Here is a 115,343-nt window from a genome sequence, read left to right as displayed (position 1 = left end):
GCCGCTCGTCGCGATCGGCGCGTCGGCCGGCGGCCCGACCGCGCTCGCGACGATCCTCGGCGGCCTGCCCGCCGATTTCGGCGCGCCGATCGTGATCGTGCAGCACGTCGACCAGGCGTTCGCGGACGGCATGGCGCAGTGGCTCGACGGCCAGACGCCGCTCACGGTGCGCATCGCGTGCGAAGGCGACCGGCCGCAGCCGTCGGTCGCGCTGCTCGCCGCGACCAACGACCACCTGCGCATCGCGCGCGACGGCACCCTCGAATACACGCGCGAGCCGATCGCCACGCCCTACCGGCCGTCGGTCGACGTATTCTTCGGCAGCGTCACCGAGCATTGGCCCGGCGACGTGATCGGCGTGCTGCTGACCGGCATGGGCCGCGACGGCGCGATCGGCCTGAAGGCGATGCGCATGAAGGGCTACCATACGATCGCTCAGGACGAAGCGACCAGCGCGGTGTACGGCATGCCGAAGGCGGCCGCGACGCTCGGCGCGGCGCGCGCGATCCTGCCGCTCGACCGCATCGCGGGCGAGCTGGCGGCGCTCGTCCGGGCCTGAACCCCATCGACACGCGCGACAAGACAAGCCAATGCAGAAACAGGTATCCCCATGACCAGTGACACCACGCGACGCCCGCGCGACGACGGCGGGCTGCCCGCCCCCGACGCCGCGGACGCCGCGCTCGAAGCCGCGCGCAAGGCGCTGCAGACCCCGCCGGCCACCGACGTGCCGGTGATGGTGCTGCTCGTCGACGACCAGACGATCGTCGCCGAAGCCGTGCGCCGCGCGCTCGCCGACGAAGACGACATCGACTTCCACTACTGCACGCATTCGGACGACGCGATGATCGCGGCCGTCCAGACGCGGCCGACCGTGATCCTGCAGGACCTCGTGATGCCCGGCACCGACGGGCTGAGCCTCGTGAAGGCGTACCGCGCGAATCCGGCGACCCGCGACGTGCCGATCATCGTGCTGTCGACGAAGGACGAACCGGAGATCAAGAGCGCGGCGTTCACCGCCGGCGCGAACGACTATCTCGTGAAGCTGCCGGACCGCATCGAGCTGGTCGCGCGCATCCGCTACCACTCGCGCTCCTACGTCAACCAGCTGCAGCGCGACGAAGCCTACCGCGCGCTGCGGCAGTCGCAGCAGCAGCTCCTGCAGGCCAACCTCGAACTGCGCCGCCTCACGCACTCCGACGGCCTGACCGGCCTGTCGAACCGGCGCTATCTCGACGAGCACCTGAGCGCCGAATGGCGGCGCGCCGCGCGCGAGCACGCGGTGCTGTCGCTGCTGATGATCGACGTCGACAACTTCAAGCTGTACAACGACACCTACGGCCACGTGTCCGGCGACGACGTGCTCAAGCAGATCGCGGCGACCGTCGAGCGCTGTCTCGGCCGCGCGGGCGATCTCGCGGCGCGCTTCGGCGGCGAGGAGTTCGCGGTCGTGCTGCCCGGCACGTCGCCGGGCAGCCTGCGCCTGCTCGCCGAGAAGATCCGCCTCTCGATCGAGGCGCTGAAGCTGCTGCACGAGCAGTCGTCGACCGGCCGCTACGTGACGATCAGCATCGGCGGCGCGAGCGTCGTGCCGGCGGCCGACACGCCGGCCACGTCGCTGCTCGAGGCCGCGGACCGCGCGCTGTACCGCGCGAAGCGCGACGGCAAGAACCGCGTCGCGATCGACGTGGCTGCGCCGGCGGAGCAAGGCGGCGCGCCGCCGCCCGCCTGACGGCGACGCGTTGCGCTGCGTGCGGCTTACGATGCGACGAGCCGGCGCGCGTATTCCGCCGGTTCGAGCGGCCGGCTGAACAGATAGCCCTGCTGCTTGTCGCAGCCGATCTGCCGCAGGAACGACGACTGCGCCTCGGTCTCGACGCCTTCGGCCGTGACCTTCATCCCGAGCGAGTGCGCCATCGCGACCACGGCCTGCGTGATCGCGACCGCATCCCGGTGTTCCGGCACGCCCGACACGAACGAGCGGTCGACCTTCAGGTTGTGCAGCGGAAAGCGCTTCAGGTACGACAGCGACGAATAGCCGGTGCCGAAGTCGTCGACCGAGATCCGCACGTTCATGTCCGTGAGCGCCCGGAGCATCGGCAGCACCGTGTCGGTGTCGTACATCAGCAGCCCTTCGGTGATCTCCAGCTCCAGCGCGGACGGGTCGAGCCCCGCCTGCGCGAGGCAGCGGTCGACCGATTCGACCAGCCCTTCGTGGAACTGCCGCGGCGACAGGTTGACCGCCATCATCAGGTCCGGCGCGATCGTGCGGCGCCATTCGGCCGCCTGGCGGCACGCGGTTTCGAGCACCCACTGCCCGATCGCGACGATCAGGCCCGTGTCCTCGGCGACCGGGATGAACTCCGCCGGCGACAGCGGCCCGAGCTCCGCGCTGGTCCAGCGCAGCAGCGCCTCCGCGCCGACCGTGCGCCCGCTGCGGCCGTCGACGACGGGCTGGTACGCGAGCCGCAACGCGTTCGACGCGAGCGCGCGGCGCAGCGACTGCTCGATCGCGAAACGGCGCTGCAGCCGCAGGTTCAGATGCGCGGTGAAGAACGTGAAGTTGTTGCGCCCGCGCTGCTTCGCGTCGTACATCGCGGAATCGGCGTTGCGCATCAGCGTCGCCGCGTCTTGGCCGTCGCGCGGCGCGAGGCTGATGCCGACCGACACGCCGAGGTAGTACTCGTTGTTCGCGACCTCGAACGGCCGTGCGATTGCGTCGATCACCTGTCGCGCGAGCGCGGCGAGATCGTCCGGCGCGTCGTAGTCGTCGACCAGGATCACGAACTCGTCGCCGCCGACGCGCGTGAGCGCGTGCCGTTCCCCGACGCAGTCCGCGAGCCGCGACGCGACGCTGCGCAGCAGCGCATCGCCCGCATCGTGGCCCGCCGTGTCGTTGACCTTCTTGAAGCCGTCGAGATCGATGAACAGGATCGCGATGCGCGCGGCTTCGGCCGCGCCGCCGCGCGCGCCGAACAGCGCGCGCATCCGGTCCGCGAGCCAGCGGCGGTTGTAGAGGCCCGTCAGCGCGTCGTGCGACGCGAGGTAGCGCAGCTTCCGCTGCGCTTCGCGCACCGGGCCCACGTCGTTGAACGAGATCAGCACCGAGTCGGCTTGCGCGTCGCCCGGCCTGGCGATCGGCACCGCGTTGCCGCTGACCCAGATCATGTCGCCGTCGGCGAGACCGAGGCCGACCGTATAGCCGAGCTGCGGCACGCCGGTGGCGAGCGCGCGCCGGCTCGGCCAGTCGTCCGGCGGGATCGGCGTGTCGTCCTCGCGGGTTGCGCTCGTTACCAGGCTCGACAGCTGGCGGCCGACGATGCCGCCCTGTGATCGCAGCATCCGTTGCGCGCTCGGGTTGCTCGCGGTCACGGTGCCGTCGCGCGACACGACGAGGATGCCCTCGTTCAGGCTGTTGACGACGAGCCGGTGATGTTCCTCGCTGCGCGCGAGCTGCCGGGCCATCCGGTCCTGGTGCACCGCGAGCCCGACGCTGTTGCTGATGTCGCGCAGCAGCGACGTTTCCTCGTCGGTCGGCCGGCGCGGCGCGCGATGGTAGACCGCGAACGCGCCCAGCACCGCGCCCGCCTCGTCCTGGAACGGCACCGACCAGCATGCGCGCAGGCCGAGCGGCAGCGCGAGGCACTTGTAGGCGTCCCACAGGGGATCCGTTGCGATGTCCTCGACCGCGACCATCCGGCGTTCATACATCGCGGTGCCGCACGAGCCCGCGACGGGCCCGATCGCGGCGCCGTCGATCGCCGCGCCGTAATGGCCGGGCAGCGACGGCGCGGCGCCGACGCGGATGTGCACGCCGTCGTCGTCGAGCAGCATGATCGTGCAGGACGAGCCGGTGCCGAGCAGCGCCTCGGCGCGGCGGCAGACTTCGGCCAGCAGTTCGGGCAGCGGCGTGTTGCGCGTGATCAGCCGCAGCACGCTCTGCTCGGACGCCAGCACTTCGGCCGCGAGACCGAGGCTGTAGCGAGGGCTTTGCGGTTCGGTATCCAAGATGAAAACCTGGCCTGTGGTTTCGAGCGCGTCGAGCGCGTCTGATTCGCTATATCGTGACGTCGCGCGGGGTTCCGTATCCGGGTTTACGCCGGTGGGTGGCGTAGCCGGGCGGAGACCGGGCAGGCGTCGTGACGCAGTACATTTAAGCACCAATCCGTGACAGGCAGCGCATTCATCTGCATAGGGAGTTGCACGGGATGGGCTGGGTTTGGGGGCTTGGGCTTGCGTGATTTCCCTAAACCCAACCGGTTCGATAGTTGCACATTTCGAAACGACGGTGCTGCAAGCAATGTGTTGGCTTTGCGACGTCGGTCAACACTGCAATCGATGCGTTCGCGGGCATAAAGTGTGTAAGTCGGGACCTCCTGATCTCTCACTCATCGTCAGTTCAGGTCTGAGGCCGCAACGTCCGCTTCCAACTGTCTAACGGCCCTTCGCACATGCGGGGCAACGCACTTTGTTGAACTGCCGAAATGGGAAAGGCGATGCACTATGCATAGGTCCGCCGAAGGGCCGAAAAGGACGACAAACAGGTCGCCCGACGGTGTTAGACTCATAAATAACTACGTGTTGATCCGCGTAATTCCTCGGCCGATGACGGTCTAAGCAGCAAGAAAGCTAAAAAAGGTTCTTTCAAGATGGATAAATCTTGGCGGTCGCTTGAACACTATGTTCGAAGCCTAGCCCAAATTCTTTGGCAAAGACCGGTAGTAGCCGACAGAATCGACGGGGTGAATTTTGACGGCGTCGCAAGGATTGGAGACGACGAGATTGTGCTCTTAGAGATCACCGAAGAACATAGCCTCGATAAGATACGAACGGACGTGGCCAAGATCGCGCCGGTGAAGCTCAGCCAAGCGGCGCAATCTGTCGTTGCCCGTGGCTATATTATTCTCGCGTCTGAACCGACGCCAGGCATGGTCGACGTAGGCAAACCCCACAAAATTCAGGTTATGTCTGCGAAGACGTTTGCTCAACAGGCGTTTGACTTTCCCGCCTACGAGTCGGCCCGTTTGAATAGTACCTTTGGCAGTGCCATCGATCCAATTACTGGGCAGCCAGACTCCAACGAATACATCCCAGTGACGTATTCCATGGCGGGGGAATCGAAGCCTCTCACTGTTCAAGACATTTGTGAAAAACTCTCTAGGAAGAACCGCCTCGTTCTGTTGGGGGAGTATGGAACTGGGAAAAGCCGCTGCGTGCGGGAGTCGTTTCGGATACTTGCACAAGATTTCCGAAGCGCTTCCGCCTACCCACTGGCAATCAATCTGCGAGAACATTGGGGCGCGCTTTCTGGCGTCGAAATAATTGCGGGGCACTTCCAACGGCTGGGCCTCTCAAGTTCTGTCGATCGCGTAATGCAGTTATTGCGTGCCGGCGGAATACTACTGCTTCTTGACGGCTTTGACGAAGTCGGCACACAGACCTTTGGAAATAGCGAGGATCGACGGGCTTCGATTCGAAAACATGCACTTAGTGGCGTGCGCGACTTGCTCTCTCTTTCTGCGGGCGGAGCAATCATTACTGGGCGGCCACATTATTTCAACGACGATGCGGAACTCTTGGACGCGCTTGGACTGACTCTGCGCAATAATGCCCATTCCATAGTTCGATGCCCAGAGGAGTTCGGGGAGTCGGAAGCAGACGCTTACCTGAAGGCGCTCGGATTGAACGCCAAAGCACCGAAGTGGCTTCCGAAAAAGCCGCTAATGTTTCAGATTCTTGCGACGGTTGAGCGAAACGATGCTGAAGAAATACTGAATTCAGAGGCAGGCGAAATTGGTTTTTGGGGGCAATTTATCGATACGGTTTGCGTCCGCGAAGCGAGGATGCATACTTCGATAGAAGCTTCCACCGTCCGTGCCGTTCTCGGTAACCTCGCCCGACTCACTAGGAAAAGTAGCCGAAATCTCGGACGCCTTACTCCCAAAGATGTTGACCATGCATATGAATTGGCCACGGGATACGCACCTGACGAGTCCGGGCAATTAATGCTTTCGCGTCTCTGTACGCTAGGACGGATAGAACCAGAATCTCCGGATAGGCAGTTCGTTGATCCCTACATTGTGCAGCTGCTGTTTGCAGAATGCATCGTGGAAGACGTTCTAAATAAAAATCACGAAGTACTTGATGAATCTTACATTCAAGTGCTTGAGCCGTTGGGGCTATATTTTCTCGCTCAATGGATCGAAACCTACGACTTTGAATCGGAAGTCCTCGCGTTCGTTCACCGACAAGGAGACGCCCGGAATTCACAACTCCTAGGTGAGCTCGCAGCGGCTCTGCTGCTATTGGGAGGTGCCCCGCTGGATTTCTCTGGAACTCATATTGTAGGTGCTGAGATATGCCTTTTAGCACTCGGGTTTAGGGTATTCTCAAACGTCGCATTTTCCGACTGCATTATCGAATTGGCATCATTCGATAACTGCGTCGTGGACGCCAGTTCTTCGGTAACCATCAGCAAAACAGAGATCGTTCGAGCGACCGGCCTTTCGTCGGCGTCAGCGCTACCCAACTGGGTCCAAGGCTGCAAATTATACGCTGCAGATAATATTTCAAACGCGTCGAGAATTAAGGGCAGCCGGTTGCCGCCTGCGCAGAAGTTATTTCTTGCAATTATCCATAAGATTTTCTTTCAACGAGGCGGTGGCCGGAAAGAGAATTCGTTATATAAAGGCGGTTTCGGCCAAAACTTCGATAAGAAGCTGATCGATAAAATATTATCAATGCTTGTCTCGAAGGGATTGGTGGAGAAAAGCAAAGACGTGTCCGGGTTTATTTACAATCCAAAACGTGAGTACACGTCCCGCATGAAAGCGATCCGAGATCAGCTCGCGTTGAGCAAGGATCCACTTTGGATTGAACTCGAGACACTTGATTGAGTGACTATAGGCTGGTGCGGTCGATTGATGCAGAAAAATCAGCCGGCGAGCAGATGTTGGATGCGATCGGGCGCCTTGTTAGAAAGCGTCCTCTGCGTCCAACTACGTGAATGACCGAAACGCGTGGAATTCAGGCCGTACCTTTCGGTCGAGCGAGTGACTCCTCGTGGCCGAACTGAGGCAGACGGTCTGACGCTGTCTGTTTGATCTAGTCCAGCCTTATACACATAAAGCATTGAAATACCGCTCGCCTCGGGAATTCCGGCAGGCCACTGCATCTTCAACTTGACGGTGCCCGAGTGTCCTGATTTACAGGGGCAACACCGTCGGTGCACACCTCACTGCTAAACTCAAGACAACCTCAGCCAATTTATTACCTTCGTGAGCAACTTTGAACAGCGACTTCCCGACTTCGATCCGCACGCATTTGTCGTCTCGTTGCTCAGCCGCTATGAAGAGGACCCGGACCAGTTCCATATTTCGCAGGAGTGTATGGCGCAATGCACAGGCCCGCTCGGAGAGGTGAAACCGGAGAGATTCGATGCGCTCGCTCTCGCGCTTGCCCGTGGGTATCACGATGGGAAACTATCCTTCGCCTTTTGTGACTCAATCGTGAATATCTTGGTCGAAAAAGTGTACTCGGACGCGGTAGCTCAACGCGATACGTGGCCACCTCTGTTCTGGGACGTCTTTCTCGCTTTCGATGCAGGGGAGTTCTTCCGACCTGGTGAGCGCCACATCGACCCGGCTGAGAAATACACAAGGCCACTGATTGCGGCAATCGTCGCCGAAAAACCTGATTGAGGCAGTGGCGAACGAAGCTTGCCATTGCCTATTGGGAGGAAGCTGTAGACACTTGCGGCAAGGCACGACCGGTCAGCACCCGACAGCCGTCATCGTGCGAAGCGTGTGATTAAGGAAAACTTCCTGAACCCGGCATCGATCGCGCGGGATTCACTGGCGCATTCCGAACATGCTGTGCCACAGCACGCTAAAAAAATCCGTATGCACCGCGCGTTCGTCGCTCTTTCGGGCGTCATCCTTCGGCGCGTGCTCCGGCGCCGGTGCGTCTCGAGGCGACACAGTCTGCGCCGCGCCCTCATCGTGTTGTGGAACCGACTCGTCACTCTGCGCATCCCGTAACGCCCCCGCCTGCCGCGACGCATGCAACTCAACCACACTGCCGGCAATGCGTTCCGCAAGCGCCTCTTCACAATCACGTCCGAGCAACACACCGAACACGACATCGCGGTTGTGCCCCTGCTCGGCAAAACGCATCGCCAGCGTCACAAATCGCGCGTATTCCGCATCGCGCTCCGCCTGCAACCGCTCCTCTTCTTCGCGCAGCCGAGCGTGACGAAGCATCTCCTCCGCATAGACGGTGTCATAGACGCGGCGCTGCGCGGGGTCCGAGAGAATCGCGTAAGCCTCCTTGATCTCCTGAAACCGCGCATGCGCAGTCGCTTCACCCCCGACGTTGCGGTCGGGATGCGCTTTCATCGCGGCCTTTCGGTAGCCGCGCTTGATTTCCTCGTCGGAGGCGTCCTCGCGCACACCAAGCAATTCATACAGCGTCGTCATTGCGCACCGGGTGGAAGTCGGATCGCGTCGATCGTAGCACGCCACTGCGGCGCCAACGTGCAGCTGCCGGCAACCTCGGCCATCGCGGCAATCCGCACGACACTGCAACGCGCCACGCAACTACCGTTGCGTCCGGCATTTCGCGACATCCCGATGCGATCGGATCAACGTGTCTGCCGGGAGAACCGACCGTCCATGAGCGGCACACCCGGATGCAGGTAAGGTGCCCCGCTCATGCCCCCACAACAGTTGCGAGCGAACACAACGATTCGCCCCTGTCCACCGAATGCGTTACGCGATTACCAGTGCCAGACCTGATCGAAGCGATCGAACAAGGCGGGAATCTCGGCACGCGCGAGCGGCGTGAGGCCGCCGACGACATCGTCCTGCGACAGTCCACAGTCGCGCATGTCCTCGCTGATCGCATACACGGCAACGCCGGCGCCGATCATCTTCTCAAGATCCTTGTCGAGCGCCGGCGGGTGGGCCTGCCGGCGCGCGCCGAAAACAAGACCGGTGGCATCCTGCCCGCGAACCGCGTAATTCACTGCGCTCCTGCACAGCAGCAGGCTGATGTCCGCGCCTGCGTTTTTCAGCACATGGTTCAGCCACAGGATGGTGTCATCCTGTTCTTCCAGGGTAGCCCGGTACGCTGTCTCAACAATGCTCAGGACTTTCATGGCGCGGCTCCTATTTCGTCGGGATGACCAGCACGGCGTCGCTCTGCGTCGCCGATTCGAGAAAATCCTTCGGACTGCCTCGACGGGGCCCTTCTATCCAGTCGCCTGCGCCGCGTTCGTCCACGCACAGGCCGCAGTTGATCCAATCGAGCTTGGCACCCTGCTGGCCCGCGAGTTGAAACAGGGCTGCCACCCAGTCCCGGGTCGTGGGGTGATCCTCCTCCTCCACGGATGTGCCCTTGACCGGATTGGCATGCGGAGCTTGCGCCTTCATGGTCAGGTTGACCGCGCCTTCATAGGCGAACACCGTGACGTCGTGCCCCCGACGCAGCGCCGCATCGACGATGCGCAGCGCCGTGGTGCTCGCTGCCTTCTCATACGGGGGATCCATCAGCGCCAGGGTCAATTTCTTACCGGTAGCCATTACGTTCTCCTTGCTGGCTTCAATGCCAAATGGCCTTGGTCCCAGCCACAAACAGAAGATCCACGAGTTGGCCGATGTCCGCCTTCTGGACACCTTCCGCCAGCCGTTCGATCGCCCGTTCGCGCAGGGAGAATTCATCGGCAAGGATCGTGATGCCGCTGCGCGTCAGATCCGCATAGCGTTCACTGAATTTCGCACCCGGGCGAGTGGAAAGCACGCCGTTCTGAACCAGGAACAGCGTGACCGTGTTGCCCCTCTGGCATACGCCCCGGACCAGTTCATCGACGTACCGGGTATCCCCGCCACCATATGGATCGCGCGATTCTACGAACAAGTAATTTGCCATGTCAGTCTCCACCCCGAAGAAGCGGTTCCCACCGATGTTTTGCCCTGGGGTCGCTCCCGTCGCAACGGGCGCCGACTCGCCGTGTAGCGCGTGGGCCGCGCACAGCTCATGCATTGGGTATAGCAGAATGGAAAAACACTCCAAAGATCCACGAGCCAAAAGGAGGCAGTTTCCCCGGCGCATTGGCGGGTACGGGCCAACGAGCGGCCATTCCACGGCACGACGCGCGTGTGATCGATTCATCGGCTGATTGGGTACGGCGGACGGCGCGAATCGAATGACATGTCGCCGAAACCCGAGCGACGAAAATCACCCTTACGGATGCCTGTCTCCCTGGCAGTGGGTGAATCCGGTTGCCTAAAATGAATTCAGCCAATTCGCTCCGCCGGGAGGTAAGCCATGAAATTCATGCTGACGTTCACATGGGCCCCGGACACGCTATCCCGGGCGGAAGCCATCGAGCGATTCCAGAAGACCGGCGGACTTCCGCCAGCGGGCGTCAAGCTGCTCGGCCGGTGGACGCGGGCGGATCTGAGCGGCGGGTTCGATTTGCTCGAGACCGACGATGCGAAGACGCTGACCGAATTCGCGTACATGTGGAGCGACCTGATGGAGCTCGATATCGCGCCGGTGGTCGAAGATGCCGAACTGGGCGAGGTCTTCGGGCGCTTCATGAAGTAAACCACCCCATACACGTTCGACTTCGGCACGATTCGGGATGAAGCCGACCGGACGCATCCATCACGGCGCGCGACATCACCGGGAAACATTCGCCGCCACGTCGACGCACTGGCGTCGCATGGCGCTCGTGTTCGTTGTCGTTCTGGCAGGTTACGTCGCCGCCGATCTTTTCTGGCCGCTGCATCGAGACCTGAGCCGGTTCGATCCGATCGCGACCGGAACGCTCGAGACGCAGATATGGCGTTCCTACTATGACCGTCGACCCATCGCGCTCTTTCTTCAGCTGGCCGAGTCGCTGCGCACGCAATATCACTTTCCGTGGCTGAGGTCGTATGCCGGCGCCTATTACGGCGCCTCGGCAGCATTCACGTTCAAGGAAGGCAACGCGCGCAGCGATTACGTGAAAGCGCTGCCGGCGCTGAAGACTTACTTCACGCTGATCCGCAACACGGGGAATCGCAGTTTCGCCGTCGCTCCCGCGGCGACGCTCGAGCTGGAATGGTGGATCGTGCACCGTCAGCGCGACCGTTATCCGCCCGGCGCATTGTCAGATGCATGCGCGGCAGCGGCGGCCGCGCTATACATGGTGCCGCCGCGCGAGACGTCCGAGTTTGGCCGGCTGCGTGCGCAGGCGATGCTGTTGCGCGATGCCCGAGCGGAGGCAGGCAGCGTCACCGAAAACGATTGGGCGACGATCGAGTCGCTATTGCACCAGGGCTACGTGTCGCTGGGTCATGCCGTTTCGTCGGCGACGAGCGTGCCATGACGGCGACCGGGATCGCCGGCTTCAGCCCATCCCCGGCCGCAAATATGGCTTCGCTTTCTTTTGGCAGATCCACATCCGATCCGATCAAGCGAATCCCGACAGCTAATCTGGCGCCCCAACAAAGCGCATCTCCCCCGACTCCCCCGCCAGCAGCCCCCGATTTGCATCAGCCGCCGCCCGCAGGTAATCCCACAGCGCAGTCACCCGCCGCAACTTCCGCAAATCCTCTCGGCAAGTCAGCCAGAAGCACCGCGTCACGACGACCTCATCCGCCAACACCGGCACGAGCGCCGGCTGCTGCGCGGCGATGAAGCACGGCAGGATCGCCAGCCCCCCGCCCTGCAGCGCCGCGAAATACTGCGCGATCACGCTCGTCGTGCGCAGCCCGGCCGTCGCGCCGGGCACCGCGCGTTCCAGATACAGCAGCTCGCTGCTGAACGCGAGATCGTCGACGTAGCTGATGAACGTATGCGAGGCAAGATCGCTCACGTCCGCAATCGGCGCATGACTCGCCAGATACTCGCGCGTCGCATAAAGCCGCAACTGGTAGTCGCACAGCTTCGTGCACACATAAGGCCCCCGGTCAGGCCGCTCGAGCGTGATCGCAAGATCGGCCTCGCGCTTCGTCAGGCTGACGAAGTGCGGCACCGGCAGCAGGTCGACCGTCACGTGCGGATGCGCGGCGCGAAACTGCGCAAGCTGCGGCGCGAGAAAAAAGCACCCGAAGCCTTCCGTCGAGCCGATCCGCACGTGGCCGGACAACGCATGCCCGGTATTGGCGACCTGGTCGCAGGCCGACTGCACGGTCGTCTCCATCGCGTCCGCATACGCGACGAGCCGCTGCCCTTCGGCGGTCAGCACGAAGCCGCCGGAGCGCGACTTGTCGAACAGCAGCGTGCCCATCGCCTCCTCCAGCGCGCGGATGCGCCGGGCGACGGTCGTGTAGTCGACGCCGAGGCGCTTCGCGGCGCCGCTCGCGCGCTGCGTGCGCGCCACTTCCAGGAAAAACCGCAGGTCGTCCCAGTTCAGGTTGCCGGATACCGGCTCGGGGTGGTGTCGCATCGGCAGGCGAGGTTCGGGTGGCAGGGTCTCCGGGCCGGCCGTCGATATGCAAATTTGCACATCCAACCGGTTTCTTTGTCGGTACTACAGGATTCTGCGCATAACTATACTCGACCGTGACCTGCGGACCACGAGCCGCGGGCAAATAACGATGGAGACGCCATGCAGACCCGATCCACCCTTGACGAGCACGCGGAGCTTGCCGCGCCCGCTCCCGCCCGAACCGCGAAGGACCACCTGCTGGCCGGCTGGGCCAGCATGACCGGCACGACAGTCGAGTGGTACGACTTCTTCCTGTACGGCACGGCCGCCGCGCTGGTCTTCAACCGCATCTTCTTCCCGTCGCTCGATCCCGTCGTCGGCACGCTGGCCGCCTTCGGCACGTTCGCGGTCGGCTTCATCGGCCGGCCGATGGGCGGCATCGTGTTCGGCCACTTCGGCGACCGCATCGGCCGCAAGTCGATGCTGATGGTCACGCTGCTGCTGATGGGCGTGCCGAGCATGGTCATCGGGCTGATCCCGTCGTACGACAGCATCGGCTACTGGGCGGCCGCCCTCCTGATCGCGATGCGCTTCCTGCAGGGGATGGCGGTCGGCGGCGAATGGGGCGGCGCGGTGCTGATGGCGGTCGAGCATGCGCCCGCGGGCCGCAAGGGGCTGTTCGGCAGCCTGCCGCAGACGGGCGTCGGGCTCGGCCTGATCCTGTCGTCGCTCGCGATGACGGCGGTGGCCGCACTGCCCGAGGCGGACATGCTGTCGTGGGGCTGGCGCATCCCGTTCCTCGCGAGCATCGCGCTGGTCGGTCTCGGCGCGTTCATCCGCGCGAAGGTGCCCGAATCGCCGGACTTCGAGAAGATGAAGCACCAGGGCAAGGCGGTGAAGTCGCCGGTGCTCGAGGCGATCCGCCGGCATCCGCGCGAAGTGCTGACGATCGTCGGCGCGCGCGCCGCCGAGAACACGTGGTTCTACATGGTCGTCACGTTCGCGCTCGCGTATGCGACCCAGCAGCTGCACCTGCCGAAGGCCGCCATGCTGGAGGCGATCACGGCGGGCGCCGCGCTGTCGCTCGTGACGATGCCGCTGTGCGGCCACCTGAGCGACCGCATCGGCCAGCGCCGGATGTTCGCGATCGGCCTCGTGCTGATGTGCGCGTTCGTCGCGCCGTTCTTCATGATGCTCGGCACGCGGCAGACGTCGCTCGCGTGGTGGGCGATCGTGCTGGGCCTCGGCGTCGTGTTCCCGATCCTGTACGCGCCGGAGTCGCTGCTGTTCGCGAAGCAGTTCCCGGCGGAGATCCGCTACAGCGGCATCTCGCTGTCGGTGCAGCTCGCCGGCGTGCTCGGCGGCGGCTTCGCGCCGATGATCGCGACGTCGCTGCTGAAGACGGGCGGCGGCCAGCCGCATTACGTGATCGCCTACCTGGTCGGGCTCGGCGTGTTCGCGCTGATCTGCACGGGGCTGATGCGCAGCGCGCGCGACTGACCGCGCACCCCACATCCTGTTTGTCTGCCGGCCGCCCTGCACGCGCGGCGGCCGCGGGCGCCTCCTTTCATCGCCTTACCGCTACTTTCGGAGAGTGTTCATGAACGCCGCCGTACCTCAAGCCACCGTCGCGCTGCCCACCGCCAAACTGCTGATCGACGGCCAGTTCGTCGAATCGCAGACCCGCGAATGGGGCGACATCGTCAACCCCGCGACGCAGGAAACGATCGGCCGCGTGCCGTATGCGACCGTCGACGAGGTCGACGCCGCGATCGCGTCCGCGCAGCGCGCGTTCCAGACCTGGAAGACCACGCCGATCGGTGCGCGCATGCGCATCATGCTGAAGTTCCAGGACCTGGTGCGGCGCAACCTCGAACGCATCGCGAAGACGCTGACCGCCGAACAGGGCAAGACGCTGCCCGACGCGCAGGGCGACATCTTCCGCGGCCTCGAAGTGGTCGAGCACGCGTGCTCGATCGGCACGCTGCAGCTCGGCGAATTCGCGGAGAACGTCGCGGGCGGCGTCGACACCTACACGCTGCGCCAGCCGATCGGCGTGTGCGCGGGCATCACGCCGTTCAACTTCCCCGGGATGATCCCGCTGTGGATGTTCCCGATGGCGATCGTGTGCGGCAACACGTTCGTGCTGAAGCCGTCGGAGCAGGATCCGCTGTCGACGATGCAGCTCGTCGAGCTCGCGATCGAGGCCGGCGTGCCGCCGGGCGTGCTGAACGTGGTGCACGGCGGCAAGGTCGCGGTCGACCGGCTGTGCACGCATCCGGACGTGAAGGCGATCTCGTTCGTCGGCTCGACGCGCGTCGGCACGCACGTGTACAACCTCGGCAGCGAGCACGGCAAGCGCGTGCAGTCGATGATGGGCGCGAAGAACCACGCGGTCGTGCTGCCGGACGCGCATCGCGAGCAGACGCTGAACGCGCTCGCCGGCGCGGGCTTCGGCGCGGCGGGCCAGCGCTGCATGGCGACGTCGGTGGTCGTGCTGGTGGGCGCGGCGCGCGACTGGCTGCCGGAGCTCGTCGAGAAGGCGAAGCAGCTGAAGGTCAACGCGGGGCACGAGGCCGGCACCGACGTCGGCCCGGTCGTGTCGAAGGCCGCGCACGCGCGCATCACGGGGCTGATCGACGAAGGCGTGAAGGCCGGCGCGACGCTGCTGCTCGACGGCCGCGACGTGAAGGTGCCGGGCTACGAGCAGGGCAATTTCGTCGGCCCGACGATCTTCTCGGACGTGACGACCGAGATGTCGATCTACAAGGAAGAGATTTTCGGGCCGGTGGTGGTCGTGCTCGAAGCCGACACGCTCGACGACGCGATCGCGCTCGTCAACCGCAACCCGATGGGCAACGGCGTAGGTCTCTTCACGCAGAGCGGCGCGGCCGCGCGCAAGTTCCAGAGCGAAATCGACGTGGGCCAGGTCGGCATCAACATCCCGATCCCGGTGCCGGTGCCCTACTTCAGCTTCACCGGTTCGCGCGGCTCGAAGCTCGGCGATCTCGGCCCGTACGGCAAGCAGGTCGTGCAGTTCTATACGCAGACGAAGACGGTCACCGCGCGCTGGTTCGACGACGACGCGACGTCGGGCGGCGTCAACACCACGATCGCGCTGCGCTGACGCCAGGAGCCGGAACATGGAAATCGCATTCATCGGGCTCGGCAACATGGGCGGCCCCATGGCCGCCAACCTGCTCAAGGCCGGTCACGCGCTGACGGTGTTCGACCTCGACGCGAACGCGGTCGACGCCGCGGTGCGCGCGGGCGCGACGGCCGCCGGCTCGCCGCGCGACGCGGCGGCGCGCGCCACGCTCGTGATCACGATGCTGCCGGCAGCTCCACACGTACAGAAGGTCTATCTCGGCGACGACGGCGTGCTCGCGGGCGCCCGCGCCGGCGCGACGCTGATCGACTGCAGCACGATCGACCCCGGCACGGTGCGCGCGATCGCCGACGCGGCCGCGCGGCAGGACCATCCGCTTGCGGACGCGCCGGTGTCCGGCGGCACCGCGGGCGCGCAGGCCGGCACGCTGACCTTCATGGTCGGCGCGGACACCGCGCTGTTCGAGCGGATCCGCCCGGTGCTGCTCGACATGGGGAAGAACGTCGTGCACTGCGGCGGCACCGGCACCGGCCAGATCGCGAAGATCTGCAACAACCTGCTGCTCGGCATCTCGATGATGGGCGTGTCGGAGGCGATGGCGCTCGGCGCGGCGCTCGGCATCGAGCCCGCGGTGCTGGCCGGCATCATCAACACGTCGACCGGCCGCTGCTGGAGCTCGGACAGCTGCAACCCGTATCCGGGCGTGCTGCCCGCGGCGCCCGCCGCGCGCGGCTACAGCGGCGGCTTCGCCGCGAACCTGATGCTGAAGGACCTCGGGCTCGCGACCGAAGCCGCGCGGCAGGCGCGCCAGCCGGTGTGGATGGGCGCGCTCGCGCAGCAGCTCTATCAGTCGATGAACCAGCAGGGGTTGGGCGGCCTCGACTTCTCCGCGTGCGTGAAGCTGTACGAGGCGCAGGCGCCGGCCGCGTGACGGCGGGACGTCGCCGGCGAGGCGGCGTCAAAGCCTGACGGCGGCGCGGCGTCACGCGCCGCCCCGCCGCCGCGGGTCACCGGAATCGCTCAGCTGCGCGGGTTCGCCGCGGTCTCGAAGGTCGGATGGCACTCGAACGCGAGTTCGGAGCGGCCGCTCACGCCGCGGCCGGCGTTCAGCGACTCCTGTTTCATGCTGGCGCGCATCCCGCGCTGCGAGCAGAAGTTCATCGCCTCGTTGACCGCCTTTTCGTGCGCGGTCGCCCAGTTGGTCGACATGCCGACCGTGTGCGCCGACACGGTAAACACGTTCGGATTCGACGTCGACGCGACGTCGGACGTGGTCGAGCAGGCGGCGAGCAGCCATGCGGCGGCCACGAGCGGCAGCCAGCGCAGCGATCGGAATGGGACAGGATTCGTCATGGGAAGCGGTGATGCGCCGGATCGGCGGCGTTTCAAATCATTTCCGCAAGTATGCCTGCCCATTCGCCGAAGATCATGCCCCGTAAAGTGAACAGATTGTTTCCATTCGTTAAACGATGGCCGATCGGAACCGCCGTGCCCGCCGGCCGTTGTTCCAGATTGCGAAATAATCAAACTTTTTTTGATTTAAATTAAAAATGTTTGACGCAAGCATTTCAATCAGCTAATTTCTGCGCAAGCTTCCGGAAAGAAACGGCGCGGTGCAGCGTGAACAAAGATCGCCGTTTCACCCAGCTCCCATGACGCAAATCCGGCGGACGACGCAGCGCCCGGCCCGAGCGGCCGCGGACGATTCGATCGGCCGCAGCCGGTTTATCGGCAACACGTCGTCCGGTCGAGCCCTGTCGTTCTCATCGGCGCGTTCGTGCCTGCCGGCAGCGCAGCGAAGCAAGCAGCTACGACACCGCAGCATCGATTCATTCCGTTCAATCCTGTCGGGGAGAGTATCGGCATGTCCAGATTGATTCGCACTGCTTCGCTTAAAGTGACCGTCCTCGGTGCCGCGCTGGCCGGCCTCGCGTCCGCCGCACACGCGGAAACCGCGACTGCGCCCGTCCCCGGGCCGGCCGATGCGGTCAACCAGCTGATCGTCAAGGTGCGCGCCGCCAAGACGCTGTCGGCCGCATCCGCGGCATCGTCCGCGACCGCCGCGCACGCGGACGTCCAGGCGGTCATCGATCGCGTGCTCGCGGCCCGCCGCACACGCGCCGCGGGCCGGGCGTTCGGCGCGGCCGCCGCCTCGGCGCCCGGCAACCCGGCCGACCCGGCCGCCGGCATCCGCATCAAGCGCGACATGTCGGGCGGCGCGACGGTGCTGTCGCTGCAGCGTCACGTGTCGCTCGCCGAGGCCGAAGGGCTCGCCCGCGACTTCGCGGCGGACGGGGCGATCGAATACGCGGAGCCGGACGCGCGGATGTTTCCGCTCCTCGTGCCGAACGACACGCGCTACGCCGAGCAGTGGGGCTACTTCAGCCCGGCCGGCGGCGCGAACCTGCCGAAGGCCTGGGACCGCACGACCGGCTCCCCGAACATCGTCGTCGGCGTCATCGATACCGGCTATCGCCCGCATGCCGATCTCGCCGCGAACCTGGTGCCCGGCTACGACTTCATCTCCGATCCGGCGACCGCGAACGACGGCAACGGCCGCGACAGCAACGCGTCGGACCCGGGCGACTGGGTGACCGCGCAGGAAGATGCCGATCCGAACGGCCCGTTCTACGGCTGCGGCGCGCGCAACAGCACGTGGCACGGCACGCACGTCGCGGGCACGATCGGCGCGGTGACGAACAACGGCTACGGCGTCGCGGGCATCTCGTGGGTCGGCAAGGTGCAGCCGGTGCGCGTGCTCGGCAAGTGCGGCGGAACGGTGAGCGACATCGCCGACGGCATGCGCTGGGCCGCGGGCCTGCCGGTGCCGGGCGCGCCGGCGAACCCGACGCCGGCGAAGGTGCTAAACCTGAGCCTCGGCGGCAACAGCCGCACCTGCAGCACGACGTACCAGAACGCGATCAACGCGATCACGGCGCGCGGCGCGAACGTCGTCGTCGCGGCCGGCAACAGCGGCGGCCCGGTCGCGAACAGCCAGCCGGCGAATTGCCAGGGCGTGATCGCGGTCGCCGCGGTCAACAGCAGCGGCGTGCGCGCGAGCTTCAGCAACTATGGCCCGGCCGTGAAGATCGCGGCGCCCGGCGTCGGCATCCTGTCGACGCTCAATGCCGGCACGACGTCGCCGGGCGCGGACAGCTACGCGAGCTACAACGGCACCAGCATGGCGACGCCGCACGTCGCGGGCACCGTCGCGCTGATGCTCGCGGTCAACCCGGCGCTCACGCCGGCGCAGGTCCTGCAGCGGCTGCAGTCGAGCGCGCGGCCGTTCGCGAGCGGCTCGAACTGCTCGACGAGCACCTGCGGCGCGGGGCTGCTCGACGCCGGCAACGCGGTCGCCGCCGCCGCCGCGAAGTAAGCGAGCGCGGACGTTGCGAGCAACCGGCGCACGCTGCCGTCGCCCGCAACGCCCGCGTCACGTTGCTTCGGCGCCGCCGGCCGGTCATGCCGCGCCGGCGGCGCCGAAGCAACACGTGCGCGAACGCGCCCGGCCTGGTCCGGGCGACGCCGCGCACGCGCCGCGGCCGGCGAGGTCCGCCGGCCCATGCTGCACCCGCCGTCCCGCCCGGGACGCGCGTTTCCACATGAGCATCGAAAACTAGAAGAACGAGGACAACAATGCGATTTCAACGAACCGAACCGCGGCGCGCGTGGCTTGCCGTGCTGGTTGCCGCCGCGACGCTCGCCGCGTGCGGCGGCGAGGACGGCGCTGGCGTGCCGGGCGCTTCCGCGCTCGCTCAAGGCCGACAGGAGGGGGCCGCCGCGCCCGCGGCCGACGCGAAGCAGCTCGCCGCGCGCTTCTCGCCGTCCGGCGTGCCGTATGCCGACCTGTCGGGCGGCAACTACCGGCCCGTGATCCAGAACGGCCAGGTGCAGCCGTCGCTGTCGGGCACCACGATCACCGAGGAGGCGTGGGTCGAGACGCCGGTCGATTCCGACGGCGACGGCACGAAGGACCGGATTCACGTGCGCGTCGTGCGGCCGTCCGAAACCGCGTCGGGCGCACGCACGCCGGTGATCGTGCTCGCGAGCCCCTACTACAACAACCTCGCCGACAGCCCGAACCACAACGTCGACGTCGAGCTCGACGGCACGCCGCATCCCGCCGCGTCCGGTTCCGCGCGCATCATGGCCGCCGCGCCGCAGACGCGAATCCTGCAGCAGGTCGAAGCGGCCGCCGCGGGGCGTTCGTGGATCGAGGGGTATTTCGTGCAGCGCGGCTTCACGATCGTCTATGCGGATTCGCTCGGCACCGCCGGCTCGGACGGCTGCCCGACGATCCTGACGCGCGACGAATCGGTGGCGATGGCGTCGGTGATTCACTGGCTCGGCCGCGGCGCGAGCGCGAAGGACGCGAGCGGCAAGCCCGTCGTCGCGAGCTGGTCGACGGGCCACGTCGGCATGTACGGCGTGTCGTACGACGGCACGCTGCCGAAGATGGTCGCGAGCCTGCGCACGCGCGGCCTCGACGCGATCGTGCCGGTCGCCGGCCTGTCGAACATGTACGGCTACTACCGCTCGGGCGGGCTCGTGCGCGCGCCCGACGGCTACCAGGGCGAGGACGTCGACGTCTACATCAAGGCGCTGCTGACGAACCCGCATCCGGAGCGCTGCACGCGCCTGGTCGACGAAGCGCTGAAGAAGGAGGATCGCACCTCGGGCGACTATTCCGCGTTCTGGGCGGCGCGCGACATTCCGCCGGCGCTCGCGGTCGCGCCCGCGCTCGTCGCGCAGGGGCTGACCGACGACAACGTCAGGGTCGACCAGTCGACGTCGTGGTACCTCGCGATGCGGCGCCAGGGCGTGCCGACGCAGTTGTGGCTGCACCGCTTGAAGCACACCGATCCGACCCGCGTGCCCGCGATGGCCGACGCGTGGACCGCGCAGGTGAACCGCTGGTTCACGCGCTACCTGCTCGGCTACAACAACGGCGTCGAGCGCGATCCGGGCGCGGTGATCGAGCAGGCGGACGGCACGCTGCTGAAGGATGCGAGCTGGCCCGCGCGCGGCGCGGCGAACGTCGCGTATTTCGCGGGCGGCGACGGCGCGGGCACCGGCACGCTGCAGCGCATGCAGACCGGCGGTCCGCTCGTGAAGTTCACCGACGATGCGCGTGTCCCCGCACTCACCCTGGCGAACGCGCCTACCGGCGAGCATCGCTCCCGCTTCGAGACGGCGCCGGTCGCGAGCGCGACGCGGATCTCGGGCACCGCAACCGCGCGCGTGCGGCTGACGTTCTCGGCTGTCGCGAACGTGACCGCGCTGCTGGTCGATCGTGCGCCGGACGGCAGCGCGACGATCGTCACCCGCGCGTGGACCGATCCGCGCAACCGCGTGTCGAGCTGGTTCTCGGAGCCGGTCCTGCCCGGCATGCCGTACGACCTGCACCTGACCTTCATGCCGCGCGACTACCGGCTCGAAGCAGGCCACCGGCTCGGGCTCGTCGTGATGTCGAGCGACAACGAGGCGACGCTGCGGCCGACGCCCGGCACCGAGCTGACGCTCGATCCGGCCGGCACGTCGGTGACGGTGCCGCAGTTGCCGATCTGATGGAAAACGCGCCTTTGCGAACGCGCATCGGCGCGTGATCGGGACGAAGCGCCGGCCGCTGGCCGGCGTTTCGTCCCTCGACGTTCCCGCCCTCACCCGCCTCATTGCGGCAAACGACGCCATTCGTTTTCCGAATGCCTCCCACCCGAATATTTAATTTCCCATTGCAGCGCCCGCCGCCCATACTCGCGGACGAATCCGGCACATAACATCCGCGGCATCCGGGCCCGAACCGCGCGCAGGCGCCGCATGCGCTCGCGCCCCACATGGAAGGAGACCCCAGCGTGCCCCCCGAAGCCACACGCCGCGCCGGCCTCGCGCGCCGTTTTGCCTCATGTTTCGGCCGCCCGCGATGCAGGACGGCCTAGACGCGAACCGGCCGCACGACGCTGCAGCCGACGTGCTCGATGCGCTCGACGCGCGGCTGATGCGGCTCCTGCTCGTGCTGCTGACCGAGCGCACGGTCTCGCGCGCGGCGGTGCGCCTGAACCTGTCGCAGCCGGCGACGAGCGCGGCGCTCAAGCGCCTGCGCACGCTGCTCGGCGATCCGCTGCTGGTGCGCAGCCGTTACGGGATGGTGCCGACCGAGTTCGGCGCGCGGCTCGTCGAGCCGCTGCGCAACGCGCTGCGCGTGATCGACTTCATCCGCAACCAGCAGCCGAGGTTCGACGCGCACACGTCGGTGCGCACCTACCGGATCGGCTGCCCCGACTACCTGAACGTGCTGTTCGTGCCGAAGCTCGTCGCGCTGTTCCGCGAGCAGGCGCCGCACGCGAGGCTGGTGTTCCATCCGCTCGGCGACGGCTTCGACGCCGAACGCGCGCTCGCCGACGGCGAGCTCGACCTCGTGATCGACAACCGCCCCGCCCGCGCGTCGCGGTTCCGGCAGGACGACCTGTTCGACGACCGCGTCGTCTGCCTGATGCGCGCCACGCACCGACACGCGAAGCGCGGTACGATGACGGCCGCCGACTACGCGCACGCGCCGCAGCTTTGCCCGACGCCGTCGTGGCTCGAAGCGTCCGGCGCGATCGACCGGCAGCTCGAACGCGTCGGCCTGCAGCGCCGGATCGCGGTCACGCTGCCGCATTTCGAGCTCGCCGCACATACGCTCGTCCGCTCGGACCTGATCCTCACGACCACGGTCCGGCTCGCGCGGCACTACGCGAAGCTGCTGCCGCTCGCGGTCGTCGCGCTGCCGGCCGAGCCGCCGGACATCGTCTACCGGATCACGTGGGACGAAGCCGGGCCATGCGTCGACGGCGTGCGCTGGCTGCGCGCGCTGATCGCGCACGCGACGCGCGACTGGCTGGACGCCGATGCGGCGCTGCCGGCCGTCGCGGCAATCAGTGCGGCGGCGATGCAGGCTGCGCCGACCGAGGAGCCCGCGCTGCGTCACGCGCAGCGACGCGCGCCGCGTTGCGGGAAACAACGCCCGACGTCCCTCGTTCGCGCACATCGCGGCGCGCCGAAAGCGCATTGATCGCGGCGATCAGCGCGGCAACGCTTGCGCAACGCATCGCGCGTCACCCCTGCTGCACCGGTTGCGCAAGCAGCTTCATCACGACGACCGCGCCGACGAGCGCCAGCACGCCGCTCAACACCAGCGCATCGGCAAACCCGCTCGCGAACGCCGCGGGCGCGGCCGCCGCCAGCGCCTTCGCGGCCTGCGGCGGCACGCGGTCGAGCGCGCGCGCCAGATCGCCGGCCAGCAGGCTCGACATGAACGGCGCATCGACGACGCGCGCCAAGCCGGGCGTCGCCGCGACCAGCCGGTCGAGCTGCGCGTGCGCGCGCGCGGCGAGCACCGCGCCGAGCACGCCGACCGCCGTCACGATCGCGGAGAAGCGCGTCGTCGTGCTGATGCCGGACGCCATTCCGGTGCGGTGCGGCGGCACGCACGCCATGATCGCCTTCTGCGTGTCGCCGTTCATGATGCCGGCGCCGCACCCCGTCACCCACATCCCGAGCGCGACGAGCCGATAGTCGCCGCTCGCGGTGAGCGCCGCGGTCAGCAGGTTGCCCGCGCCGATCAGCGCGAGCCCGCCGGCCAGCACGCCGCCGGACGACACGCGCGCGGCCAGCGCCGCGCCGAACGACGGCCCGACGATCATCGCGAACGCGAACGGCAGCATGCCGAGCCCAGCTTCGATCGCCGACATGCCGAACGCGTTCTGCAGATACAGCGGCAGGAACGTCATCATCACCTGCGCGCACGCCGCATAGCCGAACATCGCGAGCACCGCGCCGACGAAGCGCGGCGCGCGGAACAGCGCGAGGTCGATCATCGGCCGCGCCTGCCAGCGCTCCGCGGCGACGAAGCCCGCGAACAGCGCGGCGCCGAGCGCGAAGCGGCCGAGCGTGCCCGGCGACAGCCAGCCGTGCGACGGCGCGTCGATCAGCGCGGCGATCCCGCACGCGAGCGCCGCGCCGAACAGCAGGCTGCCGACGGCGTCGACGCGCTTCGCGTGCGGATCGCGCGACTCGTCGATCGCGACGCGCGCGCTCGCGGCCAGCAGCGCGCACGCCGGCAGGTTGAGCAGGAACACCCAGCGCCAGCCGATCCACTGCGTGATCGCGCCGCCGACGAGCGGCGCGATCGCGGTCGCGACGCCCATGCACATCCCCCAGATTGCCCATGCGCGCGCGCGCTCGCGCCCTTCCGGGAAGCGGTTCGCGATCACCGCGAGCGCCGCCGTCAGCAAGAGCGCCGCGCCGCCGCCCTTGACCGCGCGCGCGGCGATCAGCCAGCCGGCCGACGGCGCGAGCCCGCAGCCGAGCGACGCGACGAAGAAGATCGCGAGGCCGGTGGCCAGCATCCGCTTGCGGCCGAAGCGGTCCGCAAGCCCGCCGGCGGGCAGCAGGCACGCGGCGAACGCGGTCATGTACGCGCTCACGACCCACTCGATGTCGGCGAAGCTCGCGTGGAAGCTGCGCGCGATGCTCGGCAGCGACACCGCGACGACGTTGGTGTCGAGCACGATCAGCGAACAGGTCGCTGACGCGACGGCAAGCGTCGCGGCGGCAGGCAGGCGGGCGGCGGCTCGCGGCGCGGCCGGCGCCGGGGAGGACTGGGACATCGGGGGCTCCGGAACAGAATGGGCGAACCGTATGCTAGGCTTGGCCCGTATTGCCCGTCATTGATATTCCCACACAGTTTTATTGACGATTTTCGCAATCATGGACCGGCTCGAATTCCGTCACGTCCGCGCGTTCCTCGCCGTCGCGCGCCATCTCCACTTCGCCCGCGCGGCCGACGAGCTCGACATGGCGCCGCCGGCGCTCACGCGGCAGATCCAGGAGGCGGAACGGCTGCTCGGCGTGCGCCTCTTTCACCGGTCGCGGCGCGCGGTCGCGCTGAGCGCCGCCGGCGAGGCCTATCTCGGCGAAGCGAGCGCGGCGCTCGAGCACCTGCAGCGCGGCCGCGAGCTCGCGGCGCTGGCCGAGCGCGGCGAGCTGGGCCGAATCGAGGTCGGCTACGTGTCGTCGGCGGTCTACTCGGGCACGCTGCAGCGCACGGTCGGCGCGTTTCGCGCCGCGCATCCGCGCATCGAGCTCAACCTGCGCGAGGTGCCGATGGACGACGTCGCGAAGCAGATCGACGCGGGCCGCCTCGACGTCGCCTACGTGCGGCCACCTATGCCGCTGCCCGGCGAACTCCGCACCGTGACGCTGCAGCGCGACGTGTTCGTTGCGGCAGTGCCGGCCGATTCGCCGTTCGCCGAAATGGCGACGATCAAGGCCGCCGCACTGGCCGGCGCGCGCTTTGCGGTGCCCGAACAGGAGCTCGGCACGCTGGAAGTCGCGCGTCGCGGGCGCTTCGCGCCCGTGATCGCCGCGCGCCCGGGCGGGCTGCTCGCGGTGCTGGCCTGCGTGTCGGTGAACGGCTGGGTCGCCGTGATTCCGGACGCGCTCGCCCGTTGCGTATCGCTGCCGGGCGTCGTCTACCGGCCGCTCGCGGGCAAGCCGATCACGTCCGAGCTCGCGCTCGCGTGCCGGCGCTTCGAGAAGGCGCCCGCCGTGCGCGCGTTCCTGCGGGTCGTCGCGCGGCCCGAATGATCCGGATATGCGGCGGCAGCTCGGTGCGCGGGTCGCCTGGAGCGGTCATGCTGTTCGAGCCGGTTGTAATAGAATCGCTGACGCCTGTCCCACCGCCCCGTAGAAGCGGCCGACGAATCCGAGAACACCACCCCTAGACCGCTCGAATGAGCAACGACACCTCAACCTTGACAACCTGCCCTGTCCGCAAGCGTCTGGCCTTGCGCCGCAAATACTGGAAGGCTCCGGACACCGGCCTGAATCATTGGCTGGACATTCAGCGCGACCCGTTGAAGTGGCTGGCCGACATGCATCGGACCTCGCCCGATCTCGCGCGCCTGCGGATGGGAGTGAAGCAGCTCTGGTGTCTGTTTCATCCCGAGGCGATCCATGACCTGATGGTCTCCCATCGCGCGGACTTGCAACGTTGGGAACCCAGCCTGTGCATCATGCGCCAGTGGAACGGGTCCAGCTTCATGATGAAGGAAGGCGAAGCGGCACGGCGTCAGCGCCAGGCGGTGCGCCCGCATATTCAGCCGCCTGCCGTACCGGAGATTCAGCGCATCGCCCGACACTGGTCGGCGCGTATCGCGCCGGGCCAGGTGGTTGACCTCGATCTGGAAATGGCCGCCTACAGCGTCACGCTGGCCGGCCATGCCTTGTTCGACATCGATCTTGGTCCGAATGCGGAAACCATTGCCAAGGCCGTGCGTATCCTGTCGCGCGTCGCATTGCTCGAAACCAGCACGGGGCTGCCCCTTGGCCACTGGTTTCCCAGCAAGATGTGCCCACGCAAGCGTTGGGCCCTCCGCGTGATGCGTTCGCAGATCGACCAGGTCGTCAGGGAATCGCAACGCCCGGTGGTCATGCATCGCGACGACCTCGCCACGTTGCTGATGGCCTCGCACCAGGCCACCGGCGCAACGCTGACCTGGGCGCAACTGCTGCTGGCCCAGCATCCCGAGGTGCTGGCCGCGCTGCGCAAGGAGCTCGCCACGATCGACTGGTCCGGCGTGAATCAATTGCAGGACCTGCGTCGGGCTCCATTGCTGCGCGCCGTGATTCAGGAAACCCTGCGCCTGTACCCGCCGGCTTATGCGCTGGTGCCGCGCCGGCTGTCGCGCGCCATGACCGTGTCGGGAACGCCGCTCGCGCGCGGCGATATCGTGATGGTTTCCAGCTGGATCACGCATCGCGACGCACGCTGGTTTCCCGAGCCCGATGCGTTCCGGCCCGAGCGATTCCTGGAAGCTCCGACCTGGCCGCAGGGGGCATATTTTCCATTTGGCGTCGGCGATCGGGCCTGCCCGGGCACCGGAATGGCCATGATGGACCTGGCCGTATCGCTGGCTTACTGGATCGAGCACTGGGACCTGACGATCCTGGGGCCGGTGACCCCGCAAGGCTGGTTCTCCCTGCGCCCCAAGAACGCCCGAGTGCGCTTTGAACCGCGCATGCGTGTCGATCGCGAGCCGAACGAGACGCCACGGCGCTAGATGTTCGATCAGCGGGATCGACCTGTCGAATCTTCTATCGGCAACCAGATTTCAAGCACCCCGGTACCCGCAACAGGATCGAAGTCCTCGCTGTAGCGCTCGAACTCGGGCGCCTCAGCCGCCTTCAACCCCGACGTCGGCAGCCACCCGTTCCAGATGCTGTGGAAGGTCTGATGAACCGTCGATATGTGCCCGCGATGTTCGAAGACCGCATAACGTTGCGGTTCAATTTCGACGCAGCGAAATGAAGCGGGCAGCCGGTCGCGACGCGTCACCTCCACGCCTGCGACATATTCGAAGCTGCCATCCGCTTCCGGGTTGCAGCAAACGCCGTAAGTCACGCCGCCGACCTGATCGGGCAGGTTGCCGATGTAGGGGATGAAGGTTTGCCAAAGCGCCGGAATCCCTTCGTTGGTTTCAAAAGTGAATCGACCGCTCATGCCCGCGATCAACCGCTTTTCCGAGACTTCGAAGCGTGGCGGTGCAAGGTCGACGATTTTCAGTTCTTTCATGCGCAACGGCTCCACAAGAGACAGGCCAGCAAGACTGTGCCGCGCCCGCACTTCGTCGGGCGTCACGCCGAAGAGGTCGCGGAAGGCGCGGGTAAACGCCTCGTGAGAGCCATATCCGGCATCGAGTGCGACGTGAAGGATATCGGGTGCGCCTTGCACCAATGTCCGTGCCGCACGCGTCAACCGCCTGGACCGGACGTAGCGCATCACCGGCCAACCGGTACTCATCGAGAAGTTGCGCGAAAAGCCGAAGCGGGTCATGCCGCAATTGGCGGAAATTCTGTCGAGCGTCAGTTCGTCGCCCAGTTCGTTTTCGATAAACCACAGCGCTTTTCCAACCGGATTCATGGCGATCTCAAGAAGGTGTCGGACAAACGATATGACATCGACAGTGGCGTCATTTGATCGTTCTTGCGCCCTGTTCCCGCTGCTGACGGGAACCCGCGTTACGCTTTCGTCATGTCGAGGTCCGGCACGTCGTCGCCGAACGTCGACGCGACCAGCGTGCGCATCGCCGCGACCAGCAGCGTCGGGCCGGACTGGTTGAACGTGCAGCGCTCGCCCGCGGACGGCACCGCGCGGTGCAGCGCCGCCCGCCACGCGCCGTGCCCGCCGTCGCGCTCGAACGCGGCGAACGGCAGGCGCTCGACGATCGGGCCGCCGTCCGCCCATGACGACGACGGCGCGAACGGCGCCGGCGCGCCGCCGTCCTCGCGACTCACCCGGCACACGCCGTCGGCGACATGCGGCGCGCCGAGCCCTTCCGCGACGGCCACCCAGTAATCGAGCGGCGCGCCAGCCAGTTCCTGTACCTGCATTGCAGCCCCCGTGTCGATCCGAAACGAAACGACATGCTAGCGCCGCGACCGCCCGTAAAACAGGGCTTCACCGGCGAAACGGCCTCCGCACAAACCCGCGCATCCGTGCTACGAATCGCCGTTTCCTGCGTACAATGCGCGAAACGCCTGCCACGCAATGCAGCGCCGACCGATCTTTCGGGGGAACGCATGTCCACGCACGCCAGAAAACCGCTGGTCTCGCTCGTCGTGCCGTTTCATGACGAAGACGAAGCGATCGGCGCGTTCTTCGCCGCCACCCTGCCGATCCTCGAATCGATCGAAGCGGTCCGCTTCGAGATCGTCTGCGTCAACGACGGCAGCCGCGACCGCACGCTCGACCGGCTGATCGCCGTCGCGGCAAGCGACCCGCGCGTGCGCATCGTCGACCTCACCCGCCGCTTCGGCAAGGAAGCCGCGCTCACCGCCGGCCTCGACGAAGCGGCCGGCGCCGCGGCGATCCTGCTCGACGCCGACCTGCAGGACCCGCCTGCGCTGATTCCCGCGATGATCGAGCACTGGCGCGCCGGCGCCGAGGTCGTCGCCGCGAAGCGCACCAACCGGATGTGCGACCCGTTCATGCAGCGCGCGGCCGCCGCGCTCTACTACCGCGTGCACAATGCGCTGTCCGAAGTCGAAATGCCCGAAAACGTCGGTGATTTCCGCCTGATGGACCGGCAGGTGATCGACGCGCTGCGCGCGCTGCCGGAACGGCGGCGCTTCATGAAGGGCCTGTTCGCGTGGGTCGGCTACCGCACCGCGATCCTCGAATACACGCGCGCGCCGCGCAGCGGCGGCCGCTCGAAATTCTCCGGGTGGCGGCGCTGGAACTTCGCGCTCGAAGGCATCACGAGCTTCAGCACCGTGCCGCTGCGCGTGTGGACCTACGTCGGCCTCGCGTTCGCGCTGCTGGCGCTCGCGTACGGCGCGTTCATCGTCGTGCGCACGCTGCTGTTCGGCAACCCCGTGCACGGCTATGCGTCGCTGATCTCGATCGTGCTGTTCATGGGCGGCATCCAGCTGATCGGCATCGGCGTGATCGGCGAATACCTCGGCCGCATCTATCACGAGTCGAAGCAGCGCCCCGTCTATCTGGTGCGGCGCCGCTACGGCGCCGACAGCCACGCGGACGCGCCGCCCGAGCGGCACGGCCATGCGCATCCGGCGTCGAAGCTGCTGCAGTTTCCGGTCAGGCGGGCAGCCGCCGCACGGATGGCCGCCGCACGCCGCCGGCCGGCCGCGCCGGCGACGGCCGGTCACCCCGCCAGGAAGCTCTCGGCCAAGTAAGGGCCCAATAAACCGGCATGCCGCCCATGGACATCCCCCGACACTCGGCGCGAGCGGTGAACCGTCCCGTGCGCGCGTGGCTGACGCCCGCGCGGGTCGTCGCGTACAGCGCGTTCGCGCTCGCGCTCTACGCGATCTTCCTGTCGATCTGGGCGTGGGTCGTGCATCACGGCCCCGTCGCGTCGCGCCCGGGCGCGGACTACTCGGTGTTCTGGTCGGCGTCGTACGTGATGCTGCACGGCGCCCCGTCGCAGGCCTACGATTTCCCGACCTTCTCGCGGATGTCGGCCCGGATGTTCCCGCATTTCCACCACGAGGGCTTTCTCGCGTGGCTCTACCCGCCCACCTACCTGATGATGGTGGCGCCGCTGTCGCTGCTGCCGTTCGCGATCGGCTATCCGCTGTTCGTCGCGTTCGGCGTCGCGCTGCTCGGGGTCGCCGTGTGGCGCGTGTCCGGGCTCGCCGCGATCCCTGGCGCCAAGCGTTTCGGCTCGTTCGCGCTGGTCGCGAGCCCGTGCGTGTTCGTCACCGCGATGTTCGGGCAGAACGCGTTCCTGACCGCGGCGTGCGCGGCGCTGGCCGTCTGCTGGGCCGACCGCCGGCCCGCATGGGCGGGCCTCTGCATCGGCTTGCTGTCGGTCAAGCCGCAGATGGCGCTGCTGTTTCCGTTCGTGCTGGTCGCCGCGCGCGCGTGGCGCACGTTCGCGTGGGCCGCGCTCGCGACGACCGGGTTCGCCGCGCTGAGCGTGCTGGTGTGCGGCGTCGAATCGCTGCGGCTGTTCGTGGCCAGCGCGGGGCTCGCGCGCTCGCTGATCCTCGAGCACGGCATCGTGTTCTGGTTCGCGTCGCCGACGCCGTTCGCGGCGTTCCGTCTCGCGGGCCTGCCGGTCACGGCCGCGTATGCCGCGCAGGCCTGCATCGCCGCGATCGCGATCGCGGCCGCGTGCGCCGTGTGGGCGCGCTCGCGCGACCCGCGCCTGCGCGCGGCGGTGCTGATGGTCGCGACGCTCGCGTCGAATCCGTACGTGTGGCACTACGAGCTCGCGTGGCTTGGCGTCGCGCTCGCGTGCATGCTGGCGATCGGCTGGCGCGACGGCTGGCTGCGCGGCGAGCAGGTGATGATCGCGCTGATGTGGGCACTGCCGCTGTACGAATACCTGAACCCGGTGTTCTACACGCCGCAGGTCGGGCCGGCCGTGACGCTGGGCGCGCTGCTCCTGCTGCTGCGCCGCGCGCGGGCCGGCGTTTACAACCCGAGCCTCGGCGGCGAATACACGCCGTAATACGGCCCGACGCCGCTCGCGACGCCGGTCATCTTGACGCCCGCGACGAAGTGGCCCTGGATGTACTTGTAGGTGCCGCCGAGCGACACGTCGATGTGGAACGCCGCGAACGCGACGACCGGCACGTAGCTGCTGCTGGCCGTCTGCGTGACGACGGGCAGCACCACCGTCGTGCCGACCGGCACCGACGTGTAGAGCGTGGCCTTCACGCCGGTGGCGAGCCAGATGGTGTCGCCGATGTTGATCTGCGCCGGATTGCCGTTCGCCATCAGGCCCGCCATCGTCGTCACGTCGTTCGCGGTCGACAGGAACGACGTCCACTGCCCGCCCATGCACAGCGCGCCGTAGGTCTGGCCGTTCGTGATCATGAATTCGTACGGCAGGCCCGTCAGCGGATTGATCAGCGGCTGGTTGGTCGCCGCGTTCCAGTACTGGTTGTACACGCACTGGTCGATCGCGACCGGGAACAGCGCGCCCGCCGCCACCCCGCCCGGCGCCGCCAGCACCGCGACGGCCGTCGCGCTGCCGGACGCGCCGGGAATGCCGAGCAGGCCGCCGAGCAGCAGCGGAATCATCCCGCCGTTCACGCCCGGCGCGCGCGACACGGTGACCTGCACGGCCGGCGCGTCGTAGGTGCCGGGCGTGATGGTGCTCGCCTGCATCGTCGCGGGGCTGCGGCCCAGGTTCCAGTAGCCGGCGGCGACCGTGCCGGTCGACAGCGCGCTGCCGGCCGCGGAATTCTGCGCGACCGCGCCGCTCGCCGCCGTCGCCGCCTGCGACCAGTTCAGCGTGCCGCCGCTCGGCGACATCAACGCATCCGCCCCCGCGAGCGCGGCCGCGTCGGCGGCGTTCTGCAACTGGTTGCGGACCACGGCCACCCATGCGACGTCGATCGCCAGCGCGCCGAACATCAGCAGCGGGATCAGGAACAGCAGGAAGAACAGCGCGACGGAGCCGCGCTGCCGCGTGGGCACGAGGCCGCCCCGGCGCGCGTCATTCATAGAGCATCACGGCCGTCGCCGACACCGTGACCGGGCCGGTCAGCGCGCTGAACGCGGAGCCCAGCACGAGCCCCGTGTACGTGTAGGTCACGGTCACCGTCAGCGCGCTGCCCGACGTCGTGCCGTTCGCCTGGGTGACGCTCACGCTCGGCGTCGTCGCGGCGCCGCCGGTGATCAGGCTGTTCTGCGTGTAGTTGAGCGCGACGTTGGCGACCTGCGTCGTGGTCAGCATCGGCACGCGCACGACGACGCCCGCGCGCGCGGCCTCGCGGCTCGCGTTCGTGATGACCGCCTTGTCGCACAGGATCAGGCTCATGTCGATGATGCCGAGCAGCACCATCAGCAGGAACGGCAGCATCAGCACGAACTCGAGGGAGATGACGCCGCGCGCGCGGCGCGCGCCCATCACCCGGCGTGTCATTTTGCGGCCTCCACGCCCGGCGGCGCGCCGCCTGCTCCCCCCGCCGCCCCGCGCGACGCGAGCCGCGCGCGCACTGCCTGGTAGAAGCGCAGGTTGTCGGCCACGGCCGACGCCGGCAGGTCGGCGGACAGCAGTTTCTTCGCCGAATCGGTGTTGCCGAGCACGCCATACGCGAACGCGAGGTTCTGGCGCGCCTGCCACGGCGCGTCGGGCAGCCCGGCGACGTCGAGCAGCACGTTCACGCCTTCGCGCGGCCGGTTGCCCAGCACGAGCGACAGCCCGAGATCGACGCGCAGCCCCTGCGCATCGGGATGCGCGCGCAGCGCGTCGCGATACACGGCCTGCGCGTCCGCATGCCGGCCCTGCAGGTCGAGCACGGTGCCGAGCCCTTCGGCCGCGAGCGGATGGTTCGGCTGCGCGGCCAGCAGCGCGCGATAGCGCTCGCCGGCCTCGTCGAGCCGGCGCTGCCGCAGCGCGACGCGCGCGAGCCCGAGCTGCGGGCCGAGTTCCGCCGGCGCCTGCCGCTCGGCTTGCGCGTAGAAGATCCGCGCGCGCTCCAGGTTGCCGGTGCGGTAGTTGACGTCGCCGAGCCCGACGCGCGCCGCGAGCGCATCGGGATGCGCGGCGAGCACCTTCTCGTACAGCGTCGCCGCGAGCTCGACGTTGCCGCCGGCCAGCGCGCTGTCGCCGATGCGCATCTCGGCCTGCGGATCGTCGCTCTTGTGCGACAGCACCGGCCTCGACTGGACGCCCGGCGCGCCGCAGCCGCCGGCCAGCACCGGCAGCACGGCCGCGAACAGGAATGCGCGTGCGACGGATCGTGTCATCTGAACACCTCGAGCAGGCGGATCGCCGCCGGACCCGCCGCGATCAGGCAGACCGTCGGCAGGATGAACAGCATCATCGGCAGCGTGATCTTCGGTGCGAGCTTCGCGGCCCGCTCCTCGAGCGCGACGATCTGCTCGGTGCGCTCGGTGCGCGCCAGCGTCCGCAGCGCCTGCGTGATCGGCGTGCCGAACCGCTGCGACTGCGTGAGCGTCGTCGCGAGCGAGCGCGCGGACGGCAGGTCGACGCGCGTCGCGAAATTCGCGAGCGTCGCGGCCACGTCGCCGCTCAGCGTCAGTTCGTCCGCGCAGACCGACAGCTCGTCGGCGAGCGGCGGGCAGATGCGCGCCAGCTCGTGCGCGACGCGCCGGACGCCCGACGCGAGGCTGTTGCCGGCCATCGTGCAGATCACCAGCAGGTCGAGCGCGTCCGGCAGGCACCCGGCGATGATCCGCCGCCGCCGCCGGATCATCGCGCCGAGCACGTACTCGGGCACGATCACGCCGATCACGAACGCGCCGACCATCGTCAGCGCGCGGATCACGAAGTACTCGCCGAGCCGCGGAATGTACGGGCTGAACACGATCGCGACGCACGCGAACAGCACGCCGCAGGTGAGCTTGATCCCGATCATCGACGACACCGCGCGGCGCTCGCGAAAGCCCGCGCGCGTGAGCTGCAGGCCGAGCTTGACGCGCTGCATCGGGTCGAGCACCGGCAGCCGCTCGCCGAGCTGCGCGAGCCGCCGCGTCACGTCCTGGCGGACGTCGCCCGGCTGCAGGAACATCGCCGCCGGCGCCGCCGCGCGCTGCCCGGCCGCCTGCCGCACGCGCGCGGCGATCCGCTTGCGCGTGCTGTCGCCGGGCGGCGCCAGCACGAACGCGACGCAGGCCAGCAACAGCAGCAGTTCGAGGCCACGGGCGGCCAGCATCGACAGCGTCATCGCGCGGTCTCCAGTCTCGAGATCTTGCGGATCACCAGCAGCCCGATCACGAGCAGCGCGGCGGCGATCGTCAGCATCGTGTGGCCGGCGTGCGTCGTGAACAGCAGCATGATGTACGGGCGGTTCACGAGGAACAGCGCGCCGATCATCACGAACGGCACCGCCGAAATGATGTTCGTCGTGATCCGCCCTTCGGCGGTCAGCGCGCGGCTTTTCAGGCGAATGTCGCGGCGCGAGCGGATGATGCTCGACAGCTCGTCGAGCGTTTCGCCCAGGCTGCCGCCGGTTTCGCGCTGCAGCAGCAGGTAGACGGTGAAGAACGAGAAGTCCGCGATCATCAGCCGGTCCGCCGCGTGCGTCAGCACGTCCTTCAGGTCCGCGCCGACGCGCAGGCTGTCGCCCATCGTCCGGAACGTCGAGCGCACCGGCTCGGCCGCGCTGTCGCCGACCGTGCTGATCGCCTGCGTGACCGGAATGCCGGCGCGCACCGCCCGCACGATCAGGTCGATCGCGTCCGGAAACGCTTCGAGGAAGCGCAAGCGGAAACGCCGGATCAACCCGAGATAGCTGCTGCGCAGCGCGATCAGCGGCAGGCCCGCGTAGACGAACGGGCGCACGAACCCCGGCGGCGCGATCAGCTTCACCGCGACGAGCGCCGCGAGCGCGCCGGCGAGCGTGCTGGCGACGACGATCCGCACGCCGCCGTCGCCGCCGACCGCGCGCACCCGCGACACGTAGCGCTGCAGCCACGCGCGCGCCCAGCCTTGCGGGCGCTCGAGGCTCAGCAGCGCGATGCCGGACGCGTCGGCCGCGCCGGCGTCGCCGCCCGCATGCGCCGGCGACAGGCGGCGCATCCTTGCGCGAATGCGCTGCGCCGGCCCGTTGCGCGCGCGCTCGAGCAGCGCCGAGATCGCGAGCCCGATCCCGAGGAGCGCGACGAACGCACAGGCCGCGAACAGGTCGGCGGCGCTCATTGCCGGAACACCTCGGCCAGCGCGTCCTCGACGCCGTAGTACGCGGCGCGCGCCGCAAACGCCGGCCGCAGCGACGACGCGTCGAACACGCCCTTCACCGCGTCGCGCGTCGTGTCGCCGTCCTGGCGGAACGCGAACAGGTCCTGCGTGATGACCACCTCGCCTTCCATCCCGACGATCTCGGTGATCCGCGTGACGCGGCGCACGCCGTCGCGCATCCGCTCGACCTGCACGAACAGGTGGACCGCGCTTGCGATCTGGCGCCGGATCGACAGCAGCTGCAGGTTCGCGTTCGCCATCATCACCATGCTTTCGAGCCGGCTGATCGCGTCGCGCGGCGAGTTCGCGTGGATCGTCGTCATCGAGCCGTCGTGGCCCGTGTTCATCGCCTGCAGCACGTCGAACGCCTCCGGCCCGCGAATCTCGCCGAGGATGATCCGGTCGGGCCGCATCCGCAGCGCGTTGCGCACGAGGTCGCGCTGCGAAATCCCGCCGAGCCCTTCGGTGTTCTCGGGCCGCGTCTCGAGGCTGACGACGTGCGGCTGGAGCAGCTGCAGCTCGGCCGCGTCCTCGATCGTCACGATCCGTTCGTGCTCCTCGATATGCTGCGACAGCGCGTTGAGCATCGTCGTCTTGCCCGAGCCGGTGCCGCCGGAGATCACCACGTTCAGCCGGCACGTGCACGCGATCTTCAGCGCCTGCAGCATCGCGGGCGAGATGTTGCCCTGCTGCGCCATGCGCGCGAGCGTGATGTCGCGCTTCGCGAACTTGCGGATCGAGATCGACGGCCCGCGCATCGCGACCGGCGGCAGCACGACGTTCACGCGGCTGCCGTCGGCGAGGCGCGCGTCGACCATCGGGCTGCTCTCGTCGACGCGCCGCCCGACCGCCGCCGCGATGCGCTGCGCGACGCTCGTCACGTGCGCGTCGTCGCGAAACTTCAGTGTCGTGAGCTCGAGCCGCCCCGCGCGCTCGACATAGACCTGGTCGGGCCCGTTGACGAGGATGTCGGTCACCGTCTCGTCGGCGAGCAGCGGCTCGATCGGCCCGACGCCGAACATGTCGTTCAGGATCGCGTCGACGATCAGCACCTGCTCGCCGGCCGTGATCTTCAGCTGCTCGCGCTCCACCGTGTGCGCGGCCACCTGCTCGATGCCCGCGCGCACCTCGTCGCGCGTCTTCATCAGCGCCGCCGACATGTTCATCGACGCGAACACCGCCGTGCGGATCGCATCGAACTTGCCGGACCGGATCAGCGCCTCGTGGTGGTCGGCCGCCGCGCGGGTCGGCATCGGCGCGGGCGCGGGCGGGCGCGGCGCGTTGACGTGCTCGGCGCGCTCGGCCGGCGCGGGGTCCGCCGGCGGCCGGTTGCGGGTGCCGAATTTCATCACGCTCCTCTCCTCCATTTGACGAACCGTGCGTACCACGGCTCGGCCACGGCCATCGATTCGCCGGTGATGCCATTCGCCATTTGCCGGATCTCGTCCAGGAAGCCGTGGCGCTTCGCGCCGTCGATCGGCTCGCCGAGGTTTTCCGCGACGGCGAGCGTCTGCGGCTCGTGCGGCAGCTCGCGCAGCTTCACGCGGCCGAACGCCTCCTCGAAATCGACCGGCTCGACGCGCCCCGCCACCGGCGCGAGCGGGTTGTTCAGCACCATCGACAGCAGCCGCTCGCCGGGCAGCTCCCGCGCGAAGCGCGCGAGCCGCGCGGATTCGTAGGCCGCGTGCACCGACCGGTCGGCGACGATGTACACGAGATCGGACGCTTCGAGCGCGTCCTCGAACAGCTTGCCGGCCCCGCTGCCGACATCGAACAGCACGTAGTGGAAGCGGTCCTTCAGCATGTCGACGAGGCCCGTGATGGCCGCGTCGCGCAGCGGCGTGTCCGCGCCGTAGGCGAGCTCGGCCGACAGCACGTGCAGCCGGTCGCCCTTCGTGACGAACATGCGCTCGAACAGCGCGTCGTCCGGCCGCTGCTCCATGTTCAGCAGCTCGATCAGGCCGTTGTTGCTGGACAGCCCGAACATCGAGTTCGCGCCGCCGCCGTGCAGGTTCAGGTCGACGTACGCGACGCGGCGGCGCTTCTCGCCCGCGAGGCAGCGCGCGAGGCTCACCGCGATCGTGGTCGCGCCGACGCCGCCGCGCGCGCCGACGAAACTCACGGTCTTGCCGGTGCGCACCTGCACGACCGACTCGGTGGCCGTCAGCGCGCGCCGCATCAGCTCGACCGTCAGCGGCTTGACGATGTAGTCCTGCACGCCGATGCCGAGCAGGTTGCGGAACAGCCCGACGTCGTTCTGCGTGCCGACCGCGACGACCCGCACCGACGGGTCGCACACTTCCGCGAGCCGCATCAGGTCCGACACCGGCAGCACCGAATCCGACACGTCGACGACGAGCTGGCGCGGCGAGCGCTCGTTCTGCTGCAGCAGGCGGATCGCGTCGTCGCACCCGCCGGGCTGCACGTGCGCGCGCGTGATCGACAGGTCCTGCGCGACGCGGCGGATCACGTCCTCGCTGCCCGGGTCGGACACGACCGCGATGAGGTCCGCCGCGCCGGCGGGGGCGGCGTGCTTGGCGTTCTGGCGGGCGAGCACTTTCATGGCGGCGTGAGAGAGGCGTGGGTGGGATCAGCGGCCGGGCGACCCGGTCGTCGTCAGCGTCTTGCCCGGCACCGGCTGCTTGACGCGATCCTCGACGTAGCGGCGCACCGCGCCGGCCGCCACGTCCGCGTCGGCGCCGCCGTATGGCACCGGCGCGACGAGGTCCTCGGGCCGCGCGAGCATCGCCGCGAGGTTCCGGTAGGTCGCGCAGCCGAACGGCACGCCCGGGCGCCCGTATCCCGCATCGACGAGATGCGACGGCTGCATCAGCTTCATGCAGTCGGGCGGCACCGCGCGCGCGCCGTCGAAGCCGATCGCGGTCGTATCGGGCAGGCTCAGCGGCGGCGGCGCCGACAGGCAGCCCGCGAACGCCAGCGGCATCAGCAGGATCAGCGCGGAGATGGGGGTTCGAATTCGCATGGGCACCCTCCCGGCGTCAGTAGACGAAGCCCGCGGCGCCGACGAGACGCGGCGTGTCGCCCGACAGCAGGTCGAGCCCGAGGTTGCGCTGCACCGCGAACTCCAGGTCGCTGCTCGGCCGCGCGACGGTGTCGATCGCCTGCTCGAGCTGGCCGGGCCCGGCCGGCTGCACGATGTACGGCGTGACGATCACGACGACTTCGGTCTTGTTGTCCTGGAAGTTCTTCGACGAGAACAGCCGGCCGATCACCGGCAGCCGGCCGAGCCCCGGGATCTGCGACACGACGTCGCTCGACTGGCTCTGCAGCAGCCCGCCGATCGCGAAGCTCTGCCCGCTCGACAGCTCGACCGTCGTCTCGACGCGCCGCACGGTCAGCGCGGGCACCTTGACGCCGCCGGTCGTCACGCTGTTGGTCGGATCGATCTCGCTGACCTCGGGCCGCACCTTCAGGCTGATCCGGTTCTCGGCGAGCACGGTCGGCGTGAAGTCGAGCGACACGCCGAACGGCTTGAACTCGACCGTGATCGCACCGTTCGTGGTGCCGCCCTGCGCGACCGGAATCGGAATCTCGCCGCCGGCGAGGAAGCTCGCGGTCTCGCCCGACATCGCGGTCAGGTTCGGCTCGGCGAGCATCGTGATCAGCCCTTCCTGGTCGAGCGCGTCGAGCACGACGTCGATCGACCAGCGCCCCGCGCGGAACCCGCCGAGCACCGAGAACGCACCCGTCGGCGACAGGTTGAACAGGCTCGTGGTCGGGTCGAACAGCGTGCGCCCGTTGAACAGCCCGCCGATGAAGTTGCCGGACCCGCCGAGCCCGCTCCAGTTGATGCCGAGTTGCTGCGTAATGTTGCGGCTCACCTCGGTCACCCTCACGCGCAGGTTGACCTGGATCGGACGCGACAGCGTAAGCCGGTTGACGAGCTTTTCCTTGTCCTGCAGGTACGGCGTGAGCGACTGCATCACGGCGTCGGCGTCGGCCCCGCTCGGCACCTTGCCCGACACCATCAGCGAGCCGGGCGCGCCGGACACCTTCAGCTGCCATTGCGGAAAGCGGCTGTCGAGCACGCGCTGCAGCGACGGCGTATCGGCCTGCACGATCACGGTCTTGCGCAGGATCGGCCGGTGGTTCGCGCCGAGCGCGATCAGCGTCGTCGTGCCGGCCTTCTTGCCGAACACGAACACGGTGCGCGGCGACGGCACCTGGATGTCGGCGATGGACGGATCGGCGACGAACATCGTGGTCGCGGGCTCGGGCAGCGACAGCAGGTCGCCCTTGCCGGCCGCGAGCGTCAGCGGCGCGCCCGCGTCAGGCGCGTTCGCGCGCTGCGCGAACGCGGCGCCGGGCGCACCCGACACGGATGCGCAAGCCAGGCACCAGAGAGCGATCCAACGAACCATGCGCACCATGCGTTTTCTCGTCAAATGCCCAAATGCCGGCCGCCGCGCGGCCGGTCCGATCCGTCACTGCGGAGCCGCCGCCGGCGGCTGTGGCGCCTGCGCGGCGAGGTTGCCGCCGCCGGGCAAGCCCGGCAACCCGGACGGCAGCGGCGGCACGCCGGCCAAGCCGATGCCGCCGCCGCGCGCCCCGTCGTCGACCGTCGAGCCGCGATAGATCACCACCGTATTGTTCTGCCGGGGCAGCCGCGCGCCGGCATCCGGCGCGGCGCCCGGCGCGCGCGTCGCGTCGCGGAACGCGCGCGACACGTCGCCGGCCCACACGGGCGGCGTGTCGGGCTCCTGCTCGTCGCCGCCCGCCGGCTGTCGCCGGTCGCTCGTCGCGAAGCTGCGCAGCGCGAGCGACAGCGAGCCGAGGCGCGTCGCAACGAGCACGACCTGTGCGGTGCGCGGCGCGACCTCGAGCGTGACCGTGCGCGCGTGGACGGTTGCGTCCGCCCCGCTGGCGGGCCCCTTCGCGCGCTGGAATTCCGAGCCGACCGCGAGCACGCGCGCGCGCCGCACAACCGTCTCCGCCTCGAACGCGCCGGGCTCGGCCGTCGTGCCGCCGATCTGCTGGGTCAGCAGCACGTCGACGAAATCGCCCGGCTGGATCAGGCCCGCGTTGCCCGACACGTCGTCGACCGGCACCGAGATTGCGCGCATGCCGGGCTTCAGCGCGGCCGCGAGAAAATCCGGCGCGCCGGCCGCGATCACGTTGTCTGCGCGGATCGGCGTGCCGGCGCTCACGCGGTTGCGCAGCAGCGCGCCCTTCAGGTCCGCGCCCGGCTGCGACTCGACGAACGCCCCCGGCGGCACCTGCGCATGCGGGATGCGCTTCCACGCGAGGTCGTTGTCGCGCAGCAGCAGCCCTTCCGGCAGGTCGGCGGCCGCGACGCGCACGCGCGCTTCCACGGACTCCGCCGGCGCCTTGGTGGTCGACGCGGCGACGTACAGCTCGCGCAGGATGAACGCGCCGATGCCGGCGGCGATGATCAGCCCGGCCAGTCTCAGGGGTTTGGGCATGGCGGCGTGCGTCCCCCGGTTAGGTAAGCGTGACGATGTGTGGAAACGACGCCCAGACCGACAGCGCGCCGCCCAGCGCAAGCGGCACGCCGTATGGCACGCCGCGCGCCGCGACGGGGTGTGCGGGCGCGGTGCGCCGCTGCCGCGCAACGGCCGCGAGCGCCGCGACGCCGCACGCGAGACCGCACGCGCCGACGATCGTCAGGACCGGCACGGCCAGCGCCGGGCCGGCCCACAGGAACACGGCGGCCGCCAGCTTGACGTCGCCGCCGCCGATCCAGCCCGCATGGCGGAAACCGCCGAACAGCAGCAGCATCGCCGCGCCGGTCGCGACGTGGGCGCCCACCGGCGCGAACCCGTCGCGCACGAGCGCCGCCGCGACGAAGTACAGCGTCGCGAACGCCAGCACCGCGCGATTCGACAGGCGCCGCGCGCGCAGATCCTGCACCGCGAGCGACGCCAGCACGGCCGTGGCCACCAACTGCACGAGATGGAGCATGAACGGCACCGTCCGTCAGCGCGCCTCCGGGCGGGATACGTTCGACCGCTGCGGATCCGTATGTGCGTCGGCGGCGCGGGATCAAGGGATCAGATCAGGCCTGTCACCTTCGAGATCAGCGCCGAGAAGATGCTCGGCAGGCCGCCGGACGTGCTGCTGAGGATCGCGCCGACCGCCGCGAGCGCGACCACGACGATGCCGGCCAGCACCGCATATTCCATCGAGCTGACACCGCGTTCGTCGCGCACCAGGGACTTGACGTATTGCAGCATGACAACCTCCATGTAAGGGGGTCGGTGATCGACCGTTGAACGTCATGGCGTTGCGCCGCTCCGGTGGCTGCGCATGGCATTCGCCCATTCGCGACGCATGCGGCGGCCTTCACGTCAGGCCGCGCACATCCCCGGAGTCGACTCGATCGCTGCGCCGCCGGCAGGCACCTTGCCGGCGACCTTGATTCGTCTAGGGTATAGACAATTTTCCGGACGAATTCAAATTATTTGGCGTCGGAGTGTATTTATGGATAGCACCCCGCAACAATTAAACCGGTTGTTCTTCTGCTTCAATTATTTGTCGCGGATCGATTGGCTTCCTGATCATTTATCGAGCCCGTTCTCCCTCATTCACGCATGAATTGGCGTGTCATTTTGCGGCTCGCGCATCGCAGTCCGTTTATTACCGATACGCCCGCGCAAGCCAGTAAAAACGACAAATCCTGATCAATTTTTTGCGAGTTCCATGTCATTGTTCGGCGCATGCTCCATTCACCCGGCATGCGAGTTCGCATTGCGGCAAGAACGGGATTTTTTCGGCGGCGATCGCCCATCCGCGTCAATCGAGCCACACGCCGTCGAACCGGTGTCCGCCCAGCGGGGAGAACGTGAGGCCGTGCACGCGCGTCGACACCGGCAGCGACACGATCGAATGGGCGATCGGCGTGAACGGCACCTGGTCCTTGAACACGACCTGCGCCTGCTCGTACAGCGCCGTGCGCCGCGCGACGTCGGCGTGCGTGCGCGCCTGCTCGACCAGCCGGTCGAACCCCGCGTTGCACCACTTCGACAGGTTGCTGCCGTGCACGGCGTCGCAGCCGAGCAGCGCGCCCAGCCAGTTGTCCGGGTCGCCGTTGTCGCCCGACCAGCCGTACAGGATCGCGTCGTGCTGCCCTTCGAGCTTCGAGCGCCGGTTGTACTCGCCCCATTCGTAGCTGACGATCTTCGCGCGCACGCCGAGCTTCGCCCAGTCCTGCTGGATCAGTTGCGCCATCAACTGCGCGTTCGGGTTGTACGGGCGCTGCACCGGCATCGCCCACAGCGTCAGCTCGAACCCGTTCGGAAAGCCCGCGTGCGCCAGCAGTGCCTTGGCCGCCGCGAGGTCGCGCGGCGCATCCTTCAGCCGCGGGTTGTACGACCATTGCGCGGGCGGCATCGGGTTGGTCGCGATCTTCGCGTCGCCGCCGAACACGGTCTTGATGATCGCGGCCTTGTCGATCGCCATGTCGAGCGCGCGCCGCACGTCGACGCGGTCGAGCGGCGGATGCTGCGTGTTGTACGCGACGAAGCCGACGTTGAAGCCCATCCCCGAGAACAGCGTGAGCTTCGGATCGCGCTTCACCGTGTCGAGATCCGCGGGCCGCGGAAACACCGACACCTGGCATTCGCCGCCCGCGAGCTTGCGCAGCCGCGTCGCGGGATCGGGCGTGATCGCGAACACCAGGTGCGCGAGCTTCACGTCGTCCGGTTTCCAGTAGTCGGGGTTCGCGTCGTAGCGGATCACCGCGTCCTTCTGGTACGCGCGCAACTGGAACGGCCCGGTGCCGACCGGCAGCTGGTTGATGTCCGCCTCGCGATGATGCGCCGCGAGCTGCGATGCATACTCGGCCGACAGGATCGACGCAAAGGCCATCGCGAGATTGCGCACGAAGATCACGTCGGGCGTCTTCAGCACGAAGCGCACCGTGTCGTCGTCGACCTTGTCGATACGCTCGATGTTGCGGTCGAAGCCGAGATCGCTGAAGTACGGGAAACTCGTCGGATACGCCTTGCGGAACGGATCGCCCGGGTCGAGCATTCGGCGGAACGTGAACACCACGTCGTCGGCCTGGAACGGCCGGGTCGGCTTGAACCACGCGGTGGTCTGGAATTTCACGCCGCGCCGCAGGTGGAACGTGTACACGCGCTGGTCGGGCGACACGTCCCAGCTCGTCGCGAGCGCCGGCTCGGGATCGAGCGTGCCGCGCTTGAATTGCACGAGCGCGTTGTAGATCGTGAACGTGCTCGCGTCGAAGTCGGTGCTCGTCGTGTGCTGGCCCGGATCGAAACCGGCCGGGCTGCCTTCGGAGCAGTACACGAGCGTCTTCCCGGCCGGTGCGGCGAACGCGTGCGGCGCCGCGAGCGCGAACAGCGCGCCGGCGAGCAGGCCGATCCGGAGACGACGCGCGACGGACGGAACGAAAGGAGTCTTCATGATGGCGATCACGGTGAGAGAAAACGCAATGAACTGCGCTTCATCTTCGCGTGCGCGTCGCGGATCGCTTACCAATTAATTCGCCATTGCTTATCGTGTTGGATTGCATCGGATCGCGTCGGCGCGTTCGCCGATTCGCTGCTTTCGATATGCGCAAAGATTGGTTGGCGCGGCCCGGGTGCCGACGTAAGGTCACGGGTCCGTCCGGCGCGGCGCGCACCGCGAAGTGCCCGCCGTCACCCCGCCGCGTCTCCGCTTCCCTGCCCCGAGGCTGCCCGATGAGCACACGTCACACCCCGATCGACACCACTCCGGCCGATCCGCGCCGCCGCCGGCTGCTGCACGGCGCCGCCGCCGGGCTGGCCGGGCTCGCCCTCGCGCCGCTCGGCGGCGCGCCCGCCCATGCGCAGGGCAACGGCGCGCGGCTGCGGATCGGCTTCCAGAAATACGGCAATTTCGTCGTGCTGAAGGCGCGCGGCACGCTGGAAAAGCGGCTCGCGAGCCAGGGCGTCGCGGTCGAATGGCTCGAGTTTCCCGCCGGGCCGCAGTTGCTCGAAGGGCTGAACGCCGGCGCGATCGACGTCGGCACCGTCGGCGAAACGCCGCCGATCTTCGCGCAGGCCGCGGGTGTCGACTTCGTCTACATCGGCAGCGAACCGCCCGCGCCGCGCGGCGAAGCGATCGTCGTGCTGCCCGATTCGCCGCTCCGCTCGGTCGCGCAATTGCGCGGCAAGAAGGTCGCGCTCAACAAAGGCTCGAACGTCCACTACCTGCTCGTGAAGGCGCTCGAGCACGCGGGCCTCGCGTACACCGACATCCAGCCGATCTACCTGACGCCCGCGGATGCGCGCGCGGCGTTCGTGCAGCGCAACGTCGATGCGTGGGTGATCTGGGATCCGTACCTCGCCGCCGCCGAACGGCAACTGAACGCGCGCGCGATCGCGAACGGCGAAGGGCTCGTGCGCAACACGCAGTACTATCTCGCCGCGCGCAAGTACGCCGCCGCACATCCGCAGGTGCTGCGCGCGCTGCTCGACGAAGTGGACGCGGTCGATCGCTGGGCGCGCGACCACGTGCCGGAGGTCGCCGCGCAGCTGTCGCCGCTCGTCGGCCTCGATGCGCCGACGCTCGAGGTCGCGCTCAGGCGCGCCGGCTACGGCGTCCAGCCGATCACGGAGGCGACGCTCGCGTACCAGCAGAACATCGCCGATGCGTTCAGCACGCTGAAGCTGATTCCGGGCAAGGTGACGGTCGCGAACGCGCGCTGAGCGCGGCGCGGCGGACGGGCGACACGGTCGGTGAATCGCCGCGCCGTGTACCATGGCGGCCATCATGCCCATCCTCTCTCTTCGCACCCTCCTGATCGCGCCGGCGCTCGCCTGCTCCATCGTCTCGCACGCCCAGCAGGTCGGCGTCGTGACCGACGGCGTCTACTACTCGCCGAACCCGCATCTCGCGGCCGGCACATCGCTGCAGATCCTGCCCGACGACGGCAAGGGCGTCGCGCTCTGCTGCGCGACCGTCACGGGCCCGGCCAAAAAGCCGTCGCGGCAGATCCTCGACAACCTGCACGATCGCACCGTCGCCGCCTACGCGCTGACGATGCCGCGCTCGCTGCCGGCGGACACGTCGGGCTTCGGCGTCGTCGGGCCCGCGCGCTTCGTGCGCGACGGCGCGCATCCGGAAGCGGTGCTCGACGACAACCTGCGGCTCGTGTTTTCGACCTGCACGTCGATGGAAGGCACGCACTACCTCGGCAGAAAGGTCGGCAACCGCAAGCTGCTGGTGCACCTGTACGAGTATTTCGACGGCGAATTCGAGCCGACCTGCAAGGACAGCGACCTGCAGGACGGCAGCGCGGCGGGCAAGTAGCGCCGCCCGCGCCGGCCCGCGTCACCACGCCTGCCGGTAGAGCGCCAGCGCATCCGCTTCCGTCACCTCGCGCGGATTGTTCACGAGCAGGCGGGTCTGCAGCATCGCGTCGGCCGCCATCCGCGGCAGGTCGCCCTCCGTCACGCCGACCTCGCGCAGCGTGCGCGGGATGCCGGTCGCGGCGATCAGCCGGTCTATCTCGTCGATCAGCGCGCGGGTTTTCGCTTCGTCGCTGCCGGCAGCGGCCGGCGCGACGATCGCCGCGAGTTCCGCATACAGCGGCGCGGCGGCCGGTGCGTTGAAGCGCAGCACGTGCGGCAGCACGAGCGCGTTCGACAGGCCGTGCGGCACATGGAAGATCCCGCCGACCGGATACGCCAGCGCGTGCACAGCCGCCACAGGCGCGTTCGCGAACGCCTGGCCGGCGAACATCGCGCCCACCAGCATCGCTTCGCGCGCGTGGCGGTCACGACCGTCGTCGCAGGCCGCCAGCAGGTTGCGCGAGAGCAGCGTCAGCGCCTTTTCCGCCAGCATGTCGGAGATCGGATTCTTCAGGCGCGCGGACGTATAGGCCTCGATCGCGTGGACCATCGCGTCGATGCCGGTCGCCGCGGTGGCCGCGCGCGGCAGGCCGAGCGTCAGCTCGGCGTCGAGGATCGCGACATCGGCCAGCAGGTGCGGCGACACGACGCCCATCTTGCGCGCTTCGCCGACCGTCACGATCGACACCGCCGTCACTTCGGAGCCGGTGCCGGCCGTCGTCGGCATCTGCACGAGCGGCAGCCGCGCGCTCGTGACCTTGTCGACGCCGTACATCTGCGCGAGCGGCTGCTGCCCGGGCACGAGCGCCGCGATCAGCTTCGCGACGTCCATCGACGAGCCGCCGCCGAGGCCCAGCACGATCTCGGCGTCCGCCGCGACCGCTCGCCCGGTCGCCTCCAGCACCACGTGCTCGGGCGGATCGGCGACCACGTCGTCGATCACGGTCACCTGCCAGCCGTGCGCGGCGAGGCTCTCGAGCGCCGGCGCGAGCACGCCGCTGCGATGCAGGAACGCATCGGTGACGACGCACAGCCGCACAAGCGCGGGAAAGCGCTCGCGCAGCAACGCGCCCATCCGGCGGGCCGCGCCGAACTCCACGATCAGCGACGGCACGGTGCGGAATTGAAATGGGTTCATCGGGTGTCTCCTTGATGGGTTGTCGCACCGGCTGTGGCGTCGCGCCAGGTGGCGGCTCGCGTCGCGGCGATCGGGCGACGGAATGATCCTGCTCGAGCCGATCCGTCGAAGATGCGGCGTTTCCCGGTGGGCGTCAAGCCCGTCGGCCGCGCGGCGCCGCCCGCTGTTCCAGCGAATCTCCCGACCTCTGTCCATCGACGCGTCCCGTGCACGTTCCCATCATCGGCGCACCCCATCACCGCTCGCGCCCCATGAAGACTTTCCCGACCTTTCGCGCCGCCGCGTGCCGCGCGGCGCCCTGCTACTTCGACACGCCCCGCACCATCGACAAGGCCTGCGCGCTGATCGCCGAGGCGGCGCAGCATGGCCTGCATCTGGGGCACGAACCTGCTGATCGGCGACGACGGCCGGCTGCTGAACCGTCACCGGAAGCTCGTGCCGACCTACTGGGAAAAAATGACCCGGGCGAACGGCGACGGCAGCGGCCTGCGCGTCGTCGATACCCGCATCGGCAAGCTCGCCGCGCTCGTGTGCGGCGAGAACACCCATTCGCTCGCCCGCTTCGCGCTGCTCGCTCAGGGCGAGAACGTCCACGTGTCGTCGATCTCGCCGCGCTGGCCGGGGGCAACGCGGGCGCGCCATCACCCGGATAAGGCTTGCGGCATTCACCCCGCGCGCCTTATCCGAGGCAACGTTCATCGCACGGTCAAGCGAACTTTCACCCTCATTCCGTCAAGCGCTCCCGGGAACAGGCGTCGTCAGAAGCAGGTCGTCGGATTGCGGGCGCCTTGCGGAAGGTCGGAGCGCTTCTTGAATACATGGCAAGTCCACCCTCCTCGTGTCACCGTGATATGGCTGCTGTTGGGCGCACCTGCGGGTACGAATCCGCCAGCGTGCTCGCCCGCGATCAGGATGCACGTCCCTTTTTGGAATGCGTCACGCAATGCTGCGTCGCTCGAATTCCGCAACCTGGCTGGCCAACCGCTCAGCCCGCCTTCGTCCCTGTAGCCGGGTGAAAATTTGCACCCTTCGGCTTGTGCGTACCCCGTCAGCGCGAACAACGACAGCATCAAACACAGACCCTTCGGAATGGAACGCTGCAACATGATTTGTCCTCCTGATTGACCGGCCCGCTCGGACCGGTATTGAAATGGCTTCGATCCCCCATCCCTGTCAGATGACCGCGGCGAGCACCGCCAGATGATTGGCCGACAGGTCGGTGACCTCGACATGAACGTTGTCGTTCAACGCATAGGCGTTGTTGATGCGGAAGGTCAGATGCGTCGAGCCGGGGAACATTTCGATACAGCAGTATTGATCCTGGCCGTGGAGCTGGCCCAGGTGGATCGCCAGCCACCAGTGCGTGTAGTTGGGCGCATTGTTCACGCCGTTGGACACGGGGTCGTAGTGCACGCAGACGTAGTAGCGCTCGCCATTGGCTTGCGCACCTGCGCCGGGAGTCATGTTGCCGAGCTGGCAGGCGGATCTGGCCACGACGTCCACGACGGTGGTAAACCAGTTGCCCCAGGGTGGCGCGCCAACGATCGCATAGCCGTGCGCATCATATTGAACATACTCGGCGTGCCGCGCGGCGGCGAAGGCGACTGCCGGCGCATGGTTCGCCCACGCCGAGCCCGCGTTGAGCGCGGCGCCGGTCGCGATCGAGGTGAACATCTGCCCCGGATCGTCATTGACCGGCACCCCGAAACCGGAGCTCGCCCAACGCCAGCAAGCGCATTGGTTGGCTGGAATGGGCCAGCCGGGCAGCGTCGCCAGATCGAAACTGGCAATGGCGCCGCCGGGATTGTTCGCGCACGCATTGCGCAACGCGTTGAGTTGATTCAGTGTGAGTGGCATGTCGGTTCCTCGATATCGCCAGGGTTCGCTTACTGGGTCTTGAACATGTCGGCGGAGAACTTCCCTTCGGCGACCTTGAGCGGCCACGCGCTCTTGACGCCCTGCGGTTTCGGCCAGGGCGAATTCAAAGGCGTCGTGTTCCTCGGCGCGTTGAGGCTGAATTGTTGCGACGCTTGCGCGACGGGCGGCAACTTCGGGGCTGCGTTCGGCATGGTGATTCCCTCCTGAAAGAGGCTTGATGGGTGATGCAACTCGCGTAGCAGTGCGAAAGCAGAATCGCAGGGCTGGCCTACGCGATCGTCGGCCCTGTCCGCCGATCGATTCGGCGATGTCCCATTGTGTTGAGCGGCGGCCGTCGCGCCTATGGATCGAAAGTCACGCCCGAGGTCATGGGCGCAAGGTCGTGGCGCGTGGGGGCGCGGGCCGGAAAGCGCCTACAATCGACGCAATGCGCGTTGCCTGCGTGACATCGAGGAGCCGCCCATGCCGAAGATCGATCTCGCCAACGTACCGGAACGCAAAGGCTCCGGCTATCCGCCGCCGTTCGACGCCTCCTGCGCCGAGCGCATCCGCCAGCGGCTCGGCGATGCCGGCGGGCTCGCCGACTTCGGCGTGAACCTGATGCGCCTGCCGCCCGGCAACTGGTCGAGCCAGCGTCATTGGCATACCGCCGAAGACGAATTCGTGTACGTGCTCGCAGGCGAGCTGACGCTGATCGAGGACGGCGGCGAGACGGTGCTGCGCGCCGGCGACTGTGCCGCGTTTCCGAAAAACACCGGCAACGGCCACCACATGATCAACAGGTCGGGCGAGGTGGCCGTCTATCTCGAAGTCGGGTCGCGCTCACCCGACGACGTCACCACCTGCGCCGACGTCGACATGATGAGCCCGAGCAGCGACGGCCGGTTCCTGCACAAGGACGGCACGCCTTATACGGCGTCCGGCGGCTAGCGCATGTCGGGCAATCCTGATTCTTGATTCCAAGTCAAAACGATTTCGCTTTCGGCGGCGTGTTCACTCGCGTGCAAAGCGGGCACACTGGATTCCATTGCGCTCGCCCCGGTGGCCCCGCCCCACGCGCCGCGCCCCCCCGAACGCACCGCTGACGCGTTCGGCCCTGCCCAACGAAGCGTCTTCGCAGGAAACCGTCATCATGAACGCCCCCATCGACCATCGGCCGTGCCGGCGCGAGGCCCGCAAGGTTCGCCGCGCACGCGTCAAGGCCATGACGTCCCATGCCCTCGCAGGCATCCGCGTGCCCGCGCCGGCGGAAGCGGCGTACACGTGGCAACCCGTCGCCGACGGCATCTATGCAATCGTATGGCGCTCGACCGTCTCCGGTCAGGCGGTAGCCGTCTCAATGCCTTAAATTTTCCAAATCACGTGTACCAGGCCGCAACGGACGCTAGCATGAGCGCCTGACGCGCCCGTCGGCCGGGCGCGCATCATCTTTTCCATGAGAAACCCCTGATGAAGCTTTCCTTCGAAGCGCTCGAGGCCCTGGATGCAATCGACCGGACCGGCACGTTCTCCGAAGCGGCCGAGTTGCTGCACCGCGTCCCGTCGGCGCTCACCTATCTCGTCCAGAAGCTCGAAAGCGATCTTGGCGTCGTGCTGTTCGATCGCAGCGGCCGCCGCGCGAAGCTCACGCAAGCCGGCAGGGTGGTCGTCGACGAAGGCCGGCGGCTGCTGTTCGCCGCCGGCCAGCTCGAGATGAAGGCGCGGCGGATCCAGTCGGGATGGGAAGCCGAGCTGCGCATCTGCATCGACGAGATCATGCCGTTCGCGGCGCTGTGGCCCTACGTGCACGCGTTCGACAAGCTGTGCATGGACACGCGCCTGCGCCTGTCGACCGAAGTGCTCGGCGGCTCCTGGGATGCGTTGATCACCCGGCGCGCCGATCTGATCGTCGGTGCGCCGGGCGAGCCGCCGCCGCTCGCGAACATCATCACGCGTCCGATCGGCGAGATGCGGCACGTGTTCGCCATCGCGCCGCACCATCCGCTCGCGGCCGAGCCGGAACCGCTGACGATGGCGGACGTCGCGCGGCACCGGCGCATCGTCATCAGCGACACGTCGCGCGAGCTGACGCCGTGGTCGATCGACGTCGAGCCCGGCCAGCAGGTGCTCGCGGTGTCGAGCCTCGCCGCCAAGGTCGCCGCACAATGCGAGGGCCTCGGCGTCGGCGCGCTCCCCGAGTGCGTCGCCGAGCGCGCGATCGCGGATGGCAGGCTGGTCCCCCGCCAGGTCAACGGCATGCGCGACGTCACGCAGTGCTTCCTCGCGTGGCGCGACGACGAGATCGGCCGCGCGCTCAGCTGGTGGATCGAGCAGTTCGACCGCCCGGACCTGATCGAGCGGTTCACCGCAAGCCTTTGACGAAACCGCGCGTCAGGTCGGCAGGCAGCGCACGGCCGCCGGCCGCCCGGTCCCGGCGAGGGTCTCGCCGAGCCGCTCGAGTTCCGCGACGAGCCAGCGTTCACCCGTTTCGTCGCAGCGCTGCAATGCCGCTTCGAGCGCGGCCTTCGCTTCGCCGGCGCGGCCGTCGGCAGCCAGGCAGCGCGCGTACTGCGCAAGCAGGAACGTCCGCACCGCGCCATAGCCCGTGTCGGACAGCGCGTCGAGCGCGGCACGGAACCGCGGCGCCCACGACGCGCCCGCGCCGGTCGCCGACTTCAGGCATTCGTCATAGCAATCGCAGCAGGCAAGCCAGACCCTGAACCCCGCGCGGCTCGCGCACGCGCGCAGCGCGGCAATGCCGCGCTCGGCGACGCCGAATGCGCCTGTGAGCAGCGCGATGGGGATCAGCCCCTCGGCCAGCACGTTGCCGATCACGGTTTCGGGCGCGTAAGCGCGCGCGAGGTCAAACGCCTGCGTCGCGATGCGCAGCGCCTCGTCCGGCGCACCGAGCGCCCATTGCACGCGGGCGAACGTCGCCAGTGCGACGATGCCGTGCTCGGGATGCTGGCCGGCCGCATGCCAGCGCCGTTCGCCGTACGCGCACACGTTCAGCATCTGCTGGAGCCGGCGGTGCGCGGCCTCCTGCTCGCCTCCGTAGTGGAACGCGGCCGCCTCGGCGTGCAACGCGAGCATCTGCGCCGACGCCTGGTCGAGCAGGTGCGCGCGCGTACGCAGGCCGCGCGCCCATCGCAACGCGTCACGCGCGTCGCCGGCCTGCAGGCTCGCGCTCCATCGGCCCCACAGCGCGCGCAGCTCGTATTCGGCGTCCCCCGCCGCAACAGCCAGCGCGTGCAGCTCCGACCACGTCGCCTGCACCGCCTGCGTCGGGCCCGACGTATATGCCAGCGCGGCCGCGAACGCGGCGAGCAGCGGCATCCGCAGCTCGGCGGACACCGGCGCGATCTCCGGGTCCCGCGTCGCGTCGAGCGCGACGCGCGAGCGCTCGCAGCATTCGTCGACGAGCGACAGGTCGAACAGGCACGGCACCGCCACCGCCGCGAGCGCGATGCCGACCGCCTTGTCGCCGGCCGGCGAGAACGCCCAGTCGAGCGCGACGCGCAGGTTGCCGAGCTCGTGCCGCACGGCGTCGAGCCAGGCGGCCGACCGCGCGTCGAAGCGCCCGGCCGGCGCCTGCGTGAACAGCTTCTGGAAAAAGCGCGCATGCGCGAGCGCCGCCGCCTTGCATTCGCCGTTGTTTTCGAGCTGCTGCAGCGCGTAGGCGCGCGTCGTCGCAAGCAGCCGGTAGCGCGGCGCGCCGTGCGCGTCCTCGCGGATCAGCAGCGATTTCGACACGAGGCCGGCGATCGCATCGAGGATGTCCGTCCCCGACAGCCCCCTCCCTTCGACGACGTCCTCGACCGCCTCAAGCGAGAAGCTGTCGCGGAACACGCCGAGCCAGCGCAGCAGCATGCGCTCGGGCTCGCCGAGCAGGCGGTAGCTCCAGTCGTACATCGCCTGCAGCGTCTGGTGGCGCGGCAGCGCGGTGCGGAAGCCGCCCGTCAGCAGCCGGAAATGGTCGTCGAGATGGGTGGCCAGCACTTCGACGCCCAGCAGCGCCGCGCGAGCCGCGGCAAGCTCGATCGCAAGCGGCAGGCCGTCGAGGCGCCGGCAGATCGCCGCGATCAGCAGCAGGCTGCGCGCATCCAGCGGAAAGCCCTGGTCCGCCGCGCGCGCGCGGGCAACGAACAGCTGCACCGCGCTCGTCGTCAGGATCGCGTCGCCGCAGTCGTCGTCGCCGGGCACGTTCAGCGGCGGCACCGGACGCAGCCACTCGCCACGGATGCGCAGCGCCTCGCGGCTGGTCGCGAGGATGCGGAGATCCGGGTGCGCGTCCGCGAGCGCGCCGGCGACGTGCGCGACGGCATCGATCACGTGCTCGCAGTTGTCCAACACGAGCAGCATCCGGCGCTCCGCCAGATGCGCGACGAGGGTGTCGAGCGTGGCCGAACCGGTCGGCTCCGCGATGCCGAGCGCGGCCGCGACCGCATCGGGCACGAAGCGCGGGTCCGACACCGCCGCCAGCGGCACGAACGCGACGCCGTCGGCGAAGCGCGCCGCGACCTGCATCGCCACCTCGACCGCGACGCGGGTCTTGCCGATGCCGCCCGCGCCGACCAGCGTCACGATGCGCGCGGCATCGAGCGCGGGAATCACTTCGGTGATCGTCCGCTCGCGGCCGATGAGCGCGGACGCCGCGGCGGCGAGCCGCAACGCCGGTGGCGGCTCGTCCCGCGGGGCGGGCGCGTCGTCGTGGCGGCCGGCCGCGAGCCGATAGCCGCGCCCCGGCACGGTCAAGATCAGGTCGCGGTCGTCGGCGAGCGCCTTGCGCAGCGCGGCGATATGCACCTGCAGGTTGTTTTCCTCGACCACGGTGCGCGGCCAGACGCGCTGCATGATGTCGTCTTTCGATACCAGCGCGCCATTCGCCCGGATCAGCAATTCGAGAATGTCGAATGCGCGACTGCCGATACGCACCGGCTGGTCGTTCGATCGAATTTCACGTTTATCGAGAAAGACTTGAAGTGGTCCAATGCGGATCATGGCGATTCGGTCTTTCAGGAGATGAGTCAACGGCGGCCGGCCCGACGTGCCGCCGATCAGGATGATCATGCTACGTCCTTTGCGCTTTCCGAAGCTTTAAATATTCAGAATCAACCGATCGAATTTTTTGAAATGACGCGCCGCGGCATGCGATGGGCTTGGTCAATTTTTTAGACAATATTCATATGGCGGCCATGCGTCTCGTCATTGAGTTCGGTATTTCGTGCCGGCCGCGCTTTTATCCGGTTGAATTGTCCGAGCGCCCGGCATTCGCTATTCGGCATTCGAATGAAAACCCGTCGCCGCATGGCGCTTCATAACAATTCAGGTTCCGCTCAGGACTTTCGGCGGTCCGGTGCGCAAACTGCATGCCAGCTTCGGCGCACCGGCGCGCGCCATCGCGCGCCGGCGGCAATCCTTCACCGACATCGGACCATGCCCGCCCAGATGAACGATGCACCGACCGCCCCGTGCGCACGATGAGGCCCCCGACGATGGGCCAGAGCGTCGCCGGCATCCCGATTCCCGACAGCGCGATCGCGCGGGCCGCGGCCGCGGCGGCCACCGCGCAGGAACCGGCGCTCCTGTACCGGCACGCGATGCGGGTCTTCCTGTTCGCGTCGCTCATCGGCCGGCATCGCGCGCTGGCGTTCGACGCCGACCTGCTGTACGTGGCTGCGCTGTTTCACGACATCGGCCTGACCCGCCGCTACCGGGAGTCGCGCCAGCGGTTCGAGGTGGACAGCGCGAACGCCGCGCAAGCGTTCCTCGCCGGGCACGGCGTGCCGGCGGCCGATACGGCCGAAGCCTGGCGCGCGATCGCGCTGCATACCGCGTTCGGCATCCATCCGCACATGGCGCCGCTGACGGCGCTGCTCGGCGCGGGCGTCGAAACCGACCTATTCGGCGCGCACTTCGACGAAGTGACCCGCGCCGAGCGCGATGCCGTGCTGCACGCATGGCCCCGCGGCGCCTGCTTCAAGGAATTGATCCTCGAAGCGCTCGCCGAGGGCATCGCACAACGTGCGGCAACGACGTTCGGCAGCGTCGGCGCCGACGTGCTGGAGCGTCACGACCCGAACTACCGCCGCATGAATTTCTGCGGCCGGGTGCTCGGGTCGAACTGGAAGGATTAGCGGATTACGTCCGAACGAATGCGAGCAAGTCGTCGGCCAGCCGTTCGGCATGGGTCAGGTACAGCGCATGCGGCGCGCCCTCGTACACCCGCAGCGTCGCGTGCGGCACGCGCCTCGCGGTCGCGGCGGCCGTCAGCGCGAACCGGTCGAGATCCGCGCGCGCGATCGTCGAGCCGGTGCGATTCGAGCCGGTGAACAGCGGCCAGAAGCCTTCGAGGAACGCCGCGCGATCCGCGGCGTGACGGTGCCGATCAGCGCCGCCTTCGCGACGCGCCGCGCGCCGTGGCGGGCGACGTAGCGCGCCACGGCGCCGCAGCCCATCGAGAAGCCGACCAGCGTCACGTCATGGTGGTGGTCCTTGCGGGTAGAAGGCTGCGCCGTCAGCGATGGGCCAACCGTGCGATGAAACTGTCGAGCTCCGTCGCAAGGATCATGTCCGCGCCGTTCGCCGGCCGCTTCGCACCGCGCCACTGCGGCTTGTAGACCGCGTCGCCGATCCGGATCGCCGCGCCGCTCAGCGCGCAGCTGCTGCTGATCCGGGATTTCGCGCTGATCCAGCGCTGCTCGTCGTAGCGGAACCGCGTCGGGTCGCTCCACGACAGCAGCACGGACGAGCCGGTCTGCCGCTCGGCCGCGACGATCGCGGTGCGGCGGCGCGCGCTGCCGCTCGACGGCACCGGCGCGACGTTGCGGTGGCGACGGCCGGCGCCGTTCGCGTCGTGGCTCGCCGCCGGCATCGCGCGGCCGGCGGCGTCGGATGGGTCGAGCAGCGTGATCATCCGCGCCCAACGGCTGAATTCGTTCATGACCGCAGGTCCTGGGAAATGGCGCAAGGCCCGGCGCAAGGTCCGGAGACCGGAAGCATGGTGGGAGCCGACAAGGGATCGACGATAGCGGACACGCGCTGAATAGTCCTTTAGCGGATCTGAAGCGTTCTGGCGCAGGCCGGCGCACGCTGCCCGGCCGCCCCGCGTTCACGAAAATTCAGATCGATTCAGTACGCGCCGGCCGACCGGGGTGTAGGCTGCCGCAGCGTTCGTATCCGTCGCAATCCTCAACACATCGCGACGATGCGCGCCCGCCGGTTGCCGGGCGAGGTTGCCACGCACCGGCCAAACCTCATCATCCGTTTCACGCGGCGGCGTTCCGCCGCACGCTCAAGGAGCCTCAATGCGTCCCACGCAAACCGACGCCGTTCCGTCGACCCGGCGTCGCGATATGTTGTTCGCCGGCGCGACCGCCGTCGCAGCCGCCGCGCTGCCGACGGCGGCATCCGCCGCCGGCGCCCCGAAACAGGCCGCCGCCACTTCTGCTCACCACGGAGCGCATGCCATGAACGCGATCACGACGAAAGACGGAACGCAGATTTACTACAAGGACTGGGGCACGGGCCGCCCGGTCGTCTTCTCGCACGGCTGGCCGCTGTGCGCCGACGCGTGGGACGCACAGATGCTGTTCCTGGTGCAGCACGGCTATCGCGTGATCGCGCACGACCGCCGCGGCCACGGCCGCTCGGGCCAGCCGTCGCAAGGCAACGACATGAACACCTATGCGGACGACCTCGCGGCGCTGCTCGACGCGCTCGACCTGCGCGAAGCCACGCTCGTCGGCCATTCGACGGGCGGCGGCGAAGTCGCGCACTACATCGGCCGCCACGGCACGAAGCGCGTCGCGAAGGCGGTGCTGATCGGCGCGGTGCCGCCGATCATGGCGAAGACGGCCGCCTATCCGGGCGGCCTGCCGATCGACGTGTTCGACGGCATCCGCAAGAACGTCGCCGAAAACCGTTCGCAGTTCTACAAGGATCTCGCGGTGCCGTTCTTCGGCTTCAACCGGCCGAATGCGAAGGTGTCCCAGGGCACGATCGACGCGTTCTGGGCCCAGGGCATGATGGGCGGCATTCACGGCCAGTATCTGTGCATCCGGGAATTCTCCGAGGTCGACTACACCGAGGACCTGAAGAAGATCGACGTGCCGACGCTGATCCTGCACGGCGACGACGACCAGATCGTGCCGATCGACCATTCGGCGCACCTGTCGGCGAAGCTCGTGAAGCAGGCGCAGCTCAAGGTGATCCCGGGCGGGTCGCACGGGATGTGCGTCGTCAACGCCGACCGGATCAACGCCGAGCTGCTCGCGTTCCTGAACGCGTAACGCATCGCGCGTCCGGCATGGCGATCGGGCCATGCCGGACGCGTCACCCAACCCACGCAACCCTGCGTCACGCCATGAAGATCGCGATCGCCGGTGGTTCCATTGCCGGGCTCTCGGCCGCCCTCACGCTGAACTGCATCGGCCACGACGTGTGCGTCTACGAGCGCGCCGACCACGCGCGGCTCGGTCACGGCGGCGGTGTCGCGGTGCTGCGTCCGATGATGGCGTTCCTCGAAGCGCATGGGCCGCATGGACATTACTCGCGCGCGATGCTGGGCGTGCCGACCCGCCGACGGCGCTGGATCGATCGCGACGGCCGGGTCGTCGGCGACGCGGCCGAGTGGCTGCCGTTCTCGTCATGGGACGTCGTGTACCGCTCGCTTTGCGCGATGTTGCCGGACGGGCTGATCCGCTACGGCTCGCCCGTGACCTGCGTGAGCCATGACGCGGGCGGCGTCGACGTGCTGATCGGCTCGACGCTCGAACGCGTGGACCTGCTCGTCGCCGCCGAAGGCACCGGCTCCGGCATCCGCACCGCGCTGTTCCCCGACTGCACGCCCGTCTACGCCGGTTACATCGCGTGGCGCGGCGTGGTCGACGAAGCGGCGTTCGCCCCGGGGGCGATCGACGCGCTCGTCGAGAACCTGACGCTCCATCGCCAGCCCGGCGAACTGTTCATGGCATTCCTGATGCCCGCGCTCGACGGGTCGCGCGCGCCGCGCACGCGGCGCTTCAACTGGATCTGGTATCGCAACGAACCCGACGACGACCGATTGCGGCGGTATCTGACGGATGCCGACGGCCGGCCGCACCATGCGTCGGTCGGGCCGGGCCGGCTGTCGGCCGAATCGGCCGGCGAACTCGCTCGGCTCGCGCACGAGCGCCTGCCCGCCGTCCTGTCGCAACTGGTTGCCGCGACCGGCGCGCCGTTCGTGCAGGCGATCTCCGACCTGCTCAGCCCCGCGTTCGCCGACGGCCGCATCGTGCTCGCCGGCGACGCGGCCTGCACGCTGCGGCCGCATACGGCGTCGGGCACGTCGAAGGCCGCGGCCGATGCGGTAGCGCTGGCGCAGGCGTTGCCGCCCGGCACGGGCGACGTCGCGCAACGCGTCGCCGGGTGGGCTGCGGCGCGCCGGGCCGCCGCGATCGCGCTTGCCGACACAGGCGTGCGGCTCGCCGCCGGCTTCGGCCTCGGCAGCGCGCACGCGTAGCTCCGCGGTCCATGCCGCGAGCTTTGCACAGTGCGCAAAGCTCGATTGCGTGCCGCACGCATTCCGGCCGAATCGGGCCCTCGCTAAGCTGGCGGCAATGCGTTCGAGGGCGTCGCTCCGGTCGACCCGGCGCTCGCCTCGAGATCCCCCTCGTTTCAGGAGTCGAACATGTCGTCAACGGAATCCCCCTCGCTCGCGGCACGGCCGCATACCGCGAAGCTCACGCGCGGGCTCATCGCGCTGTTCGCATTCAGCTGCGGCGCGATCGTCGCGAACCTGTACTACGCACAACCGATCACCGAGCTGATCGCGCCCGGGCTGCACATGTCCGGCGACACCGCGAGCCTCATCGTCGCGTTGACGCAGATCGGCTATGCGCTCGGCCTGTTCTTCATCGTGCCGCTCGGCGACCTGCTCGAGAACCGCAGGCTGATGATCGCAACGGCCGTCGTGTCGATCGCGAGTCTCGCCGCCGCGGCGCTCACGCGCACGCCGGGCGCGTTCCTTGCGATCTCGCTGCTGGTCGGCTTCAGCTCGGTGGCCGTGCAGATCCTGATCCCGCTCGCCGCGCATCTCGCACCGGATCATGCCCGCGGCCGCGTGGTCGGCACGATCATGAGCGGGCTGCTGCTCGGCATCCTGCTCGCGCGGCCGCTGTCGAGCGTGGTGGCCGACGCGTTCGGCTGGCGCGTCGTGTTCGCGGCCGCCGCAGTGGTGATGACGCTCGTCACGGCCGTGCTCGCGCTGACGATTCCGTCGCGCAAGCCCGACCATCGCGCGACGTACCTCGAGTTGATCGGCTCGCTGCTGCACCTCGTCCGCACGATGCCGGTGCTGCGTCATCGCGCGCTCTACCAGGCGCTGATGTTCGCGTCGTTCAGCCTGTTCTGGACCGCGGTGCCCGTCGAACTGACGCGTCACTACGGACTGTCGCAGTCGGCGATCGGCCTGTTCGCGCTGGTCGGCGCGATCGGCGCGACATCCGCGCCGGTCGCGGGCCGGCTTGCCGATGCCGGCCACACCGTGCGCGCGACGCTGATCGCGCTGGTCGCGGGTTCGCTCGCGTACGCAGTCGCGCTGATCCACGGCGCGGGCCTGTACGGCCTCGTCGTCACCGGCATCGCGCTCGATTTCGCGGTGCAGATGAACATGGTGCTCGGCCAGCGCGAGATCTATGCGCTGGACGCCGCGAGCCGCAACCGCCTGAACGCGCTGTACATGACGAGCATCTTCGTCGGCGGCGCAGCCGGCTCGGCGCTCGCGAGCCCGCTGTACGAGCGCGGCGGCTGGCCGCTCGTGGCCGCCGTCGCCGCCGCGTTTCCGCTGGTCTCGCTCGCGCACTACCTCGCGATCGGGAAGCCGCACGCGCGACGGCACGCGTCGACCTGAACCCCGGTGCGGCATCGGGCCCGCGGGCATTCAGCTTGATTCATTCGCGCTTAAGGACTGTGCCGCCCCGCCCTCCTAGACTTCGCTTCGTTCGCCGCGGCCGCTTCCCACCGGTCGGCGCCGCGGTGCTGCATCGCATCTCGTAAAAGGAATGTCACCATGTCGTCCTTGCTCAGCGACTACGATCTGCGCGGTCTCGCGCTGCCCAACCGCGTCGTGATGGGGCCGATGACGCGCTCGCGCGCGCCGCTGCGCGGCCAGCCGACCGCACTGATGGCGCAGTACTATGCGCAGCGCGCATCGGCCGGCCTGATCGTCTCCGAGGCCACCAACGTCAGCCCGGCCTCCGCATCGTTCGAACTCACGCCCGGCCTCGTGTCCGACGAACAGGTCGCCGGCTGGAAGCCGATCACGGCCGCCGTCCATGCGCACGGCGGCCGCATCTTCGCGCAGCTCTGGCACGGCGGCCGCGTCGGCTCGATGACGCTGCTGGGCGGCCAGGCGCCGCTGTCGCCGTCCGGCGTGAACGACGATCTCGAACGGCTGCAGGTGTGGGCCCAGCTGAGCAACGGCTACTACACGAAGATCCATGCAACGCCGTCGCACGCGATGACGACGGCCGAAGTGGCGGAAACCGTCGGCGAATTCCGGCGTGGCGCCGCCAACGCAATGGCGGCCGGCTTCGACGGCGTCGAGATCCACGCGGCCAACGGCTACCTGCCGCACCAGTTCCTGTCGTCGACGCTGAACCGCCGCGACGACCGTTACGGCGGCTCGCTCGCGAACCGCGCGCGCTTTCTCGAGGAAATCGTCGATGCAGTCGGCGACGTCATGCCGCTGAACCGCGTCGGCGTGCGCATCTCGCCGTACGCGCACTACAACAACGTGCGCGACGCCGATCCCGACGCAACCTACGCATACGTCGGCCGCCTGCTCGACGAAGCCGGCGTCGCCTATCTGCACGCCGCGGACACCAATGGCTGGAGCGGCGAGCCCGATCTGCCGCGCATCGTCGCGAACGCACGCGCGACGTTCAGCGGCACGCTGATCGTCAACGGCGGCATCGCGCCCGACGCCGCGCACGCGCTGATCGCGGCCGGCGACGCGGATCTCGTCGCGTTCGCGCGCGCGTACATCGCCAATCCGGATCTCGTCGAACGCATCGCGTCCGGCACGCCGCTCGCCGTGCCGCATTCGGCCGGCTGGTACGGCGGCGACCACGCGGGCTATGTCGACTACGCGCGCCACGATGCGGCGGGAGCGGCGGGAGCGGCGGGAGCGGCGGCATGAGCATGGCTCCCCGGACGCGATCGCTCAAGGAGGCAGCATGAAACGCAAGCGGTTATGGCTCGGCGCGGCCGGCGTCGCGCTCGTCGTCGGCGCGGCGATCGCCGGCAGCATCCTGTACGAGCCGGCGATCGCGCCGATCGCGCCCCCGCCGCCGGCCGCGTTCGCTCCGCAGTTGAAGCGCGAAGGCGCGCGGATCGTCGCGCTCGGCGACTGCGTCGTCTGCCACACCGCGAAGGACGGACGGCCGTTCGCCGGCGGCCTGCCGCTCGCGACGCCGTTCGGCACGATCTACGCGACCAACATCACGCCCGATTCGGACACCGGCATCGGCACGTGGTCGCGGGACGCGTTCGCGCGTGCGCTGCGGCGCGGGATCGCGCGCGACGGCCATCCGCTCTACCCGGCGTTTCCGTACATCCATTTCACGCGCATGTCGGATCGCGACATCGACGCGGCGTACGCGTACCTGATGAGCCGCGAGCCCGTGCACGCGACCCCGCCCGCCAACCGGCTGATGTTCCCGCTCAACTTCCGTCCACTGGTGGCGTTCTGGAACGTGCTGTTCCTGCGCGCCGGCGAGCGCCCGGCCGACCTGTCGCAGAGCGCCGAATGGAACCGCGGCAAGCGGCTGGTCGACGGCCTCGGGCATTGCGCGTCGTGCCATTCGCCGCTCAACGCGATCGGCGGCGAACAGGCCGGCCGGGCATTCGACGGCGGCCTCGTGGACGGCTGGGACGCGCCGCCGCTCAACATGCTCGATGCGGCGGTAAAGCCGTGGACCAAGGCGCAGCTCGTCACCTACCTGCGCACCGGCCGCGCGTCCGAGCATGGCGCCGCGGCGGGTCCGATGCTGCCCGTCACGCGCGATCTCGCGACGGTGCCGATCGAGGATGTCGAGGCGATCGCCACGTACGTCCTGTCGCTGCAGAAAGGCAGCGCCGCGCACCCGGTCCCCGTCGCGGCGCCGGCGAAGACACCCGCCGAACAGCGCGGCTCGGTGCTGTTCCAGGCGTCGTGCGCGCAATGCCACGGCCCCGCGTCGCCGATGCAGGCGATCGGCGGGCGCCCGTCGCTCGCGACCAGCACCGCGGTCAACGCGGCGACGCCGCGCAACGCGATCCAGATGATGCTCGGCGGCATCGACTGGCACGGCGTGGACGAGACGAACTACATGCCCGCCTTTGCCGGCCTCTACGACGACCGGCAGATCGCCGACCTCGCCGCCTACCTGCGCGGCGCGTACTCGACGCAACCGGCGTGGAGCGGCGTCGACACGATGACCGCGAAGCTCAGACAGGAGAACAGCGCCCGATGATTTCCCTTAACGTGAATGGCGTCGCGCACACGCTCGACCTCGATCCGTCGACGCCGCTGCTCTACGCGCTGCGCGACGACCTGCAGCTGCACGGCGCGAAGTTCGGCTGCGGGCTCGGCCAATGCGGCGCATGCACCGTGATCGTCGACGGCAAGCCCGTGTTCTCGTGCCTGCTGCCGGTCGGCGCGATCGGCGGCAAGAAGGTGCGCACGCTCGAAAGCCTCGGCAGCGCGGCGCAGCCCGGCCCTCTGCAGCGCGCGTTCGTCAAGCATCAGGCCGCGCAGTGCGGCTATTGCATCGCCGGCATGATCATGCGCGCGCAGGCCTTGCTCGAATGCAACCCGAAGCCGACCGAGCGCCAACTGCGCGATCACATGGAGCCGAACCTGTGCCGTTGCGGCACGCACATGCGGATTCTCGCGGCGATTCGCGAGGTGGCCGGGCTTCCCGATCCGGCATCGACCAACGAAGGAAAGGCCAGCCGATGAGCGCCGACCACGACGACATCGACGAAAGCCGCCGGCGCTTCATGCAGGCCGGCGCGCTGTTCGTCACGTTCAGCCTCGTGCCGGGCGCCGACGCGCTCGCGCAAATGGTGATCGCCGATGAAGGCGCGGCCGTGCATGTGTCGAGCGCGACCCAGGCGCTCGCGGGCAGCCTGAAGACCAACCCGATGCTCGACGCGTGGATCCGCATTGCGCCCGACGGCCACGTGACCGTGTTCACCGGCAAGGTCGAGCTCGGCACCGGCGTGCGCACCGCGCTGCTGCAGATCGCCGCCGAGGAACTGAACATGCGCGCGTCGCTGATCACGTTCCTGACCGCGGACACCGGCGCGTCGCCGGACGAAGGCCTGACGGCCGGCAGCCATACGATCGCCGACAGCGGCAGCGCGCTGCTGAACGCCGCCGCGCAGGTGCGCGGCCTGCTCGTCGACGCGGCCGCGAAGCACCTCGGCGTCGCGGCCGGCGCGCTCGTCGCGAACGACGCGACGATCCGCGCGCCCGACGGCCGGACCCTGACCTACGGCGACGCGGTGCGCCTCGTCGACCTGCACCGCCCGGCGACGCCAACATCGCCGCTGAAGGACCCGAAGACATTCCGCACGATCGGCGCGTCGCTGCCGCGCGTCGACATTCCGTCGAAGGTCACGGGCGGCGTCAGCTACGTGCAGGACCTGCGGATGGACGGGATGCTGCACGCGCGCGTCGTGATGCCGCCGGTGTACGACGCGACGCTCGCCGGGTTCGATGAGCGCGCGATCCTCGCGATGCCGGGCGTCGTGCGCGTCGTCCGCGACGGCAGCATGCTGGCCGTCGTTGCGCGCGGCGAATGGCAGGCGGTCGTCGCGCAGCGCGCGCTCGCGGCGTCATGCCGCTGGACGCCCGGCCGGCCGCTGCCCGACCCGGCCACCGTGCATCGCGACCTGAAGACGCTCGCGACGCAGTCGATCACGATCGCGGACCGGCACGCGCCGGCCGCGCCCGCGGTGAAGACGGTGCGCGCCGATTTCATCAAGCGCTACCTGCTGCACGGCTCGATCGGGCCGTCGTGTTCGGTCGCGCTGCTCCGTCACGGCACGCTGACCGTGTGGACCCATTCGCAGGGTGTCTATCCGCTGCGTGACGCGCTCGCCGAGATGCTGTCGATGCCGAAGGACAAGGTGCGCTGCGTGCACGCCGAAGGCTCCGGATGCTACGGCCACAACGGCGCCGACGACGTCGCCGCGCACGCCGCGCGGATCGCGGTCGCGCTGCCGGACCGGCCAATCCGCGTGCAGTGGATGCGCGAGCAGGAGCACACGTGGGACCACTTCACGCCGGCGATGGTGACGAGCGTGCGCGCGTCGCTCGACGCGCTCGGCCGGATCGTCGATTGGCAATACGAATTGTGGAGCAGCTCGCACAACGAGCGCATCGTCAACGCGGGGCGGCTCGTGCCGGCGCGCATGCTCGAGAAACCGTTCGCGAGCGCGCCGTCCGTGCCGATGCCGCAGCCCGAAGGCGGCGGCGACCGCAACGCGATTCCGCTCTACACGCTGCCGAACCTCCATGTGGTTAACCACTTCTCGCCGACGATGCCGCTACAGACGTCGGCGATGCGCTCGCTCGGCGCGCATACGAACGTCCTTGCGATCGAGAGCGTGATGGACGAGCTCGCGCAGGCGGCCGACATCGATCCGGTCGAATTCAGGCTGCGTCACATGGAGGATCCGCGCGCGCGCGACGTGATCCGGCTCGCCGCGCAGCAGTTCGGCTGGCCGCGCCCGCCGCGCGCGCGCAACCGCGGCGTCGGTTTCGCGTTCGGCAAGTACAAGAACCTGATGGCCTACGTCGCGATCGCAGTCGAGGTGTCGGTCGTGCCCGAGACCGGGCACGTGACGCTCGAGCGCGCGGTGGCCGCGGTCGACGCCGGCCAGATCGTCAACCCCGACGGCATCCGCAACCAGATCGAGGGCGGCATCGTGCAGTCCGCGAGCTGGACGCTCTACGAGGCGCTGCGCTACGACACCGAACGGATCCGCAGCTTCGACTGGAGCAGCTACCCGATCCTGCGCTTCTCGTGCGCGCCGATCGGCGTGCACGTGCACCTGATCGACCGGCCCGGCACGCCGTTCCTCGGCGCGGCCGAAGCGTCGATGGGGCCGACGGCCGGCGCGCTGGCGAACGCGCTGTTCGATGCGACCGGCATGCGCGTGCGCGAGATGCCGCTGGCCGGCGATGCGCTGCGCCGGCGCATCGAGACCTGATTGCGGAGAACCAGCATGGATATAGTCCTGTCGATGCGGGTGTTCGTCCGGATCGTCGAGACCGGCAGCCTGACGCGCGCGTCCGAGTCGATCGGACTGACGACGCCGCGCGTGTCCACGCTGTTGCGCACGCTCGAGCAGCATCTCGGCGGCAAGCTGCTGAATCGCACGACGCGCAGCCTGTCGCTGACCGAGGACGGCGACGCGTACTATCAGCGCTGCGTCTGCGTGCTGCGCGAGATCGACGAGATGGAAGGCCTCGTGTCCGGCGCGATCCGCTCACCGCGCGGCCGGCTCAGGGTCAACCTGCCGCCCGCGATGGCCAAGCACGTCGTGATCCCGGCGCTGCCGGCGTTCGTCGCCGACTATCCGGACATCGCGGTCGAGCTGGGTGTCACGGACCGGCAGGTCGACCTGGTCGCGGACGGCGTCGATTGCGTCGTGCGCATCGGCGCGCTCGACGATTCCGGGCTGGTCGCGAAACGGATCGGCAGCATGTCGACGTGCACGTGCGCGTCGCCCGGCTATCTCGCGAAACACGGCATTCCGCAGGACGTCGCCGATCTCGGCGCGCATCTCGCGGTGAATTACGTGTCGTCGGACACCGGGCGCCAGCGCGTGTGGGACTACGTCGTCGACGGCGAACTCCGCACCGTGCCGATGCGCGGCGCGGTGGCCGTCAACGATGCGGACGCGGGCGTCGTGTGCGCGCTCGCGGGGCTCGGGCTCGTCAAGACTTCCGTGTACCTGGTCGAGCGCTGGCTGGCGGCGGGCACGCTGCAGGAAGTGCTGCCCGGCTTCAACGCGCCGCCGCGGCCGATTTCCGTCGTCTATGCGCCGCACCGTCACGTGCCGCAAAAGCTGAAGGTCTTCGTCGACTGGCTAGCCGCGCTCTATGCGGCCAATCCGGCGTTGCAGGGCCGGCGACGCTAAAGGGTGAGGCGGGCCGGCGCGCCCGCTTGCTCGCGCTCGAAGCGCGCATGGCACGCAGCGACGCGTTCGAATTCCCCCGCGTCACGCAGCTTCTCCAGCGCATACGCGCGAGCCGATTCGGTCAGCCGGTACTGTGCGTGAGCGCCCCGAAACTCGACGGTCAACAGCGACTTCGCGACGAGCTCGCCGAGCCCGCCGATCGTCTCGCCGAGCGACGTGCCGTGCGCCGTCGCGACGGCGCACGCGGCATCGAACGTGAACGGGCCGACGAAGCAGCCGAGCCGGCGAAACAGCGCCCTCGCGGCAGGATTCACCAACGCATGGCTCCAGTCGAACGTCGCACGCAGCGCCTGATGGCGCGGCAGCGCGAAACGCAAGCCGCCGGTCAGCAGGTTCAAGCGATCGTCGAGACGCGACGCGACCCCTTCGATGCCGAGCGTCGCGACGCGCGCAGCCGCCAGCTCGATCGCCAGCGGCAGCCCCTCGAGGCGCCGGCAGATATCCGCGGCCAACCGGATGCCGCCGTCGTCCACCACGCAACCGGCCGTCGTCGCGCGGATGCGGCAGAGAAATAACTGGACGGCGGAGCAGCCGGCGATCTCGTCGGCGCACGCGTCACTGTCGGGCACCGAGAGCGGCGCGACGCGCAACACGCACTCGGCGGGGACATGCAGCGGCTCGCGGCTGGTCACGAGCATGCGCAGCGTATCGGAGCGCGCCGCGAGCGTCTCGACGAGGCCCGCGACCACGTCGACGACATGCTCGGCGTTGTCGAGCACCAGCAGGCAGTGCGACGCGGCGATCGCATCGGCGATGGCGTCGATGCCGGGCACGCCGTCCGCCGCCGCGCCGAGGGCGGCCGCGAGTGCGCGCAGCACGTCGTCGCGCGTCGCTGCGCACGCGAGCTCGACCCAATGCACGGCGCGCCGGGAGCGGCTGCGCGTGTCGTGCGCGACCTGGGCGGCGACGCTCGTCTTGCCGATGCCGCCGGCGCCGACCAGCGTGACGACCGGCATCCGGTCGAGCATGTCGATGATCTGCGCGATTTCGGCCTGCCGCCCGATCGGCGCCGCGAAAGGCGACGGCGGGCCGTCGCCGGGCGTCGATGCGTCCTCCGGCCCCGCGGCCTGCGAACCGGCGACCAGCAGGTAGCCCCTGCCCGGCACGGTCTTGATCAGGTTCCGGCTGTCGCCGAACAGCTTGCGCAACGCCGCGACGTGCACCTGGAGCAGGTTCTCCTCGACGATCGCGCCGGGCCAGACGGCGTCCATGATGTCGTCCTTCGACACGACGGAACCGTTCGCGCGATGCAGCACCTCGAGAATGTCGAACGCGCGCGCGCCGATGCGCAGCGGCACGCCATGCCGGCGCAGGTCCCGCTGCTCGAAATCCACCGACAACGTCCCGATTCGGACCATGGCTGTCTCCTGCGACCTTTTGATGACGGCCCGGCGAACGTGGCGATACCGGGCCGGGAATCGGCGCGTTGCGCCTCCCCTTCTGCACATACCTGACGCCCAACGCCGATCGCGCGCCCCGAGTGTAAGCACGCACGAATGCAATGTCTTGAACGAAAATGCGCTGCCCGGGCATTCGCTGTGCCATCGCGGAACTGCGCCGGAACGGTCGCGAAGCGCGCGAATGGCACGAATCGCACGATTCAGCGGCACGAATCGGCGCCCGCCCACCCGGCGACCAGCGCAATTTCGTTCAATTAAGCTTGGGGCAGTCACGCGTCCCGTATAAACTGCCCATCGACTCTTTCGCCTTCCGAATGACCTTCAAGGATCCTGCGCCATGTCTCGTGCCCTCAACGCTCCCCCCGCGCCGCCGTCGAAAGACACGCTCGGATGCGTGTCGGGCCTGCTGTCCAAGGATATCGAGCGCGCCGCGGACGGCATGACGTTCCATCGCAAATGCATGCCGGGCGATCAATTCGAGCGCATCGAGATGCCGGCCTGCGACCGCGGCTTCCTGATCGGCGTTTCACTGCAGGACGGACATCGTCGCGCGTTGTATCGGGGTGCGCGGCGAGTCGAGCGGGCGTTTCAGCACCACTCGATCTATATCCGGGATTTCTCGGAGCACTTCCGGGCGGATCTGTACGGCAATTTCGACTTCGTGCTCGTGGAAGTGTCGCGGGCCTGTCTCGACCGGCTCGGCGCGGAATACGGCGACGCGCTGATCGCCGGCCTGACCTGCGCGGCCGATCAGTGCGACCCGGTGCTCGGCCATCTCGCGCACGCGGTCGCCGACAGCCTCGACATGCCGGGCGCGCTGAACACGCTGTTCGTCGAGCAGATCGGGCTCGCGATCGGCACGCACCTCGCGCGGCGCTACGGCGACGCAGCCACGGGCGACCTCCACCGCAAGGGCACGCTGTCGCCCGCGAAGGCGGCGCGCGCGAAGGAGCTGCTGATGGAAAAGGCGAACCTGGGCGTGTCGCTCGCGGAAGTCGCGAACGAGTGCGACCTGTCGCGCGGCTATTTCATCCGCGCGTTCTCGCGCACCACCGGCCGCACGCCGCACCAGTGGCTGCTCGAACAGCGCGTCGCGCAGGCTCGGCAGTTGATCGAGACGACCGGCATGACGCTCGCGGAAATCGCCGCGGCCTGCGGATTCGCGGACCAGAGCCATCTGAGCCGCGTGTTCGCGAAGGTCGTCGGCCATGCGCCCGGCGCGTGGCGGCGCGGCGCCGGCCGCTGAGCGCATGCCGCAACCGAACGCAGGCAAACGGCGTGCACCGCCGCACGGCGACCGAAACAAGGGCGACGACAATGGATAAATTCTCCGCACTGCGCGCGTTCGTGGAAGTGGCGGAAACCGGCGGCTTTTCGCGCGCAGGCCGGCGCCTGGATCTCGCAGCATCGTCCGTGGTGCGCGCGGTGGACGCGCTCGAGGCCTCGCTCGGCACCGTGCTCCTGAACCGGACGACCCGGCAGGTGACGCTGTCCGACGCGGGCGCCGTCTATTACGCGCGGGCAAAGCGGCTGCTCGACGATCTCGCGGATGCCGACGCGCTCGTCGCCGACCGCGGTGACGCACCGTCCGGCCCGCTGCGCGTGTCGGTGCCGGTTTCCTACGGCAGCCGGTGCATCGCGCCGCACGTCGCGGCGTTCCTCGCGCGCTACCCGAAGGTCGACCTGGACATGCAGCTCAGCGACGAACGCGTCGACCTCGTCCTCGACCGGATCGACGTCGCGATCCGGCTGGGCGAAGCGGCGCCGACCGCGGACGTCGTCGCACGGCGGGTCGGCACGTTCCACCGCTACGTCGTCGCGAGCCACGACTACCTGAACGCACACGGCGCGCCGGCCACGCCGGGCGATCTGGCCGAGCACGCGTGCCTGCGCTTCCATTTCGGCATCGACCAGCAGGTCTGGACGTTCGCCGGCGCGCACGACACGGCGAAGGTGCGCGTGACGGGGCGCCTCAGGTCGAACCACATCGAGGTGCTGTACGACGCCGCGCTCGACGGCGCCGGCATTGCGCTGCTGCCCGACTGGCTCGTCGATCCGGACATCCGGTCCGGCCGGTTGCGGCGGCTCTTCGACGACTACGACGCCACGCCCGACCATGCGCGCTCGGTCGTCACCGCGCTCTATCTGCCGAACCAGCGCGGCTCGAAGCGCGTGACCGCCTTCATCGACTTCGTCGCGTCGCTCTCGGACGGACGGGACTGATGCGAGCGCCGTCGGGCATCGGCGGTTGCCGGACGGCGAAGCACACCTTGATCGTCATGAAAATTCCGGCGCCGCACGCGCATCGCGGGCTTCCGGAAAATTCAGAACGATTCATGTGACCGCGCCCGCCGGCTCGCCTATCCTCGACGAACGCCCGCGTGTCCGCCCGGCCGCGCGCTTGCCCGATGACGAGGTCCTCACCTTGCCCCGCTCGTCGCCCGGGCATCCTTGCCAACCACGCGCGGCACGTCGTTCCGCGCACATGAACCGCCGACGACCAGGAACGAACATGAACGACAACAAACTGCCCGTGCTGCTCGGCTTCAACGGCGGCTTCGTCGACACCGCCGGCTTTCTCGCGCTGCAAGGCCTCTTCACCGCGCACGTGACCGGCAACTTCGTCACGCTCGGCGCCACGCTCGTGTCCGGCACGTCGGGCGCGATCGCGAAGCTCGCGGCGCTGCCCGTGTTCTGCATCGCGATCGTGCTGGCGACCGTCTGCGCGAACCGGCTGAGCGCGCGCGGCGTCAACGCGGTGCGCGTGATGCTGCTCGCGCAGGCCGTGCTGCTGACAAGCGGCGCGGCGCTCGCGGTGAGCGTCGGGCCGTTCCCCGACAGCGATGCGCTGCCCGCGCTCGCGACCGGCATGACGCTCGTCGTCGCGATGGCCGTGCAGAACGCGCTGCACCGCCTGCACCTGTCCGACGCGCCGCCGACCACGCTGATGACAGGCACCGTCACGCAGATCATGATCTCGCTCGGCGAACGCATCGGCTCGCGCGCGCCGGGCAAGCCGGGCAAGCCGGGCGACGCCGCGCGGCTGCGGAGGATGGCGGTCAGCGTCGCCGCGTTCGCCGCCGGTTGCGGCGCGGCGGCGGGCCTCTACCTGGCCGCCGGCCTGTGGTGCCTGTTCCTGCCGCCGCTGGTCGTGATGATCGGGTGGGCCGGCGCGCGAAGCGCCGCGCCCGACGCGACCGCGCACTGATCCCGGTCCGCCTGCGGCCGATTCGCCGGCCGCGCGCGCGGCGATAAAAAAAGCTGCCGCGTCACCGACGCGGCAGCTTCGCTACCCCTGCATCGCTTTTGCACGTCGGGCCCGCATGCCGGCCCGACGCACGAGCATCACTTCGCGGGCACCGCCGCGAGAATCTCGTGGGCGTTCGCCGTGCGCTGCTTCGCCTTGTGCACCATCGTGTACGCGTAGTCGACGCCGATGCCGTAGGCGCCCGAGTGCTCCTTCGCGATCGCCATCACCGCGTCATACGTGCCGCGGTGCGCCCAGTCGCGCTGCCACTCGAGCATCACCTGCTGCCAGGTCACCGGCACGACGCCGGCCTGGATCATGCGCTGCATCGCGTAGTCGTGCGCTTCCTTGGACGTGCCGCCCGACGCGTCGGCCACCATGTAGATTTCGTAGCCGCCTTCCAGCATCGCGCACAGCGCGAACGTGTTGTTGCACACCTCGGTCCACAGACCCGACACGACCACTTTCTTGCGGCCGTTCTTCGCGAGCGCGTCGCGCACCTTCTGGTCGTCCCACGAGTTCATCGACGTGCGCTCGAGCAGCGGATGATCCGGGAACACGTCGAGCAGCTCCGGATACGTGTAGCCCGAGAAGCTCTCGGTCTCGACGGTCGTGATGATCGTCGGAATGTCGAACGTCTTCGCGGCCTTCGCCAGCGCGACCACGTTGTTCTTCAGCACTTGCCGGTCGATCGATTGCACGCCGAACGCCATCTGCGGCTGCTGATCGATGAAGATCATCTGGCAGTTGTCCGGGGTGAGAACTTCGAGTTTCGGGTTGCTCATGTTTGCTCCATCCTCTCAATCTTCAAAACGTCACGGGGATGCCGGCTTGCGCGGCATCGGCGATGCCGATCGCTTCGGCGTCTTTTCCATGCTAGCAACGTCCCGCTTAAATATCCTTAAATCTCCTTAATTCAACATCGATTCGCGTCGCAACAGCGCCCTGCCTGCCTACAATGCGTTCGTCGCGACGCTTACCGCATGCGATCGTCAGTCACCCGAATCATTCGGCCGCGCCCCGCCCGCTCGTCACGAGCGCGCTGCACGCGGCCATCCCATCGACCTACCGCCAAAGGACCCGCTGATGAAAATCTATGTCCTGTCGTTGCTCGCCGGCGTGCTCGTCGGCGTGATCTACAGCCTGCTGCACGTCCGCTCGCCCGCGCCGCCGCTCGTCGCGCTGGTCGGCCTGCTCGGCATCCTCGCCGGCGAGCAGATCGTGCCGGTCGCGAAGCAGGTGCTGTCGGGCACCGCGTTCCATACTGCATGGCGCGAATCGAAGTGCAACCAGCACATGTTCGGCGCGCTGCCGGGCCGCGACGCGAACCCACCCACCCAGGTTGCCAGCCATTCCACGGAGAACCGTTCATGAACACGTCAAGCGCGAAATCGCCCGATCTCATCCTCCGCAACGGGCGCTTCACGACCTTGAACCCGTCGCGCCCGACCGCGAGCGCGGTCGCGATCACCGACGGCGTCTTCTCGGCTGTCGGCGACGACCACGAAGTGATGGCCCTCGCGGCGGGCCGCACGGAAGTCGTCGATCTCGGCGGCCGAGGCGCGCTGCCCGGCCTCATCGACAACCACCTGCACATCATTCGCGGCGGGCTGAACTTCAACATGGAGCTGCGCTGGGACGGCGTGCGCTCGCTCGCGACCGCGATGGAGATGCTCAAGCGGCAGGTGGCGATCACGCCGCCGCCGCAATGGGTGCGCGTCGTCGGCGGCTTCACCGAACACCAGTTCGCCGAGAAGCGGCTGCCGACCCTCGACGAACTGAACGCGGTCGCCCCCGACACGCCGGTCTTCATCCTGCACCTGTACGACCGCGCGATGCTCAACGCAGCCGCGCTGCGCGTCGTCGGCTACACGAAGGACACGCCGGAGCCGCCGGGTGGCCAGATCCTGCGCGACGCAAACGGCAACCCGACCGGCCTGCTGCTCGCGAAGCCGAACGCCGCGATCCTGTACGCGACGCTCGCGAAAGGCCCGAAGCTGCCGCTCGAATACCAGGTCAACTCGACGCGTCACTTCATGCGCGAGCTGAACCGCCTCGGCGTGACCGGCGCGATCGATGCGGGCGGCGGCTTCCAGAACTATCCGGAGGACTACGAAGTCATCCACCAGCTCGCCGACGCGAAGCAGCTGACGGTCCGCCTCGCCTACAACCTGTTCACGCAGAAGCCCAAGCAGGAGAAGGACGATTTCCTGAACTGGACGAAGACGTCGCGCTACAAGCAGGGCGACGACTATTTCCGGCACAACGGCGCGGGCGAGATGCTCGTGTTCTCCGCCGCGGATTTCGAGGACTTCCGCCAGCCGCGCCCGGACATGGCGCCGGAGATGGAGTCCGACCTCGAGGACGTCGTGCGGATCCTCGCGCAGAACCGCTGGCCGTGGCGCATGCACGCGACCTACGACGAGACGATCGGCCGCGCGCTCGACGTGTTCGAGAAGGTGAACCGCGATACGCCGCTCGCGGGGCTCAACTGGTTCTTCGATCACGCGGAGACGATCTCGGAGCGCTCGATGGATCGCATCGCCGCGCTCGGCGGCGGCGTCGCGGTGCAGCACCGGATGGCCTACCAGGGCGAGTATTTCGTCGAGCGCTACGGCACGAAGGCCGGCGAGGCGACGCCGCCCGTCGCGCGGATGCTGTCGAAGGGGCTGAAGGTGTCCGCGGGCACCGACGCGACGCGCGTCGCGAGCTACAACCCGTGGGTGTCGCTGTCGTGGCTCGTCACCGGGCGGACGGTCGGCGGCCTGCGCCTGTATCCGCAGGCGAATTGTCTCGACCGCGAAACGGCGCTGCGGATGTGGACCGAGAACGTCACGTGGTTCTCGAACGAGGAAGGCAGGAAAGGCCGGATCGAGGTCGGCCAGCTGGCCGACCTGATCGTGCCGGACCGCGACTACTTCGCCTGCGCCGAAGCCGACATCGCCGACACGACGTCGCTGCTGACCGTGGTCGGCGGCAAGGTCGTCTATGCGGCGGGCCCGTTCGCCGATCGCGATGCGCCGCTGCCGCCCGCGATGCCCGACTGGTCGCCCGTGCGCGCGTTCGGCGGCTATGCGGGCTGGGGCGCGGCGGGCGCCGACGGCCGGCCGCTGCAGCACGCCGCCGCGCAACTGTGCGGCTGCGCGAGCGCGTGCGGCGTGCACGGCCACGCGCACGCGCGCGCGTGGTCGAGCGAGGTGCCGGCCTCCGACCTGAAATCGTTCTGGGGCGCACTCGGCTGCGCGTGCTGGGCCGTTTGATGAACGGCGCCCTCCGCCGGATCGACGCACACGCGACCGCGCTGCTGCGGCCGCTGGCGCGCAGCCGGGCCGTCCGCTGGCTGGCCCTGCTCGGCCTGTGCGCCGCATATCTGCAAGGCGGCCTGCACAAGGCCGGCGACTTCGGCGCGGCCGTCGCGGAGATGCGGCACTTCGGCGTCGAGCCGGCCGCGCCGGTCGCGGCGCTCGTGATCGCGGTCGAGCTGGTCGCGCCGCTGCTGATCCTCGGCGGCGTGCTGCGCTGGCTCGGCGCCGGCGTGCTCGCGGGCTTCACGCTGTTCGCCGCCTGCGTCGCGAACGCGTTCTGGCACGCGCCGCCGGACGCGCGCTTCGCGACCACCGCGGCCTTTCTCGAACACGTCGGCCTCGCGTGCGCATTCGTGCTGCTCGCGCTTCACGACCTGCGCGAGCGTGGCTCGGACGCCCGCCCCGCCGCCGCCCCCCGATAGCAAGCCCATTCCGTATCGCCAACCGTCATGTCAAACCAAGCAATGAAACCCGTCATGAAACTCAACGCGCTTCTCCTGTCCGCGGCACTCGGCCTGGCCGCTTCGATCGGCGCGACCGGCGCGGCGCACGCCGCGCAGCCGACCCGCGCTGCACCGACCGTCGCCGTCGCGCCGCAGTACGACACGACCCACGTGTACGTCGCCCCCGAAGACGTCGACCGCTTCGTCGCGAGCTTCCTCGCGACCTTCGGCGGCAAGAGCACGCCGCAGGTCGTCGCGACGGTCACGCCGACGCCGAGCTCGACCACCTCGCAACTGCTGCAGACGCCGGTCGGCACGGTCTCGCTGTTCGGCTTCAAGACGCCCGTTCCCTACCCGTTCGGCGCGGAACGCACCGGCTACCTCGTCGCCGACATGGATCGCGCGATCCGCGACGCGCGCGCGGCCGGCGCGAGCGTGCTGGTCGAGCCGTTCCCGGACCCGATCGGGCGCGACGCGGTGATCCAGTGGCCGGGCGGCGTCAACATGCAGCTCTACATCCATACGACGAAGCCGAACTACGCGCCGTTCGAGCGCGTGCCGGAGAACCGCGTCTACGTGCCGCGCGACGTCGCGAACGCGCTGATCCGCGGGTTCGTGCGCTTCTCGCACGGCAAGGTGGTGTCGGACGTCGCGCAGGCGCCCGGCGTCGAGATCGGCCGGCCCGACGACCACTATCGCCGGGTGCGGATCGAATCGCCGTTCGGCAAGATGGTCGTGCTCGTGACGGACGGCCAGCTGCCCTATCCTTACGGCCGCGATACCACCGGCTACGAAGTCGCGAGCCTGACCCGGACGCTCGAGCAGGCCCGGGCCGCAGGCGTGACCGTGCTCGTGCCGCCGTATTCGGCCGACGGGCGCGACGCCGCGATCGTGCAGTTCCCCGGCGGCTACGTCGCCGAGATTCATCAGGCGACGCAGCCGTGATGCGCGCAGCCGACGCCGTGTTTCGACCGCCTCGCGCATCGGCCGGCGTCTGCGCCGCGCTGCTCGGTGCGTCCCTGCTCGCGGCGCTGACGCTCTGGTCGACGCCGGCCGCCGCGCAGGAAAGCGACGCGCCGATCGTGCCGGGCGACCTGCCGAAGCAGCGCCCGGCGATCATGACGAACCGCTGGCAGGAACGCTGGTATGCGCTCGCGAATCCGGCGTTGCGCACCGAGCCGCTCGACAGCCTCAAGTACATCCCGCTGTCGCCGACCGACCCGTACAGCTACGTGTCGCTGGGCGCGAGCCTGCGCGAGCGTTTCGAGTCGTCCGACGCAGGCAATTTCGGCGTCGGGCATACGGCGGGCGATTCGTACCTGATCCAGCGTTTCCGCTTCAACATCGACGCGCATCTCAACCGGCACGTCGAGCTGTACACCGAGTTCGAGGACGCGCGCGCCTTCGGCAAGAACAGCGTGACGCCCACCGACAAGAACCCGCTCGATCTGAGGCTCGCGTTCGTGTCGTTCGTGCAGCCGTTCGACGCCGGTACGTTCAAGTTCCGCGTCGGGCGGCAGGACTTCCTGTTCGACCTGCAGCGCTTCGTGTCGTCGCGCGACGGCCCGAACGTGCGCCAGTCGTTCGACGCGGTCTGGGCGGACTGGGTCAGCGGCCCGTGGCGCGTGATCGGCTTCGTCAGCCAGCCGGTCCAGTATCGCGACGACAAGGTGTTCGACGACACGTCGAACCCGCACATGCGCTTCCATACGATCCGGATCGAGCGCCAGGTGCTCGGCAAGAACGAGCTGTCCGCGTACTACTCGCTGTACGAGCGCGACAACGCGCGCTACCTCAGCGCACACGGCAACGAACGCCGCGACGTGTTCGACGCGCGCTTCGCGGGGGCGGCCAACGGCCTAGACTGGGATCTGGAAGCGATGGGGCAGACGGGCCGCGTCGGCCCCGAGCGCGTGCGTGCGTGGGCAGCGGGCTCGCGCGTCGGCTACACGTTCGCGAAAACCGCGTGGACGCCCCGCATCGGGCTGCAGGTCGACGCCGCGTCCGGCGACCGGCATCCGGGCGACGGCACGCTCGGCACGTTCAATCCGCTGTTTCCGAACGGCTACTATTTCACGCTCGCCGGCTTCACCGGCTATTCGAACCTGATTCACGTGAAGCCGTCGATCACGGTCAAGCCGACGCCGAAGCTCACGCTGCTCGGCGCGCTGGCGTTCCAGTGGCGCGCGACGACGGACGACGCGATCTACACGCAGCCCGCCAACCCGGTCGCGGGCACGGCCGGGCGCGGCACGCGCTGGACCGGCGCGTATGCGCAGGTGCGCGCCGACTACACGTTCGACAGCCACCTGACGGGGGCCGTCGAAGGCGTGTACTACGCCGCGGGCAACACGATCCGGGCCGCGGGCGGCCACAACAGCGAGTACCTGGGCGTCGAGCTGAAGTTCGGATGGTGAGTGCGCGGCCCGATGCGCGCAGGCAGCCCGCCGCCCATCCTCACGCGATGGTGTCGACGATGCCGCCATCCACGCGCAATGCCGCACCCGTCGTCGCGGACGCTTGCGTCGAGCATGCATAGACGACCATGTTGGCCACTTCCTCGGTGGACGCCGCGCGCTGGATAATCGACGAGCCGCGCGTCGACATGACGAAGTCGTGCGCCGCCTGTTCGATCGTCTTGCCTTCGTTCTTCGCGGTTTCGGCGAGCATGGCGCGCACGCCGTCGGACAGCGTCGGTCCCGGCAGCACCGAATTGACCGTCACGCCGCTGCCGGCCGCGAATTTTGCAATGCCGCGCGCGATGCCCAGTTGCGCCGTCTTCGAGAAACTGTATGCGAGCATGTCGGGCGCAATGTTCAGGCCCGCTTCGGACGACAGGAAGACGACACGGCCCCACTTGCGATCCATCATGTCCTTCAGGTACGCACGGGTCAGCCGCACGCCCGACATGACGTTGGTCTGGAAGTAACGCTCCCATTCCTCGTCTTCCGTGCTGAACAGATCGCCCGGGCCGAAGAAGCCGAGGTTGTTCACGAGAATATCCGTGCTCGGCACCGCCTTGACGAATGCGTCGACGCCCGCGCTCGAGCCGAGATCGGCCGCAACGCCGCGCAGCTTCGCGTTGGGAACCGTCTCGCGAATTTTCGCGATCGCGCTGTCGATGGCGTCCTGGGAGCGTCCGTTGAGGACAGTATCCGCACCGGCCGCTGCCAGGCCGGCCGCAATTGCCAGGCCGATACCGCCAGTCGATGCGCTGACGACGGCGGTCTTGCCGGAAAGATCAATAATCACTTGTTCGACTCCTGTTGAAAGTGAGCAAGGCGACGAGGCCCTGCTCGCGCATTTCACGCCAGAAGTCGAGCATCTTGCCGGCGGGCGACTTGCCGTTGGGGCTCGCGCTCTTCTCCAGGCGCGGGGAAGCACGAATCGAGTCTAGGTTGCCCGGGCGCGACTGTCCAAGACATAATTCGACAAACTTGAGTCGCAAGAGGTCTCAAATGGCCGACGTGTGTCGGCTCCGGTTTTTCATTGCCGGGGCTGAAGGGACATACCCCGGCCGCGCGGCGCGACAGGCTCGCGAATCTCACGCGGCAAACGCCCGGATCATGCCCGCGGCGACCGTGTGATGCGTCGCCTCGTCGATCAGCACGAACGCGCCCGTGCCCGGATGCGCGTCGTACGTGTCGCACACGATCGGCTTCTGCAGCGTCAGCGCAACGCGGCCGATGTCGTTCATCTTCAGCTCGTGACGGTCGGTCGCATGCGACAGCGTGTGCACGTCGAGCACCTGCCTGACCGCGCCGATCTTCGCGAACACCGTGCTCGTGGTCTGCTTCAGCAGGTACTTGCGCTGCGGCGACAGCGGCGCCTCGTCGAACCAGCACAGGTCCGCCTCGAGCTTCTTCGCCGGCGCGACCGCCTCGCCCGTCGCCACGAACATGTCGCCGCGCGACACGTCGACGTCTTCCGCGACGCGGATCGTCACCGCCTGGCCCGCGAACGCCTGTTCGACGGCCGCGGTGCCGCCCGGCACCGGCGCGATGATCTCCGCGACCGTCGCGCGGCGGTTCGACGGCAGCACGACGATCTCGTCGCCCACCTTCACCTCGCCCGACTCGATGCGGCCCATGTAGCCGCGGAAATCGTCGGCCGAGCTGCCGTCCTGGCGCGCAACCCACTGCACCGGGAAGCGCAGCGCGTCATGCGCCTGCGTCTCGACCGGCAGCGACTCGAGCACGTCGAGCAGCGGCTCGCCCGCGTACCACGGCATGCGCTCGCTCGCGCCGACGATGTTGTCGCCCTTGAGCGCCGACACCGGCACGAAGCGCACGCCGGTCAGGCCGAGCTGCTGCGCGAGCGTGACGTACGCGTCGCGGATCTCGTTGAAGCGCGCTTCGCTGTAGTCGACGAGGTCCATCTTGTTGATCGCGACGATCACGTGCTGCAGCGCGAGCAGCTTGACGATCGCGCTGTGGCGCTTGGTCTGCGGCAGCAGCTCGGCGACGCCGTTCTCCACCGTCACGCGCGTCGCGTCGATCAGGATGATCGCCGCGTGCGCCGTCGACGCGCCCGTCACCATGTTGCGCGTGTACTGCTCGTGGCCCGGCGTATCGGCGATGATGAACTTGCGCTTCGCCGTCGCGAAATAACGGTACGCGACGTCGATCGTGATGCCCTGCTCGCGCTCGGCTTCGAGGCCGTCGGTCAAGAGCGCGAGGTCGAGCTCGTCGCCGACCGTGCGCTTGTTCTTCGCGCGCGACAGCGCGGACAGCTGGTCGGACAGCACGGCCTTGCTGTCGTACAGCAGGCGGCCGATCAGCGTGCTCTTGCCGTCGTCGACGCTGCCCGCGGTGATGAAGCGCAGCACGCCGAGGTCTTCGTTGTTCTCGATGATGCTCATGATGTGAATGTCCTCGTGTGCTTCAGAAATAACCTTGCTTCTTGCGCTGTTCCATCGCGGCTTCGGAGGTCTGGTCGTCCATCCGGGTCGCGCCGCGCTCGGTGATCTCGGTCACCGCCGTCTCGGCGATGATCTTCTCGACGTCGTCCGCGTCGCTCTCGACCGGGCACGTGCAGCTGATGTCGCCCACCGTGCGGAAGCGCACCTGCGCGACCTCGCTCGTCTCGCCCTCGCGCATCGGCGTGAGCGGCGTGACCGGCACGAGCAGCCCGTTGCGGCGCACGATCTCGCGCTCGTGCGCGTAGTAGATCGACGGCAGCTCGAGGTTCTCGCGGGCGATGTACTGCCACACGTCGAGCTCGGTCCAGTTCGAGATCGGGAACACGCGCAGGTGCTCGCCGTTGTGCAGGCGCGCGTTGTACAGGCTCCACAGTTCCGGGCGCTGCGCCTTCGGGTCCCACTGGCCGAACTCGTCGCGGAACGAGAAGATGCGCTCCTTCGCGCGGGCCTTCTCCTCGTCGCGGCGCGCGCCGCCGATCAGCGCGGTGTAGCCGTGCTGCTCGATCGTCTCGAGCAGCGTGACGGCCTGCGCGGCGTTGCGCGAATCGGTCTCGCGGCGCAGCACGACGGTGCCGCGCCTGATCGAGTCCTCGACGTGGCCGACGACCAGCTCGGCGCCGATCTCCTTCGCGCGGCGGTCGCGGAAGTCGATCACTTCGTCATAGTTGTGGCCGGTGTCGATGTGCACGAGCGGAAACGGCAGCGACGTGTTGCGGTTCGCGCCGAGGCCGAACGCCTTCAGCGCGAGATGCAGCACGACGACCGAATCCTTGCCGCCCGAGAACAGCAGCGCCGGCTTGCTGCACTCGGCGACCAGCTCGCGCAGGATGTGGATCGACTCGGCTTCGAGCCAGTCGAGGTGGCTGATGCGGCTGCCGTCGCCGGTGGGCGGGGCAAAGGCGGAATGCTCGAACGTCGTGCTCATCGTGAAGGTCCTGATTGTCGGTGGATTTCCCGGAGCGACCGGGCCGCCGGCGGCACGGCCCGCCGCGAGCGCGGCCCCTGCGTGCCCGCCCGGACGAAGCGGCGGCGTGCTCACGAGCAGACGAGATCATCGGCGAACTGTTCGACGTCCTCGCTGAACGTGCCGCGGAAATCGTCTTCGTCGTAGTAGGCGAGCGCCTGACGGAACATCTTGTCGCGACTCTCCCAGCGATTCTCCACCGGATACTGCGAGATGCGCGCATGGTCGTCGTGCGAGATGTGCAGCGCGTGGCCGTCGACGTGGCGCACGAGTCCCGCGCCGAGCGTGAGCCGCGAGATCATGTCCTGGTCCTCCCAGCCCCAGCCGTGCAAGCGGCCGTTATATCCGTTCACCGACAGGAAATCGCGCCGCCGCACCAGCAGCAGCCCGGGCGCCTGGCGCGTGCCGTCGTTCGCATCCTCCTCGTTGTCGACGATCGACAGTTCCCGGCCGTTGCGGATCTTCACGTCCAGGCGATAGCCGAAGCGCACGACGTTCTTCGCCTGGCGCGAGTTCTGCTCGGTCTCGCGCACGCCCTTCAGCGTCGCGAACGTGCCGGGCGTCGTAACGAGCCTGTTCACGAGCGCCGCCATCACGTCGGGCTCGACGATGATGTCGCAATCGCAGAAGAACAGGATGTCGCGCTGCGCGAAATGCGCACCGAGATTCTGCGCCTTCGTCTTGTGGAAATAGCGCTGGTCGCGCAGTTCGACGACCTGTACCGCGTGCTCGAGGCCCTCGATCTGGCGGGTCAGCAGGTCCGGATCGCCGCCGAAATTGACGATGATGACTTCACCGTCGAGGCGGCGCGCCGTCTCGACGAGACTCGGCAGTGCGCCGCGCAGTTCGTTGCGGTTTCGCCAGGTCACAATGATGGAAAGCATGGTGAATCTCCTCCAGAGAATATCGACGACACAGGGAATGACGCGCGCGCGGCCGCTCACGCATGGCGGAGCGCGAAATCCTTCAGGAACGCGGTCAGCCGGCCGACCGCCTGCTCCGACACGGCGTTGTAGAGCGACGCGCGCAGGCCGCCGATCGAACGATGGCCGTTCAGCCCCGACAGGCCCGCGTCGGCGGCCAGGTTGATGAATTGCGTATCGAGCCGCGCATCCCGGAACCGGAACGCGACGTTCATCGTCGAACGCACCGCCTTCTGCGCATGACCGTCGACGACTTCGCGCAGATCGTCCAGCACCGCGTAAAGCATGGCCGCCTTCCGCGCGTTGATCTCGGCCATCCTGGCGATGCCGCCGACATCGTCGCGGATCCAGCGCAGCACGCGCGCCATCACGTAGATCGCGAACACGGGCGGCGTGTTGTAGTTGGACCGATAGCGAATGTGCGTCCGGTAGTCGAGCATCGGCGGCAGCGTGTCGGGAATGCGCTCGAGCAGCGCATTGCGGATGATCGCGACCGTGACGCCGGCCGGGCCCAGGTTCTTCTGCGCGTGCGCGTACACCATGCCGTATGCGTCGACGTCGAACGGCTTCGACACGAAATCCGACGACATGTCCGCGATCCACGGCGTGCCCCCCGAATGGGCGATCGCGGGAAACTGCAGCCCCTCGACCGTCTCGTTCGACACATAGTGGCGGTACGACGCACGCGGGTTCCAGTCGAGTTCGGCCAGCGCCGGCAGCGTCCGGTAGCCGCTCTCGCTGCCGTCCCAGACGGTGCGCATCGCCACCACCCGCGACGCCTCTTCGATCACCTTCCGGCTCCAGTAGCCGCTCGTCACATACTCGGGCGCGGCGGCGTCCGGCACCAGGAAATTCATCGGGATCATCGAGAACTGCAAACTGCTGCCGCCCTGCAGGAACACGACGCTGTAATCGTCGGGAATGCGCAGCAGGTCGCGCAGGTCGGCCTCGGTTTCCTCGACCAGGCGGAGGAACCACGGCGATCGATGGCTCATGCCCAGCACCGACAGGCCGGTTTCCGGCAACTCGACGACAGCCTGCCGGACCTGCTCGAGCACGACGTCGGGCAGCGCGCCGGGACCGCCCGAGAAATTCAGTTGATTGCGATGCATGTGACCTCACTCGTGAATCGATGGAAAGCGGCCACGCCGCTCACTTGCGCAGATACCCGGCGGACGGACGCAGGCCCCCGCGTCGGAACGCGTCGTTAAGCGGCTCCGAGAAATATCGGAACACGATCTGCGCGACGAGCGCCGACGCGCACATGTAGAACAGGAACCAGAGCGGCTTCGCATGGAGCCCGACGTTCTCGCGCGTCACGTATTCGCGCAGGATGCCGAGCACGACGATATGGAACAGGTACAGCTCGTAGCTGCGCTGCCCGAACCAGCGGATGACGCGCGGCACGAGCGACGACGCCTCGCGGTCGGCGGCCTCGCCGTTCCTGAAGCAGTAGAGCAGCACGGCGGTACTGAACGCGACCACCGATACGCCCCAGACCACGTGCTGCATGATCGGCCCCGACAGATAGGTGATCGCGATCGCGAGCCCGGCCGCGATCCGGAGCGCGAAACTCAAGCCGCGCGAGATGCGACGCGCCGGCAGCAACGCCACGCAGCACCCCAGCGCGATCGCATCGAAGCACGACAGGTAGCCGTAAAGCGCGATGATTTCGTCGTCGGTATGCAGGCTCCGGTAGAACGGCGCGAGGACGATCGGCACGATCAGCAGCGGCACGATGTAGCGCGGGCGCCGCAGGATCAGGAAGACGATCGGGAACGTCAGGTAGAACACCTCCTCGACCGACAGCGACCAGAGGATGTTCATGCTGTAGTTGAAGTAGCCGACCTTCGCCATCAGCACGTTGTGCCAGAACGTCAGCACCGACATGACGGCGACGAACATGGTCGCGGTGTCGGGCTTGTTCACGAACGAGCGCATGTCCAGCGACGCGAGCGCGACGATGATCGCGAGCACGAGAACGAGGCACGGCAGAATGCGTGATGCGCGGAAACGGTAGAACGTGCCGGGCCGGATGCCGCCCGGCGAACCGAAGCGGCGCAGCGACGTCGACGTGATCAGGAAACCCGACACGGTGAAGAACATCGTCACGCCGTAATTGCCGTTGCGCGAAACCGCCTTGATCGCATCGGACAGCCATGGCAGGTCGAACGGCAGCAAGTGCAGCCGGTAGGTCAGGTGAAAATGCAGAATCAGCACGAGCAGGATCGCGATCCCTCGCAGCAGATCCACGCCGTTACTACGGTTGCTCAAATTCATCGTGTTTTCCTGTTGCAGAATTGTGTGGCGCGCCAACCCGCGCCCGCCGGCGACGCGGCGGGCGGCGGGTCGGCGATCAGGCCGCCCGGCGCTGCAGGTCGGCCTTCGTGCGCATCATCCCATGCGCGACTTCCTCGATTTCGTCGATCCGGTATGTGTGGGGAAGGCGCGAACCGCTTGCACCGGCGCCGATCCGCACGACGCCCTGCGCATCCAGCGAGACGCCCTCGTCCGCCCCCCATTCGCGATTGAGCGCGACGGCGTCGTCGGCCGTCACGCCCGCCGGCAGGTCGAGCGCGATCCGCCCGCCGGTGATCACGACCGGATAGCCGCCCGGCAGGCCGTTCGGACCGGGCGCATGCCCGACGTGCCGCTCGATGCGCCCGAGCAGCGCGGCGAGCAATTGCGCCCCCGTCGCCCCGGTGACCTGGTTCAGCTCCGCGCCGGCCGGCAGACGCACGTCGGGCAGCGCGTGCGGCCCGAGCGCCGGCGTCGCGTCGATCCAGACGCGCGGCGGATGCCGGCGGCTCTCGCCCATGATGGCCGCGCTGACCTGCCGGTGATGCGCGAGCATGCGCAGCCGCGCGGTCGCATCGATGCGCAGTGTCGAGCCGTAGACCGCCGCGAGCGTCGCGACGTTGCCGATGCCGCAGACGACGTCGTGACCGAGCCGCGCCAGGATCTCGTTCGACGCATCCGGATAGCAGGCGTTGACGAGCCGGCTCGCGGGCGAATGCGCGCCGATCGCGCGCGCGACGCGCAGCGCCAGCGCGAGCTGCAGCGGCAATGTCGCGCCATAGCCGCTCGTGCGAATCTCGGCCGCCCACGCGTCGCGGGCCGCCGCAATCTCCCACATCGACTGCAGCGACGCGGCATGCAGCACCACGCGCGGCTGCGTGTCGGCGAGCAGGCGCGCGAGATCGTCCGCCGCATCCCATTCGATGGCCTGGCACGCAAAGCGGTGATGCGTGCCGAGCGCGAACGCCCGCGCGTTCGCGGCCTGTGTCAGCCACGCGAGACGCGCCGCGTTGCGGCCCGCGATCACGATGTCCATCGGCTGCCCGAGCGCCGGCAACGCCGCGAGATCGAACGACACGGCCTCGGCGAGCGAGCCCGTGCCCGTCACGAGCAGATCGACCGTCATCGCGCCGGCCTCGTCGCCGGGCTCCGGTTCAGCTCGCTCGCGATCCGGGTGGCGATGTCGTGCCCGGTCAGCCCGTAGCGCCGCAGCAGCTCGTCGGTCGGACCGAAGTCGCCGCTCCAGTTCGCCGGCCACGAGAACGTCGGTTCGCGCACCGCATAGCCGTTCGAGCGGAGCAGATCGGCGAGGCCGCCGAACCGCGCGTGATCGTCGACCACCCAGAGGCCGTCGACGCCGTCGAGCAGCGCGTTGAGCGCGTCGACCGGGAATGGGGCGAGCCGCGCGAGATGGATCACGCCCGCGTCGATGTCGCGCTCGCGCAGGCGCCGCGCGGCATCCAGCGCGACGTGCGTGAACAGCCCGCAGCTGACGAGCGCGAATCGGCCGCGCGCGCCGATCCAGCGGCATTCGGCCGGCTCGCCCGGCAGCTCGCCCCACGGCTCGCGCGGATAGCGGATGTAGGCCGGCCGGTTCCCCGCCATCACGGCGTCCACGACGAAGCGCGTGTCGCTGTCGGACCCCGGCGTCCAGATGTCGAGATTCGGCAGCGACGCCATCACCGCGATGTCGTTGAGCGCCTGGTGGCTCTTGCCGTTCGGGCCGCCGCAGCCGCCGCCGTGCGAACCGACCAGCGTCACCGGCACGCCCGTCTGCGCCAGTCCGACGCGAATCTGGTCGTAGGCGCGAAAGCACAGGAACGCCGCGAACGAGAACACCCATGGCCGCAAGCCGCACGCGGCCATCCCGGCCGCCGTCGACACCATCGACTGTTCGGCGATGCCGGCCATGAGGAAGCGGTCCGGGTGGGCTTGCGCGAAACCGTCGACGCCGTAGGAGTCGGCGAGATCGCCGTCCAGCACCCAGATCCGGCGGTCGCGTGCCGCGTGTTCGACGAGCGCCTGTGCGCAATGTCCGGCCGGTCTCATGCGCCCTCCTCGGTCGCCGCCACGGCGTGCCGGAATTCGTCGTCGGTCAGCGACGTGCAATGCGACAGGCCCGGATCGAATTCGAACGCCGGAATGCCGCGCCCCTTCACGGTTCGGGCGAGCAGCACGCTCGGCTGCCCGCGCCGCCCGAGCATGCCGCGCATCGCCGTCTCGAGCCGGGGGGCATCGTGCCCCGGCGCCTCGCTGACATGCCAGCCGAACGCCTCCCATTTGCGCGCCGCATCGGGCAGCGGATCGGGCACGACGCCGTCGATGCCGTGCCAGCCCATCTCCTGGTAGCCGTTCAGATCGACCACCGCATGCAGATTGTCGACGCCGTAGCGCGACGCGAATTGCGCCGCCTCCCACACCTGCCCTTCCTGGCATTCGCCGTCGCCGAGCACGACCCAGACGCGCGCGCCGGTGCCGCGCAGCGCGAACGCCATCCCGAGCCCGACCGACAGGCCCTGGCCGAGCGACCCCGTCGAGAAATCGACGGCGTCGAGCAGCGTCATGTCGGTATGGCACGGAAGCCGGCCGCCGCTCTTGCCGTAGGTCTCGAGCTCCGCATCGGCCAGCACGCCGACCGACGCGAGCGCCGCGTACAGCGCGACCGACGCATGGCCTTTCGAGAGGATCAGCCGGTCGCCCCGCCCGTCGGCGCGGCGCGCCGGATCGCGGTCGAGTATCCGGTGATGGAGCACGATGAGCGTGTCGAGCACGCTCATCGCGCCGCCGAAATGTCCGCCCTGCGCGCCGTGCAGCATCGTCAGCACGCGCCTGCGGCCCGCTTGTATCTGAGTATCGAGATTCATCGGAATTCCTGTAAAAAAAGTGGCGTCAACGCAGCCGCTCGAGGCCGTATCGGCTCAGCAGCGGCTCGGGGCGAATCGCGCGCCAGCGCGCGTCGAATGCCGCGAGCGCGCCGGCATCGCCCGTTCGCGTCGAGAGCGACGTGCGCGACAGCCCCGAGCCCTCCTGCGCGTCCTGCCCGAGCGCCGTCTCGATCGCGCCGCGATACGCGTCGAGATCGGCGCGCCGCGGCAGGATCCGCCGCAACGCGCCGACCGGATCCGCGAGCAGGTCCTCGTACCAGACGAGTTCCGGATCGACCCCGGCGCGGTGCATGCGATCGAACGCCTCCACCGAGACCTTCAGCAGGTCGGCGAGCGCGTCGCCGCTGTCGCCGAACGCGCGCGACGTCGAGCGGACCCAGTCGTCGCGGTCGCGGCACATGAACACGTAGCGCGCATGCGGCAGCGCGTTCAGGAACACGTCGATCGCGCGATTGCAGCGCGCGCGCAGCTTGATGATCGGCGCCGGGCCACAGGCCGGCTCGAACGCCGCCACGCAGTGCTGCACGATCCGCTCGCGCATCCCCTCGGCGGCTCCGCGCTCGGCGTCGTCGTCGAAATGTGCGACGCTCGTCAGCACGTCGGGCTCCGAGATCGCCTGCTCGCCGGCCGCGGCGAGCAGGCGCGACAGGAGCGTCGAGCCGCAGCGGCCGATCGAGAAAATGAAGGTCGGCGTCATGTGCGCCGCGCGATCGGCCGCATCGAGCGCTTCGAACGGCACGTCGATCAGCCAGCGCGCGCCGCGTCGCTGATGCTGGTACAGAAACGGCACGTCGGTCATCGCGCGCTCGTCATCCCAGCGGCTGTAGATCAGGCGCGCATCCCGCCAGTCGACGCAAAGCGGAACGTAGCGGTCCCGGTCGCGAATCTCGCCGAGCGCCGCCACTTGCGCGACGGGCTCGGCATCGAAATCCGCGGGCCGGACCATCCGCGTCGAGTCGCCATGCCGCGACCGCAGCACGCGCATCATGCGCACCGGCCTGTCGGGTGTCGCTGGCCGCGTAGTCGTCATCGAGTCTCTCCAGTCATGCGAAGGGCATCCGGCGCGCTCACCACAGCGAGCCGAGCAGCCGCTGCGCGTCCTCCGTGAATCCCTCGCCGCCGTTCGTGCCGCCTGCGTATTCGCCGAACACAGGCCCCTTGTCCGAGTCGAACAGATCGACCCGGACGTGCTCGATGCCGGTCCAGCTCCGGTAGTAGTCGGCGAGCTGCTCGGCAAGCGCGATCACGAACGGGAAATGCCCGGGGCGCGGGATCTCCCGCTCGATCGGCTGCGCGCTGTGGTAGAGCGCGACCCGCTTCCAGTCGCGATCGTAGTCGTAGGCGACGCAGCCGAGGTCGTAGCCGACCGTCACGTAGTGGATGTATTCGACGCGGCCGTGGAAGGTCAGGCACTTGAACTGCGACACGCACGGCGAGCCGTCGCGGTTCTCGACCATCTCCTCGACGAGCACGTCGTTGTTCAGCCCGCGATAGCACCACTGGCGCGCGAAGAATGCGCGGATTTCGTCGTGACCGACCCGCCGTCCACTTTTCAGGTCGACGCCGTCGTCCATCAGCATCAGCACGCCGGTCTGGCAACGCGGCTTGATCACATAACGTTTCGGCAGCGCCGCGAAGTCGCAGTCCTCGACATTGCCCTCGAAGTACAGCTTCGGCAGATACTCCGCGAAAGCACCGAGGTGCGCACGGCTTTGAAGCTTGCAGTCGAGCTGCGTCTCGAGCGCGACGCGCCGCATCTCGTCCTGCGTCGCGCCCGGCAGGAACACGTTGCGCCGGTCGTCGTAGTGCGGCCACCTGGCCCTGACTTTTTCCCTGAATGTCTGCATCGCCCTCTCCTGGCAAAGTAATCGCGCGTGTTCGCCACGCGCCGTCGTCAGCGACCGGCTTGCCCGCGGGCGGGGCGTGCGATCCAGGTCTCCCGGGCGCCGCGCCGGTAGTCGCCGAGATCGGTCCAGTCGGTGACGCGCTGTGCACGCCAGTCGACCCGCTCATAGTCGAGCCCGTAATGCTCGAACAGCATTTCGACGACGGAACGGTTCGTCCACGCCATCAGCCCGCTCGGCCGCACCGTCGCGCCCGGCGCTTGCGGGTCCTCGTACAGGAACACGAGATTGCCGACCTTGCTGCCCGGCCCCGGCACGACCGCGGTCCACAGGCGCTTGAGCCGCGCGAGGAGCGACGTGCCGGCGTCGCCGCCCTGCTGCGTGTCCTTGACGAACAGGTTCACGCGATGGTTGCGGATACGCTCGCCGAGATTCCACTGCTCCATCGCGACCCAGGTGTCGAGAATGAACGTGCTCGGCGCGATCCGGCGAATTTCGCGGATGATCTCGACCTGCTCGATCAGATGGCTGAACACGCCGAAGCAGAGAATCGTGTCGATCGAGCCCGGCGCCATGCTCTTGAGATGCTCGACGAGATCGCCGCATAGCACTTCGTACGAATCGGGCGCGTAGCCGACGCGCCCGAGGTTGTGACGCGCCTGCGCGACGTGCTCCTCGCGCGCCTCGACGCCGATGACCTTCTTCGCGCCGTTCGCGAGCGCCGCATGCATGAAGCGCCCGTCGTGGCTCGCGAGATCGAGCACGCGCTTGCCCCGGAACGATTCGATATTGCGCCTGATCAGCACCTCGGCGCGCCAGTTGAGACGATTGACGTTCGCCCGCACGCTGCTCGATTCGAGAAATATCGAACCGGCGAAATCCACTGCTCCCACACCTGTCTGATTCGGCATCGTTGACTCGTCAGAATATCGATGAATGTTGATGGTCGCGGCGGCGCCGATCCTCTCGCGAGGCGGCCCGCCGCGGTTGGCTCACACGCACTCGGCGTTCGCCTCGCGTGCGTCGCTCGTCTCGCCGACGCCGGCCGGCACGTCGCCCCTGACGCACACGCGATGCGCCAGCCGGCGTCCCTGGCCGTAATCGTCGACGGCGACATGCATCGTGCAGCGGTTGTCCCAGAACGCGACATCGCCCGACGACCAGTGCCAGCGGACGATGAACTCGGGCCGCTGCATGTGCGCGTAGAGGAAGTTCAGGACGTGCGCGCTCTCGGCCGAGCTGAAGCCGACGATATGCGACGTGAGGAACGGATTGACGAACAGGCACTTGCGCCCCGTCTCCGGATGGACGCGCACGACCGGATGCTCGGCGCGGGACACGCGCGACAGATCGAGATCGCTGCGCCCCGCCGTCTTGAAGCCGCCCGGGCGTTCCGCGTATTCCTTCGTGAACATGTCGTGGACCGCACGCTGCCCTTCAAGGAAGCGCTGCATGCCGGGCGACAGCGCGTCGTAGGCCGCCTCCGTGTCCGACCACATCGTGTCGCCGCCGTGGGACGGCGACTCCTTCACGCACAGCAAGCCGAATGCGGTCGGCGTCTGCGACACCGTGAGGTCGGTGTGCCAGATCGATGCGCGGCCGTTCGCGTACTGGCCGTCGAACACCGTCACCTCGGGCCGCCCGTCCGGCTTCGCGGCGAATGACGGAAACTCGGTTTCGATCGCGCCGAACGCGCGCGCGAACGCGATCTGCGCGTCCATCGACAGGTCCGACTGGCCCGTAAACAGCAGCGCCTTGTAGCGCAGCACCGCCTGCCGGATGTCGTCGGCGAACTCGGCCGGATCGATCTTCGCGATGTCGCAACCCCGCACTTCAGCGCCGATCGTGCCGCTCAACGGATGGATGTCCAGCTTGGTCATGCCTATGCTCTCCTGTGTGTATGAGCTCAATGAGCCGGTTGAAGCCCGCTCGCTCTCGATTCGAACAAGCTCGCGGCGAATGCGTACAACTCGATGTCGAAGCGGTTCTTCTCGCGCACGCGCTGCAGGCACGCGTCCGACAGCGCCAGGTCCGCCGCGTAGCCGCCGGCGTTGCGGTGCCCGTCGGCAGGCAGCGTCCAGCCGAACGTCCGGTTGAACAGCTCGATCGACCGGCCGAACTGCTCGGTCAGCCCGAAGGCGGCGAATTCGCGTTCGAGATGCCGCTTGGCATCGTCGCAATGCCGCTGCTCGACGGGCTCCCGCACCGATGCGAACTGCGCGCCCGAGATCGCGCGGACCTGATAGTTGTCGAGATCGAGGCACACGTCGCTCGCGAGAAACTGCTCGAGCCCCATGCGCCGCTGCTTCAGATACGCGTGCAGGTAGTTGCCGCGCTCCTTCAATGCATAGAAGTAGAACGAGATCAGCCGGCGCACCGGATCGCGCAGCAGCGTCACATGACGCACGTCGCGCAGCCCGGCGTCGAAGCCGTACACGAAGTGGCCGCGCAGCAGGTCGACGTCGTCCTTCTCGCCCGCATCGAGCGCGCGGAACGCGTCGATCCGGTGATTGGCGACGCCGCCGTCGCCGTCGCCGTAGAACTTCTCGATCCGGCGGCCCTCGTACAGCGCGTCCAGTGCGACGCCGAACGTGGTGCCGGCCGTGCGCGGAATATGCACGAAGGCGATCCTGACGCGATCAGCGGACATCCCGGCCCCCCTCGTTGCGCACGTCCTTCCACACGCTGCAGAGCGTGTCCGCGACGAGGTCGGGGCAATCGCGCAGCAGATAGTGGCCGACGCCCGGATACTCGACGAGCTGCACGTCGTCCGACAGGTGCGTCCAGTCCCGGTGACGTGCCCGGTAGTTCGGCACGATCGCATCGAGCGTGCCGACCAGATTGAAGATCGGCGCGCCGATCCGGGCCACGCGCCCGCCGTCGATTTCCGCCAGCAGATGGTTGTAGTACGCGTCGGCCATGCTGCAGTCGTAGCGGAAATCCTGCATGAAGAACTCGAATTCGTCCGGGCGCGTCGGCAGCGTCGCGCCGAGCGACCTCAGGAAATCGACGATCGTCTCGTCGGAACGCGTGTCCTTGCGCGTGTGCTCGGTCCGCAGCAGCGCGCCGCCGATGCACAGGGCGCGCAGGTCGGCGCCGCGCCGCGTCAGCTCGCGCGCGATGCTGATCGCGAGCGCCGAGCCGTTGCACTGCGCGAACACGACGATCGGCAGCGCCGTCTCCTGCGCGAGCGAATCGCATACTTCCGCCGTCAGGCGCTCCACTTCGCCGACCATCATCGCGTCGTCGTCGATCTCGTTGCGCGGCAGGTTCACCGCGTAGGCCGCGAGACGACCGTTGCGCGCCGCGAGCTCGCGGCCGGTTTCGATGAAACTCACCGGGCCGCCGCCCGAATTCGCGATGCAGACGAACACCGCGTCCGCATCGGCCGCGTCGCCGCAAATGCGCGTGAGCACGCGGCGTTCGGTCGAGCATTCCGCTTCCAGACGGGGCGCGAGCGCCTCGATCGTCGGGTAGTCGTAGATGTGCGTCACCTCGAGCGGCGCGCCGAACTTCGCGGCGATCCGGATCGCCTTGAAGGAATCGCCGCCCACCTCGAAGAAGTCGTCGCGAATGCCGATCGCCGGATCGCCCAGCACTTCGCGCCACAGATCGACGAGCCGGTGCTCGAGTTCGGTGCGGGGCGCGACGGCGGGCGCGCGCGGCGCATCGTCGGCAAGCCGCGCGAGCAGCGTCGGACGATCGATCTTGCCGCTCGCAAGCTGCGGCAGCTGCGTCTCGAAGCGGAACACCGACGGCACCATGTAGGGCGGCAGCCTGTCCTTCAATTCGCGGACGATCGCGTCGCGGTCCTCGTCGGCGCGCGGCACGACGAACGCGCACAGATACGCTTCGCGTCCCGCCGGACGGACGTCGAACACGGCGGCCTGGCGCACGGCCGGCAGATCGCGCAGCGTCAGCTCGACTTCCTCGAGCTCGATGCGCATCCCGCGGATCTTCACCTGCTTGTCCTTGCGGCCGTGATAGAACACGAGGCCGTCCGGCTGCATCACGCCGATGTCGCCGGTCCGATACAGGCGCTTCTTGTATTTGTCGGGGAACGGACTCTCGACGAACGCCTTCGCGGTCGCGCCGGCCATCCCGACGTAGCCGCGGCCGACGCCGACCCCCGTCACGACGATCTCGCCCTTCGTGCCGAACGGCACCGGCCGCAGTTCGTCGTCGACGATGTAGATGTCGAAGTTCGCGAGCGCCCGGCCGATCGGCACCGGATTCTCGAGCCGGTCCGACGCGGTGATCAGGTGGTGCGTAATGTCGTCGGACGCCTCGGTCGGACCGTACGCATTCACGACCGTGGTGGCCGGGAACAGCCGGAACCAGCGCTGCAGCAACGCCGCGTCGATGGTCTCGCCCGTCACGAGCAGGCATTCGAGCGGCAGCGCGAGGCCGCCCGGGAAACGCTCCTCGATGGTCTCGACGATCACGAGCAGGTAGGTCGGCACGACCTCGAGCACCGTGATGCCGTCCGTGCCGAGGCGGGCGATGAGGCCGGCGATGTCGTTGACGGCGCGGTCGTCGTAGACGACCGTCGTGCCGCCCTTCGTCAGCGCGATGAACATCTGCCACACCGACACGTCGAAGCTCATCGACGCGTTCTGCGCCACGCGGCTGCCGGCCGAGAGCTTCAGGTCGAGCGCCTTGTTCGCGATGTTGTTCAGCATCCCGATATGCTCGACCATCGCGCCCTTCGGCTTGCCGGTCGAGCCCGACGTGTACAGGACGTAGCTGAGATCGTTGCCCGACAGATGGACGTCCGGATTCTCGTCGGCGAGCGACGGCAAGGCGGCGACGGCGTCGTACGCCAGCGCCTCGATGCCGATCGTCGCGGCGTGCCCGGCCGCGTCGACGGTGTCGGTGATCAGCAGGCTCGCGCTCGCCGGTTCGAGCATGTCGCGCACGCGCTGGTCCGGCAGCACGGGATCGATCGGAATATAGGCGGCGCCCGCCTTCCAGATCGCGAGGATCGTGATGATCAGCTTGTCGCCGCGCGGAATGCGCACGCCGATCAGGCTGTCGGTGCCGAGCCGCGGATACGCGTCGAGCAGATGATTCGCGAGGCGGTTCGCCGCGCGATTCAGTTCGGCGTATGTGTAGCGCGCATCGTTGTAGACGAGTGCGAGCGCATCCGGCGTCGCGTGCGCATGATTCTCGACCAGTTGCGGCACGAGATCCCTGCCCAGCCGCAGATCCCCCTGCCGCAGCGTCCGGCTGACGCCGGCGCCGGACGCGCCGGGCGCGGCGTCCACCTGACGAAGCGCCTCCATTACCGGTTGGTCCGCAACCGCCGGCAAAGCGGCGAGCATGGATTGGAACTTATCCGCCATGACGTTGATGTCCTCTCTATGAAATCGCAATGCGTCGTATTCGAGATCGACGCGCAAACGCGCGCCCGGCACGACCGTGACCGTGAGTCCGTAGTGCGTCTCGCCTGTATAGCCGCGCTCCGACACCCCCAGGCCGTCGACCGCGGTGAAATCGATGTCCGGGTAGTTGTCGACGATCAACACGCTGTCGAAGAGCGCCTGATCGCCGCGCAACCCGCTTTCGCGCTGGATGTCGATCAGGTCGAGGTGCGCGTGGGCCTCCCGTTCGACCTGCCGGTCGTGCACGACGCGCAGCCACGCATCGACGCGCATGCCGGGATCGATCCCGATGCGCGCCGGAACCGTGTTGAGCAACGGCCCGACCGTGCGCTCGACGCCGGACAGGTCCATCGTGCGGCCCGTGAGCGTGATGCCGAACACGACGTCGTGCGCGCCGCCGTACCGATGCAGCAGCAGCGCCCAGGCCGCCTGGATCGCCGCGGCCAGCGTGACGCGGCTCGTTCTCGCCAGCGCCTCGAGCCGCTGCGAGGCCTGCTCGTCGAGCACGCGCCGCACCTTCGCTTCGCCGTCCGCGCGCGGCAGGCCCTGCTGCTCGATGCGCAGCGCCGGGGCCGGCCCCGCATCGGCGAGCGTCTCGCGCCAATAGCGTTTCGCCGCCTCGGCCGGCTGCCGCTGACGCCAGCGGATCACGTCGCTGAACGGCGTCGCGGCGGGCAGCTCGGGCGCGCGCCCCGCGAGCAGCCGGCCGTAGGCGGCGAACACCTCCTGCCAGACCAGCGTGATGCTCCAGCCGTCGAGAATGCTGTGGTGATAGGTCCACAGGAAACGGCAGCGTCCGGCGCCCAGCCGCACGAGCGCGAAGCGCATCAGCGGCGGACGCGCGAAATCGAACGGCGTCGACTTGTCGGCGACGCGCAGCGCGTCGAACGCGTCGCGCTGCTGGTCGGGGGCCAGTGCCGCGTGATCGACATCGCGCCACGCGAGCGCGGCGCGCGCGAGCACGAACTGGAGCGGCACGGCCCGGTCGAAGTCGGCGAAGCCCGTGCGCAGGACCGGATGCCGGTCGATCACGTGCTGCCAGGCCGCCTTGAAGCGGTCCGGATCGAAGTTGCCGTCGAACGTGACGAACGACTGGTTCGTGTACGCGTCGGCGTGGCCCGGCAACAGGCTGTGAAACACCATCCCGAGCTGAATGCCGGTCGCCGGGTAGAGATCCTCCAGCGCCGGAAAGCGCTCGGCCCACCCGGCCAGCTCGTCCGGGCCCAGTCGCGCGAGCGCGAAGCGCTCGTGCGGCGCGTTCGCGGCATCGGCGGGCGGAACGTGTCCATCGCCGATCCTGGCGGCGAGCGCTTCGATCGTCTGGTGCAGGAACACATCGCGCGCCGACAGCCTCATGCCCTGCTCGCGTGCGCGCGCCGCGATCTGGATCGACAGGATCGAATCGCCGCCGGACACGAAGAAGTTGTCGGTCACGCCGAGCTCCGGCGCACCGAGGACCTCCCGCCAGATCGCGCAGAGTGCCGCTTCACACGCGTTGCGCGGCGCCACGTTGCCGCCGAGCCCGACGCGCACCTCGCCTTGCAGCGACGCCAGCGCCTTCCGGTCGAGCTTGCCGGTGATGCCCTTCGGCAACCGGTCGACGAACACGTACGCGCCCGGCGCCATGTACTCGGGCAGCCGCTCCTTCAGCGCCTGGTTCAGCGTGCGCGCGAGCGCCGCCTGCCCGTCCGGTTCGGCCGCGCACGCGTCGCCGAGCGCCACGCACGCGACGATCCTCGGCTGCGCGCCGGCTGCCGTCCGGACCGTGACGGCGGCTTCGAGCACCCCGGGCTGCGCGGTCAGCGCGTTCTCGATCTCGTCGAGCTCGATGCGCAAGCCGCGGATCTTGACCTGATGGTCCTCCCGCCCGAGGAATTCGATCTCGCCGTCCGTACGCCAGCGCGCGAGGTCGCCCGTCCGGTAAAGCCGGCCGCCCGTGCCGAACGGGTCGTCGACGAAGCGTTCGCGCGTGAGCGCCGGCAGGTTCAGGTAACCCGACGCGACGCCGAGGCCTGCGATGTACAGATCGCCCGGCACGCCGACCGGCGCGGGCCGCATGTGCTCGTCGAGCACGTAGGTCCGCACGTTGGCGAGCGGCCGGCCGATCGGCGTGCGGGCGCGGTCCGCGCCGGCGCGGCACGGATAGGCGGTCGTGAAGACGGTCGCTTCCGTCGGACCGTACAGATTTTCGACCGCGGCGGGCATCAGCGCGGCGACCGCGTCGTTCGCAAGCTGCCGCGGCAGGTCCTCGCCGGCCACGAACACGTACTTGAGCGCATGCGCGTGCCGGAACGCCGGGTCGGCGCCGACTTCCGCAACGAACGGGCGCAGCATCGACGGCGTGAAATTGATGTGCGTGACGCGGCCGCGCGCGACAGCCTCGGCGATCAGATCCGGCGAGCCCTCGGCCCCCGCGGGCAACACGACGACCGAGCCGCGGCCCACGAACCATCCGAAGAGTTCCGGCACCGACACGTCGAACGCGTAATTCGTCTTGAGCAGATACCGGTCGCCGCTCGCCACCGGATAGCGCTCCTCGAGCGCATCCAGCAGGTTGACGACATTCGCGTGCGTGACGACGACACCCTTCGGCGTGCCGGTCGAGCCGGACGTATACATCACGTAGGCCGGCAAATCGGGCGTGACGGACCCGTGATGGCCGGGCGCAGGCGGCGCGTCGCCCGTGGCCGCGTCGAGCCGCAGCACATCGACCGCCACGTCGCGGAAGGTCGTCTCGGCAAGCGCGGAATCCGTCACGAGCAGCGTCGCCCCGCTGTCGTCGAGCATGAAGTCGATGCGTTGCGCCGGCAGTCGCGGGTCGATCGGCACGTAGGCGGCGCCCGCCTTCAACACCGCGAGAATCGCGACGATCATCTCCGGCGAGCGCTCGACGCAGATCGCAATGCGGTCGCCGGGCACCTTCATGCGTCCGCGCAACTGCGCTGCAAGCGCATCCGTGCGCGCGTCGAGCTCGCGGTACGACAGCATCGCGTCGCCCGCATGGACCGCGGTCGCTTCCGGACACGAGCGGGCGCGCGCCGCGAACCGGTCGTGGATGCATTCGCCCGTCGCATAGGCGCGCGCCGTGTCGTTCCATTCGATCGTGGTCTGCCGGTCCTGCCCCGGCGGCACGCACGACAGCCGGGACACGGCCTCGTCCGGCGCTGCCGCGATCGAGCGCAGCAACGCCTCGTACGACGCGAGCATGCCGGCGATCGTCGCGCGATCGAACAGCGACGTCATGTATTCGAGCGTGCAGACGAGCCCGTCGTGCGTGTTCGAGAGCTCGAAGCTGAGGTCGTACTTCGCGGTCCCCGTATCGTGCAGCACCGTCTTGCCGAAGCCGTCGTGTGCCGGCCTCCCGTCCTGGCGCTCGTTGTGGAACTCGAACATCGCCTGGAACAGCGGCGACCGGCTCAGGCTGCGCTCCGGTTTCATCAGCTCGACGACCTGCCCGAACGGCAACGCCTTGTATTCGTGTGCATCGAGCACGACGTCCGCCACGCGGCGGAGCAGGTCGGCGAAGCGCTCGTCCGGATCGATCCGCGCGCGAATGACGACCGTGTTGACGAAATAGCCGACCGTGCGTTCGTATTCGGGCAGGTCGCGCGTCGCCATCGGCACGCCCACGCCGAATTCGCTTTGCCGCGCATGGCGCCACAGCAGCACCTGGAATGCCGCCAGCAGCGTGACGAACAACGTTGCGCCCGAGCGCCGGCCGGTTGCCGCGAGCGCATCGGCCAGCTCGGCCGGAACCACGCGGAACAGCTGCGCCCCTTCGGTGCCGCGCACCGGCGGCCGCGTGTAATCGGTCGGCACGTCGAGCACCTGGGGCATGCCGTCGAGCTGCGAGGCCCAGTGCGCGCGCAGGCGGTCGAGACGCGCTGCGTCGAGACGCTGGCGCTGCGAGGCGGCAAATGCGGCCGGCGTGCCGCCCGGCTCCGGCAGCGCCGGCGTCTCGCCCCGCGCGAGCGCTTCGTAGGCGGCTTCGATCTCGCGCACGACCCGGATGCGCGACATGCCGTCGAACACGATGTGATGGACGACGAACTGCAGCACGTGAACGTCGGGCGCCAGTCGATACAGCCGGACGCGCAGCAGCGGCCCGCGCGCGAGATCGAACGGCAGCCGCGCAAACGACGCAAGGCGCGCGTGCAGCGTCTCGTCGCTCGACTGCGGCGCCTGAACGGCGGCGATGTCGTCTTCGGACCAGTCGAACCCGCCCTCCTCGTCCACGCACTGGACGACGCCGTGCGCGTCGCGGCGAAACGTCGTGCGCAGCGCCGGATGGCGCGCCACGACGCAGCCGATCGCGTCGCGCATCGCCGCCGCGTTCAAGCCACGGTCGAAACGCAATGCGCTCGACAGGTTGTACGCGGCCGAGCCCGGCTCGATCTCGTCGACGAGCCACAGATCCTCCTGCGCGAACGACACCGGGCTGCCGTCGCCGGCCTGGGCCGGCCGGGCCGCGTCCGCGTCGCGTTCGCCCTCGTCGCGCGGCGGATGCGCGCCCTGCGCGCGTCGTGCGATGACGAACTCGGCAAGCGCCCGTACGGACTCGAGCTTCAGTATGTCGAGCGGCGTCATCGCGACGCCGCTCGATTGCCGGATTGCCTTCGCAAGTGCCTGCAACGCCGGCGCCGAATCGAAATGCATGTCGAGCGGCTGGTCCATTTCCAGCCGACCGACAGGCAGCTCATTGGAAAGCGCCGCGCACAGCGCCTGCACGAATTCATTCCGCTCGTCTTCGGCCTTCTCGATCGTCAATGTGCTCAAGATATTTTCCAAATGCGACTGGTTGATTCGAAAAAAGACAGAAAAATGAATCCGGTCAACGGCTTGGACGAATTCCACTCAGCTCCGGCAAATGCATCCCGCCCGCGCGACGCGCGCACGCATCCCGCCGCGTGGAACCGCACACGCTTCGGCGCGCGCGGCTCGAACGACAGCATCCGTCCGATACCCGATCGGTCATTTCGCTTTTATCAAGTCCCGATTTGAATGAATTTCAAATACGACAATCAACGCAATTTATTTTTCTACGAACACGACCGGGACATTCGCCGGGCTCGTGAAGCCATCTCGTCGAACCTGCGTCAGACGCGCAGCACCTCCGGATACACGTCGCTCCGGTGCAGCACGTCGACGAGCTTCGCCACATGGCCGCGCAACTCCGGCACCGCGGTCGCCTCCCAGTCGCGCCCCTTGAGAAACGGCCCGACGTAGTAAAGCCAGCGCGACGTCTCGCCGTCGCGACCGATGAGCCGATATTCGTCGTCCATTTCGAACCCGAGGCCGAGCGCATCGGGCACGAGCAGCCCGTCGGCGTACAGCCCGCTCAGCAGCGGCTCGTCGATCTCGTCGACATTCGCCGCCGGCCCGGTGCAGTTGATGACCGTGCCGACCTCGACGCGCAGCGGCTCGTCCTGTCCGCGCGGGTTCAGCGTGACGTCGACGTAACCGTCGCACTCGCGGTAGCCGGTCACGCGCCCCGCCAGCACGCGCAGCGAGCCGCTCGCCAGTTCCGACTGCAGGCGCGCGCCGAGCTCCGGCGCGCAACGATGCCGATGCACATCCCAATACGTGCGCAACCGCCGCAGGAAGCGCCGCCGTTCGTCGAGCGCCATCGCATGCCACAACTGCGGCGTTCGCGCCCGCAGGCTGCCGATCTCGTCGCGCCAGTCCCGGCCCGCGTCGACGGCGCGCTTCGCACTGCGCGCCACGACACGCAGGTAATGACGCGCGGTCGGCTGCGCGAGCATGTCGTCCACCAACGCATCGTCATGCGACGGCCGGACGTCCTGCACGCGATGCACTTGCGGCAGCAGCCCGCGCCGCGAGACCGCGAGGATCGGCGCGCGATGGCCGCGATCACGCAGTTCGAGCACGATGTCCAGCATCGTCAGGCCGGTGCCGATGACGAGCGCCGGCCGGTCGGATGCGACGCGCGACAGGATGCCCGGCAGCCACGGATCGCGCACGTAGCGCGGGCTCATGTAGAACGCGCGCTGCTCCTCGCGAATCGGCGGATCGGCGGGCGCGTAGTTGCCGACGCACAGCACGACGCGATCGGCGTCGATCACCGTGCCGTCGCTCATCCTGAGACTCGCGCCGTCGCCGCCGGATTTCGGTGCGATCCGCACGACGTTGCCGACCACGCTTCGCAGGCTGCATCCGTCAGGCGCACTGCGCATCGCGTCCACCAGCAGGTGGTCGAGATAGTCGCCGTACAGGCTGCGCGGCACGAAGCTGCCCGGCGCGAAGCCCGGATCGCGTCGCCGCGCGAATTCGTGAAAGCCGCCTTCCTCGTCGGGCAGCGCGCCCATGCGGCCGGCCGGCACGTTGAGCACGTGCGCCGTGCTGCGGGTGCCGTACGCGACGCCGCGCGCCATCGACCCGGACCGGTTGACCAGCACGACCTGCAGCGGCACGCCGAGCGGCCGGCGCAGCAGATGCACGGCCATCATCGTGCCGCAGAAGCCCGCGCCGATTATTGCGATCGTCTTCATCTCCATCGTCGTTCCCCTGTTACTCGCTCAACCACTCGTCCCGATTCGCCGCCGCGTGCGGCGCATCCCGATGCCGCTCAACGCATCGACGCCTGCTGCGCCGGCTCCTGTTGCGCGGACGCCGACGCCGCGTCGCGCCATCCGCCGCCGAGCGCCTTCGCCATGAACACCACCGTTCGGGCCTGCTGCCCGCGAATGCGCGCGTCCTCGCGCTCGCTCGCGAGCAGTTGCTGCTGGGCCGAGATCACGTCGAGGTAATCGACGGACCCGTATTCGTATCGATACGTCGCAAGCGCCAGCAGGCGCCGCGAATCGGCGACGGCCGTCTGCGCATCCCCCCGCGCCGCGTCGAGCACGGCGAGACTGTCGACGGCATCCTGCATTTCCTGGAATGCCGTCAGGACCGTCTGGCGGTAGCGCGCCTTGGCAGCCGAGTAGCCCGCCTGCGCATAGGCGACGCCCGCGGCACGCTTGCCGCCGTCGAACAGCGTCTCGCCGATCGCGCCGCCCACCGACCAGACGAGGCTCGGCACCGAGAACAACGACGCGAAGCGCGTGCTGTCCCAGCCGAGCGTCGGCGACAGCGTCAGGCTCGGGAAATACGCGGCGCGCGCAAGGCCGATCCGCGCGTTCGCCGCGGCCATCTCGCGCTCGGCCGAGGCGACGTCGGGCCGCCGCAGCAGCAGTTCGCTGGGCAGGCCGATCGGCAGCATCGGCAGCGTGTACGGATCGCGGTTCGGCGCGAGCGCAAATTGCGGCGCCGGTTCGCCGATCAGCGTCGCGATCGCGTGCTCGAACTGTGCGCGCCGCGCCAGCAGCAGCCGCAACTGGACGCGCGTCGCGTCGAGCTGTGCGCGCTGCTGGAGCACGCTCAGGTGCGACACCTGGCCGAACCGCTCCTGGGCATTGACGAAATCGAGCCCCTTCTGCTGCCATTCGATCGAACGCTCGAGGACGCCGCGCTCGTCGTCGATCGTCCGCAGTTCGAAGTAAGCGGACGCGACCTGCGCCGTCAGCGCCAGGCGCGCATTGGCAAGATCGTCGGCCGATTGCTGCGCGCCCGCTTTCGCCGCCTCGACGGCACGCCGGATGCGGCCAAACAGGTCGATCTCCCAGGACGCCGACACGCCGGCGCGAAAATCGTTCTGGACCGTCGACGCGTTCGGCGAGCCGTAGTCGGTGAGCGGGCGATTCGCCGAGATCCTGCGGCGCGCCGCGTCGAAGCCGACGCCGACCTCGGGCAGCTGCGTCGACCACGCGGCCTCGAACGTCGCCTTCGCCTGGTCGTAGTGCGCGACCGCCTCGCGCAGCGTCTGGTTGTGCTCGAGTGCGCGCTGCTCGAGCGCGTCGAGTTCCGCGATGCCGAACGCGCGCCACCATGTGTCGTCGAGCGACGCATGCGCGGGCTCGGCGGGATGCCAGTACGAATACGCTTGATCGATCCGCCACGCCTGCGGCGTCGATACGTCCGGCCGCCGGTAGTCGGGGCCCACCGAGCAGGCGGCCAGCGATGCGCAGAGCAGCGCCGCCGCCGCCCGCCGTGCCGGAACGGCACACCATTCGCGCCCCTGCGTCGTCGGGCGCACCGCGTCAGGCGCCGCCCCTCCAGATACGTGTTTCATTGTCAGTCGATGACTCATGTTTGTTGCGGCCCGGAATCCGGTTCGGCCGGTTCGTGCGTCGGCAGCGGCAGCCATTTCGCGAGGCACGCCGACGCCGCCATCAACGCGCCCGATACCGTGAACGCGAGGTTGATCGACGTGCTCGTCGCGCCGACGCCCCAGAGATAGCTGCCGAGCGAGAGTCCGCCGATGATGCAGGAGTGGAACAGCGCCAGGGACCGGCCTGCCACCCATGCCGGCGACGCCGTCTGGATCGTCAGGTTGTAGGTGGACACCGTCGCGACCCAGCTGCCGCCCGCGACGGCCAGGCCCAGCATGGCCACCGCCTTGAACGGACTCCACGCGGTCAGCAGCATGCCCGCGGCGAACGTCAGCGTGCAGACGCGGATCAGTGCGTCGCGCCCGAACCGTGCGCGCAGCGCCACGGCGCCGAGCGCGCCCGATGCCGCGCCCGCGCCGAACGACGCGAGCAGGACGCCATAGGTCGACGCGTCGCCGCCGAACTGCGTCCGCGCGAAGAGCGGCAGCAGCGCCCAGACCGGGCTGCCGAAAAAGCCGAACGACGCGCAGCGAATCAGCGTCCCGCGGATGCCGGACGTGCCGAAGCAATAGCGCGCTCCCTGCATCAGCATCGCGGCGAGCGGTTCGCGCGCACGCCGCTGCGCGCCGCGTCCTCCGCCGCGAATCGCGCGCGACAGCACACAGACCAGACCCGTGCACGCGCACGCGCTGACGATGAACGCCGCCTGCGGCGACAGCCATGCGACGACCAGACCGCCGAGCGACGGGCCCGCGGTCCGCGCGAAATTCAGCGAGAAGCTGTCGAGCGCGATCGCCGCCGAAAGCTCGCGAGCGGGCACCTGCTCGGTGACGGCGGATTGCCACGCGGGCTGGAACATCGCGCCGGCGCAACCGGCGACGAACATGCACGCCAGCAGGCGCGCGGGCGTCATCGCGCCGGTTGTGGCGAGCGCCGCGAGACCGAGCGCGACGACGAGCATCGCGGACTGCGACACGAGCATCACGGTGCGGCGGTCCCAGGCATCCGAGGCCACGCCCGACATCAGGGCGAACAATGCGATCGGCAGCGTCGACGCGGTCTGCACGAGCGAGACCATCGCGGGCGACGGCGCCATCGACGCCATCTGCCAGGAGGCCGCGACGGTCTGGATCGATCCGCCGATGTTGCCGACCAGGCTCGCGACCCAGATCGACGCGAACGTGCGGTACGCGAACGGGCCGCGCAGCGTCGCGAACCAGGATCGTTGCGCCGGACCGACGGCGTCGCGTTGCGTGTCGAGCGAGCCGTTCATCGGGCGTCCAGCAGGTGCGCGGCGAGCGCCTCGACCGTCGGATGACGGAACAGGTCGCCGAGTTGCGCCTCGATCTCGAGATCGCGCCGGATGCGAGCGAGCAGTTGCGTGCCGAGCAGCGAGTCGCCTCCGAGCTCAAAAAAGTTCTCGTCGATCCCGACGGCGTCGCGGCGCAGCACGTCCGACCAGCAGGTGGCGAGCAGCCGCTGCAGCGGCGTGCGCGGCGCCTTGCGCGGCGTGGCGCTCGCCTGCGCGCGCGGGTCCGGCAGCGCACGGCGGTCGAGTTTGCCGTTCGGCAGCAGCGGCATCGCTTCGAGCGGCACGATCGCGCCCGGAATCATGTAGGCGGGCAGGCGCGCGGCCACGTACTCGCGCAGCGCGGCAACGCAGGACGGATCGCGCGGCACGACGTAGGCGGCGATCGTCGTCTGCCCGGTATGCGCATCGGTGTGCGGCAGCACGACGGCCTGCAGCACGTCGTCGTGCGCGACGAGCGCGGCCTGGATCTCGCCGAGTTCGACACGCATGCCGCGGATCTTGATCTGGTCGTCGACGCGCGACAGATGCTCATAGCAGCCGTTCGCGTTCAGCCGCAGCACGTCGCCCGTGCGATAGCTGCGCACGCCGGTGTCGCCGCGTGCTTCGCCGAAGCGCTCGGCCGTCAGCTCGGGGCGGTTCCAGTAACCGAGCGCGACGAACGGGCTGGCGATCGCGAGTTCGCCCTCCTCCGCGCCAGGCTGCCCCTGCGCGTCGAGCAGCGCGGCCTCGATGCCCGGCACCGGCCTGCCGACCGGCAGACGCGCGGCCGTCACATCGGCGACGGGGTCCGCGACGTACTGCAGCGCCGTCGTGCATTCGGTCGGCCCGAGGCCGTTGATCAGCCCGCAGCGCGGGCCGCCGTGGCGCGCGACGAGCGCGACGTCGCCGCCGACGGCCGCCTCGCCGCCCAGCACGACCCAGCGCAACGCGGCCGGCCGCGCGAAGGTCGGAAACGCCGCGCGCAAGACGCTCGGCGTCGAATGCCAGATGGTGATGCGTTCACGGTCGAGCCAGTCGCCGATCCCTTCGACGCCGCGCCGGCGCACGTCCCACAGATGCAGGCTCGCGCCCGTCAGCAGCGTCGCGAAGATGTCCATCACCGACGCATCGAACGCGTAGTACGGAAGCAGCGTCATCCGGTCCCCGGCCTCGAGGCCGATCGACGACGCATAGCAGGCCGCGTGATGCAGCACGTTGCGGTCGCATTGCATCACGCCCTTCGGCACGCCCGTCGTCCCCGACGTGAAGAGCAGATAGGTGATCGCGTCGGCGCGGCGCGCGCGCAGCGCGATCGCCGCGGCCGGCAGCGACGCGTCGTCGATCACGCGCACCGCGACGCCGAGCCCGGCGGCCAGGTCCGCGAACTCCGGCGCGGCAAGCACGATCCGGCACCCGCATTCGCGCACGACGGCCTGCAAGTGCGGCAGCGGATGATCGGCGATCAGCGGCACGTAGAACTTGCCGGCGCCCAGCACGCCGAAGATCGCCGCGATCATCGACGCACCGTGCGGATAAAGCAGCGCGACGGGCTCCTCGTCGGCGCAGCCCGCGCGGCGCATCGCATCGGCGATGCGGCCGGCGCGCGCGGCGAGCATGCCGTACGTCCAGCGCTCGCCGCCCTGTTCGACCGCAAGCGCGTCGCGGCGGCGCGCGACGACCTCGGCGAAGCGCGCCGTGACCGACTCGGCGGCGGCAATCCCGGCGGCGGCCTCGTTTGCGAAACGCCGGCCAAATCGATCCTCTCGCGTCGGCGGCATGCGATGCTCGCCGACCACGTCGTGCATGTCCATCGTGTGTCTCGCTATGAGCTGTCGATGTCGTTCGGGGCGAACGCGCGTCAGGCGACGACTTCGGCGTCGTCGGCGCGCGCGGCTGGCCGGTGGAGGTCGTCGTAGTGGCGGCACAGCATCCGTACCGCGCCCTCGACGTCCAGTGCAGTCGTATCGACGTGAATCTGCGGATCGCGCGGCGGTTCGTAGCCCGAATCGATCCCCGTGAAAGACGTGATCAGTCCGGCGCGCGCACGGCGATAGAGTCCCTTCGGATCGCGCGCCTCGGCGACCGCGGCCGGCGCATCGACGAACACTTCGACGAAGCGTTCGGCGCCGATGATGGCGCGCGCCAGGTCGCGGAATGCCTGTTTCGGCGAGATGCACGACACGACGACGATGCGCCCCGTTTCGGCCATCAATGCCGCGACCTCGGCGATGCGCCGCACGTTCTCCGCGCGATCGGCGTCGGAAAAGCCGAGATCCGCGTTGAGGCCGCCACGCAATGCATCGCCGTCGAGCACGGTGACAGGCCAGCCGCGCGTGTCGGCATGCTGCTTGAAGCGCGTCGCGATGGTCGTCTTGCCGGCGCCCGAAATGCCGGTGAGCCAGAACACCAGCGGCGCGGCGTCGGCCGCGACACGCGCGGACGGCGCAAGCCAGGGTGCGGCCTCGCCGTCCTCGAACGGCACGGCGTGCGCGAGGTCGGCGACCGGCACGTCGATCGTGCCGCCCTCGTCGAGCTCGACGCGACTCGCGAGCCAGCTGCATCCTCGCGCACGTCCGATCACGATGCCGTCGTGGACCAGCTCCTGGATCCACACGACGCCATCGACACGGCCGCGCTGCGAAGCGGTCAGCGAGACATGCGCGGGAATCGCGGGCGCCTCGGCGTGCTGGCCGGGATGACAGGTCAGAAACGGCAGCGGCTCGCTCAGCGCGCGCAGCCGGTCGCCGCGCACCTGGCCGAATGCGTCGGCCGTGCCGGCCAGTTGCTCGAGCACCGGTTCGAAATCGACCGCGTAACGCGATCCGAGATCGCGCGTGCGCAATGCGACATCCGCATCGAGCCGCGCCGCTTCGCTCCACTCGACGAGCTGCGCGCTGTAGCGAACCCCGCTCGGCAGGACCGTGGCGCGCGCCGTTCCGTAGCGGCGGGCGATGTCGTCGAGCCGCGGGCCGTAATGCAGATCGAGCCGGAAGCCGCCCGCCGCCATCGGGCCGAGCACGACGTCGAAACGCTCTCCCTGCGTGGCGAGCGAGGCGGCCCGTTCGGCGTCGGCGAACGTCAGCCGGCCATCGAGGCCGCCTTGCGCCGCGCCCGGCCGGACCGACGGCGTATCGTCCCCGGCCAGCACCACGACCCGCTCCGCGCCGTAACGCAGCGCGAGCAGACCGGCCGCTCCGGCGCCGCTCGCATCCAGCACGCGATGGGTGGGCGCGATGGCGCGGCGCATGCCGTTCATTGCCGCGATCGGCAGGTCCGAAGCGCGCAGGAATTCATGGCACGAGCGAATGAAGGGAATGCCGCGTCTATGCTCTCTCATGGACATCCATCATTTAGTTATTTTCGACACAAGCACGCGAAACGCATGGTTCGCGCGCATCCTCGGAACGTCGATTTTGATCTTTTCAGGCCCACGCGCACGGCTGGACGGTGGTGCCTTTTTTAAAACAGTTGATTTTGTACACGACTTATTCCGGATACACAAGTGCTTATCGTTGCAATTCATAAGAAAAGCAGCAACGCCGGACCTGCCCCCTCCTCGGCGCCGACGCGATTCTCGATGAAAAGTCATGCTAAAACGATTGCGGAAACACGCCAAACAAGACAGGAAGCCATGTAATAAAAGAGCCATATTGCACGGCACAATGAATTTGTACGTTCATTTCATTGACAGATTCGAACAGGTGCTGTTGAATGTGTCGGCCCGCGTGACCGAGGCAACGAGACAGTGAGACACGCAGGGTGATTCGGCCGCCGTTTCCCAGTATGTGGGCCCGGATCAGTACACAGTACATATTCGCCGGCATCCCGACGTATGAGAGAACGCGGGACAGCCGGCATGTCACCGAGCTGCGAGGACTGCGAGACCCTGGATCGGGCCGTCGCGATCGCGTTGGAAGCAATAGCTACAGTAGAAAGGCGCGACATGAATTCCGAGGTTCATCGACGTGCAGGCGCGGCGTGCCGCAGCGTGGTCCTGCTGCCGCCGGACATCCTTCGGCCGACCGAAGAGATACTTGCTTCCCGTCTGCGGGAAGTGGGCGACCGCATACTCGCCGACGGCGTCTGGCAGGAGCCGATTCTCGTCGAACGTACATCGCTGATCGTCATGGACGGACATCACCGGCATGCTTTTGCGCTGGCCCACGGCTTTGCACGCGTGCCATGCCTGCTGCTGTCGTATTCCGACGTCGCGCTCGAATCACGCCGTGAAGATCAATTGGTCACGCCGGAAGAAGTTATTAACCGGGGACTGACCGGCCGCCTGTATCCGGCAAAATCAACCCGCCACATCATTCCGGAAGAAGTAAAACTTACCTGCAATTATTCACTGCAAACCCTCAGAAACATATAAACCTGCCTCTTAATCGGCATCGATTCGCCCAACGTGAAAGCAATATCGCCTTCACGTGAACGGTTAATTGTTTTCGCCGTTCTCGGTTAACTACGATTCGCGGGTACGACATGAAATTCAGGTCAATCGAACAGATAGTCAACGACAGAATATTCTTGCTGCTCGATGATTTTTCGGCGGGCAGGGATGTTTATTTGAAGATTGAAGGACTTAATCCGGGCGGTTCGATCAAGATCAAAACGGCGCAGGCGCTGATTCGCGACGCCGAGCAGCATGGCCGCCTGCGCACCTCACGCAAGATGATCGAGTCGAGTTCGGGAAACCTTGGCTTGTCGTTAAGCATGATCGCCGCTGCGCGCGGTTATCGCTTCACCTGCGTCGTCGACGCGAACACGAGCCAGCAGGCCATCGGAACCATGCGCGCGTTCGGCGCCGAGGTGATCGTGATCGACCGGCGCGACGAGCATGGCGGCTTTCTCGGCAATCGTCTCGCCTATATCCGCGACGCGCTCGAGCGCGATCCGGAGCTGATCTGGCTCAATCAGTATCAGAATGCGGCCAATCCCGCCGTGCACGCCGAGATGACGGCACGCTCGATCCACGAGGAGTTCGATCGCGTCGACTATCTGTTCATCGGCGCCGGCACGACCGGCACGCTGATGGGTTGCGTCGATTTCTTCCGCCGCCACTCGCCCGACACTCGGCTGATCGCCGTCGATTCCGTCGGCTCCGTCACGTTCGGATCGCCCGGCGGCCGTCGCCACCTTCCGGGCCTCGGCGCCAGCGTGATGCCGCATTTCTTCGACGGCAGCCGGCTCGACCGGCTCGTGCAGATTCCCGAGCCGGAGACGGTTGCCGCGTGCCGGGATCTCGCGCACCGCTACGGCGGCCTCTGCGGCGCATCGACCGGCACCGTGCTCGCCGCCGTCAGGCGGCTGGCGGCCGAGTTGCCGCGGGACGCGACGATCGTCGCCATCGCGCCGGATCTCGGCGGCGCCTACGTCGATACCGTCTACAACGATGCGTGGTGCGACCACACCTACGGCGACACCTGGCGCGAATGCCTGAATCAGAACATGGAGAACCTGGAAAATGCCTAACCCGCAGCGTGGCTTCAGCGTCATCGGCGGCGGCTATATCGCCGCCCTGCTCTCGAAGTCGAAATCCGACATCATCGACATCGTCGCGCAATGCTACCGGCTGCATCAGCTCGGCGGCACGAACAATCCGGACAGCTACTTCCTGCGCTTCGACGACAAGCCGGAAGCCCGGATCATCGCGCTGCCCGCCGCAATCCGCGACGCCGATCGCGCGACCAGCGTCTCGGGCATCAAGTGGATCGGCAGCTATCCGCGCAACATCGAATCGAACCTGCAGCGCGCGTCCGCGGTCATCGTGCTCAACGATTACGAGACCGGCTATCCGTTCGCCTGCCTGGAAGCCTCGCAAATCAGTTCGGCCCGCACCGCGGCGTCGGCCGTGCTCGCGGCCGGCCAACTCGGGCCGCGCGAGCGGCGGGCGCGCCGGCTCGGCGTGATCGGCGGCGGTCTGATCGCGAGCACGATCGTCGATTACTTCAAGGCCGCCGGCTGGCAGTTCGACGACGTGTGCGTGCACGACCTGTCGCCCGACCATGCTGCGACGTTCGCGCGCAACCTCTCCGCGCGCGGCGCCTACCCGGTCCGCGTCGGCACCCGCGACGAGGCGCTCGATGCCGACCTCGTCGTGCTCGCGACGACGGCCGGCGCACCGTGGATTCCGGTCGAACGGCGCTTTACGCCGTCACAGCTCGTCCTGAACGTATCGTTGCGCGATCTGCCGCCCGAAACGCTGCTCACGGCGAACAACGTGTTCGACGACGTCGACCATTGCATGAAGGCGAATACGTCGCCGCACCTCGCCGAACAGCGCTACGGCCATCGCGACTTCGTCTCCGGCACGATCGGTCAGAGCCTCTTGGGCGAGCTGCGCGTCGACCCCGGCAAACCGACGATCTTCTCGCCGTTCGGGCTCGGCGTGCTGGACCTCGCGGTCGCCATGCACATCTACGAGCGCGCGCTTGCCGAGCATACCCACCATCCGATTCCGGACTTCTTCGCGACCACCGACCGCTGGACCCAGTGACATCGCGTGACCCGTGACACGGCCACCCGACCTTCCATCCGCTTCCGCCCGTCGAAGCGGCGCCTCCCGGCGTCGCGTCGCGGGCTACATTCATTTGCACGCCCATTCGCATGCCCATGCCTTTCGCCACGCGCCGTAAGTTCATTGCGTACGCATCGACATTTCTCGTTTCGGTCACGCTGCTCGCGTGGTTCGTCAAGCCCTCCACCCCTGCGAACGCGCAGGCCGCGAAGCCGGCCGACGCGGCGATTCCCGTCACCGCGACCACGGTCGGCACAATGAACATGCCGGTTTACCTGACGGGCGTGGGCGCCGTCGCGCCGCTCTACGACGTGACCGTGCGCAGCCAGGTCGATGGGCAGATCACCAAGGTGCATTTCAAGGAAGGGCAGCAGGTTCGCGAAGGCGACGTGCTGGTCGAAATCGATCGACGGGCGTTCCAGGCACAGGCCGATCAGGCGGCCGCGCGGCTCGCTCAGGACCAGGCGACGCTCGCGAATGCGCGCATCGAGCTCGAGCGCCAGCAAAAGCTCGCGGAGGTGAACGCGACGTCGACGCAGGCGCTGGACGCGCAAAAAGCCCGCTTCGACGAATTGCGCGCGCAGATCCGCGGCGACCAGGCCGCGCTGCAGAACGCGCGCGTGTCCGTCGACTACACGACGGTGCGCGCGCCGATCACGGGACGCGTCGGCTTCCGGCTCGTCGATCAGGGCAATATCGTCAAGGCCAACGACACGGCCCTGCTCACGCTCGTGACGACGGCGCCGATCACCGCGATGTATTCGGCATCGCAGGACGCGCTGCCGGCGATCCATGCGGCGCTGCGGCGCGGCCCGGTCGAAGCCGTCGCGCTCAGCACCGACGGCACGACGGTGCTCTCGCACGGGCGTCTGGACACGATCGGGAACCGGGTCGATCCGAACAGCGGCGTGATCCGGATGAAGGCGGTATTCGACAACGCCGACGGCGCGCTGTGGCCGGGGCAGTCGGTCATGATTCGCACCGTCGTCGACGTGCTGCGCGGCGTGACGGCCGTGCCGGACGATGTGGTCCAGATCGGCCCCGAAGGCAGCTTCGTGTACGTGCTCGGCGCCGGCGACAAGGTTGCGCTGCGGCCTGTCAAGGTCGCGCATCGCGTGCTCGGATACGCGGCCATCGCGAGCGGCCTGAAGGTCGGCGAGCGTGTCGTCGTGCAGGGTCAATACCGGCTGCAGGGCGGCGCGCGCGTCGCCGCGACGATGCGGCCGGCGCCGTCCGTCGAGTTGCGGGCGGACACGACCGACGACGTGCCGCACGAGCGGGATTCCGGCAGCATGGTCACGACGGGTGCGCGCTGACATGAGCAAGAACCTGTTCGCGGTGTTCATCCGGTACCCCATCGCCACCTGCCTGATGACGGCGGGCATCCTGTTCGCGGGCGTGGCCGCGTATTTTCAGCTGCCCGTCGCGCCGCTGCCGCAGGTCGAGTTCCCGACCATCCAGGTGTCGGCCGTGCTGCCCGGCGCCGATCCGGTGTCGGTCGCGTCGACGCTCGCGCAGCCGCTCGAAACGCAGTTCTCGAAGATTCCGTACGTCACGCAGATGACGTCGCAGAGCACGCTGAGCTCGACGTCGATCGTGCTGCAGTTCAGCCTCGACCGCAGCATCGATGCCGCGGGCAACGACGTGCAGTCCGCGATCGACGCGGCGGCCGCGCAGCTTCCGTCGAACCTGCCGTCGCCGCCGACGTTCCAGAAGGTCAATCCGGCCGACTCGCCGATCCTGCTGCTCGGCGCCACCTCCGACACGCTGCCGCTGACGACGATCGACGACTACGTCGAGACGCGGCTCACGAAGAGCCTGAGCCAGATCGACGGCGTCGGCAGCGTATCGATCGGCGGCCAGCAGAAACCGTCGATCCGCATCCAGCTCGATCCGGTCAAGCTCGCCGCGCGCCGGCTGTCGTCGGAGGAAGTCCGCCACGCGCTCACCGGCCTGTCGGGCGTAAATCCCAAGGGCGTGTTCAACGGCACGTCGCGTTCGTACACGATCTACACGGATGGTCAGCTCACCACCCCGGCGCAGTGGAACGACGCGATCGTCGCGTACCGCGACGCCGCGCCGATCCGTATCCGCGACATCGGCCGCGCGGTGCTCGGGCCCGAGGACAGCACGCTCGCGGCGTGGATCGACGGCAAGCGCGCCATTTCGGTCGGCATCTACAAGAAACCCGGCGCCAATACCGTCACGACCGTCGACCGGATCAAGGCCAGGCTTCCCGAGCTCCAGGCGTCGCTGCCGCCGTCGCTGAAGCTCGCCGTGCTGGCCGACCGGACCCAGACGATCCGCGCATCGCTGCTCGACATCGAACTGACGCTGCTGCTGAACGTGGTGCTTGTCGTCGTCGTGATCTATGCGTTCCTCGGCAGCGCGCGCACGACGATCATCCCGGCCATCACGGTGCCCGTCTCGCTGTTCGGCGCATGCGCGCTGATGTGGGCCTGCGGCTACAGTCTCGACAACATCTCGCTGATGGCGATGACGATCGCGGTCGGGTTCGTGGTCGACGACGCCATCGTGATGGTCGAGAACATCACGCGCCACGTCGAGCGGGGCGAACGGCCGCTGCAGGCCGCGCTGAAGGGCCTCGGCGAAACCAGCTTCACGATTGCGTCGATCAGCATCTCGCTCGTCGCGGTGCTGCTGCCGCTGCTGCTGATGAGCGGCATCATCGGCCGCATGTTCCGCGAGTTCGCCGTCACGCTGTCGCTGACGATCCTCATGTCCGCGTTCGTCTCGCTGACGCTGACGCCGATGATGGCCGCCTACATGCTGCGCACGCAGCGACACGCCGCCGGCCGTCCCGAACGCCGGCCCGGGCTGTTCGAGCGCGCGTTCGCGCGGGTCGCGGCCGCCTACGAGCGCGCGCTCGATCTGGCGCTCCGGCATCGCTTCGTCACGCTGCTCGTGTTCTTCGCATCGGTCGCGGCGTCGGTGATCCTGTACATCGGCATTCCGAAAGGCTTCTTCCCGCAGCAGGACACGGGCGTGCTCACCGGCATCTCGGAGGCGTCGCAAACGATTTCCGTCGAGGACATGGCGCGCCACTCCGCGGCGCTCGCCGAGATCATCCGCGCCGATCCCGCCGTCGAGCACTGCCAGATGGCGGTCGGCGGCAGCGCCTATGCGGGCACGACCGTGAACAACGGCCGCTGGTTCATCACGCTGAAACCACGCGACCAGCGCGACGCGACCGCCGACGAGGTGATTCGCCGCCTGCGCCCGCAGTTCGCGAAGGTGCCCGGCGTGCGCATGTACCTGCAAGCCGCGCAGGACGTGATCATCGGTGCGCGCCTCGCGCGCACGCAGTATCAGCTCACGCTGCAGAGCGCCGACGTCGGCCTGTTGACCTCGTGGGCGCCGCGCGTGCTCGCGCGGCTGTCCGAGCTGCCGCAACTGCGCGACGTGGCGAGCGACCAGCAGGTCAACGGCTCCGCGCTGAGCATCAAGATCGACCGCGATCAGGCCGCGCGTTACGGACTCACGCCCCAGGCGATCGACGGCACGCTCTACGACGCGTTCGGCTCGCGCCAGGTCGGGCAGTATTTCACGCAGCTCGCAACCTACAAGGTCGTGATGGAGACGCTGCCGTCGCTGCAGCGCGATCCGTCGACGCTCGACAAGCTCTACCTGAAATCGCCGTCGGGGGAACCGGTGCCGCTGTCGTCGGTCGCGCGCTGGACCACCGACGCGGTGCAGCCGCTGTCGGTCAACCACCAGTCGCACTTCCCGTCGGTGACGATCAGCTTCAACCTCGCGCCCGGCGTGTCGCTCGGCGAGGCGACCGCCGCCGTCGATGCCGCGCAGGCCGCCATCAACCTGCCGCCCGCCATCCTCAGTTCGTTCCAGGGCACCGCGCAGGCGTTCCAGAGCACGCTCGCGACGATGCCGATCCTGATCGTGTCGGCGCTGATCGTCGCGTATCTGGTGCTCGGCGCGCTGTACGGCAGCTTCATCCATCCGTGGACGATCCTGTCGACGCTGCCGTCGGCGGGGGTCGGCGCGATCGCGACGCTGTGGCTGTTCAAGTACGACTTCAACCTGATCGCGCTGATCGGCGTGATTCTGCTGATCGGCATCGTGAAGAAGAACGGGATCATGATGGTCGACTTCGCGATCGCCGCGACGCGCGAGCAGAACATGACGTCGTTCGAGGCGATCCGCAACGCATGCCTGCTGCGCTTCCGGCCGATCATGATGACCACGATGACCGCGCTGTTCGGTGCGCTGCCGCTGATCTTCGCGTCCGGGATGGGCTCGGAGCTGCGGCGGCCGCTCGGCTATTCGATGGTCGGCGGCCTGATCGTCAGTCAGCTGCTCACGCTGTTCACCACCCCCGTCATCTACCTCTACCTCGACACGTTGTCGAACCGGCTCACCGCCTGGTTCAAGCGGCGCGAGGACGACGCGGAGCCGGAACCGGCGGCCGAACGCGCGACCCAGGAATGACGGTCGGCGCGCGGGCGGATGCCGCGCGCCACCCGCCCGTGGGCGCCGACGCCGCCCACGGGCTCCCACCTTCCCCATGCCCGCCCCCCGCCTCGCCCCGGGACGCCGGATGCATTACCATACCGTGGCCGATTTCAGGCAGTCGCCCGTCCCGCGCGGCGCCTGTCCGCCCGCGCGCGGCGCGGGCCCCACCAGGAACGACGTCGATGAAGCATCCATTCAGGTCGAGCATCACCCGCATCGCGCTATGCATCCTCTGCGCGGCCACTTCGCCGGCTCACGCGGCGCGGGAAAATGCGGCAGCCGTCGCGTCGCCGCACGACCGGCTGCAAGCGACCCTCGACCGCTTCGCGCGCGCCGCCGAGCCCGGTACGCTCGGCATCGCCGTGTTCGACATGCATGGCTCGGCCGAGTGGCACGTGAATGGCGACCGGTCCTTTCCGATGATGAGCGTCTTCAAGGCGCCCCTCGCCGCGGCGGTCCTCGACCGTGTCGAAAGGGGCCAACTGGCGCTGAACCAGCGCGTCACGATCACCCGCGATCAGCTGCGTCCCGGCGAGAGTGACATTCGCGACACCTTCCAGGGCGATCGCATGTCGTTCTCGGTCGACGCGTTGCTGCACGCGGCCGTCAGCAAGAGCGACAACACGGCCGCCGATGCGCTCCTCAAGGTGGTCGGCGGCCCGGGCGTCGTCACCGCGTTCCTGCGTGCCCACGGGATCGACGGGATGCGCGTCGACATGGGCGAGAGCCAGGTCTCCGAACTGTTTCGCAATCTCGGCGCCGCGTCTGCGCCGCCCGCGGGCGAAACCGCGCAGCAGCGAAAGCAACGGCTGCAGGGCGGCCTGCAGGCCTATCTGTCCGATTCCCGCAATCGCAGCACGCCGGTCGCGGCCGCGGATTTCCTGCGCAAGCTGTCGACCGGCGCGCTGCTGTCCGCGACGTCGACGCAGTACCTGATGACGCTGCTGCGCGAGCAGACGAACCCGCGCCGGTTGCGCACGGGCTTGCCGGCAGGCGTCACGCTCGCGGACAAGTGCGGCACGTCGCCGACGGTCAACGGCGTGACCGCGGCCTTCAACGACATCGGCGTCATGACGTGGCCCGACGGGCGGCGCATGATTGTCGCCGTGTTCCTGACGGCGTCGCCGGCGAGCCGCGCGGACCGCGACAGGCTGTTCGCCGATCTGGCGAAGGCCGTGGCGCAAGCCGCATCGTCGAGCCACTGAGGGCACGGCCCGTCGCGCGGACGGGCGAACGCCGGCGCACCTCGTCACGCAATGAACTGCGTGGGCAGCGTCGCAAACGAATAGAGCGTGTTGTTCAGGATCACCGTGGGCTCGCCGACGCGAATCTCGCGCACGCGAGCGAGGATCGCGCCCAGCAGCACGCTCATTTCCAGTTCGGCGAGATGCATGCCGATGCACATGTGAATGCCGCGGCCGAAGCTCAGGTGGCGTCGCGGAGGACGGGTGATGTCGAACTTGCCGGGATCGGGAAACACGCGTTCGTCATGATTCGCGCAGGCAAATACCATCATCACGCGCGCATTCTCCGGAATCGTGATGCCCTCGACATCGACGGCGCGCGACGTGTGACGCGCGAGGGAGCGCGCCGGCGTGCCGATGCGCATCGCCTCGTTGACCGCGCCGCGCACCAGCTCCGGCTTGCGCTTGAGCAGCACCCATTGATCGGGGTTCGTGCCCAGCCGGTAGACGAGCTGGCCAATCGCCGAGATCGTCGTTTCCAGGCTGGGCGTCACGTAATTGCGAATCGCGACCAGCGTGTCCTCGGGCGGCAGCTTGCCCTGCTCGACGAGGTCGAAGACGCGCCGCGACCAGCTTCCCGGGATCAGGTCCTCCGGGCTGATCTCGTTCATCAGGAACTGCCGCATTTCGGCGAACACGTCGATCGCCGCCCGGCCGCGCGCATTCTGCACGCCGACGAGATCGAACGCCGCGCTCGCCCAGCGCAGCAT

96 protein-coding genes and 3 pseudogenes (2 of these 99 cut by a window edge) are annotated in these 115,343 nt (G+C 68.5%); 47 read left to right on the top strand and 52 right to left on the bottom strand.

All coding sequences use genetic code 11. The features are described 5' to 3' along the window. Positions 1–559 carry the 3' portion of a chemotaxis response regulator protein-glutamate methylesterase gene (cheB, locus tag B7P44_RS23470; protein WP_084908368.1) on the top strand. 446 nt of this gene lie to the left of the window's left edge, so only the last 559 of its 1,005 coding nucleotides appear in the window; the start codon falls outside the window, past its left edge; the stop codon is at positions 557–559. 51 nt (positions 560–610) lie between these two features. Next, positions 611–1,732: a diguanylate cyclase domain-containing protein gene (locus B7P44_RS23465; protein ID WP_084908367.1), complete on the top strand. Its 1,122-nt coding sequence runs from the start codon at positions 611–613 to the stop codon at positions 1,730–1,732. Positions 1,733–1,758: 26 nt separating this feature from the next. On the opposite strand, the gene B7P44_RS23460 is transcribed toward B7P44_RS23465, so the two are convergent. Beyond that, positions 1,759–4,008, bottom strand: coding sequence for a putative bifunctional diguanylate cyclase/phosphodiesterase (locus B7P44_RS23460; protein ID WP_084908366.1), 2,250 nt, complete (start codon positions 4,006–4,008; stop codon positions 1,759–1,761). 641 nt (positions 4,009–4,649) lie between these two features. Here B7P44_RS23460 and B7P44_RS36620 point away from each other — a divergent pair. Then, the gene (locus B7P44_RS36620) at positions 4,650–6,896 is read left to right on the top strand and encodes an NACHT domain-containing protein (protein WP_133117889.1); all 2,247 of its coding nucleotides are present in this window, start codon (positions 4,650–4,652) and stop codon (positions 6,894–6,896) included. Between the two features lie 381 nt (positions 6,897–7,277). Further along, a complete protein-coding gene (locus tag B7P44_RS23450; protein WP_133117888.1) occupies positions 7,278–7,700 on the top strand; it encodes a hypothetical protein in 423 nt (140 codons plus the stop codon). Positions 7,701–7,850: 150 nt separating this feature from the next. Here the strand turns inward: B7P44_RS23450 and B7P44_RS23445 are convergent, their stop codons facing one another. The 4 genes from B7P44_RS23445 to B7P44_RS23430 all read right to left on the bottom strand — a co-directional run bounded on the left by B7P44_RS23445 (position 7,851) and on the right by B7P44_RS23430 (position 9,927). Then, positions 7,851–8,477: a J domain-containing protein gene (locus B7P44_RS23445; protein WP_084908363.1), complete on the bottom strand. Its 627-nt coding sequence runs from the start codon at positions 8,475–8,477 to the stop codon at positions 7,851–7,853. Positions 8,478–8,776: 299 nt separating this feature from the next. Beyond that, positions 8,777–9,157, bottom strand: coding sequence for a DsrE family protein (locus tag B7P44_RS23440; protein WP_084908362.1), 381 nt, complete (start codon positions 9,155–9,157; stop codon positions 8,777–8,779). 10 nt (positions 9,158–9,167) lie between these two features. After that, positions 9,168–9,581, bottom strand: coding sequence for a DsrE/DsrF/TusD sulfur relay family protein (locus tag B7P44_RS23435; RefSeq protein ID WP_084908361.1), 414 nt, complete (start codon positions 9,579–9,581; stop codon positions 9,168–9,170). Positions 9,582–9,600: 19 nt separating this feature from the next. Continuing rightward, positions 9,601–9,927: a sulfur reduction protein DsrE gene (locus B7P44_RS23430; RefSeq protein WP_084909992.1), complete on the bottom strand. Its 327-nt coding sequence runs from the start codon at positions 9,925–9,927 to the stop codon at positions 9,601–9,603. 399 nt (positions 9,928–10,326) lie between these two features. Between B7P44_RS23430 and B7P44_RS23425 the strand changes: the two genes are divergently transcribed. Then, on the top strand, positions 10,327–10,608 hold the full coding sequence (locus tag B7P44_RS23425) for a DUF3303 domain-containing protein (protein ID WP_084908360.1): 282 nt from the start codon (positions 10,327–10,329) through the stop codon (positions 10,606–10,608). A gap of 37 nt (positions 10,609–10,645) precedes the next feature. After that, positions 10,646–11,374, top strand: coding sequence for a hypothetical protein (locus tag B7P44_RS23420; protein ID WP_231716821.1), 729 nt, complete (start codon positions 10,646–10,648; stop codon positions 11,372–11,374). A gap of 102 nt (positions 11,375–11,476) precedes the next feature. Here B7P44_RS23420 and B7P44_RS23415 read toward each other — a convergent pair whose 3' ends face one another. Further along, positions 11,477–12,436 (bottom strand): LysR family transcriptional regulator, encoded by a 960-nt coding sequence (locus B7P44_RS23415; protein ID WP_084908359.1) that lies wholly within the window; start codon positions 12,434–12,436, stop codon positions 11,477–11,479. A gap of 162 nt (positions 12,437–12,598) precedes the next feature. Here B7P44_RS23415 and B7P44_RS23410 point away from each other — a divergent pair, with 162 nt between their 5' ends. The 3 genes from B7P44_RS23410 (at position 12,599) to mmsB (ending at position 16,458) form a co-directional block, all read left to right on the top strand. Further along, complete coding sequence (locus tag B7P44_RS23410; protein WP_084908358.1) at positions 12,599–13,918, top strand: MFS transporter; 1,320 nt, start codon at positions 12,599–12,601, stop codon at positions 13,916–13,918. A gap of 100 nt (positions 13,919–14,018) precedes the next feature. Continuing rightward, a complete protein-coding gene (locus tag B7P44_RS23405) occupies positions 14,019–15,545 on the top strand; it encodes a CoA-acylating methylmalonate-semialdehyde dehydrogenase (protein ID WP_084908357.1) in 1,527 nt (508 codons plus the stop codon). Between the two features lie 16 nt (positions 15,546–15,561). Then, a complete protein-coding gene (gene mmsB, locus B7P44_RS23400) occupies positions 15,562–16,458 on the top strand; it encodes a 3-hydroxyisobutyrate dehydrogenase (protein WP_084908356.1) in 897 nt (298 codons plus the stop codon). An 89-nt stretch (positions 16,459–16,547) separates the two neighbouring features. Here the strand turns inward: mmsB and B7P44_RS23395 are convergent, their stop codons facing one another. Then, positions 16,548–16,880: a hypothetical protein gene (locus B7P44_RS23395; RefSeq protein ID WP_084908355.1), complete on the bottom strand. Its 333-nt coding sequence runs from the start codon at positions 16,878–16,880 to the stop codon at positions 16,548–16,550. A 511-nt stretch (positions 16,881–17,391) separates the two neighbouring features. Between B7P44_RS23395 and B7P44_RS23390 the strand changes: the two genes are divergently transcribed. From B7P44_RS23390 to B7P44_RS23380, 3 genes are all read left to right on the top strand, one after another. After that, positions 17,392–18,903, top strand: coding sequence for a S8 family peptidase (locus B7P44_RS23390; protein WP_084908354.1), 1,512 nt, complete (start codon positions 17,392–17,394; stop codon positions 18,901–18,903). Between the two features lie 260 nt (positions 18,904–19,163). Continuing rightward, the gene (locus B7P44_RS23385) at positions 19,164–21,095 is read left to right on the top strand and encodes a Xaa-Pro dipeptidyl-peptidase (protein WP_084908353.1); all 1,932 of its coding nucleotides are present in this window, start codon (positions 19,164–19,166) and stop codon (positions 21,093–21,095) included. Positions 21,096–21,447: 352 nt separating this feature from the next. Beyond that, positions 21,448–22,578 carry a LysR family transcriptional regulator gene (locus B7P44_RS23380; protein ID WP_084909990.1) on the top strand — a complete coding sequence of 377 codons (1,131 nt, stop codon included), beginning with the start codon at positions 21,448–21,450 and terminating at the stop codon, positions 22,576–22,578. Positions 22,579–22,621: 43 nt separating this feature from the next. Here the strand turns inward: B7P44_RS23380 and B7P44_RS23375 are convergent, their stop codons facing one another. After that, complete coding sequence (locus B7P44_RS23375; RefSeq protein ID WP_084908352.1) at positions 22,622–24,175, bottom strand: MFS transporter; 1,554 nt, start codon at positions 24,173–24,175, stop codon at positions 22,622–22,624. A gap of 100 nt (positions 24,176–24,275) precedes the next feature. Here B7P44_RS23375 and B7P44_RS23370 point away from each other — a divergent pair, with 100 nt between their 5' ends. Next, positions 24,276–25,154, top strand: a complete 879-nt coding sequence (locus B7P44_RS23370; RefSeq protein WP_084908351.1) for a LysR family transcriptional regulator — start codon at positions 24,276–24,278, stop codon at positions 25,152–25,154. Between the two features lie 146 nt (positions 25,155–25,300). Then, positions 25,301–26,629, top strand: coding sequence for a cytochrome P450 (locus B7P44_RS23365; protein ID WP_084908350.1), 1,329 nt, complete (start codon positions 25,301–25,303; stop codon positions 26,627–26,629). An 8-nt stretch (positions 26,630–26,637) separates the two neighbouring features. Here B7P44_RS23365 and B7P44_RS23360 read toward each other — a convergent pair whose 3' ends face one another. Then, on the bottom strand, positions 26,638–27,489 hold the full coding sequence (locus B7P44_RS23360) for an AraC family transcriptional regulator (protein ID WP_084908349.1): 852 nt from the start codon (positions 27,487–27,489) through the stop codon (positions 26,638–26,640). Between the two features lie 98 nt (positions 27,490–27,587). Beyond that, entirely contained in the window at positions 27,588–27,959 is a 372-nt protein-coding gene (locus B7P44_RS23355) for a phage protein NinX family protein (protein WP_084908348.1), read from the bottom strand. Between the two features lie 189 nt (positions 27,960–28,148). Between B7P44_RS23355 and B7P44_RS23350 the strand changes: the two genes are divergently transcribed. Together B7P44_RS23350 and B7P44_RS23345 are read left to right on the top strand one after the other, a co-directional pair. Next, a complete protein-coding gene (locus B7P44_RS23350) occupies positions 28,149–29,264 on the top strand; it encodes a glycosyltransferase family 2 protein (RefSeq protein ID WP_084908347.1) in 1,116 nt (371 codons plus the stop codon). A gap of 26 nt (positions 29,265–29,290) precedes the next feature. Next, entirely contained in the window at positions 29,291–30,547 is a 1,257-nt protein-coding gene (locus tag B7P44_RS23345; protein ID WP_084908346.1) for a glycosyltransferase family 87 protein, read from the top strand. Here the strand turns inward: B7P44_RS23345 and B7P44_RS23340 are convergent. The 13 genes from B7P44_RS23340 to B7P44_RS23280 form a co-directional block, all read right to left on the bottom strand. Next, positions 30,511–31,548 (bottom strand): TadG family pilus assembly protein, encoded by a 1,038-nt coding sequence (locus B7P44_RS23340; RefSeq protein WP_084908345.1) that lies wholly within the window; start codon positions 31,546–31,548, stop codon positions 30,511–30,513. The two genes, B7P44_RS23345 and B7P44_RS23340, sit on opposite strands and share 37 nt — an antisense overlap. Then, the gene (locus tag B7P44_RS23335; RefSeq protein ID WP_084908344.1) at positions 31,541–31,969 is read right to left on the bottom strand and encodes a TadE/TadG family type IV pilus assembly protein; all 429 of its coding nucleotides are present in this window, start codon (positions 31,967–31,969) and stop codon (positions 31,541–31,543) included. Before B7P44_RS23335 ends, B7P44_RS23340 begins: the two co-directional genes overlap by 8 nt. Next, entirely contained in the window at positions 31,966–32,796 is an 831-nt protein-coding gene (locus tag B7P44_RS23330) for a tetratricopeptide repeat protein (protein WP_084908343.1), read from the bottom strand. The genes B7P44_RS23335 and B7P44_RS23330 overlap by 4 nt, the downstream gene beginning before the upstream one ends. Beyond that, a complete protein-coding gene (locus tag B7P44_RS23325) occupies positions 32,793–33,737 on the bottom strand; it encodes a type II secretion system F family protein (RefSeq protein ID WP_084908342.1) in 945 nt (314 codons plus the stop codon). The genes B7P44_RS23330 and B7P44_RS23325 overlap by 4 nt, the downstream gene beginning before the upstream one ends. After that, complete coding sequence (locus B7P44_RS23320) at positions 33,734–34,711, bottom strand: type II secretion system F family protein (RefSeq protein WP_084908341.1); 978 nt, start codon at positions 34,709–34,711, stop codon at positions 33,734–33,736. Before B7P44_RS23320 ends, B7P44_RS23325 begins: the two co-directional genes overlap by 4 nt. Beyond that, entirely contained in the window at positions 34,708–36,099 is a 1,392-nt protein-coding gene (locus B7P44_RS23315) for a TadA family conjugal transfer-associated ATPase (protein ID WP_084908340.1), read from the bottom strand. Before B7P44_RS23315 ends, B7P44_RS23320 begins: the two co-directional genes overlap by 4 nt. Continuing rightward, positions 36,099–37,313 carry a CpaE/TadZ family protein gene (locus B7P44_RS23310; protein ID WP_084908339.1) on the bottom strand — a complete coding sequence of 405 codons (1,215 nt, stop codon included), beginning with the start codon at positions 37,311–37,313 and terminating at the stop codon, positions 36,099–36,101. Before B7P44_RS23310 ends, B7P44_RS23315 begins: the two co-directional genes overlap by 1 nt. Positions 37,314–37,340: 27 nt before the next feature. Further along, entirely contained in the window at positions 37,341–37,733 is a 393-nt protein-coding gene (locus tag B7P44_RS23305; protein ID WP_084908338.1) for a CpaD family pilus assembly lipoprotein, read from the bottom strand. Between the two features lie 16 nt (positions 37,734–37,749). Beyond that, positions 37,750–39,141, bottom strand: coding sequence for a type II and III secretion system protein family protein (locus B7P44_RS23300; RefSeq protein ID WP_084908337.1), 1,392 nt, complete (start codon positions 39,139–39,141; stop codon positions 37,750–37,752). A gap of 54 nt (positions 39,142–39,195) precedes the next feature. Next, entirely contained in the window at positions 39,196–40,194 is a 999-nt protein-coding gene (cpaB, locus tag B7P44_RS23295) for a Flp pilus assembly protein CpaB (RefSeq protein ID WP_084908336.1), read from the bottom strand. A 19-nt stretch (positions 40,195–40,213) separates the two neighbouring features. After that, positions 40,214–40,693 carry an A24 family peptidase gene (locus B7P44_RS23290; RefSeq protein ID WP_084909989.1) on the bottom strand — a complete coding sequence of 160 codons (480 nt, stop codon included), beginning with the start codon at positions 40,691–40,693 and terminating at the stop codon, positions 40,214–40,216. An 89-nt stretch (positions 40,694–40,782) separates the two neighbouring features. Continuing rightward, positions 40,783–40,965: a Flp family type IVb pilin gene (locus B7P44_RS23285; RefSeq protein WP_084909988.1), complete on the bottom strand. Its 183-nt coding sequence runs from the start codon at positions 40,963–40,965 to the stop codon at positions 40,783–40,785. A gap of 559 nt (positions 40,966–41,524) precedes the next feature. After that, on the bottom strand, positions 41,525–43,159 hold the full coding sequence (locus tag B7P44_RS23280) for an ABC transporter substrate-binding protein (RefSeq protein WP_084909987.1): 1,635 nt from the start codon (positions 43,157–43,159) through the stop codon (positions 41,525–41,527). A gap of 278 nt (positions 43,160–43,437) precedes the next feature. Here B7P44_RS23280 and B7P44_RS23275 point away from each other — a divergent pair, with 278 nt between their 5' ends. Continuing rightward, positions 43,438–44,427 (top strand): sulfonate ABC transporter substrate-binding protein, encoded by a 990-nt coding sequence (locus B7P44_RS23275; protein WP_084908335.1) that lies wholly within the window; start codon positions 43,438–43,440, stop codon positions 44,425–44,427. Between the two features lie 64 nt (positions 44,428–44,491). Beyond that, positions 44,492–45,031: a hypothetical protein gene (locus B7P44_RS23270; RefSeq protein ID WP_084909986.1), complete on the top strand. Its 540-nt coding sequence runs from the start codon at positions 44,492–44,494 to the stop codon at positions 45,029–45,031. Positions 45,032–45,052: 21 nt separating this feature from the next. Here B7P44_RS23270 and B7P44_RS23265 read toward each other — a convergent pair whose 3' ends face one another. Further along, positions 45,053–46,210 (bottom strand): iron-containing alcohol dehydrogenase, encoded by a 1,158-nt coding sequence (locus tag B7P44_RS23265; protein WP_084908334.1) that lies wholly within the window; start codon positions 46,208–46,210, stop codon positions 45,053–45,055. A gap of 251 nt (positions 46,211–46,461) precedes the next feature. Here B7P44_RS23265 and B7P44_RS23260 point away from each other — a divergent pair. Next, a pseudogene (locus B7P44_RS23260) lies at positions 46,462–46,945 on the top strand (nitrilase-related carbon-nitrogen hydrolase); the annotation flags it as partial. Between the two features lie 438 nt (positions 46,946–47,383). On the opposite strand, the gene B7P44_RS23255 reads toward B7P44_RS23260, so the two are convergent. Further along, a complete protein-coding gene (locus tag B7P44_RS23255) occupies positions 47,384–48,067 on the bottom strand; it encodes a hypothetical protein (RefSeq protein ID WP_084908333.1) in 684 nt (227 codons plus the stop codon). Positions 48,068–48,096: 29 nt separating this feature from the next. Continuing rightward, on the bottom strand, positions 48,097–48,279 hold the full coding sequence (locus B7P44_RS23250; protein ID WP_084908332.1) for a hypothetical protein: 183 nt from the start codon (positions 48,277–48,279) through the stop codon (positions 48,097–48,099). A 271-nt stretch (positions 48,280–48,550) separates the two neighbouring features. Between B7P44_RS23250 and B7P44_RS23245 the strand changes: the two genes are divergently transcribed. From B7P44_RS23245 to B7P44_RS23235, 3 genes are all read left to right on the top strand, one after another. Beyond that, positions 48,551–49,018, top strand: coding sequence for a cupin domain-containing protein (locus B7P44_RS23245; protein WP_084908331.1), 468 nt, complete (start codon positions 48,551–48,553; stop codon positions 49,016–49,018). A 202-nt stretch (positions 49,019–49,220) separates the two neighbouring features. Further along, on the top strand, positions 49,221–49,436 hold the full coding sequence (locus tag B7P44_RS23240; protein ID WP_084908330.1) for a hypothetical protein: 216 nt from the start codon (positions 49,221–49,223) through the stop codon (positions 49,434–49,436). Between the two features lie 101 nt (positions 49,437–49,537). Next, a complete protein-coding gene (locus B7P44_RS23235; RefSeq protein WP_084908329.1) occupies positions 49,538–50,446 on the top strand; it encodes a LysR family transcriptional regulator in 909 nt (302 codons plus the stop codon). Positions 50,447–50,458: 12 nt separating this feature from the next. On the opposite strand, the gene B7P44_RS23230 is transcribed toward B7P44_RS23235, so the two are convergent. Further along, positions 50,459–53,068: an ATP-binding protein gene (locus tag B7P44_RS23230; RefSeq protein ID WP_084909985.1), complete on the bottom strand. Its 2,610-nt coding sequence runs from the start codon at positions 53,066–53,068 to the stop codon at positions 50,459–50,461. On the opposite strand from B7P44_RS23230, the gene B7P44_RS37220 reads away from it, so the two are divergent. Beyond that, positions 53,045–53,242, top strand: a complete 198-nt coding sequence (locus B7P44_RS37220) for a hypothetical protein (RefSeq protein ID WP_162296929.1) — start codon at positions 53,045–53,047, stop codon at positions 53,240–53,242. The two genes, B7P44_RS23230 and B7P44_RS37220, sit on opposite strands and share 24 nt — an antisense overlap. 320 nt (positions 53,243–53,562) lie before the next feature. Continuing rightward, positions 53,563–54,204, top strand: coding sequence for an HD domain-containing protein (locus tag B7P44_RS23225; protein ID WP_084908328.1), 642 nt, complete (start codon positions 53,563–53,565; stop codon positions 54,202–54,204). A 4-nt stretch (positions 54,205–54,208) separates the two neighbouring features. Here the strand turns inward: B7P44_RS23225 and B7P44_RS23220 are convergent. Both B7P44_RS23220 and B7P44_RS23215 read right to left on the bottom strand, forming a co-directional pair. Further along, positions 54,209–54,549 (bottom strand): annotated as a pseudogene (locus B7P44_RS23220) (alpha/beta fold hydrolase); the annotation flags it as partial. A 35-nt stretch (positions 54,550–54,584) separates the two neighbouring features. Then, positions 54,585–55,010 (bottom strand): DUF3331 domain-containing protein, encoded by a 426-nt coding sequence (locus B7P44_RS23215; protein WP_084908327.1) that lies wholly within the window; start codon positions 55,008–55,010, stop codon positions 54,585–54,587. 364 nt (positions 55,011–55,374) lie between these two features. Here B7P44_RS23215 and B7P44_RS23210 point away from each other — a divergent pair, with 364 nt between their 5' ends. The 8 genes from B7P44_RS23210 to B7P44_RS23175 all read left to right on the top strand — a co-directional run bounded on the left by B7P44_RS23210 (position 55,375) and on the right by B7P44_RS23175 (position 65,245). Then, positions 55,375–56,358, top strand: coding sequence for an alpha/beta fold hydrolase (locus tag B7P44_RS23210; RefSeq protein WP_084908326.1), 984 nt, complete (start codon positions 55,375–55,377; stop codon positions 56,356–56,358). Positions 56,359–56,432: 74 nt separating this feature from the next. Next, complete coding sequence (locus B7P44_RS23205; RefSeq protein ID WP_084908325.1) at positions 56,433–57,569, top strand: FAD binding domain-containing protein; 1,137 nt, start codon at positions 56,433–56,435, stop codon at positions 57,567–57,569. A 168-nt stretch (positions 57,570–57,737) separates the two neighbouring features. Beyond that, the gene (locus B7P44_RS23200) at positions 57,738–58,958 is read left to right on the top strand and encodes an MFS transporter (RefSeq protein WP_084908324.1); all 1,221 of its coding nucleotides are present in this window, start codon (positions 57,738–57,740) and stop codon (positions 58,956–58,958) included. Positions 58,959–59,117: 159 nt separating this feature from the next. Further along, positions 59,118–60,248: an alkene reductase gene (locus B7P44_RS23195; RefSeq protein ID WP_084908323.1), complete on the top strand. Its 1,131-nt coding sequence runs from the start codon at positions 59,118–59,120 to the stop codon at positions 60,246–60,248. A gap of 37 nt (positions 60,249–60,285) precedes the next feature. After that, positions 60,286–61,563, top strand: coding sequence for a cytochrome c (locus B7P44_RS23190; protein WP_084908322.1), 1,278 nt, complete (start codon positions 60,286–60,288; stop codon positions 61,561–61,563). Next, positions 61,560–62,051 carry a (2Fe-2S)-binding protein gene (locus B7P44_RS23185; RefSeq protein ID WP_084908321.1) on the top strand — a complete coding sequence of 164 codons (492 nt, stop codon included), beginning with the start codon at positions 61,560–61,562 and terminating at the stop codon, positions 62,049–62,051. Before B7P44_RS23190 ends, B7P44_RS23185 begins: the two co-directional genes overlap by 4 nt. After that, a complete protein-coding gene (locus tag B7P44_RS23180) occupies positions 62,048–64,312 on the top strand; it encodes a xanthine dehydrogenase family protein molybdopterin-binding subunit (protein ID WP_084908320.1) in 2,265 nt (754 codons plus the stop codon). The genes B7P44_RS23185 and B7P44_RS23180 overlap by 4 nt, the downstream gene beginning before the upstream one ends. A 15-nt stretch (positions 64,313–64,327) precedes the next feature. Then, entirely contained in the window at positions 64,328–65,245 is a 918-nt protein-coding gene (locus B7P44_RS23175) for a LysR family transcriptional regulator (RefSeq protein ID WP_084908319.1), read from the top strand. On the opposite strand, the pseudogene B7P44_RS23170 reads toward B7P44_RS23175, so the two are convergent. Next, positions 65,211–66,663: pseudogene (locus tag B7P44_RS23170) on the bottom strand (ATP-binding protein); the annotation flags it as partial. The gene B7P44_RS23175 and the pseudogene B7P44_RS23170 overlap by 35 nt on opposite strands. Positions 66,664–67,042: 379 nt before the next feature. Here B7P44_RS23170 and B7P44_RS23165 point away from each other — a divergent pair. The 3 genes from B7P44_RS23165 (at position 67,043) to B7P44_RS23155 (ending at position 69,913) form a co-directional block, all read left to right on the top strand. Beyond that, positions 67,043–67,951, top strand: coding sequence for a helix-turn-helix domain-containing protein (locus tag B7P44_RS23165; RefSeq protein WP_084908317.1), 909 nt, complete (start codon positions 67,043–67,045; stop codon positions 67,949–67,951). Between the two features lie 71 nt (positions 67,952–68,022). Continuing rightward, positions 68,023–68,928 carry a LysR family transcriptional regulator gene (locus tag B7P44_RS23160; RefSeq protein WP_084909984.1) on the top strand — a complete coding sequence of 302 codons (906 nt, stop codon included), beginning with the start codon at positions 68,023–68,025 and terminating at the stop codon, positions 68,926–68,928. Between the two features lie 289 nt (positions 68,929–69,217). Beyond that, positions 69,218–69,913, top strand: a complete 696-nt coding sequence (locus tag B7P44_RS23155) for a YoaK family protein (protein ID WP_084908316.1) — start codon at positions 69,218–69,220, stop codon at positions 69,911–69,913. 137 nt (positions 69,914–70,050) lie between these two features. Here B7P44_RS23155 and B7P44_RS23150 read toward each other — a convergent pair whose 3' ends face one another. Continuing rightward, a complete protein-coding gene (locus B7P44_RS23150) occupies positions 70,051–70,737 on the bottom strand; it encodes a hydrolase (RefSeq protein ID WP_084908315.1) in 687 nt (228 codons plus the stop codon). Between the two features lie 301 nt (positions 70,738–71,038). On the opposite strand from B7P44_RS23150, the gene B7P44_RS23145 reads away from it, so the two are divergent. From B7P44_RS23145 to B7P44_RS23125, 5 genes are read left to right on the top strand one after another with little or no spacing between them, the layout of a single operon-like run. Further along, positions 71,039–71,326, top strand: a complete 288-nt coding sequence (locus B7P44_RS23145; protein WP_084908314.1) for a XapX domain-containing protein — start codon at positions 71,039–71,041, stop codon at positions 71,324–71,326. Beyond that, positions 71,323–73,212 carry an amidohydrolase gene (locus B7P44_RS23140; protein ID WP_084908313.1) on the top strand — a complete coding sequence of 630 codons (1,890 nt, stop codon included), beginning with the start codon at positions 71,323–71,325 and terminating at the stop codon, positions 73,210–73,212. Before B7P44_RS23145 ends, B7P44_RS23140 begins: the two co-directional genes overlap by 4 nt. Further along, positions 73,212–73,679 (top strand): DoxX family protein, encoded by a 468-nt coding sequence (locus B7P44_RS23135; protein WP_084909983.1) that lies wholly within the window; start codon positions 73,212–73,214, stop codon positions 73,677–73,679. The genes B7P44_RS23140 and B7P44_RS23135 overlap by 1 nt, the downstream gene beginning before the upstream one ends. A 54-nt stretch (positions 73,680–73,733) precedes the next feature. After that, on the top strand, positions 73,734–74,645 hold the full coding sequence (locus B7P44_RS23130; protein ID WP_231716820.1) for a glyoxalase: 912 nt from the start codon (positions 73,734–73,736) through the stop codon (positions 74,643–74,645). Beyond that, positions 74,645–76,117 (top strand): alginate export family protein, encoded by a 1,473-nt coding sequence (locus tag B7P44_RS23125; protein ID WP_084908311.1) that lies wholly within the window; start codon positions 74,645–74,647, stop codon positions 76,115–76,117. Before B7P44_RS23130 ends, B7P44_RS23125 begins: the two co-directional genes overlap by 1 nt. A 40-nt stretch (positions 76,118–76,157) precedes the next feature. On the opposite strand, the gene B7P44_RS23120 is transcribed toward B7P44_RS23125, so the two are convergent. The 15 genes from B7P44_RS23120 to B7P44_RS23050 all read right to left on the bottom strand — a co-directional run bounded on the left by B7P44_RS23120 (position 76,158) and on the right by B7P44_RS23050 (position 97,695). Next, positions 76,158–76,952, bottom strand: coding sequence for an SDR family NAD(P)-dependent oxidoreductase (locus B7P44_RS23120; protein WP_084908310.1), 795 nt, complete (start codon positions 76,950–76,952; stop codon positions 76,158–76,160). Positions 76,953–77,244: 292 nt separating this feature from the next. Then, positions 77,245–78,561, bottom strand: a complete 1,317-nt coding sequence (locus tag B7P44_RS23115; protein ID WP_084908309.1) for a sulfate adenylyltransferase subunit 1 — start codon at positions 78,559–78,561, stop codon at positions 77,245–77,247. Positions 78,562–78,583: 22 nt separating this feature from the next. Continuing rightward, positions 78,584–79,546 (bottom strand): sulfate adenylyltransferase subunit CysD, encoded by a 963-nt coding sequence (gene cysD, locus B7P44_RS23110; protein ID WP_084908308.1) that lies wholly within the window; start codon positions 79,544–79,546, stop codon positions 78,584–78,586. 110 nt (positions 79,547–79,656) lie between these two features. Next, positions 79,657–80,469, bottom strand: a complete 813-nt coding sequence (locus B7P44_RS23105; RefSeq protein WP_084908307.1) for a galactosyltransferase-related protein — start codon at positions 80,467–80,469, stop codon at positions 79,657–79,659. Positions 80,470–80,525: 56 nt separating this feature from the next. Further along, entirely contained in the window at positions 80,526–81,620 is a 1,095-nt protein-coding gene (locus tag B7P44_RS23100) for a phosphoserine transaminase (RefSeq protein WP_084908306.1), read from the bottom strand. A gap of 40 nt (positions 81,621–81,660) precedes the next feature. Then, positions 81,661–82,788, bottom strand: coding sequence for an acyltransferase family protein (locus tag B7P44_RS23095; RefSeq protein ID WP_084908305.1), 1,128 nt, complete (start codon positions 82,786–82,788; stop codon positions 81,661–81,663). Between the two features lie 76 nt (positions 82,789–82,864). Continuing rightward, positions 82,865–83,932 carry a hypothetical protein gene (locus B7P44_RS23090; protein WP_084908304.1) on the bottom strand — a complete coding sequence of 356 codons (1,068 nt, stop codon included), beginning with the start codon at positions 83,930–83,932 and terminating at the stop codon, positions 82,865–82,867. Further along, the gene (locus tag B7P44_RS23085; protein ID WP_084908303.1) at positions 83,929–84,855 is read right to left on the bottom strand and encodes a transketolase family protein; all 927 of its coding nucleotides are present in this window, start codon (positions 84,853–84,855) and stop codon (positions 83,929–83,931) included. Before B7P44_RS23085 ends, B7P44_RS23090 begins: the two co-directional genes overlap by 4 nt. After that, positions 84,852–85,676 carry a transketolase gene (locus B7P44_RS23080; protein WP_084908302.1) on the bottom strand — a complete coding sequence of 275 codons (825 nt, stop codon included), beginning with the start codon at positions 85,674–85,676 and terminating at the stop codon, positions 84,852–84,854. The genes B7P44_RS23085 and B7P44_RS23080 overlap by 4 nt, the downstream gene beginning before the upstream one ends. A gap of 19 nt (positions 85,677–85,695) precedes the next feature. Further along, entirely contained in the window at positions 85,696–86,721 is a 1,026-nt protein-coding gene (locus B7P44_RS23075; RefSeq protein WP_084908301.1) for a sulfotransferase, read from the bottom strand. 37 nt (positions 86,722–86,758) lie between these two features. Continuing rightward, the gene (locus tag B7P44_RS23070; protein ID WP_084908300.1) at positions 86,759–87,538 is read right to left on the bottom strand and encodes an ATP-grasp fold amidoligase family protein; all 780 of its coding nucleotides are present in this window, start codon (positions 87,536–87,538) and stop codon (positions 86,759–86,761) included. Between the two features lie 47 nt (positions 87,539–87,585). After that, positions 87,586–88,446 carry a class I SAM-dependent methyltransferase gene (locus tag B7P44_RS23065; RefSeq protein WP_084908299.1) on the bottom strand — a complete coding sequence of 287 codons (861 nt, stop codon included), beginning with the start codon at positions 88,444–88,446 and terminating at the stop codon, positions 87,586–87,588. A gap of 81 nt (positions 88,447–88,527) precedes the next feature. Next, on the bottom strand, positions 88,528–89,415 hold the full coding sequence (locus tag B7P44_RS23060; RefSeq protein WP_084908298.1) for a TauD/TfdA dioxygenase family protein: 888 nt from the start codon (positions 89,413–89,415) through the stop codon (positions 88,528–88,530). Between the two features lie 26 nt (positions 89,416–89,441). Continuing rightward, complete coding sequence (locus B7P44_RS23055; protein ID WP_084908297.1) at positions 89,442–90,185, bottom strand: sulfotransferase family 2 domain-containing protein; 744 nt, start codon at positions 90,183–90,185, stop codon at positions 89,442–89,444. Then, positions 90,175–97,695, bottom strand: a complete 7,521-nt coding sequence (locus B7P44_RS23050; RefSeq protein WP_133117886.1) for a non-ribosomal peptide synthetase — start codon at positions 97,693–97,695, stop codon at positions 90,175–90,177. The genes B7P44_RS23055 and B7P44_RS23050 overlap by 11 nt, the downstream gene beginning before the upstream one ends. A gap of 12 nt (positions 97,696–97,707) precedes the next feature. On the opposite strand from B7P44_RS23050, the gene B7P44_RS23045 reads away from it, so the two are divergent. Beyond that, the gene (locus B7P44_RS23045; protein ID WP_133117885.1) at positions 97,708–97,920 is read left to right on the top strand and encodes a hypothetical protein; all 213 of its coding nucleotides are present in this window, start codon (positions 97,708–97,710) and stop codon (positions 97,918–97,920) included. A gap of 95 nt (positions 97,921–98,015) precedes the next feature. On the opposite strand, the gene B7P44_RS23040 is transcribed toward B7P44_RS23045, so the two are convergent. The 5 genes from B7P44_RS23040 to cysC all read right to left on the bottom strand — a co-directional run bounded on the left by B7P44_RS23040 (position 98,016) and on the right by cysC (position 105,652). Then, positions 98,016–99,428, bottom strand: coding sequence for an FAD/NAD(P)-binding protein (locus B7P44_RS23040; RefSeq protein ID WP_231716819.1), 1,413 nt, complete (start codon positions 99,426–99,428; stop codon positions 98,016–98,018). A gap of 77 nt (positions 99,429–99,505) precedes the next feature. Then, positions 99,506–101,050: an efflux transporter outer membrane subunit gene (locus tag B7P44_RS23035; RefSeq protein WP_084908294.1), complete on the bottom strand. Its 1,545-nt coding sequence runs from the start codon at positions 101,048–101,050 to the stop codon at positions 99,506–99,508. 14 nt (positions 101,051–101,064) lie between these two features. Continuing rightward, the gene (locus tag B7P44_RS23030) at positions 101,065–102,363 is read right to left on the bottom strand and encodes an MFS transporter (protein ID WP_084908293.1); all 1,299 of its coding nucleotides are present in this window, start codon (positions 102,361–102,363) and stop codon (positions 101,065–101,067) included. Further along, positions 102,360–104,192, bottom strand: coding sequence for a non-ribosomal peptide synthetase (locus tag B7P44_RS23025; RefSeq protein ID WP_084908292.1), 1,833 nt, complete (start codon positions 104,190–104,192; stop codon positions 102,360–102,362). Before B7P44_RS23025 ends, B7P44_RS23030 begins: the two co-directional genes overlap by 4 nt. A gap of 47 nt (positions 104,193–104,239) precedes the next feature. Then, positions 104,240–105,652, bottom strand: coding sequence for an adenylyl-sulfate kinase (cysC, locus tag B7P44_RS23020; RefSeq protein WP_084909981.1), 1,413 nt, complete (start codon positions 105,650–105,652; stop codon positions 104,240–104,242). Positions 105,653–106,324: 672 nt separating this feature from the next. Here cysC and B7P44_RS23015 point away from each other — a divergent pair. The 6 genes from B7P44_RS23015 (at position 106,325) to bla (ending at position 114,594) form a co-directional block, all read left to right on the top strand. Further along, positions 106,325–106,753: a ParB N-terminal domain-containing protein gene (locus tag B7P44_RS23015; protein ID WP_084909980.1), complete on the top strand. Its 429-nt coding sequence runs from the start codon at positions 106,325–106,327 to the stop codon at positions 106,751–106,753. 110 nt (positions 106,754–106,863) lie between these two features. After that, positions 106,864–107,853: a 2,3-diaminopropionate biosynthesis protein SbnA gene (gene sbnA / locus B7P44_RS23010; RefSeq protein WP_084908291.1), complete on the top strand. Its 990-nt coding sequence runs from the start codon at positions 106,864–106,866 to the stop codon at positions 107,851–107,853. Then, positions 107,846–108,877, top strand: a complete 1,032-nt coding sequence (gene sbnB, locus B7P44_RS23005) for a 2,3-diaminopropionate biosynthesis protein SbnB (RefSeq protein WP_084908290.1) — start codon at positions 107,846–107,848, stop codon at positions 108,875–108,877. Before sbnA ends, sbnB begins: the two co-directional genes overlap by 8 nt. Before the next feature lie 116 nt (positions 108,878–108,993). Then, on the top strand, positions 108,994–110,214 hold the full coding sequence (locus tag B7P44_RS23000; protein ID WP_084908289.1) for an efflux RND transporter periplasmic adaptor subunit: 1,221 nt from the start codon (positions 108,994–108,996) through the stop codon (positions 110,212–110,214). Between the two features lies 1 nt (position 110,215). After that, positions 110,216–113,365, top strand: coding sequence for an efflux RND transporter permease subunit (locus B7P44_RS22995; protein ID WP_084908288.1), 3,150 nt, complete (start codon positions 110,216–110,218; stop codon positions 113,363–113,365). Between the two features lie 206 nt (positions 113,366–113,571). Next, positions 113,572–114,594, top strand: a complete 1,023-nt coding sequence (gene bla, locus B7P44_RS22990; protein ID WP_084908287.1) for a class A beta-lactamase — start codon at positions 113,572–113,574, stop codon at positions 114,592–114,594. Between the two features lie 44 nt (positions 114,595–114,638). Here the strand turns inward: bla and B7P44_RS22985 are convergent, their stop codons facing one another. After that, positions 114,639–115,343: the 3' portion of a cytochrome P450 gene (locus tag B7P44_RS22985; RefSeq protein WP_157721095.1), read on the bottom strand. Its footprint extends 477 nt past the window's final position; the window shows 705 of its 1,182 coding nt (coding positions 478–1,182); its start codon lies off the right edge, out of view — the gene reads right to left on this strand; the stop codon is at positions 114,639–114,641.

It is taken from the genome of Burkholderia ubonensis subsp. mesacidophila (assembly GCF_002097715.1).
In the GTDB taxonomy this organism is placed as follows: domain Bacteria; phylum Pseudomonadota; class Gammaproteobacteria; order Burkholderiales; family Burkholderiaceae; genus Burkholderia; species Burkholderia mesacidophila.
This window is presented reverse-complemented; position numbering and strand designations above follow the sequence as displayed.

Excerpts from the sequence above, each read along its gene's own strand:
- B7P44_RS23465 (WP_084908367.1), top strand. The coding sequence starts at position 611 with ATGACCAGTGACACCACGCGACGCCCGCGCGACGACGGCGGGCTGCCC.
- B7P44_RS36620 (WP_133117889.1), top strand. The coding sequence starts at position 4,650 with ATGGATAAATCTTGGCGGTCGCTTGAACACTATGTTCGAAGCCTAGCC.
- B7P44_RS23445 (WP_084908363.1), bottom strand. The coding sequence starts at position 8,477 with ATGACGACGCTGTATGAATTGCTTGGTGTGCGCGAGGACGCCTCCGAC.
- B7P44_RS23440 (WP_084908362.1), bottom strand. The coding sequence starts at position 9,157 with ATGAAAGTCCTGAGCATTGTTGAGACAGCGTACCGGGCTACCCTGGAA.
- B7P44_RS23435 (WP_084908361.1), bottom strand. The coding sequence starts at position 9,581 with ATGGCTACCGGTAAGAAATTGACCCTGGCGCTGATGGATCCCCCGTAT.
- B7P44_RS23430 (WP_084909992.1), bottom strand. The coding sequence starts at position 9,927 with ATGGCAAATTACTTGTTCGTAGAATCGCGCGATCCATATGGTGGCGGG.
- B7P44_RS23425 (WP_084908360.1), top strand. The coding sequence starts at position 10,327 with ATGAAATTCATGCTGACGTTCACATGGGCCCCGGACACGCTATCCCGG.
- B7P44_RS23420 (WP_231716821.1), top strand. The coding sequence starts at position 10,646 with ATGAAGCCGACCGGACGCATCCATCACGGCGCGCGACATCACCGGGAA.
- B7P44_RS23415 (WP_084908359.1), bottom strand. The coding sequence starts at position 12,436 with ATGCGACACCACCCCGAGCCGGTATCCGGCAACCTGAACTGGGACGAC.
- B7P44_RS23410 (WP_084908358.1), top strand. The coding sequence starts at position 12,599 with ATGCAGACCCGATCCACCCTTGACGAGCACGCGGAGCTTGCCGCGCCC.
- B7P44_RS23405 (WP_084908357.1), top strand. The coding sequence starts at position 14,019 with ATGAACGCCGCCGTACCTCAAGCCACCGTCGCGCTGCCCACCGCCAAA.
- mmsB (WP_084908356.1), top strand. The coding sequence starts at position 15,562 with ATGGAAATCGCATTCATCGGGCTCGGCAACATGGGCGGCCCCATGGCC.
- B7P44_RS23395 (WP_084908355.1), bottom strand. The coding sequence starts at position 16,880 with ATGACGAATCCTGTCCCATTCCGATCGCTGCGCTGGCTGCCGCTCGTG.
- B7P44_RS23390 (WP_084908354.1), top strand. The coding sequence starts at position 17,392 with ATGTCCAGATTGATTCGCACTGCTTCGCTTAAAGTGACCGTCCTCGGT.
- B7P44_RS23385 (WP_084908353.1), top strand. The coding sequence starts at position 19,164 with ATGCGATTTCAACGAACCGAACCGCGGCGCGCGTGGCTTGCCGTGCTG.
- B7P44_RS23380 (WP_084909990.1), top strand. The coding sequence starts at position 21,448 with ATGCAGGACGGCCTAGACGCGAACCGGCCGCACGACGCTGCAGCCGAC.
- B7P44_RS23375 (WP_084908352.1), bottom strand. The coding sequence starts at position 24,175 with ATGTCCCAGTCCTCCCCGGCGCCGGCCGCGCCGCGAGCCGCCGCCCGC.
- B7P44_RS23370 (WP_084908351.1), top strand. The coding sequence starts at position 24,276 with ATGGACCGGCTCGAATTCCGTCACGTCCGCGCGTTCCTCGCCGTCGCG.
- B7P44_RS23365 (WP_084908350.1), top strand. The coding sequence starts at position 25,301 with ATGAGCAACGACACCTCAACCTTGACAACCTGCCCTGTCCGCAAGCGT.
- B7P44_RS23360 (WP_084908349.1), bottom strand. The coding sequence starts at position 27,489 with ATGAATCCGGTTGGAAAAGCGCTGTGGTTTATCGAAAACGAACTGGGC.
- B7P44_RS23355 (WP_084908348.1), bottom strand. The coding sequence starts at position 27,959 with ATGCAGGTACAGGAACTGGCTGGCGCGCCGCTCGATTACTGGGTGGCC.
- B7P44_RS23350 (WP_084908347.1), top strand. The coding sequence starts at position 28,149 with ATGTCCACGCACGCCAGAAAACCGCTGGTCTCGCTCGTCGTGCCGTTT.
- B7P44_RS23345 (WP_084908346.1), top strand. The coding sequence starts at position 29,291 with ATGGACATCCCCCGACACTCGGCGCGAGCGGTGAACCGTCCCGTGCGC.
- B7P44_RS23340 (WP_084908345.1), bottom strand. The coding sequence starts at position 31,548 with ATGAATGACGCGCGCCGGGGCGGCCTCGTGCCCACGCGGCAGCGCGGC.
- B7P44_RS23335 (WP_084908344.1), bottom strand. The coding sequence starts at position 31,969 with ATGACACGCCGGGTGATGGGCGCGCGCCGCGCGCGCGGCGTCATCTCC.
- B7P44_RS23330 (WP_084908343.1), bottom strand. The coding sequence starts at position 32,796 with ATGACACGATCCGTCGCACGCGCATTCCTGTTCGCGGCCGTGCTGCCG.
- B7P44_RS23325 (WP_084908342.1), bottom strand. The coding sequence starts at position 33,737 with ATGACGCTGTCGATGCTGGCCGCCCGTGGCCTCGAACTGCTGCTGTTG.
- B7P44_RS23320 (WP_084908341.1), bottom strand. The coding sequence starts at position 34,711 with ATGAGCGCCGCCGACCTGTTCGCGGCCTGTGCGTTCGTCGCGCTCCTC.
- B7P44_RS23315 (WP_084908340.1), bottom strand. The coding sequence starts at position 36,099 with ATGAAATTCGGCACCCGCAACCGGCCGCCGGCGGACCCCGCGCCGGCC.
- B7P44_RS23310 (WP_084908339.1), bottom strand. The coding sequence starts at position 37,313 with ATGAAAGTGCTCGCCCGCCAGAACGCCAAGCACGCCGCCCCCGCCGGC.
- B7P44_RS23305 (WP_084908338.1), bottom strand. The coding sequence starts at position 37,733 with ATGCGAATTCGAACCCCCATCTCCGCGCTGATCCTGCTGATGCCGCTG.
- B7P44_RS23300 (WP_084908337.1), bottom strand. The coding sequence starts at position 39,141 with ATGGTGCGCATGGTTCGTTGGATCGCTCTCTGGTGCCTGGCTTGCGCA.
- cpaB (WP_084908336.1), bottom strand. The coding sequence starts at position 40,194 with ATGCCCAAACCCCTGAGACTGGCCGGGCTGATCATCGCCGCCGGCATC.
- B7P44_RS23290 (WP_084909989.1), bottom strand. The coding sequence starts at position 40,693 with ATGCTCCATCTCGTGCAGTTGGTGGCCACGGCCGTGCTGGCGTCGCTC.
- B7P44_RS23285 (WP_084909988.1), bottom strand. The coding sequence starts at position 40,965 with ATGCTGCAATACGTCAAGTCCCTGGTGCGCGACGAACGCGGTGTCAGC.
- B7P44_RS23280 (WP_084909987.1), bottom strand. The coding sequence starts at position 43,159 with ATGAAGACTCCTTTCGTTCCGTCCGTCGCGCGTCGTCTCCGGATCGGC.
- B7P44_RS23275 (WP_084908335.1), top strand. The coding sequence starts at position 43,438 with ATGAGCACACGTCACACCCCGATCGACACCACTCCGGCCGATCCGCGC.
- B7P44_RS23270 (WP_084909986.1), top strand. The coding sequence starts at position 44,492 with ATGCCCATCCTCTCTCTTCGCACCCTCCTGATCGCGCCGGCGCTCGCC.
- B7P44_RS23265 (WP_084908334.1), bottom strand. The coding sequence starts at position 46,210 with ATGAACCCATTTCAATTCCGCACCGTGCCGTCGCTGATCGTGGAGTTC.
- B7P44_RS23255 (WP_084908333.1), bottom strand. The coding sequence starts at position 48,067 with ATGCCACTCACACTGAATCAACTCAACGCGTTGCGCAATGCGTGCGCG.
- B7P44_RS23250 (WP_084908332.1), bottom strand. The coding sequence starts at position 48,279 with ATGCCGAACGCAGCCCCGAAGTTGCCGCCCGTCGCGCAAGCGTCGCAA.
- B7P44_RS23245 (WP_084908331.1), top strand. The coding sequence starts at position 48,551 with ATGCCGAAGATCGATCTCGCCAACGTACCGGAACGCAAAGGCTCCGGC.
- B7P44_RS23240 (WP_084908330.1), top strand. The coding sequence starts at position 49,221 with ATGAACGCCCCCATCGACCATCGGCCGTGCCGGCGCGAGGCCCGCAAG.
- B7P44_RS23235 (WP_084908329.1), top strand. The coding sequence starts at position 49,538 with ATGAAGCTTTCCTTCGAAGCGCTCGAGGCCCTGGATGCAATCGACCGG.
- B7P44_RS23230 (WP_084909985.1), bottom strand. The coding sequence starts at position 53,068 with ATGATCCGCATTGGACCACTTCAAGTCTTTCTCGATAAACGTGAAATT.
- B7P44_RS23225 (WP_084908328.1), top strand. The coding sequence starts at position 53,563 with ATGGGCCAGAGCGTCGCCGGCATCCCGATTCCCGACAGCGCGATCGCG.
- B7P44_RS23215 (WP_084908327.1), bottom strand. The coding sequence starts at position 55,010 with ATGAACGAATTCAGCCGTTGGGCGCGGATGATCACGCTGCTCGACCCA.
- B7P44_RS23210 (WP_084908326.1), top strand. The coding sequence starts at position 55,375 with ATGCGTCCCACGCAAACCGACGCCGTTCCGTCGACCCGGCGTCGCGAT.
- B7P44_RS23205 (WP_084908325.1), top strand. The coding sequence starts at position 56,433 with ATGAAGATCGCGATCGCCGGTGGTTCCATTGCCGGGCTCTCGGCCGCC.
- B7P44_RS23200 (WP_084908324.1), top strand. The coding sequence starts at position 57,738 with ATGTCGTCAACGGAATCCCCCTCGCTCGCGGCACGGCCGCATACCGCG.
- B7P44_RS23195 (WP_084908323.1), top strand. The coding sequence starts at position 59,118 with ATGTCGTCCTTGCTCAGCGACTACGATCTGCGCGGTCTCGCGCTGCCC.
- B7P44_RS23190 (WP_084908322.1), top strand. The coding sequence starts at position 60,286 with ATGAAACGCAAGCGGTTATGGCTCGGCGCGGCCGGCGTCGCGCTCGTC.
- B7P44_RS23185 (WP_084908321.1), top strand. The coding sequence starts at position 61,560 with ATGATTTCCCTTAACGTGAATGGCGTCGCGCACACGCTCGACCTCGAT.
- B7P44_RS23180 (WP_084908320.1), top strand. The coding sequence starts at position 62,048 with ATGAGCGCCGACCACGACGACATCGACGAAAGCCGCCGGCGCTTCATG.
- B7P44_RS23175 (WP_084908319.1), top strand. The coding sequence starts at position 64,328 with ATGGATATAGTCCTGTCGATGCGGGTGTTCGTCCGGATCGTCGAGACC.
- B7P44_RS23165 (WP_084908317.1), top strand. The coding sequence starts at position 67,043 with ATGTCTCGTGCCCTCAACGCTCCCCCCGCGCCGCCGTCGAAAGACACG.
- B7P44_RS23160 (WP_084909984.1), top strand. The coding sequence starts at position 68,023 with ATGGATAAATTCTCCGCACTGCGCGCGTTCGTGGAAGTGGCGGAAACC.
- B7P44_RS23155 (WP_084908316.1), top strand. The coding sequence starts at position 69,218 with ATGAACGACAACAAACTGCCCGTGCTGCTCGGCTTCAACGGCGGCTTC.
- B7P44_RS23150 (WP_084908315.1), bottom strand. The coding sequence starts at position 70,737 with ATGAGCAACCCGAAACTCGAAGTTCTCACCCCGGACAACTGCCAGATG.
- B7P44_RS23145 (WP_084908314.1), top strand. The coding sequence starts at position 71,039 with ATGAAAATCTATGTCCTGTCGTTGCTCGCCGGCGTGCTCGTCGGCGTG.
- B7P44_RS23140 (WP_084908313.1), top strand. The coding sequence starts at position 71,323 with ATGAACACGTCAAGCGCGAAATCGCCCGATCTCATCCTCCGCAACGGG.
- B7P44_RS23135 (WP_084909983.1), top strand. The coding sequence starts at position 73,212 with ATGAACGGCGCCCTCCGCCGGATCGACGCACACGCGACCGCGCTGCTG.
- B7P44_RS23130 (WP_231716820.1), top strand. The coding sequence starts at position 73,734 with ATGAAACTCAACGCGCTTCTCCTGTCCGCGGCACTCGGCCTGGCCGCT.
- B7P44_RS23125 (WP_084908311.1), top strand. The coding sequence starts at position 74,645 with ATGCGCGCAGCCGACGCCGTGTTTCGACCGCCTCGCGCATCGGCCGGC.
- B7P44_RS23115 (WP_084908309.1), bottom strand. The coding sequence starts at position 78,561 with ATGAGCATCATCGAGAACAACGAAGACCTCGGCGTGCTGCGCTTCATC.
- cysD (WP_084908308.1), bottom strand. The coding sequence starts at position 79,546 with ATGAGCACGACGTTCGAGCATTCCGCCTTTGCCCCGCCCACCGGCGAC.
- B7P44_RS23105 (WP_084908307.1), bottom strand. The coding sequence starts at position 80,469 with ATGCTTTCCATCATTGTGACCTGGCGAAACCGCAACGAACTGCGCGGC.
- B7P44_RS23100 (WP_084908306.1), bottom strand. The coding sequence starts at position 81,620 with ATGCATCGCAATCAACTGAATTTCTCGGGCGGTCCCGGCGCGCTGCCC.
- B7P44_RS23095 (WP_084908305.1), bottom strand. The coding sequence starts at position 82,788 with ATGAATTTGAGCAACCGTAGTAACGGCGTGGATCTGCTGCGAGGGATC.
- B7P44_RS23090 (WP_084908304.1), bottom strand. The coding sequence starts at position 83,932 with ATGACGGTCGATCTGCTCGTGACGGGCACGGGCTCGCTCGCCGAGGCC.
- B7P44_RS23085 (WP_084908303.1), bottom strand. The coding sequence starts at position 84,855 with ATGAGACCGGCCGGACATTGCGCACAGGCGCTCGTCGAACACGCGGCA.
- B7P44_RS23075 (WP_084908301.1), bottom strand. The coding sequence starts at position 86,721 with ATGACGACTACGCGGCCAGCGACACCCGACAGGCCGGTGCGCATGATG.
- B7P44_RS23070 (WP_084908300.1), bottom strand. The coding sequence starts at position 87,538 with ATGCAGACATTCAGGGAAAAAGTCAGGGCCAGGTGGCCGCACTACGAC.
- B7P44_RS23065 (WP_084908299.1), bottom strand. The coding sequence starts at position 88,446 with ATGCCGAATCAGACAGGTGTGGGAGCAGTGGATTTCGCCGGTTCGATA.
- B7P44_RS23060 (WP_084908298.1), bottom strand. The coding sequence starts at position 89,415 with ATGACCAAGCTGGACATCCATCCGTTGAGCGGCACGATCGGCGCTGAA.
- B7P44_RS23055 (WP_084908297.1), bottom strand. The coding sequence starts at position 90,185 with ATGTCCGCTGATCGCGTCAGGATCGCCTTCGTGCATATTCCGCGCACG.
- B7P44_RS23045 (WP_133117885.1), top strand. The coding sequence starts at position 97,708 with ATGCGACTGGTTGATTCGAAAAAAGACAGAAAAATGAATCCGGTCAAC.
- B7P44_RS23040 (WP_231716819.1), bottom strand. The coding sequence starts at position 99,428 with ATGAAGACGATCGCAATAATCGGCGCGGGCTTCTGCGGCACGATGATG.
- B7P44_RS23035 (WP_084908294.1), bottom strand. The coding sequence starts at position 101,050 with ATGAAACACGTATCTGGAGGGGCGGCGCCTGACGCGGTGCGCCCGACG.
- B7P44_RS23030 (WP_084908293.1), bottom strand. The coding sequence starts at position 102,363 with ATGAACGGCTCGCTCGACACGCAACGCGACGCCGTCGGTCCGGCGCAA.
- B7P44_RS23025 (WP_084908292.1), bottom strand. The coding sequence starts at position 104,192 with ATGGACATGCACGACGTGGTCGGCGAGCATCGCATGCCGCCGACGCGA.
- B7P44_RS23015 (WP_084909980.1), top strand. The coding sequence starts at position 106,325 with ATGAATTCCGAGGTTCATCGACGTGCAGGCGCGGCGTGCCGCAGCGTG.
- sbnA (WP_084908291.1), top strand. The coding sequence starts at position 106,864 with ATGAAATTCAGGTCAATCGAACAGATAGTCAACGACAGAATATTCTTG.
- sbnB (WP_084908290.1), top strand. The coding sequence starts at position 107,846 with ATGCCTAACCCGCAGCGTGGCTTCAGCGTCATCGGCGGCGGCTATATC.
- B7P44_RS23000 (WP_084908289.1), top strand. The coding sequence starts at position 108,994 with ATGCCTTTCGCCACGCGCCGTAAGTTCATTGCGTACGCATCGACATTT.
- B7P44_RS22995 (WP_084908288.1), top strand. The coding sequence starts at position 110,216 with ATGAGCAAGAACCTGTTCGCGGTGTTCATCCGGTACCCCATCGCCACC.
- bla (WP_084908287.1), top strand. The coding sequence starts at position 113,572 with ATGAAGCATCCATTCAGGTCGAGCATCACCCGCATCGCGCTATGCATC.